Annotated in this window: 106 protein-coding genes and 1 pseudogene (2 of these 107 cut by a window edge); 57 read left to right on the top strand and 50 right to left on the bottom strand. The window is 62.1% G+C overall.

Translation table 11 applies throughout. The annotated features are described in order from the left end of the window. The 4 genes from ACR0EF_RS10125 to ACR0EF_RS10110 form a co-directional block, all read right to left on the bottom strand. Positions 1-121, bottom strand: the beginning of a protein-coding gene (locus tag ACR0EF_RS10125; RefSeq protein WP_170370923.1) for a carboxymuconolactone decarboxylase family protein. 215 nt of this gene lie to the left of the window's left edge; only the first 121 of its 336 coding nucleotides appear in the window; the start codon lies at positions 119-121; its stop codon lies beyond the left edge, outside the window. Positions 122-190: 69 nt separating this feature from the next. Next, positions 191-844, bottom strand: a complete 654-nt coding sequence (locus ACR0EF_RS10120) for a DUF938 domain-containing protein (protein ID WP_170370922.1) — start codon at positions 842-844, stop codon at positions 191-193. Further along, the gene (locus tag ACR0EF_RS10115; protein ID WP_170371985.1) at positions 844-1,908 is read right to left on the bottom strand and encodes an NAD(P)/FAD-dependent oxidoreductase; all 1,065 of its coding nucleotides are present in this window, start codon (positions 1,906-1,908) and stop codon (positions 844-846) included. The genes ACR0EF_RS10120 and ACR0EF_RS10115 overlap by 1 nt, the downstream gene beginning before the upstream one ends. Next, positions 1,905-2,846 carry an aldo/keto reductase gene (locus tag ACR0EF_RS10110; protein ID WP_170370920.1) on the bottom strand — a complete coding sequence of 314 codons (942 nt, stop codon included), beginning with the start codon at positions 2,844-2,846 and terminating at the stop codon, positions 1,905-1,907. The genes ACR0EF_RS10115 and ACR0EF_RS10110 overlap by 4 nt, the downstream gene beginning before the upstream one ends. A 126-nt stretch (positions 2,847-2,972) precedes the next feature. On the opposite strand from ACR0EF_RS10110, the gene ACR0EF_RS10105 reads away from it, so the two are divergent. The 3 genes from ACR0EF_RS10105 (at position 2,973) to ACR0EF_RS10095 (ending at position 5,301) form a co-directional block, all read left to right on the top strand. Then, entirely contained in the window at positions 2,973-3,374 is a 402-nt protein-coding gene (locus ACR0EF_RS10105) for a hypothetical protein (RefSeq protein WP_409233602.1), read from the top strand. A gap of 3 nt (positions 3,375-3,377) precedes the next feature. After that, complete coding sequence (locus ACR0EF_RS10100; protein WP_170370919.1) at positions 3,378-4,610, top strand: HlyD family secretion protein; 1,233 nt, start codon at positions 3,378-3,380, stop codon at positions 4,608-4,610. Positions 4,611-4,680: 70 nt separating this feature from the next. After that, the gene (locus ACR0EF_RS10095; protein WP_170371987.1) at positions 4,681-5,301 is read left to right on the top strand and encodes a CDP-alcohol phosphatidyltransferase family protein; all 621 of its coding nucleotides are present in this window, start codon (positions 4,681-4,683) and stop codon (positions 5,299-5,301) included. 53 nt (positions 5,302-5,354) lie between these two features. Here ACR0EF_RS10095 and ACR0EF_RS10090 read toward each other — a convergent pair whose 3' ends face one another. The 7 genes from ACR0EF_RS10090 to xdhA all read right to left on the bottom strand — a co-directional run bounded on the left by ACR0EF_RS10090 (position 5,355) and on the right by xdhA (position 14,738). Further along, positions 5,355-6,428, bottom strand: a complete 1,074-nt coding sequence (locus tag ACR0EF_RS10090) for a BMP family ABC transporter substrate-binding protein (protein WP_170370917.1) — start codon at positions 6,426-6,428, stop codon at positions 5,355-5,357. A gap of 32 nt (positions 6,429-6,460) precedes the next feature. Then, positions 6,461-7,381: an ABC transporter permease gene (locus ACR0EF_RS10085; RefSeq protein ID WP_170337474.1), complete on the bottom strand. Its 921-nt coding sequence runs from the start codon at positions 7,379-7,381 to the stop codon at positions 6,461-6,463. 2 nt (positions 7,382-7,383) lie between these two features. Beyond that, the gene (locus ACR0EF_RS10080; protein ID WP_170337792.1) at positions 7,384-8,466 is read right to left on the bottom strand and encodes an ABC transporter permease; all 1,083 of its coding nucleotides are present in this window, start codon (positions 8,464-8,466) and stop codon (positions 7,384-7,386) included. A 62-nt stretch (positions 8,467-8,528) separates the two neighbouring features. Continuing rightward, positions 8,529-10,046 (bottom strand): ABC transporter ATP-binding protein, encoded by a 1,518-nt coding sequence (locus tag ACR0EF_RS10075; protein WP_170370916.1) that lies wholly within the window; start codon positions 10,044-10,046, stop codon positions 8,529-8,531. Next, positions 10,043-10,978, bottom strand: coding sequence for a xanthine dehydrogenase accessory protein XdhC (gene xdhC / locus ACR0EF_RS10070; RefSeq protein WP_170370915.1), 936 nt, complete (start codon positions 10,976-10,978; stop codon positions 10,043-10,045). Before xdhC ends, ACR0EF_RS10075 begins: the two co-directional genes overlap by 4 nt. Then, entirely contained in the window at positions 10,978-13,380 is a 2,403-nt protein-coding gene (xdhB, locus tag ACR0EF_RS10065) for a xanthine dehydrogenase molybdopterin binding subunit (protein WP_170370914.1), read from the bottom strand. Before xdhB ends, xdhC begins: the two co-directional genes overlap by 1 nt. Beyond that, the gene (gene xdhA, locus ACR0EF_RS10060; RefSeq protein WP_170370913.1) at positions 13,377-14,738 is read right to left on the bottom strand and encodes a xanthine dehydrogenase small subunit; all 1,362 of its coding nucleotides are present in this window, start codon (positions 14,736-14,738) and stop codon (positions 13,377-13,379) included. The genes xdhB and xdhA overlap by 4 nt, the downstream gene beginning before the upstream one ends. A gap of 345 nt (positions 14,739-15,083) precedes the next feature. Here xdhA and dnaE point away from each other — a divergent pair, with 345 nt between their 5' ends. Further along, positions 15,084-18,584 carry a DNA polymerase III subunit alpha gene (gene dnaE, locus ACR0EF_RS10055; protein ID WP_170371990.1) on the top strand — a complete coding sequence of 1,167 codons (3,501 nt, stop codon included), beginning with the start codon at positions 15,084-15,086 and terminating at the stop codon, positions 18,582-18,584. Between the two features lie 20 nt (positions 18,585-18,604). Here dnaE and ACR0EF_RS10050 read toward each other — a convergent pair whose 3' ends face one another. The 3 genes from ACR0EF_RS10050 to ACR0EF_RS10040 all read right to left on the bottom strand — a co-directional run bounded on the left by ACR0EF_RS10050 (position 18,605) and on the right by ACR0EF_RS10040 (position 25,875). Next, positions 18,605-22,696: a translocation/assembly module TamB domain-containing protein gene (locus tag ACR0EF_RS10050; protein ID WP_170370911.1), complete on the bottom strand. Its 4,092-nt coding sequence runs from the start codon at positions 22,694-22,696 to the stop codon at positions 18,605-18,607. After that, positions 22,693-24,420: an autotransporter assembly complex protein TamA gene (locus tag ACR0EF_RS10045; protein WP_254437564.1), complete on the bottom strand. Its 1,728-nt coding sequence runs from the start codon at positions 24,418-24,420 to the stop codon at positions 22,693-22,695. Before ACR0EF_RS10045 ends, ACR0EF_RS10050 begins: the two co-directional genes overlap by 4 nt. Before the next feature lie 231 nt (positions 24,421-24,651). Then, entirely contained in the window at positions 24,652-25,875 is a 1,224-nt protein-coding gene (locus tag ACR0EF_RS10040; protein WP_170366689.1) for a urate hydroxylase PuuD, read from the bottom strand. Positions 25,876-25,970: 95 nt separating this feature from the next. On the opposite strand from ACR0EF_RS10040, the gene ACR0EF_RS10035 reads away from it, so the two are divergent. Beyond that, positions 25,971-26,885, top strand: a complete 915-nt coding sequence (locus ACR0EF_RS10035; protein WP_170337484.1) for a LysR family transcriptional regulator — start codon at positions 25,971-25,973, stop codon at positions 26,883-26,885. 4 nt (positions 26,886-26,889) lie between these two features. Here ACR0EF_RS10035 and uraH read toward each other — a convergent pair whose 3' ends face one another. Further along, a complete protein-coding gene (gene uraH / locus ACR0EF_RS10030) occupies positions 26,890-27,246 on the bottom strand; it encodes a hydroxyisourate hydrolase (RefSeq protein WP_170363844.1) in 357 nt (118 codons plus the stop codon). Positions 27,247-27,448: 202 nt separating this feature from the next. On the opposite strand from uraH, the gene puuE reads away from it, so the two are divergent. The 3 genes and pseudogenes from puuE to ACR0EF_RS10015 all read left to right on the top strand — a co-directional run bounded on the left by puuE (position 27,449) and on the right by ACR0EF_RS10015 (position 30,846). Continuing rightward, on the top strand, positions 27,449-28,867 hold the full coding sequence (gene puuE, locus ACR0EF_RS10025) for an allantoinase PuuE (protein ID WP_170371992.1): 1,419 nt from the start codon (positions 27,449-27,451) through the stop codon (positions 28,865-28,867). Beyond that, a complete protein-coding gene (locus ACR0EF_RS10020; protein ID WP_170370908.1) occupies positions 28,864-29,352 on the top strand; it encodes an ureidoglycolate lyase in 489 nt (162 codons plus the stop codon). Before puuE ends, ACR0EF_RS10020 begins: the two co-directional genes overlap by 4 nt. A 66-nt stretch (positions 29,353-29,418) precedes the next feature. After that, positions 29,419-30,846, top strand: a pseudogene (locus tag ACR0EF_RS10015) (uracil-xanthine permease family protein). Positions 30,847-30,886: 40 nt separating this feature from the next. On the opposite strand, the gene ACR0EF_RS10010 reads toward ACR0EF_RS10015, so the two are convergent. The 3 genes from ACR0EF_RS10010 to ACR0EF_RS10000 all read right to left on the bottom strand — a co-directional run bounded on the left by ACR0EF_RS10010 (position 30,887) and on the right by ACR0EF_RS10000 (position 33,199). Next, positions 30,887-31,876, bottom strand: a complete 990-nt coding sequence (locus ACR0EF_RS10010; protein WP_170371994.1) for a type I glyceraldehyde-3-phosphate dehydrogenase — start codon at positions 31,874-31,876, stop codon at positions 30,887-30,889. Between the two features lie 54 nt (positions 31,877-31,930). After that, a complete protein-coding gene (locus tag ACR0EF_RS10005) occupies positions 31,931-32,254 on the bottom strand; it encodes a hypothetical protein (RefSeq protein WP_170371996.1) in 324 nt (107 codons plus the stop codon). 111 nt (positions 32,255-32,365) lie between these two features. Continuing rightward, complete coding sequence (locus ACR0EF_RS10000) at positions 32,366-33,199, bottom strand: bifunctional allantoicase/(S)-ureidoglycine aminohydrolase (protein WP_170371997.1); 834 nt, start codon at positions 33,197-33,199, stop codon at positions 32,366-32,368. A 144-nt stretch (positions 33,200-33,343) separates the two neighbouring features. On the opposite strand from ACR0EF_RS10000, the gene ACR0EF_RS09995 reads away from it, so the two are divergent. Next, complete coding sequence (locus ACR0EF_RS09995) at positions 33,344-33,733, top strand: hypothetical protein (protein ID WP_170371999.1); 390 nt, start codon at positions 33,344-33,346, stop codon at positions 33,731-33,733. A gap of 7 nt (positions 33,734-33,740) precedes the next feature. Here the strand turns inward: ACR0EF_RS09995 and ACR0EF_RS09990 are convergent, their stop codons facing one another. Beyond that, complete coding sequence (locus tag ACR0EF_RS09990) at positions 33,741-34,676, bottom strand: 2-hydroxyacid dehydrogenase (protein WP_170372001.1); 936 nt, start codon at positions 34,674-34,676, stop codon at positions 33,741-33,743. A 129-nt stretch (positions 34,677-34,805) separates the two neighbouring features. Here ACR0EF_RS09990 and ACR0EF_RS09985 point away from each other — a divergent pair, with 129 nt between their 5' ends. The 4 genes from ACR0EF_RS09985 (at position 34,806) to ACR0EF_RS09970 (ending at position 38,494) form a co-directional block, all read left to right on the top strand. Next, on the top strand, positions 34,806-36,041 hold the full coding sequence (locus ACR0EF_RS09985; protein WP_170372003.1) for an acyl-CoA dehydrogenase family protein: 1,236 nt from the start codon (positions 34,806-34,808) through the stop codon (positions 36,039-36,041). A 1-nt stretch (position 36,042) separates the two neighbouring features. After that, positions 36,043-36,858 carry a thioesterase family protein gene (locus ACR0EF_RS09980; protein WP_170372005.1) on the top strand — a complete coding sequence of 272 codons (816 nt, stop codon included), beginning with the start codon at positions 36,043-36,045 and terminating at the stop codon, positions 36,856-36,858. Positions 36,859-36,926: 68 nt separating this feature from the next. Next, positions 36,927-37,574 carry a DUF1007 family protein gene (locus ACR0EF_RS09975; protein ID WP_170372007.1) on the top strand — a complete coding sequence of 216 codons (648 nt, stop codon included), beginning with the start codon at positions 36,927-36,929 and terminating at the stop codon, positions 37,572-37,574. Further along, the gene (locus ACR0EF_RS09970; RefSeq protein ID WP_170372009.1) at positions 37,559-38,494 is read left to right on the top strand and encodes a nickel/cobalt transporter; all 936 of its coding nucleotides are present in this window, start codon (positions 37,559-37,561) and stop codon (positions 38,492-38,494) included. The genes ACR0EF_RS09975 and ACR0EF_RS09970 overlap by 16 nt, the downstream gene beginning before the upstream one ends. Positions 38,495-38,496: 2 nt before the next feature. Here the strand turns inward: ACR0EF_RS09970 and truA are convergent, their stop codons facing one another. Continuing rightward, positions 38,497-39,264 carry a tRNA pseudouridine(38-40) synthase TruA gene (gene truA / locus ACR0EF_RS09965; RefSeq protein WP_170362880.1) on the bottom strand — a complete coding sequence of 256 codons (768 nt, stop codon included), beginning with the start codon at positions 39,262-39,264 and terminating at the stop codon, positions 38,497-38,499. Positions 39,265-39,376: 112 nt separating this feature from the next. On the opposite strand from truA, the gene ACR0EF_RS09960 reads away from it, so the two are divergent. The 8 genes from ACR0EF_RS09960 to ACR0EF_RS09925 all read left to right on the top strand — a co-directional run bounded on the left by ACR0EF_RS09960 (position 39,377) and on the right by ACR0EF_RS09925 (position 49,994). Next, the gene (locus ACR0EF_RS09960) at positions 39,377-40,789 is read left to right on the top strand and encodes a YcjX family GTP-binding protein (RefSeq protein ID WP_170372011.1); all 1,413 of its coding nucleotides are present in this window, start codon (positions 39,377-39,379) and stop codon (positions 40,787-40,789) included. Then, positions 40,786-41,229 (top strand): GNAT family N-acetyltransferase, encoded by a 444-nt coding sequence (locus ACR0EF_RS09955; protein ID WP_170372013.1) that lies wholly within the window; start codon positions 40,786-40,788, stop codon positions 41,227-41,229. Before ACR0EF_RS09960 ends, ACR0EF_RS09955 begins: the two co-directional genes overlap by 4 nt. Before the next feature lie 3 nt (positions 41,230-41,232). Next, on the top strand, positions 41,233-42,222 hold the full coding sequence (locus ACR0EF_RS09950) for a YcjF family protein (RefSeq protein ID WP_170372015.1): 990 nt from the start codon (positions 41,233-41,235) through the stop codon (positions 42,220-42,222). Positions 42,223-42,282: 60 nt separating this feature from the next. Further along, the gene (locus ACR0EF_RS09945; protein WP_170337847.1) at positions 42,283-42,993 is read left to right on the top strand and encodes a VIT1/CCC1 transporter family protein; all 711 of its coding nucleotides are present in this window, start codon (positions 42,283-42,285) and stop codon (positions 42,991-42,993) included. Positions 42,994-43,100: 107 nt separating this feature from the next. Next, positions 43,101-45,827 carry a DUF2339 domain-containing protein gene (locus tag ACR0EF_RS09940; protein ID WP_170337849.1) on the top strand — a complete coding sequence of 909 codons (2,727 nt, stop codon included), beginning with the start codon at positions 43,101-43,103 and terminating at the stop codon, positions 45,825-45,827. A gap of 166 nt (positions 45,828-45,993) precedes the next feature. Continuing rightward, positions 45,994-48,912 (top strand): isoleucine--tRNA ligase, encoded by a 2,919-nt coding sequence (gene ileS, locus ACR0EF_RS09935; protein WP_170337851.1) that lies wholly within the window; start codon positions 45,994-45,996, stop codon positions 48,910-48,912. 82 nt (positions 48,913-48,994) lie between these two features. Beyond that, complete coding sequence (locus tag ACR0EF_RS09930) at positions 48,995-49,450, top strand: methylated-DNA--[protein]-cysteine S-methyltransferase (RefSeq protein WP_170370895.1); 456 nt, start codon at positions 48,995-48,997, stop codon at positions 49,448-49,450. 76 nt (positions 49,451-49,526) lie between these two features. Beyond that, a complete protein-coding gene (locus tag ACR0EF_RS09925) occupies positions 49,527-49,994 on the top strand; it encodes a hypothetical protein (protein WP_170337856.1) in 468 nt (155 codons plus the stop codon). A 30-nt stretch (positions 49,995-50,024) separates the two neighbouring features. Here ACR0EF_RS09925 and ACR0EF_RS09920 read toward each other — a convergent pair whose 3' ends face one another. From ACR0EF_RS09920 to fsa, 4 genes are all read right to left on the bottom strand, one after another. After that, a complete protein-coding gene (locus tag ACR0EF_RS09920; protein WP_093962794.1) occupies positions 50,025-50,720 on the bottom strand; it encodes a CDP-alcohol phosphatidyltransferase family protein in 696 nt (231 codons plus the stop codon). Between the two features lie 92 nt (positions 50,721-50,812). Next, entirely contained in the window at positions 50,813-51,733 is a 921-nt protein-coding gene (locus ACR0EF_RS09915; protein WP_170362896.1) for a tyrosine recombinase XerC, read from the bottom strand. Then, on the bottom strand, positions 51,730-52,437 hold the full coding sequence (locus ACR0EF_RS09910) for a DUF484 family protein (RefSeq protein ID WP_170362898.1): 708 nt from the start codon (positions 52,435-52,437) through the stop codon (positions 51,730-51,732). Before ACR0EF_RS09910 ends, ACR0EF_RS09915 begins: the two co-directional genes overlap by 4 nt. A gap of 205 nt (positions 52,438-52,642) precedes the next feature. Further along, the gene (gene fsa, locus ACR0EF_RS09905) at positions 52,643-53,296 is read right to left on the bottom strand and encodes a fructose-6-phosphate aldolase (RefSeq protein ID WP_170337862.1); all 654 of its coding nucleotides are present in this window, start codon (positions 53,294-53,296) and stop codon (positions 52,643-52,645) included. Positions 53,297-53,387: 91 nt separating this feature from the next. On the opposite strand from fsa, the gene ACR0EF_RS09900 reads away from it, so the two are divergent. The 4 genes from ACR0EF_RS09900 (at position 53,388) to ACR0EF_RS09885 (ending at position 58,283) form a co-directional block, all read left to right on the top strand. Continuing rightward, positions 53,388-55,583: a primosomal protein N' gene (locus ACR0EF_RS09900; protein ID WP_170372017.1), complete on the top strand. Its 2,196-nt coding sequence runs from the start codon at positions 53,388-53,390 to the stop codon at positions 55,581-55,583. Between the two features lie 77 nt (positions 55,584-55,660). Beyond that, a complete protein-coding gene (locus ACR0EF_RS09895; RefSeq protein ID WP_170372019.1) occupies positions 55,661-56,893 on the top strand; it encodes an MFS transporter in 1,233 nt (410 codons plus the stop codon). Positions 56,894-56,961: 68 nt separating this feature from the next. Beyond that, positions 56,962-57,840 carry a 50S ribosomal protein L11 methyltransferase gene (locus tag ACR0EF_RS09890; RefSeq protein ID WP_170372021.1) on the top strand — a complete coding sequence of 293 codons (879 nt, stop codon included), beginning with the start codon at positions 56,962-56,964 and terminating at the stop codon, positions 57,838-57,840. A gap of 98 nt (positions 57,841-57,938) precedes the next feature. Further along, positions 57,939-58,283 carry a hypothetical protein gene (locus tag ACR0EF_RS09885; protein ID WP_170372023.1) on the top strand — a complete coding sequence of 115 codons (345 nt, stop codon included), beginning with the start codon at positions 57,939-57,941 and terminating at the stop codon, positions 58,281-58,283. Positions 58,284-58,389: 106 nt separating this feature from the next. On the opposite strand, the gene ACR0EF_RS09880 is transcribed toward ACR0EF_RS09885, so the two are convergent. After that, positions 58,390-58,611, bottom strand: coding sequence for a DUF1127 domain-containing protein (locus tag ACR0EF_RS09880; RefSeq protein WP_093962786.1), 222 nt, complete (start codon positions 58,609-58,611; stop codon positions 58,390-58,392). A 333-nt stretch (positions 58,612-58,944) separates the two neighbouring features. Between ACR0EF_RS09880 and ruvC the strand changes: the two genes are divergently transcribed. Genes ruvC through ruvB form a run of 3 tightly spaced genes read left to right on the top strand, consistent with a single transcriptional unit; the run spans position 58,945 to position 61,134 of the window. Continuing rightward, positions 58,945-59,442 carry a crossover junction endodeoxyribonuclease RuvC gene (gene ruvC / locus ACR0EF_RS09875; RefSeq protein WP_149775764.1) on the top strand — a complete coding sequence of 166 codons (498 nt, stop codon included), beginning with the start codon at positions 58,945-58,947 and terminating at the stop codon, positions 59,440-59,442. Further along, positions 59,439-60,110, top strand: a complete 672-nt coding sequence (gene ruvA, locus ACR0EF_RS09870) for a Holliday junction branch migration protein RuvA (RefSeq protein WP_170372025.1) — start codon at positions 59,439-59,441, stop codon at positions 60,108-60,110. The genes ruvC and ruvA overlap by 4 nt, the downstream gene beginning before the upstream one ends. 4 nt (positions 60,111-60,114) lie before the next feature. Beyond that, positions 60,115-61,134, top strand: coding sequence for a Holliday junction branch migration DNA helicase RuvB (gene ruvB / locus ACR0EF_RS09865; RefSeq protein WP_170372026.1), 1,020 nt, complete (start codon positions 60,115-60,117; stop codon positions 61,132-61,134). Positions 61,135-61,144: 10 nt separating this feature from the next. On the opposite strand, the gene ACR0EF_RS09860 is transcribed toward ruvB, so the two are convergent. After that, entirely contained in the window at positions 61,145-61,879 is a 735-nt protein-coding gene (locus ACR0EF_RS09860; protein WP_170372028.1) for a hypothetical protein, read from the bottom strand. A gap of 150 nt (positions 61,880-62,029) precedes the next feature. On the opposite strand from ACR0EF_RS09860, the gene ACR0EF_RS09855 reads away from it, so the two are divergent. The 15 genes from ACR0EF_RS09855 to ACR0EF_RS09785 all read left to right on the top strand — a co-directional run bounded on the left by ACR0EF_RS09855 (position 62,030) and on the right by ACR0EF_RS09785 (position 76,176). Continuing rightward, positions 62,030-62,653: a hypothetical protein gene (locus ACR0EF_RS09855; RefSeq protein ID WP_170372030.1), complete on the top strand. Its 624-nt coding sequence runs from the start codon at positions 62,030-62,032 to the stop codon at positions 62,651-62,653. After that, a complete protein-coding gene (gene ybgC, locus ACR0EF_RS09850) occupies positions 62,650-63,033 on the top strand; it encodes a tol-pal system-associated acyl-CoA thioesterase (protein WP_093962779.1) in 384 nt (127 codons plus the stop codon). Before ACR0EF_RS09855 ends, ybgC begins: the two co-directional genes overlap by 4 nt. 108 nt (positions 63,034-63,141) lie before the next feature. Further along, the gene (tolQ, locus tag ACR0EF_RS09845; RefSeq protein WP_093962778.1) at positions 63,142-63,837 is read left to right on the top strand and encodes a protein TolQ; all 696 of its coding nucleotides are present in this window, start codon (positions 63,142-63,144) and stop codon (positions 63,835-63,837) included. Position 63,838: 1 nt separating this feature from the next. After that, complete coding sequence (tolR, locus tag ACR0EF_RS09840) at positions 63,839-64,315, top strand: protein TolR (protein ID WP_170362911.1); 477 nt, start codon at positions 63,839-63,841, stop codon at positions 64,313-64,315. A gap of 9 nt (positions 64,316-64,324) precedes the next feature. Then, positions 64,325-65,416, top strand: a complete 1,092-nt coding sequence (locus ACR0EF_RS09835; RefSeq protein ID WP_170372032.1) for an energy transducer TonB — start codon at positions 64,325-64,327, stop codon at positions 65,414-65,416. After that, positions 65,413-66,732, top strand: a complete 1,320-nt coding sequence (gene tolB, locus ACR0EF_RS09830) for a Tol-Pal system beta propeller repeat protein TolB (RefSeq protein WP_093962775.1) — start codon at positions 65,413-65,415, stop codon at positions 66,730-66,732. The genes ACR0EF_RS09835 and tolB overlap by 4 nt, the downstream gene beginning before the upstream one ends. Positions 66,733-66,819: 87 nt before the next feature. Next, on the top strand, positions 66,820-67,323 hold the full coding sequence (pal, locus tag ACR0EF_RS09825) for a peptidoglycan-associated lipoprotein Pal (protein ID WP_093962774.1): 504 nt from the start codon (positions 66,820-66,822) through the stop codon (positions 67,321-67,323). 4 nt (positions 67,324-67,327) lie between these two features. Beyond that, positions 67,328-68,158, top strand: coding sequence for a tol-pal system protein YbgF (gene ybgF, locus ACR0EF_RS09820; protein WP_170370888.1), 831 nt, complete (start codon positions 67,328-67,330; stop codon positions 68,156-68,158). Then, the gene (gene tilS / locus ACR0EF_RS09815; protein ID WP_170337887.1) at positions 68,155-69,408 is read left to right on the top strand and encodes a tRNA lysidine(34) synthetase TilS; all 1,254 of its coding nucleotides are present in this window, start codon (positions 68,155-68,157) and stop codon (positions 69,406-69,408) included. Before ybgF ends, tilS begins: the two co-directional genes overlap by 4 nt. A gap of 76 nt (positions 69,409-69,484) precedes the next feature. Beyond that, complete coding sequence (gene ftsH / locus ACR0EF_RS09810) at positions 69,485-71,401, top strand: ATP-dependent zinc metalloprotease FtsH (RefSeq protein WP_093962771.1); 1,917 nt, start codon at positions 69,485-69,487, stop codon at positions 71,399-71,401. Between the two features lie 107 nt (positions 71,402-71,508). Next, positions 71,509-72,105, top strand: coding sequence for an MOSC domain-containing protein (locus tag ACR0EF_RS09805; protein ID WP_170370887.1), 597 nt, complete (start codon positions 71,509-71,511; stop codon positions 72,103-72,105). A 144-nt stretch (positions 72,106-72,249) separates the two neighbouring features. Then, positions 72,250-73,926, top strand: a complete 1,677-nt coding sequence (locus ACR0EF_RS09800) for a formate--tetrahydrofolate ligase (RefSeq protein WP_170370886.1) — start codon at positions 72,250-72,252, stop codon at positions 73,924-73,926. Between the two features lie 57 nt (positions 73,927-73,983). Further along, positions 73,984-74,289, top strand: coding sequence for a chorismate mutase (locus ACR0EF_RS09795; protein WP_170372034.1), 306 nt, complete (start codon positions 73,984-73,986; stop codon positions 74,287-74,289). A gap of 53 nt (positions 74,290-74,342) precedes the next feature. Next, entirely contained in the window at positions 74,343-75,233 is an 891-nt protein-coding gene (gene folD / locus ACR0EF_RS09790) for a bifunctional methylenetetrahydrofolate dehydrogenase/methenyltetrahydrofolate cyclohydrolase FolD (RefSeq protein ID WP_170372036.1), read from the top strand. Between the two features lie 133 nt (positions 75,234-75,366). Further along, positions 75,367-76,176, top strand: coding sequence for a LytTR family DNA-binding domain-containing protein (locus tag ACR0EF_RS09785; RefSeq protein WP_367646405.1), 810 nt, complete (start codon positions 75,367-75,369; stop codon positions 76,174-76,176). 12 nt (positions 76,177-76,188) lie between these two features. Here the strand turns inward: ACR0EF_RS09785 and pdeM are convergent, their stop codons facing one another. From pdeM to ACR0EF_RS09710, 15 genes are all read right to left on the bottom strand, one after another. Further along, the gene (gene pdeM, locus ACR0EF_RS09780; RefSeq protein ID WP_170366660.1) at positions 76,189-76,851 is read right to left on the bottom strand and encodes a ligase-associated DNA damage response endonuclease PdeM; all 663 of its coding nucleotides are present in this window, start codon (positions 76,849-76,851) and stop codon (positions 76,189-76,191) included. Positions 76,852-76,895: 44 nt separating this feature from the next. Next, complete coding sequence (locus ACR0EF_RS09775) at positions 76,896-79,307, bottom strand: ligase-associated DNA damage response DEXH box helicase (RefSeq protein WP_170372038.1); 2,412 nt, start codon at positions 79,305-79,307, stop codon at positions 76,896-76,898. 52 nt (positions 79,308-79,359) lie between these two features. Then, positions 79,360-80,667, bottom strand: a complete 1,308-nt coding sequence (locus ACR0EF_RS09770) for a P-loop NTPase family protein (RefSeq protein ID WP_093962764.1) — start codon at positions 80,665-80,667, stop codon at positions 79,360-79,362. 117 nt (positions 80,668-80,784) lie between these two features. Beyond that, a complete protein-coding gene (locus tag ACR0EF_RS09765; RefSeq protein ID WP_170337904.1) occupies positions 80,785-81,330 on the bottom strand; it encodes a prepilin peptidase in 546 nt (181 codons plus the stop codon). Positions 81,331-81,333: 3 nt separating this feature from the next. After that, positions 81,334-82,185 (bottom strand): tetratricopeptide repeat protein, encoded by an 852-nt coding sequence (locus tag ACR0EF_RS09760; RefSeq protein ID WP_170337527.1) that lies wholly within the window; start codon positions 82,183-82,185, stop codon positions 81,334-81,336. Between the two features lie 29 nt (positions 82,186-82,214). Next, complete coding sequence (locus ACR0EF_RS09755; protein WP_170372040.1) at positions 82,215-82,751, bottom strand: tetratricopeptide repeat protein; 537 nt, start codon at positions 82,749-82,751, stop codon at positions 82,215-82,217. Positions 82,752-82,800: 49 nt separating this feature from the next. Further along, positions 82,801-83,784 carry a type II secretion system F family protein gene (locus tag ACR0EF_RS09750; protein WP_170337908.1) on the bottom strand — a complete coding sequence of 328 codons (984 nt, stop codon included), beginning with the start codon at positions 83,782-83,784 and terminating at the stop codon, positions 82,801-82,803. A 10-nt stretch (positions 83,785-83,794) separates the two neighbouring features. Further along, positions 83,795-84,763, bottom strand: a complete 969-nt coding sequence (locus ACR0EF_RS09745) for a type II secretion system F family protein (RefSeq protein WP_093962759.1) — start codon at positions 84,761-84,763, stop codon at positions 83,795-83,797. Positions 84,764-84,774: 11 nt separating this feature from the next. Further along, positions 84,775-86,226: a TadA family conjugal transfer-associated ATPase gene (locus tag ACR0EF_RS09740; RefSeq protein WP_093962758.1), complete on the bottom strand. Its 1,452-nt coding sequence runs from the start codon at positions 86,224-86,226 to the stop codon at positions 84,775-84,777. Positions 86,227-86,253: 27 nt separating this feature from the next. Beyond that, on the bottom strand, positions 86,254-87,489 hold the full coding sequence (locus ACR0EF_RS09735; RefSeq protein ID WP_170372042.1) for a CpaE/TadZ family protein: 1,236 nt from the start codon (positions 87,487-87,489) through the stop codon (positions 86,254-86,256). A gap of 197 nt (positions 87,490-87,686) precedes the next feature. Next, positions 87,687-88,316, bottom strand: coding sequence for an OmpA family protein (locus ACR0EF_RS09730; RefSeq protein ID WP_093962756.1), 630 nt, complete (start codon positions 88,314-88,316; stop codon positions 87,687-87,689). 16 nt (positions 88,317-88,332) lie between these two features. Beyond that, a complete protein-coding gene (locus ACR0EF_RS09725) occupies positions 88,333-89,739 on the bottom strand; it encodes a type II and III secretion system protein family protein (RefSeq protein ID WP_093963039.1) in 1,407 nt (468 codons plus the stop codon). 196 nt (positions 89,740-89,935) lie between these two features. Continuing rightward, positions 89,936-90,817, bottom strand: a complete 882-nt coding sequence (gene cpaB, locus ACR0EF_RS09720; RefSeq protein WP_170358187.1) for a Flp pilus assembly protein CpaB — start codon at positions 90,815-90,817, stop codon at positions 89,936-89,938. Between the two features lie 276 nt (positions 90,818-91,093). Then, on the bottom strand, positions 91,094-91,345 hold the full coding sequence (locus ACR0EF_RS09715; RefSeq protein ID WP_170337531.1) for a hypothetical protein: 252 nt from the start codon (positions 91,343-91,345) through the stop codon (positions 91,094-91,096). Positions 91,346-91,588: 243 nt separating this feature from the next. Next, on the bottom strand, positions 91,589-91,816 hold the full coding sequence (locus ACR0EF_RS09710; protein WP_093962753.1) for a Flp family type IVb pilin: 228 nt from the start codon (positions 91,814-91,816) through the stop codon (positions 91,589-91,591). Between the two features lie 353 nt (positions 91,817-92,169). On the opposite strand from ACR0EF_RS09710, the gene ACR0EF_RS09705 reads away from it, so the two are divergent. Next, positions 92,170-93,036, top strand: coding sequence for a lytic transglycosylase domain-containing protein (locus ACR0EF_RS09705; RefSeq protein ID WP_170371003.1), 867 nt, complete (start codon positions 92,170-92,172; stop codon positions 93,034-93,036). A gap of 50 nt (positions 93,037-93,086) precedes the next feature. On the opposite strand, the gene ACR0EF_RS09700 is transcribed toward ACR0EF_RS09705, so the two are convergent. The 5 genes from ACR0EF_RS09700 to tldD form a co-directional block, all read right to left on the bottom strand. Further along, the gene (locus ACR0EF_RS09700) at positions 93,087-93,713 is read right to left on the bottom strand and encodes a CoA transferase subunit B (RefSeq protein WP_170358191.1); all 627 of its coding nucleotides are present in this window, start codon (positions 93,711-93,713) and stop codon (positions 93,087-93,089) included. Beyond that, complete coding sequence (locus ACR0EF_RS09695) at positions 93,713-94,417, bottom strand: CoA transferase subunit A (protein ID WP_170372044.1); 705 nt, start codon at positions 94,415-94,417, stop codon at positions 93,713-93,715. The genes ACR0EF_RS09700 and ACR0EF_RS09695 overlap by 1 nt, the downstream gene beginning before the upstream one ends. A gap of 113 nt (positions 94,418-94,530) precedes the next feature. Next, positions 94,531-97,146, bottom strand: a complete 2,616-nt coding sequence (gene topA, locus ACR0EF_RS09690; RefSeq protein ID WP_170372046.1) for a type I DNA topoisomerase — start codon at positions 97,144-97,146, stop codon at positions 94,531-94,533. 149 nt (positions 97,147-97,295) lie between these two features. Continuing rightward, the gene (dprA, locus tag ACR0EF_RS09685) at positions 97,296-98,426 is read right to left on the bottom strand and encodes a DNA-processing protein DprA (RefSeq protein WP_170372048.1); all 1,131 of its coding nucleotides are present in this window, start codon (positions 98,424-98,426) and stop codon (positions 97,296-97,298) included. Between the two features lie 228 nt (positions 98,427-98,654). After that, complete coding sequence (gene tldD / locus ACR0EF_RS09680; protein WP_170372049.1) at positions 98,655-100,076, bottom strand: metalloprotease TldD; 1,422 nt, start codon at positions 100,074-100,076, stop codon at positions 98,655-98,657. Between the two features lie 176 nt (positions 100,077-100,252). On the opposite strand from tldD, the gene coxB reads away from it, so the two are divergent. The 11 genes from coxB to ACR0EF_RS09625 all read left to right on the top strand — a co-directional run bounded on the left by coxB (position 100,253) and on the right by ACR0EF_RS09625 (position 110,221). After that, positions 100,253-101,164: a cytochrome c oxidase subunit II gene (gene coxB / locus ACR0EF_RS09675; RefSeq protein WP_170337536.1), complete on the top strand. Its 912-nt coding sequence runs from the start codon at positions 100,253-100,255 to the stop codon at positions 101,162-101,164. An 82-nt stretch (positions 101,165-101,246) separates the two neighbouring features. Further along, on the top strand, positions 101,247-102,203 hold the full coding sequence (cyoE, locus tag ACR0EF_RS09670; protein ID WP_093962749.1) for a heme o synthase: 957 nt from the start codon (positions 101,247-101,249) through the stop codon (positions 102,201-102,203). Continuing rightward, positions 102,200-102,361 carry a hypothetical protein gene (locus ACR0EF_RS09665; RefSeq protein ID WP_170337538.1) on the top strand — a complete coding sequence of 54 codons (162 nt, stop codon included), beginning with the start codon at positions 102,200-102,202 and terminating at the stop codon, positions 102,359-102,361. Before cyoE ends, ACR0EF_RS09665 begins: the two co-directional genes overlap by 4 nt. Further along, the gene (locus ACR0EF_RS09660; RefSeq protein WP_093962748.1) at positions 102,361-102,936 is read left to right on the top strand and encodes a cytochrome c oxidase assembly protein; all 576 of its coding nucleotides are present in this window, start codon (positions 102,361-102,363) and stop codon (positions 102,934-102,936) included. The genes ACR0EF_RS09665 and ACR0EF_RS09660 overlap by 1 nt, the downstream gene beginning before the upstream one ends. A 22-nt stretch (positions 102,937-102,958) precedes the next feature. Continuing rightward, a complete protein-coding gene (locus ACR0EF_RS09655; protein ID WP_093962747.1) occupies positions 102,959-103,774 on the top strand; it encodes a cytochrome c oxidase subunit 3 in 816 nt (271 codons plus the stop codon). 173 nt (positions 103,775-103,947) lie between these two features. Continuing rightward, positions 103,948-104,625, top strand: coding sequence for an SURF1 family protein (locus ACR0EF_RS09650; RefSeq protein ID WP_170371002.1), 678 nt, complete (start codon positions 103,948-103,950; stop codon positions 104,623-104,625). Then, complete coding sequence (gene thrC / locus ACR0EF_RS09645; RefSeq protein ID WP_170337931.1) at positions 104,622-106,010, top strand: threonine synthase; 1,389 nt, start codon at positions 104,622-104,624, stop codon at positions 106,008-106,010. The genes ACR0EF_RS09650 and thrC overlap by 4 nt, the downstream gene beginning before the upstream one ends. Continuing rightward, entirely contained in the window at positions 106,007-107,269 is a 1,263-nt protein-coding gene (locus ACR0EF_RS09640; protein ID WP_170358207.1) for a M16 family metallopeptidase, read from the top strand. The genes thrC and ACR0EF_RS09640 overlap by 4 nt, the downstream gene beginning before the upstream one ends. Then, entirely contained in the window at positions 107,269-107,853 is a 585-nt protein-coding gene (locus ACR0EF_RS09635) for a GNAT family N-acetyltransferase (RefSeq protein WP_093962743.1), read from the top strand. The genes ACR0EF_RS09640 and ACR0EF_RS09635 overlap by 1 nt, the downstream gene beginning before the upstream one ends. Positions 107,854-107,945: 92 nt before the next feature. Beyond that, positions 107,946-108,764: an MBL fold metallo-hydrolase gene (locus ACR0EF_RS09630; RefSeq protein ID WP_170370876.1), complete on the top strand. Its 819-nt coding sequence runs from the start codon at positions 107,946-107,948 to the stop codon at positions 108,762-108,764. 38 nt (positions 108,765-108,802) lie between these two features. Continuing rightward, positions 108,803-110,221, top strand: coding sequence for an FAD-binding oxidoreductase (locus ACR0EF_RS09625; RefSeq protein ID WP_170372052.1), 1,419 nt, complete (start codon positions 108,803-108,805; stop codon positions 110,219-110,221). 38 nt (positions 110,222-110,259) lie between these two features. On the opposite strand, the gene ACR0EF_RS09620 is transcribed toward ACR0EF_RS09625, so the two are convergent. Continuing rightward, positions 110,260-110,742: a fasciclin domain-containing protein gene (locus ACR0EF_RS09620; RefSeq protein ID WP_093962740.1), complete on the bottom strand. Its 483-nt coding sequence runs from the start codon at positions 110,740-110,742 to the stop codon at positions 110,260-110,262. A 170-nt stretch (positions 110,743-110,912) separates the two neighbouring features. Beyond that, a complete protein-coding gene (locus ACR0EF_RS09615; protein ID WP_093962739.1) occupies positions 110,913-111,452 on the bottom strand; it encodes an adenine phosphoribosyltransferase in 540 nt (179 codons plus the stop codon). Between the two features lie 209 nt (positions 111,453-111,661). On the opposite strand from ACR0EF_RS09615, the gene ACR0EF_RS09610 reads away from it, so the two are divergent. Next, on the top strand, positions 111,662-111,835 hold the full coding sequence (locus tag ACR0EF_RS09610) for a hypothetical protein (RefSeq protein ID WP_480771322.1): 174 nt from the start codon (positions 111,662-111,664) through the stop codon (positions 111,833-111,835). A 6-nt stretch (positions 111,836-111,841) separates the two neighbouring features. Here ACR0EF_RS09610 and ACR0EF_RS09605 read toward each other — a convergent pair whose 3' ends face one another. Then, complete coding sequence (locus tag ACR0EF_RS09605; protein WP_170372056.1) at positions 111,842-112,471, bottom strand: LysE family translocator; 630 nt, start codon at positions 112,469-112,471, stop codon at positions 111,842-111,844. Between the two features lie 61 nt (positions 112,472-112,532). Then, positions 112,533-113,405 carry an S-methyl-5'-thioadenosine phosphorylase gene (locus ACR0EF_RS09600; protein ID WP_170372058.1) on the bottom strand — a complete coding sequence of 291 codons (873 nt, stop codon included), beginning with the start codon at positions 113,403-113,405 and terminating at the stop codon, positions 112,533-112,535. Between the two features lie 216 nt (positions 113,406-113,621). Between ACR0EF_RS09600 and ACR0EF_RS09595 the strand changes: the two genes are divergently transcribed. Next, positions 113,622-114,100 carry the 5' end (the start) of a SulP family inorganic anion transporter gene (locus tag ACR0EF_RS09595; protein ID WP_170337945.1) on the top strand. The gene runs 1,156 nt beyond the window's last position, so 479 of the gene's 1,635 nt are visible here — the first part of the coding sequence; it begins with the start codon at positions 113,622-113,624; its stop codon lies beyond the right edge, outside the window.

Raw genomic sequence — 114,100 nt, 5'->3', positions numbered from 1 at the left:
GTGTTCCGCCTTCCTTGACCGATTTCCCGAGCGCGCCGAAAGCGCGGGCGGTATCCGGTATGGCTCCGTTCAGGTTGCGCAATCCGCTGCGCGTTTCAACAAGCTTGTCTGACCAGGTCATGTCTTGTGCCTCTTTTACATATTGCATCTTGCATATGTATCAGCGGCGTCGGAACGGCTTTGATCTTGATCAGATCGAGGGCTTTTCTGCGACAAAAGCCAGATTGTTCGCAGGCATAGGAACCACTCCGACAACCCGCAGCCCTGTGCTTTCTAGATAGTTGCTGATCTTGCTGTCGTCCTTGTAGCCGATATCGGGGTCTTGCCGGGTCAGGTCGGCATGAAAGCGTCGGTCGCCGTCGCTGATCAGCTTGCCTTGGCGCATGAACGGTCCGTAGAGAACGAACCGCCCCCCGGGGCCAAGGGCCAATGCGGCCTCGGAAAGAATATTCCGGGCTTCTTTCCAGCTGATCAGATGCAGCAGGTTGATCAGAATGATAAGGTCCTGGTTGCCAAAGTTTTGGTGCCACCCGGGCAGGGTTGCGTCCAGCTCGACGGCGGGAAGGATGTTTGGCAGGCCCTCCGCATAGGCGTCGATGCTGGCCCGGCGGGCGGGATCGATCTCGCTCGGCTGCCAAGTGAGGTCGGGAAAGATACGGGCAAATGCGGCGACGTGTTGGCCCGTACCGCTGGCCAGTTCCAATGCGTTTCCAGTTGCGATGGGCATCTCGGCCAGCAACGCGCACAAGGCGTCCGTATTTCGGCTGGCCGCAGGAGCGATCATCTTCGCGCCGTCACCCTGAGAGGCGACGCTTGCCGTCGGAGGCAGTTTCCGCCCGCCCATCAGCGTAACCGGGACACGGCGAGCGCGGAGACCATCGCGGCATCCAACTCGGGCGCGCGGCCCAGCGCAAGATCAGCAACCAATCGCGACGCGGCCGGTGCGGTTTGAAACCCGTACCCTCCCTGACCGGCAGACCAGACAAAGCTTTCATCCGACGGGTCGGGACCCAGAACAAGCGTGCCATCCGGGGCAAAGCTGCGCAGCCCGGCCCAATTGGTCTCGACACGGGTGACCGGGCTGTTCACCATTTCTTCGTACCGGGCCAGGCCCTCGGCCAGCACCATATCGTCGGCATAGGCGTCATGCGGTTCGACCGGGTCGGCCTCGGACGGTGACACCAACAGCTTGCCGGCATCCGGTTTGGCGTACCAGGTCTCACCCGCGCCCAGCATCATCGGCCAGTTTTTCACATCATGGCCCCCGGGTGCTGGCAGTCGGGCCATGGAACGGCGGCGCGGCGTGATCCCGATCGGTGCGATCCCGGCCATCCTAGCGACCTCGTCCGCCCAGGCGCCAGCGGCATTGACGATGGTGCGCGCCTGAAAGACATCGGCCGCTTCCACCAGCCAATTGCCGTCCTTGCGGATCCGCGTCACTTTTTGGCGGGTCAGTACCGATCCTGCGTTGGCGCGAATGGTGCGGGCGAAATCCTGCAGCACGCGGTCGGTGTCGATGTCGTAAGCGCCCTCACTCAGCGCTGCGTATGCGACGGTTTCCGGGTTCAGGACCGGAACATGGACCATCGCATCGGCGACTGAGATTTCTGTCATTCCCAGCTCGCTCAGGTCTTTGCGGAACTGCTCGGCCTGATCACTTTTGGCCAGCAGCATCAGCCCGCGCGGGGTCAGATAGTCGTTCGTAAAAAAGAACTCGGCGCTGGCCTTGTTCAGAGCCACGACCGAAGGCGGGCCATAACCTTCTTCGAACAATGCCGCCGATCGCCCCGAGGCGTGATAGCCCAGCGCGTCCTCGGCCTCGAGTACGGTTACCGATCCATGCTCGGACAGACGCGCGCCGGCGCTGAGGCCGGCAATACCTCCGCCGATGATCAGAAAATCAATCACTGGACCTCCTCCAGCCGGTCCGTCGCCGGTGGCGGTGTCTGGCTGAGCGCCGTGATGCGGGCATAGAGCTGGGCCGGAAGGTCGAACGTCAGCGCTGCGAGCGACGGTGCCAGCTGTTCGGGAGATCTGGCCGATATGATCGGCGACGGGGCAAACGGGCTGGCGGCAACCCAAGCGACGGCAAGCGTCGCCGGATCCACGCCAGCCTGATGTCCCAAACGGGCCAGCTCGGCAGCTGTTTCGGCCATCCATTCAGCTCCATAGCGGCTGGCATATCGGTCATCTTCGGACAGTCGGCCGGCCGCACCGCCATGGGAGTACTTGCCGGTCAGCAATCCGCCACCCAGCGGCGAGTAGGCAAAAACCGAGATATCTTGATCCGCACACATCGGCAGGATCTCGACCTCGGCTTGTCGCTTGACCAAATTGTACATCGGTTGCAGCGCGTCGATTGTCAGGTCGAAATCTGCGGCGACGCGTACGGCTTTCATCACTTGCCAGGCGGCAAAATTAGACAGGCCGACATAGCGGATCTTGCCCGCGTCTTTGAGCTGGGCAAAACACTCCAACGTTTCGGCGAGATCGGTGTCCGGATCGAACCGGTGCAGGTACAGCAGGTCGACCATGTCCTGACCCAGACGTTTGCGGGACATGTCGAACTGCGCACGGATGTTGGCCGCGCCGGCGCCGCCTGTATAGCCAGCTTTGGTGGCGATCGTCAGTTGCTCGCGCTGAGACGCGATCATCTGGCCCAGCAACGTTTCCGACGCACCGTCGGTATAGACATAAGCTGTATCGAAATGCGTGATGCCGGCCGCGCGACAGGCGTCGAACATGGCCCGGCTTTGCTCGGCATCGGCGCGGCCCCCGAACTGCATCGTGCCAAAGGTGAAACGGCCAATGTCAGTGCCGTCGGGATTGGAAAGCCTGAGTGTCATGAGAGCGCCTGAAATGAGCCCGACAAACGGGGGACTTTGATCAATTGTCGTCCCAAGTTTTAATCAGGGTTGAATTTGAGCATCAACCCTTCCAAACATTCACAACCAAAAATGCAGGAGGGCAGGGTGACCACCGCAGACCTACACCCAATGGCCACAGGGCACATTCCGTCATATGTGACCCAGGCGGATGGCAGCGATTTTCTTTTCAATTTCATGGTGATCTTCACGGTTGGTCTGATCCTGCTGATCGGTGTCGCGTATTTTACGTTGCACTCGATCCCCGAGAAGATGGCCCATGAGAACAACCACCCGCAGTTTCAGTTGGTTGGCATCCTGGCGTTGTTGGCCCTGTTTACGCACAACGGGTTATTCTGGGTTGCCGCCATCCTGGTTGCAGGTTTTCAGTTTCCTGACTTTGCTGCGCCCCTGCGCGCGATTGCAGATGCAATTCGGTCGCTGGCACCCGGGGCGTCTCCTCCGCCCGCCGAGCCGGACCCTGAGCCCACCGCTCCGCAGGAGCACTGACGCATGATCGAAACATTTCTGTGCGCACTGGTTACCGTTCTGCCCGACTTTCTGTTCCGACGCTTCGTTCAGGGAAAACGGATTGGTCACGAAATCACGCTGTTCACCATGTGGTACGAACTGCGCTGGGGGCTGACCGCCTGCGCGATCCTTGCGCTGACGGTGATTACCACGCTGTTCTACTTCCACCCGGCAAGCAAAACGGCGGCGTCCTATTTCCGGACCGTGACGATTCTTCCGCAACTGGGTGGGCGCGTGTCCGAGGTCTATGTGACCAACAACCAGATGGTCACCGCGGGCCAGCCGATCTTTCGTATCGAGGATTTCACCCAGCGCGCGCAGGTCGAAGCCGCACATGCCCAGATTGCTCAGATACAGGCCTCGCTGAAGGTTGCGCAAACGGATCTGGCCGAGGCCGAAGCCGGCATTGCAGGCGCGCAGGCGGCGCTGGCGCAGGCGCTCGAGGATTTGGAGCGCAACACCACCCTGCGCGATCAGGGATCCAGCGCAGTCCGCCTGACCGAGATCGAGCGACTGGAGAACCTTGTCGCCGAGCGCGAGGCCAAGGTTCTGGCCGCGCAATCCCAAAAGGCGGCCGTTGTTCAGAAGATCGAAGAACTGATCCCTGCCCAGTTGGCCAGCGCCGAGGCGCAGCTGGATGCCGCACTGGCCGAATTGGACAAGACGACAATCAGCGCAGGTGTGACGGGCCGGGTCGAGCAGTTCGGGCTGCGGGTCGGCGATTTTGTCAGCCCGCTGATGCGCCCGGCAGGAATTCTGGTTCCGACGGATTCCGGCCGCGACCGGTTTCAGGCGGCTTTCAACCAGATGTCTGCGCAGGTGATCAAACCGGGAATGATCGGAGAGCTGGGCTGTATGACGCGGCCATTCACGGTGATTCCGGTCGTTGTGGTCCGGGTGCAAGATGTGATCCCTTCGGGACAGATCCGGCCCACCGACGAATTGCGCGACGTTCAACAGAACACAACCCCCGGATCAATCCTCGTGTACCTCGAGCCGCTTTACGAAGGGCTGGCAGACAAGGTTCCCCCGGGCAGCAACTGTCTTGCCAATGTCTACACCGACAATCACGACAGGCTTGAACACGAAGATCTGGGTTTCTGGGAAAGGGCATTCCTGCATGTCGTGGACACGATCGGTGTGGTTCATGCGGCAGGCTTGCGACTGCGTCTGATCCTGATGCCTGTGAACACGCTGGTTCTAAGCGGCCACTGATGGCGGGAACGTGAGTGTTCTCGCGCTATTGTGTCTGGAAATGGTGCCGGTCCCCGGTTAACTGCCGCACATGTTTGATGCGCAAATCCGCCCGATTATCGACCCGGCCCTGAACGCACAGGGCCGTTTTCTCGCGCGGTTGGGCTTTACGGCAAACCAGGTGACGCTGATAGGGCTGGCTCTTGGTTTGGTCGCAGCGGGCCTGATCGTGGCTGGCGCGACGTACTGGGCGTTGGTGCCTTTGCTGCTGTCGCGCCTCGCGGATGGGCTGGACGGTGCTGTTGCGCGTGCCCGGGGTGGCACCGATTTCGGTGGTTATCTGGATATCACCTGCGACTTTCTGTTCTACGGCGCCATCCCCTTCGCATTTATTCTGGCTGACCCGGCCTCCAATGGCGTGGCCGGTGCTTTCCTTCTGCTGTCCTTCTATTTCAACGGCACCAGTTTTCTGGGCTTTTCGCTGCTGGCGGACCGCCACGGTTTGAAGACCGACGCCAGAGGGCAGAAGGCACTGTATTTTTCCGGTGGTTTGCTGGAGGGGGCCGAAACGATCGGTTTCCTTGTTCTTCTGTGTCTGGTGCCAGATGCGTTTGCCGCCTTGGCGTGGATATTCGGCAGCTTGTGTTTCCTGACCGCCATATTCCGGATCGTGTTGGCAGCGCGCAGTTTCGGCAACCGTTCCGGGAACTGAAAAAGCCCGCCGTTTCCGGCGGGCGTTGGGTTTGTTGACAGTACATGCCGTGATTATTGCGGGATGTCGCCTTCCAGCCCTTCGACATAGAAGTTCATGCCGGCCAGAGTGCCATCATCGGCCACTTCGCCCTCGGCCAGCCAGGCGCTGCCGTCTTGCTTCTTCAGCGGCCCGGTGAACGGGTGATAGCTGCCATCTGCAATCGCGGCTTTCAGGGCCAGCGCCTCTTCCTTGACGTCGGCCGGAACGGCGTCGGAAATCTCGCCGATTTCAACCATGCCTTCCTTGATGCCGTCCCAGGTGTTCACCGACTCCCAGGTGCCGTCCATCACGGCCTGGGTGCGCGCGATGTAGTAAGGCGCCCAGTTGTCGATGATCGAGCTGACGCGCGGCATCGGAGCATATTCGCTCATGTCCGAGGCCTGGCCGAAAGTGATCACGTTGCCGGCTTCTTGTGCGGCCGCCTGCGGTGCGGTCGAGTCCGTGTGCTGCAGGATCACGTCTGCGCCCTGTTCGATCAGAACCTTCGCCGCGTCGGCCTCTTTCGCCGGATCGAACCAGGTGTAGGCCCAGACGATCTTGAACTCGACATCCGGGTTCACCTTCTTGGCGTGGATGTAGGCCGAGTTGATACCGCGGATCACTTCGGGGATCGGGTACGAACCGATGTAGCCGATGATGTTCGACTTGGTCATCTTGCCGGCGATATGACCTTGGACAGCGCGACCCTCATAGAAACGCGCCGAGTAGACCGACACGTTGTCGGCGGTCTTGTAACCCGTGGCGTGTTCAAATTTCACGTCAGGGAATTTCTTGGCCACGTTGATGGTCGGGTCCATGTAACCGAACGAGGTGGTGAAGATCAGGTCGGCGCCTTCCAGCGCCATCTGAGTCATGACGCGCTCGGCATCCGGGCCTTCGGGCACCGATTCCACGTACACGGTTTCGACCTTGTCGCCAAAGTGCTTCTCGACGGCCTGACGGCCTTTGTCGTGTTCATAGGTCCAGCCGCCGTCGCCCACCGGGCCGACATAGACGAAACCGACCTTTGTCTTGTCCTCGGCCACGGCGCCCGTGGCAAGGCCAAGTGCCATGGCGGCGCTTGCCAGAAGTGAAGTGAATTTCATTTAGTTACTCCCCAAGTTGGTACAGTTGGCCCCTAGTGCGAGGCGTGGAAGGTCCGGCCCAGTGAGGCAGGTGCGCTGCTCTTGTCGGCCGAAAGGATCACAAGCACAAGGATCGTGATGATGTAGGGCGACATTGCCAGATACTCGACAGGTATGGCAACGCCCGCTGCCTGCAGATTAAGCTGCAAGACCGTGATTCCGCCAAACAAATAGGCTCCCAGCAAGGCACGCCACGGTTTCCAGCTGGCAAACACCACCAGAGCCAGAGCAATCCAGCCGACTCCGGCCGTCATGCCTTCGGTCCACTGAGGGACCCGGATCAGGCTGATATATGCACCGCCAAGCCCCGCACAGGCCCCGCCGAACAGGATCGCCATAATGCGGATCTTGATGACCTTGTAGCCTAGGGCATGCGCTGCATCATGGTTCTCACCCACCGCACGAAGGATCAGCCCGACGCGGGTGTATTTCAGAGTGGCCCATACCGCTGCCGTCAACGCGATCCCGACATAGAGGATCGGATCATGTTGGAACAGGATCGGGCCGATGACCGGAATATCGCTGAGCAGCGGGATATGGATGTCCCCCATGCTGGGCGGTTTGATGCCCACATAGCTTTGGCCCAGAAGTGCACTGAAGCCCAAGCCAAACAGCGTCAGCGCAAGACCGCTGGCCACCTGGTTCGCCAGCGCGAACTGGGTCAGCAGAACGAACAGCAGCGACAACAGCGCACCGCCGACGGCCGCCGCGACAAAACCGAGCCATGGCGAGCCTGTTTCGACCGAGATCGCAAATCCGCTGATTGCGCCCACGATCATCATGCCTTCGACGCCGAGGTTCAGAACGCCGGCCTTTTCGACGACAAGCTCTCCGATCGCCGCGAGCAGAAGCGGGGTTGCGGCAACCATCAACGAGGCCAGCAAAAGAACAGGATTGATTTCTCCAAGGTCCATGGTCACGCCACCTCGCTACGGGCCGCACGGATGCGGTAGTTGGTCAAAAGATCGAAGGCCAGCAGGAAGAACAGAAGCATTCCCTGGAACACCTGGATGGCCGCAGCAGGCAGCCCCAGCTGCGATTGTGCGATTTCTCCACCGATATAGGTCAGCGCCATCAGGCCGCCGGCCAGCAGGATGCCCACCGGGTGCAGACGGCCCAGAAACGCCACGATGATCGCGGTAAAGCCGTAACCCACGTTGAAGTCGATGCTGACCACGCCGGACGGGCCCGAGACCTCGAACATACCGGCAAGACCGGCCAACGCGCCCGACAGCCCCAGGCAAAACAGTATCAGCCGCGGGGGATTCACGCCGGCAAATCGTGCCGCGCGCGGAGCTTCGCCTGTAAGGCGGATGTGAAATCCCAGCATGTGCCGGTTCAGCAGGACATAGGCAAAGATCACCGCGATAAAGGCCGCGACGACGCCCCAGTGCATGCCGGTTCCGGCAAACAGTTCGGCATTGTGGGCACTTTCATAGGACTGCAGGTTGCGCGAGCCGGGAAACCCGAACCCCTCAGGGTTTTTCAGCAGACCCAGCGACATCGAGGCCAGAAACTGCTCGGCCACGTAAACCAACATCAGGGAAACGAGAATCTCGTTGGTTCCAAACCGAACCTTGAGCAGGGCAGGGATCATCGCCCAGATCCAGCCGCCGAACGCGCCGGCGATCACCATGATTGGAAAGACGTACCACGCGTCCAGAGGGTAGAAGGCAAGGCCGGCCGCGGCGCCGAAGATAGCGCCCATGATGTACTGGCCCTCGGCACCGATATTCCAGATACCGGCGCGGAAGCCCAGCGACAGACCGATGGCGATCAGAACCAACGGTGCGCCCTTCACCAGCAGTTGCGGTCGGTAGTAGAATGAGAATTCTCCGAACAGGGGTTCCCAGAAGATGGTTCCGATCGCTTCCACCGGGTTTTTGCCCAGAATTGCAAACAGCAACCCGCCGAAAACCATGGTCGCCAGCACTGCGACCAGAGGGGTGGCATAAGACCACGCCTTGGACGGCTGTGGCCGTTTCTCCAACACTATCATTTGCTCATCCCCCCAAAGTCTTCGTCTTTTTTGGATTATTGCGCCAGAGGCGGCACCGTAGGCTACACATGGGCCACCTCCATCCCATGCGCGCCGCCCATCATCAGACCGATCTCTTCGACGGTCAGGCCAGTTGTGGGTCGCGGAGCGCTGAGGCGCCCTTCGTTCAAGGCGGCGAAACTGTCGGAAATCTCCATCAGTTCATCCAGATCCTGGCTGATGCAGACCACCGCCGTTCCCTTGGCCGCAAGGTCCAGAATGGCCTGACGGATCGCAGCGGCTGCGGCGGCGTCGACGCCCCAGGTCGGCTGGTTCACGACCAGCACTTCGGGGTTTTGCAGGACTTCCCGGCCGATGACGAATTTCTGCAGGTTGCCGCCCGACAGCGACCGCGCGGCGTTTTCCGGCCCCGGGGTCCGCACGTCGAATGCCTGAATGATCTTTTCCGCAAACACGCGGGTGTCGGCCCATTTCAAAAAACCGTTCTTCTCCAGAGACTCGCGCACCGAGCCGGTCAGCAGAGCGTTTTCCGTCAGGCTCATGTCCGGCGCCGCGGCATGTCCCAACCGCTCTTCTGGGGCCGTCAGCACACCCAGTCTGCGCCGGGCCGTCGGGCCCAGTTTGCCGATCGGCTGGCCGTTGAAGCGGATCGCATCCGCGTCCGTCAGGATTTCACCGGACAGAACGCCCAGCAGTTCGTCCTGACCGTTGCCGGCCACGCCGCCGATGCCAAGGACTTCGCCCTTGCGGACGGTCAGGTGCACGTTCTTCAGCGCGGTCCCGAATTCGGAAGGGGACGGAACCGAAAGCCCGGAAACATCCAGCGCGACGGGTCCGAACTCGCGCCCGGACCGTTCAGGAGTCTGAAGGGCTGATCCCACCATCATTTCTGCCATGTCGCGGGCGGATGTTTCGCTGGGTGTGCATTCACCCACGTTCTTGCCCAGCCGCAGAATGGTGGCGTGGTCGCACAGCGTGCGGATTTCCTCCAGTTTGTGCGAGATGTACAGGATCGAAGTTCCTTCCGACCGCAGTTTTTTCAGTGTTTCGAACAGGATATCTACCTCCTGCGGGGTCAGGACCGAGGTCGGTTCGTCCATGATCAGCAGCTTTGGGTCCTGCAGCAGGCAGCGGATGATCTCAACTCGCTGGCGTTCACCGGCGGACAGGTCACCAACCCGACGATACGGATCCAGCGGCAGGCCATAGGTCTCCGAGACCTCGCGAATACGCGATGCCAGATCACCCATCGGCGGCGGGCTTTCCATGCCCAGGGCGATGTTTTCGGCCACGTTCAGGGCGTCGAACAGCGAAAAGTGCTGGAACACCATGGCGATGCCATCGGCACGGGCCGCGCGTGGCTCGGCCGGCGCATAGGGTTGGCCGCGCAACAGCATCGTGCCGCTGTCCGGCTTGACCAGCCCGTAGATCATCTTCACCAGCGTGGATTTTCCCGCGCCGTTTTCGCCCAGCAGGGCGTGAACTTCGCCCTCACCGATGTCAAAGGACACGTGGTCGTTGGCCACGACGCCGGGATAGGCCTTGGTCAGCCCCTGCAAGCTCAGTAGTGGAGTGGTCACGCGCTCTGGTCCTTCTTCAAGTCGTTCTGTCGGGCGGGGCGCAGAATTTGCGCTGCCACACCAACTGCGATCATCTGCGGGTGCTTGCCCAACGATGGGTCACCGATCGGGCAGGTGATCCGGGCGATCTGAGCCGGTGAGTGACCCAGCGCAGCCAGGCGCGAGCGGAATCGCGCCCATTTCGTAGCCGAGCCGATCAGCCCGGCAAAGTGAAAACCGTGCGTCAATATCCGGTTGCACAGTTCCAGATCCAGATTGTGTGAATAAGTCAGCACCAAGTGCTCGGCTTGGACCGGTGCGTGGCGCACGAGGTCGGCCGGGTTCGCTGCCGGAACCACGGTTACACCTGCTGGGATGTCAGCTGGAAACCGGTCGGCGGCGGTGTCCACCCAGGTGATGGCAAGATCGGGGAGAGGCGACAGCACATCCACCAGCGCCCGTCCGACATGACCGGCCCCCCAGATCCACAATTTGCGGGTCGGTGTGTGCACCGGCTCGATCATCCAGCCGTCAAGCAATTGTGGGTCAGGCGCGATACCCTGTGCGCGTGCGGTTGCCAGCAGCCGCTTGACCGACAATGGCATGTCACCACCGGCAGTCGGGCGTGCGATGACGGTATCGTCCAGGGCCTCGATGGATTTCAGGTCATAGACCTCGCTCAGCAGCGTTACGGCACCGCCACAGCATTGCCCGAGGTCGGGACCCAGCGCATGGCGGGACAGGCAGGTTGGGCTTTGCTGGACCCGGGCGGCCTCAGTCGCCTGATACTCCAGCGTGCCGCCCCCGATCGTGCCGGATTGCCCGCCCTTCCAGACCAGCATCGCGGCGCCGACCTCGCGCGGGGACGAGCCTCGGATTGCGGCAATGACCACGCGGGTCACCTTGCCATGCGTCTTGACCGCCTCCCTCAAAGTCTCCCGGTCAAATCCCATCAGGTACCTCCACGCATGCGTTGAATGGCGGTCCAGACCTCTTCGGCGGTGGCCGGGGCATTGATCGCAGGATACCCGTCGCCGCAGGCCGCAACCGCGTTCGACAACGCCAGCCAGGCCGAGATGCCCAGCATGAAAGGCGGCTCGCCCACTGCTTTTGAGCGATAGATGGTGTCTTCGCGGTTCTGACCATCCCAAAGCGCAACGTTGAACACACCCGGTCGGTCCGAACAGGCGGGGATCTTGTAGGTCGATGGCGCATGGGTGCGCAGCCGGCCTTTGTCGTCCCAGACCAGTTCCTCGGTCGTCAGCCAGCCCGCACCTTGCACATAGCCGCCCTCGACCTGCCCGATATCCAGCGCAGGGTTCAGCGAAGCACCCGCATCATGCAGGATATCCGTCCGAAGGATGCGGTTCTCGCCGGTCAGAGTGTCCACGGCGACTTCGGTCACCGAAGCTCCATAGGCGAAATAGAAGAACGGGCGCCCGCGTCCGGCGATCCGGTCCCACTCGATCTTGGGGGTCTTGTAGAACCCGGTTGCCGACAGGCTGACACGCCCCTGATAGGCCAGCGCCGCCGCCTCGGCAAAGCTATAGCTTTCCTCGCCCACGCTGACCCGGCCATCGGCAAAGACGACCGCCGATGGATCGGTCTGATGCCGCTCGGCCAGATAGGCGGCCATCCGGTCGCGGATCGTGTCGCAGGCGGCCTTGACCGCCATCCCGTTCAGGTCGCTGCCCGACGAGGCCGCCGTGGCCGAGGTATTCGGCACCTTCGCGGTATCGGTCGCGGTGATCTTCACCATCTCCAGCGGAATGCCGAACCGCGCGGCCGCTACCTGCGCCACTTTCTGGAACAGGCCCTGGCCCATCTCGGTGCCGCCATGGTTCAGATGCACCGAGCCGTCCTGGTAGACATGCACCAACGCCCCGGCCTGGTTCAGATGGGTGAGCGTGAAGGAAATCCCGAACTTGACCGGTGAAAAGGCGATGCCCTTCTTGATCACGCGGTTTTCGGCATTCCACTTCTCGACCGCCGCCTTGCGGGTTGCGTAATCGCAGGACTCCAGCAAGGCTTCGGTCATGGGATGCAGCTCGAAATCGGTGACTTCCATGCCGTAGAGGGTGGTGTTGCCACCCGCGGGGACGGGGCGCAGCACCGAGCGGCCGGTTTCGACCGCGCCGCGGCTGGTCAGATCCTCGTGCGGATCCGGGTGGCCCAGCGGCTTTTCCCGCACCGGTTCTTCAACACCTACATGCGCCGGTTCATAGTAGTTCCGCCGCCGCAGCTCGACCGGGTCCAGACCCAGCACATGCGCGGCGTGATCCATCACCCGCTCGATGCCGACCATGCCCTGCGGCCCGCCAAAACCGCGATAGGCGGTTGCGGACTGTGTGTTGGTCTTCAGCCGATGGCTCTCGATCCGCGCATTGGGCAGCAGGTAGGCGTTGTCGGAATGCAGCATCGCCCGGTCGGCGACCGGCAGCGACAGGTCCTGCGCCCAACCGCAGATGGCGTAGTGCAGGAAAGAAACACCCTGAATGTGGCCGTTTTCGTCAAAGCCGGCCTTGTAGCTGATGCGGAAGGCATGGCGCTTGCCGGTGATGGTCATGTCATCATCCCGGTCATAGCGCATCTTGCAGGCTCGACCGGTTGCCCGTGCCGCAACTGCGCAGGCCACGGCCAGCGCGTTGCCCTGGCTTTCCTTGCCACCGAACCCGCCGCCCATCCGCCGGGTTTCGACCCGTACCGCGTGCATGGGAACGCCCAAAGCGTCGGCCACCTTGTGTTGAATCTCGGTCGGGTGCTGGGTCGAGGAATGCACCAGCATGTCGCTGCCTTCATTCGGCACCGCCAACGCGGCCTGACCTTCCAGATAGAAATGCTCCTGCCCGCCGATCTCGAACGTGCCTTCGACCACATGCGACGCCTGCGCGATGGCGGCTTCTGCATCGCCTTTCGCATAGATGCGGGGGCCGTCCTCGAACCGGCTGTCTGCGGCCAGAGCCTCTTCGATCGTCAGGATCGGCGTTTCCTCGGCATAGTCGATCCTGCCCAACCGCGCGGCCTTGCGGGCGGCCAAGTGGCTGGTGGCGACAACCAGAAACACGGGCTGGCCCACGTAATTCACGGTGCCGTCGGACAGCAATGGTTCGTCATGGATCGAGGGCGAGACGTCATTGGCAAAGGGCAGGTCCTCAGCGGTTATCACCATCACGACCCCCGGGGCCGCGCGGACATCTGACAGGTCCATCGCCGTTATCCGGCCCTTGGCGATCGGGCTCAGGCCGAACGCCAGATGCAACGTGCCCTTGGGCGTCGGAATGTCGTCAACATAACGGGCGACGCCGGACACATGCAGGGGTGCGGCGTCATGGGGCAGCGGCTTGGTCACGCTCATGCCGACACCTCCAGCACATTGGTCAGCTCGCCCTGATCTTCCAGGAAATAGCGTTCGAGCATGGCCTTTGTGGTCTCCAGCCGGTAGCGGGCCGAGGCACGCATGTCGCTCATCGGGGAATAGTCCTCGGCAAAGGCCGGCAAAGCGCTTTGAACGGTTTCCGCCGTCCACGGGCGACCGGTTAGCGCGGCCTCAACCTGAGTCGCGCGTTTCGGCACACCGGCCATTCCGCCAAAGGCGATCCGGGCTTGCGAGACGACGCCGTCAGAAACGATAATGTTGAAACAGCCGCATACGGCTGAGATATCCTGATCGAACCGTTTGCTCAGCTTGTAGCATTTCAGCCGGTCGGGTTGACGCAGAAAGCTGACCGCTTCCACGAACTCGCCGGGCGCGCGATCCTGCTTTCCATAGTCAATGAAGAAGTCTTCAAGAGGGATCGACCGCCTCTCGTCGCCCTTGCGCAGGTGCAGCGTGGCCCCCAGCGCGATCAGTGCGGGCGGATTGTCTCCGATGGGCGAGCCGTTCGCGATATTGCCGCCTACCGTAGCTGCGTGGCGCACTTGAACGCTGGCATAGCGCCGGATCATCTCGGCATAGGACGGATGCAGATCGGCCATCGCCGCGCCCATGCGGTTCATGTCCACCATCGCGCCGATGTGCACCTCGTCTTCGGTGATCGAGATCTCCTTCAGATCGTCGCAGCCGCCCAGAAAGATCACCGGGTCCAGGTTCCGCAGCTGTTTTGTGACCCAAAGGCCGACATCGGTGGCGCCCGCGATCAAAGTTGCACCGGGATGGGCGGCAAAGACTTTGGCGAGTTCGTCGGATGACTTCGGCAGAAGGGGTGAGGCCGGCTTGGCCGCGACCGGCTTGTCCTTAACCCAGACCGGCACCGGCTGGTCTTCGACGGCCTTTGCCGCGCGGATGATCGGCGCATAGCCGGTGCAGCGGCACAGGTTGCCGGCCAGTTGCGTGTCATGATCTGTCGCGCCGTTGGCGTGGCTGGCGACCATCGACATCACGAAACCGGGCGTACAGAATCCACATTGCGAGCCATGAAGGTCCACCATCGCCTGCTGCACCGGATGGGGCTCGCCGTCGGGCCCGCTCGCCCCCTCGACCGTGCGCACTGCCTTGCCGTGCAGTTGAGGCAGAAAAAGAATGCAGGAATTCAGCGCCTTGGCGCCGGCCTCATCCGTCACCATGACGGTGCAGGCCCCGCAATCGCCCTCGTTGCAGCCTTCCTTCGTGCCGGTCAGACCGCGATCCTCGCGCAGCCAATCCAGCAATGTGGCCGTCGGATCGACATCCGCCAGCTCCACTGTCTCTCCGTTCAGAAGAAACGTGATGTTCATTCTTGAAACCCGTCGCCTTACCCGGTTGCGCCCATGGGTGCTCCTGTCTCGATGCGACGTAGAGAAAGAAGCGGGCTTGTAGCTTGCCTGAAGATGTTAGAAACAGCCTGTGCGCGCTGGCAAGAAAAACTGCCTGCCGAATGTACCATTCCCGATCCCATGCCTTGATATGCACCACGTCATTATTGTCTAGGCATCTGAATTGAAAGAGATTTTGGTGTAACTCCGGCGGCGTCGACTGAAGCACCTTCTGGAATCTCCGAATAATGCGCGACTATTTTTTCAGCAATCAGCCCTAACTGTTCCGGCTTTTTCCCGGGTCGCGAGTGCGATAGCCTGCCTCGTATGAGCAGTACTCCTCGATTCATCCACCTCCGAGTTCACACCGAATACTCCCTTCTTGAGGGGGCGGTGCGCCTGAAGAAACTGCCAACGCTGTGCGAGCAGATGGACATGCCCGCAGTTGCGGTGACGGACACCAACAACATGTTCGCGGCGCTGGAATTCTCGGTCACCGCAAGCGGTGCGGGTGTGCAGCCGATCATGGGCTGCCAGGTTGATCTGGCGTATGTTCAGGCGCAGCCGGGGGAAAAACCCAAGCCCCCCGCGCCGATTGTACTGCTGGCACAGTCTGAGACGGGGTACGAGCATCTGATGAAGCTCAGCTCGTGCCTGTATGTGGACAAGGGCGGGCAGTTGCCGCAGGTCACGCTTGAGGAGTTGGCTGCGCATTCCGATGGGCTGATCTGCTTGACCGGCGGACCGGACGGCCCCGTTGGCCGCCTGTTGCAGCAGGGCCAGCGTCCGGCGGCCGAGTTGCTGGTCGATCGGTTGGCCGCGATGTTCCCCGATCGGCTTTATATCGAATTGCAACGTCATCCCGGCGAGGATGGCCAGCCCGAGGCCGAGCGCCTGACCGAGCGCGGCCATGTGGAAATGGCCTATGCCAAGAACCTGCCTCTGGTGGCCACGAATGACGTCTATTTCCCGACCTCGGATATGTACGAGGCGCATGATGCGCTGATCTGCATTGCCGAGGGTGCCTATGTCGATCAGCAGGAAGGTCGCCGCCGCCTGACCGCGCAGCATTACTTCAAATCGCCGCAGGAAATGGCCACGCTCTTTGCCGATCTGCCCGAAGCGATCGAAAACACGGTCGAGATTGCCAAACGTTGCGCCTTCATGGCCTACAAGCGGGATCCGATCCTGCCGAAATTCGCCGATGACGAGGTCGAGGAGCTGCGCCGCCAGGCCAACGAGGGTCTGCAGGCCCGACTGGCGGTGATCCCGCACGCTGTCCCACCCGAGGAATACCAGAAGCGTCTGGATTTCGAATTGGACATCATCGAGGGCATGGGGTTCCCCGGTTACTTCCTGATCGTTGCGGATTTCATCAAATGGGCCAAGGATCATGACATCCCCGTCGGTCCGGGCCGGGGCTCGGGCGCGGGTTCGCTGGTGGCCTATGCGCTGACGATTACCGACCTTGACCCGCTGCGTTACAGCCTGCTGTTCGAACGCTTCCTGAACCCCGAACGGGTCTCGATGCCCGACTTCGACATCGACTTCTGCATGGACCGCCGCGAAGAGGTGATCCGGTATGTTCAGCAGAAATACGGCCGCGACAAGGTTGGCCAGATCATCACCTTCGGCGCGCTCTTGTCCAAGGCCGCGGTGCGCGACATCGGGCGGGTGCTGCAGATGCCTTACGGCCAGGTGGATCGCCTGTCCAAGATGATCCCGGTCGAAGGCGTCAAGCCGGTGTCGATCGAGAAGGCCCTGAAAGACGAACCGCGCCTGCGCGAAGAAGCCCGCAACGAAGAGGTGGTCGACCGCCTGCTGACTTACGGCCAGCAGGTCGAGGGGCTGCTGCGCAACGCTTCGACCCACGCCGCCGGCGTGGTGATCGGCGACCGGCCGCTGGACGAGCTGGTGCCGCTCTATCAGGACCCCCGCTCGGACATGCCTGCCACCCAGTTCAACATGAAGTGGGTCGAACAGGCCGGTCTGGTGAAATTCGACTTTCTGGGCCTCAAGACTCTGACGGTCATCCAGAACGCCATGGACCTGATCTTCAAGTCCGGACGGCCATTGCACGTGGCGGCCGACGGTCGGCAGCTTTATGAGCCGGCCGAGGGGGCCGAGAACCAGATCAACGCCATCCCGCTGGATGACCCGGCCACTTACAAGCTTTATTCCGCGGCCAAGACCGTGGCGGTGTTCCAGGTTGAAAGCTCGGGCATGATGGATGCGCTCAAGCGCATGAAACCCACCTGCATCGAGGACATCGTGGCGCTGGTCGCGCTCTACCGTCCCGGCCCGATGGAGAACATCCCGACCTATTGCGAGGTCAAGAATGGCCAGCGCAAGATCACCTCGGTCCACCCGCTGATCGACCACATTCTGGAAGAAACGCAAGGCATCATCGTCTACCAGGAGCAGGTGATGCAGATCGCGCAGGTCATGGCGGGCTACAGCCTCGGCGGCGCCGACCTGCTGCGCCGCGCGATGGGTAAAAAAATCAAAGAGGCGATGGACGCCGAGCGCCCGAAATTCGAGGCCGGGGCAGCCGCGAACGGGGTAGATGCCAAGAAGGCGTCCGAGGTGTTCGACCTGCTGGAGAAATTCGCCAACTACGGCTTCAACAAATCTCACGCGGCGGCCTACGCGGTGGTCAGCTATCAGACCGGCTGGCTGAAGGCGAACCACCCGGTCGAATTCATGGCCGGTGTCATGAACTGCGATATCCATCTGACCGACAAGCTGGCGATCTATTTCGAAGAGGTCCGCAAGGGTTTGGAACTGCCCTACGTGCCGCCTTGCATAAACCGGTCGCAGGCAACGTTTGATGTGGTGGATGGCAAGCTGGTCTATGCGCTGGGCGCGCTCAAGAACGTGGGCGTCGAGGCGATGAACCTCGTGGTGCAGGGCAGGGGCGACAAGCCGTTCGTCAACCTCTTTGACTTTGCCCGCCGGGTCGATCTGAAGAAGGTCGGAAAACGGCCGCTGGAGATGCTGGCGCGCGCGGGCGCCTTTGACGAGCTGGACAAGAACCGCCGCCGGGTCTTCGAAAGCCTCGAACAGCTGGTGCAGTATTCCGCCGCGATCCACGAACAGAAGAACTCGAACCAGGTGTCGCTGTTCGGCGAGGCCGGCGACGATCTGCCCGAACCGCGCCTGTCGAAATCGCCCGACTGGCTACCTGCCGAACGGCTGAGCGAGGAATTCAAGGCGATCGGCTTCTACCTCTCCGGGCACCCGTTGGACGACTACATGCCGGCCCTGAAACGCAAGCAGGTGATGACGCTGGACGAGGTTACCGAAAAGGCACGCTCGGGTCCGTTGATCGCCAAGATGGCCGGTGTGGTCGCCGGGCGACAGGAGCGGAAATCGGCCAAGGGTAACCGGTTCGCCTTTGCCCAGCTGTCCGACCCGACAGGGGCGTACGAGGTGACGCTGTTCTCGGAAACCCTGGAGAAATCACGCGAATACCTGGAAACCGGCGCGCAGGTCGTGCTGACGGCCGAAGCCACGATGGAGGCTGACCAGCTGAAGCTGCTGGCGCGCTCGGTCGGGCCGGCGGATTCAGTCGTGGCCGAGGCCGGTGCGACCGGGCTTCGTATCTTTTTGGACCAATCACAGGCGCTGTCGACGGTCGCCAGCGTTCTTGCGGATGCTGCGGGGGCGGCCAAAAACGCCTCGAAAGGGCCGATCCATTTGTGTCTGCTGGATCCGGGCTTGCCGGGAGAGGTCGAGATGGACCTGGGGCAGGAATTCCCGATCAATCCCCAGATCAAGGGTGCCATCAAATCACTGGATGGGGTCTTGTCCGTCGAAGAGGTCTAGGGTGGCGGTCCCGCCCAACCCTAGTAGTCACGCTCGAAGAAAATCCCGATGCCGGTATCGCCGCGCCCATCTACGGTGCCGCGCACCGTCACGCTGTCGCTGACGTCCAGGTTCAGGTTCACCTCGGTGTCGCCTTCGGTGTTCACGGTGAAATCGGTGTACAGGTTGTCGCTCAGATAAGCGCCGGCGCCCAGACGCCCGCCGCCGCCCTCGGTCGCGCCGACGTCGACGGTATCTACGCCCGTGGCGTCCCGAACGCCCTTGGTGGCATCGCCACCGGCACCGCTCAGTTGGGCCAGCGACGCGGCCATCTGGGCGATGACAAACGGGGACAGTTCGGAAAAGCGGTTGCCGAACAGCAGCATGGCCAACGCCTCTTCGGCGGGGCGTTCGGGGTCCGAGAAAACATCGACTGTCGGAGAATCGAGCGGGCCCGCGATTTCCAACGTTGCGGTTCCATCCGAAGTGCTGGCCGAGGATTCGAACTCGATATACGGCGTCAGGTCGCCCTGCAGGCTGACCACGCCCTTGGTCAGCGCCAGCCTCCGGCCAAGGATGTCCAGATTACCGCGGATCAGTTCGATCTGGCCCGATGGGATGACGGATTTGGTGGTGCCCTTGATGAAGATCGCACCGCCCAATTCAGCATTCACACCGCGGCCCCGTACGAAAACCGCCTTGGGGGCCAACAAGCTGATGTCGAGAGAGATGCGAGAGTCCGATTGTGACGTTTTCTCTTTTTCTACCAGCTGCGCCCGTTCCCGAGTGACGTAGCTGGCATTGCTTTCGTTCACGTGTTCGATCTTGGGGATCGGCGCGGCCCCCACCGCGCCAGATGCCGCGGCTAGGTTGATATTGGTCTCGCCAAATGTGATCTGCCCGGCCAGCGAACTGTTCCCCGCCAAAGCGCCCGTCATAGCGATCTGGCCGTTCAACGTGGTCTCGTACAAAAGATTGTCGGTCAGGACGAGATTGTTGATTGCAGTTGTGATCTGCGCGTTGAACGGCGGTGTAAGGTCGACCGGGCCACTGACCGTAAATCCGCCTCCGGCGCGCATGCCGCCGCGCATCGAAATCGTTGCGCGGCTGTTGGCAAGGTCTACAGTTCCGCCGATATCGGTGATGGTCTGCCCAACGCTGGGGATCGCCATCGACGTCCCTGAGGTGGTGATCCGACCACTCAGCGACTCCAGCGCCGGCTTGCCCTTCAACGCCAGGTCGAACCGGGCCGATCCGTCGATCTTGTTGGGCGTGATGAAGATGTTTGCAATGCCCAAATTGACGCCGCCCTGTGCGGAGATGTCGGCATTGCCCGAGGCTTCGTCGTAGGTTCCCTTGACTGCACTGCTGATCTCGGCCGGTCCGGCGGCATTGGCATCAATGGTCCACACGCCGTTCTGGCGCGTTGCATTGCCTTTCGCCGTCAAGCTGCCCGGAAACTCGGGCGCAAAACGTTCGACCCGATCAAACTTGGCGTCAAAGTCCAGGTCGGCCGAGCCATCCGTATTTACGCTGCCGACAAGATTGGCATAGGACGTCTCCGGGCCGGTCACTCTGACCGTGCCCTCGACACCGCTGGATGTGGGGGCCACATTCCCGTTCACCTTCAGCGGTCCCGTCAGGGTCTGTGAAACCCGGGCGAGGTCGTCCAACGCGGCGGAGAAGCTCAGCCCTCCGCTTTCGCGGCTCAAGATGCCGGATGCGTTAGCGGACAAGGCTGTCCCTGCAAGCCGGAAGTTGCGAATGTTCAACCCTTCGTCGCCGTTCGATGCGTCGACTGTCAGTGTCGTCTGTCCGGGGATCAGCGCATCCACGGCATCGATTCCGGTCAAGATGTCCTCTGCATTGATTTTGCCCTGCACGTCGAAGACTTTGCTGCCACGGGCCCCTCGACCGGTCACATCCGCCGTGACCGCGCCCGCCAACGTACGGCCTGCCAGTCCGGAAAAGACGGACAGGTCGGGGGCATTGACCTGCGCCTGACCGTCAAAGGCCAGGTTTCCGGTCGGATCGTCGATGGTTGCCGCGACTTGGGCACTCAGCGTGGCTGCGTCAACGGTCGCCTTGCGGATTTCGATCCGGTCGCCGGTGCGGGCCCCGTCGAAGTTCAGGACAACGCGGCCGGTCACAAGCGGATCCACCTGATCCAGCCCGGTTTGCAGGTCTGTAGTCGTCACCTGCGCAGTGCCATCAAACTCAAGGGTCTGCACGGTGCCTTTGCCATCCACCTGGGCCTGAACGGCCCCCGCAAGGTCGCGCTTGGCGAGGCCGGATAATACAGAGAGGTCCGAGGCATTCACCCGGGCCTGGCCGTCGATGGTCAGATTGCCGTTCGGAGTGGTGACCGCGCCATCCGCCTGTGCGTTCAGCGTTTCGCCGTCGATGGAGAAAGCGCGGATCAGGATGCCGTTTGCATCCCGCTTGGCGTCCAGCGTGATGTCCGTCTCGCCCGCGATGATGGGGTCGATATCGTCTCGACCAGTGGACAGGTTTTGTCCGGAAACGGCCAGCTTGCCGTCAAAACTGCCCTCCAACGGCGAGCCCGCCCCCTCGACCCGGACCGATGCCCGGCCGCCCAGATTCAATTTGGCGACCTCAGAGAAACGAGACAGATCGGACGCCTGCACTGTTGCCGATCCGTCAATCATCAGACCGCTTTCAAGCCCGCTGACGACCGCATCGGCGGTCGCTGAATAGTCGGTTCCCCCAAGTTCGAAACCTGAGAGTCGGAGCGATTTGTCCCGTCCGTATTCGAACTGGCCATCCAGAGTGACGCGATCGCCCACCGCTGTGTTCAGGGCAGGGTCAGCCAAGTCCAAACCATCCAGAGAGGCTTGAAGATCTCCGGTCAGGTCCAGACCACCAATCTGAGTCAGGGTGCCCTGTGCGGTCAACCGCGTGTGCGCAATCTGGACTTGAGGTGTGACAACGTTCTCGGTCGTCAGGCTCAGGTCCCAATGATTGCCGTTTTCGTGGTCGAACAGGGCAGAGAGCTGTGCGGCCTTGACGGATGTGTCTCCTCCACCGAATGGCAGGACCACGTCGTCCCCAGCAGGTGGCGAGATCCGTGCTTGGACGGCTGCCAGTTGCAGCGCCCCGCCTGTTCCAAGGCTGAACTGCGCTTCCAGTTTCAAAGCTTCGGACGTGATGTCCGCCTCGGTAATCTCCAGCGCACCTTGGGCTCCGGTACGGCCATCGACATACAGACGTGTATCCGTACCGAAGAAGGTATCCATGTTGGCGGCCAAAAATGGGGTCAGGTCGCCGCCCAGGTCGGCGGTAAAGGCAATGCCTTCGTCTGCCGCCCCTTCCGTCTTTTCTATCCCGCGTAGGCGCACCTGGCCCGAGACACGGTCAACATTGTCACTGCTCAGCCCGATATCCGCCGTGAAGTCGGTGATCGGACCGGACCCTTTGGCCGTCAGGCCGATGGGCGGGCTGTCCGGTATATTCAATGCGGTCGAAATCAGCCCACCTGACGCCTCGGAGACGGTCAAGTCCAGGTCGATTTGCCGGCTTTCGTTCTGGAAACCGGCCACAAGATTTATCTGATCGCCGGCCCGGTCCAACCGGTTGATGTCCAGCTTGGTGTCCAGCGCGCCATCGGCCAGATTCAGGTTTCCGTCCACTGAAAGGTCTGCTGCAACGCCGATCAGCGGTTCGCCCAGAGACAACTCGTCAATGCGCAGTTCACCGATCTCGATCGCCACGGGCAGTTCGGGCAGTTGAAAGGGTTTGGTCTCGGCGGTGGCGGCCGGTTCGTCCGTGGTGGTCTTGCCGGGCGCGCGTGCGATGTCGATTTCTTCGGCGGTCAGGGCGTTCACGGAAAACCGGCCGCGGATCAGGGCCAGCCGGTTCCAATCCAGCTCGGCGTTCTTGATGGTCAGCCAGACCCCTTCGTCGTCGGCCACCGTGATCTCCTGGATGCGTGCGCGAGAGCTCAGCGCGCCCTCCAGCCCGATGACCCGGATATTGCGGTTGTCCCCGGATAACGTGTTCTGCAGGAAATCGGTCAGCAGACCACCGCTCTCTTCCTCTTGCGCGGCCACGGGGCCGGACAGGGCAAAGGCGGTTGCCCCGACCGCCAGAGGATATGAAAGGTAACGCCTCAAAATGCTTGCCCAATCCCGATATAGAACTGCAGCCCGTTGCCCGTGTCACCTTGCACAGGCACCGCCAGGTCCAGCCTCAGCGGGCCGAAGCCGCCCAGATCGTACCGAACGCCAAGGCCCGCGCCCGCGTGGTACTCGGCGCCACTGCCGATGAACGAGGACGTGTCTACGATACCGTAGTCGTAAAACCCAACAAGAGACAGCTTTTCAGTGACCTTGCCGCGCACCTCGCCCGACAGGCCAAGAAAGGACTTACCGCCGGCAATGCCCGTGCCGACGGGGACACCAAGGCTTTCATAGGGCTGACCGCGAACGGTGCCCGCGCCGCCGGAGAAGAACAGGAAATCCGGTGTGACACCATCCGCCGGGGGGCCGAGAATCGATCCAAGTTGCACCCGACCGGCCAGCACGATCCGGCCGCCAGTGCCGAGGCTGGTATAGGCGCGACCGTCGAAAAACAGGCGCAGCCCGGTATCCGTGCCCGAGATGCCGACAAAGGGCATGAACTGGCTGTCCAGGTAATACCCGCGGGTGGCGCTGACCTTGCTGTCGCGTTTGTCCCACTCGGACCGGAACGGAATGATGAAATACCGGAACTTGCGGCCGTCACCATAGGCGTCGTCAGCGTTCGAGATAGAAAAGCCCACAGCTGCCTCGGCGTACAACTCGTCCGAGAACGTCCGCCGCGCACCATAGGTCAGCGAGGCAACCGACACGCTGTAATTGTCGGTATTTCGGCGCTCGAGCAGCGCGCTCCAGAAGGTGTTGTCGTCGGGGCCCAGTCGGTCGGGCTGATCCAGACGCAGACCCAACCGCCCGTCGATATCCTCAGACCCGCCGATGTTTCGGATGGCGGCCTCAAAGCGCAGCCGCTGGGCGCGCCGGAACACGTTGCGGTGGGTCCACGTCGCGGTCAGGTCCAAGCCATCGCGCGAGGCCAGTTCGACCCCGAACGTCAGGCGACGTTTGGGCAAGTCCTCGAAGGTGGCGTCGAAATCCAGCGTGCCGTCCGGGTTCGGCGTGTCCCGTTCCTGGATCGAGACGGTGCTGAACGTACCGGTCCGCCGCAGCCGTGTGCCGACCTTTTGCAGCTTTTCGGGCGAGTAGACCTCGCCCGACGGGAAACCGGCGATTTTCTCGATCGAACTGTGGCGGACATCGGTGCCGCCTTCGATATACATCTTGCCGAACTTCAGCCGCGGCCCCTGATCCAGGTCGATCCGGGCGTCCAGCTGGGCCTGTGCGTGCCGGGCGATGATCTGTTGATCGCGCAGTTTCGCTTTGGCGTGGCCCGCGTCCTTCCAGGCCTGAATCCCGGCCGAAGTCGCCTGTTGAATGGCGCCGGTCGTGGCCAGCTTGCCGGGGGCAAACTCTTCGGGCAATTCGGTATCGGGGGCCAAAGGCTGAACGACTGCCGTTCCGAAATTGTACGCTTTGCCGGGGCGAATGGTGATCGTTGCCCGATTGATCTGCGCAGGAACGCTCAGCGAGCTGAGATCTGCCGCTTCCTTCCCGTCCAGCTTGATGCTGACCGACGGGCCGAAATATCCGGCATCATAGAGAATTTGCACGATCGTTCGGTAATCCGACAACGCGGCTGACAGGACTTCAAGCGGAGTGTCCAGCCCCCGGTTGTCGGCAGTCATGACCGAGGACGTTTCCTCAATCTGCTTTTTCAAGTCGTCCGACAAACCTGGCGCTGCAAGCGATGTTTCCAGTGCCATCGCACAGGTCGGGGCGAGGGCAAAAAACACACCCGCACACCAGTTCTTCAGACCGCCCCTACGTCTGCTCGCCTGCATCAAATGGCTCCACCTGTCCCGGGCCGCATTGATTTGCGCTGCTTGTCGCGGCGCCGCGATCCCTTGGAAACAGTTAGACCATCTCAAACCGCTCAGGCAAAGAAATAAACGCGGATTTCCCAGTTCCCATGCGAAGTTGTGGAAAAGCTGCCGCTACAGGCCCGCGTTTCGGAACCAGCGGATAATGGCCTCGCGGTCTTCGGGTTCCATATAGGTGACGTTGGCCGGCGGCATCGCGTGGCTGACTCCAGCCTGCAGATAGATTTGCTCGGCATTGCGCGCGATGTCACCTTCGGTTTCTAGAAGAACACCCTTGGGGGCCCAGAGGATTCCGTCCCAGACGGGCTCGCGCGCGTGACACATGGAACAGCGCCCCAAGACTACGTCATGGGCTTCTTCAAAGCCGCTGGCCTGCACAAAGCGCTCCTCGAACTGGGTCAGAGGCTGCGCCTCGGCCTCTTCCAGCGGTTTGTACATCGGCGCAGTGGACAGCCACATGATGGCGATGAACAGCAGGGCCGTCACAAGCCAGGTCCAGGTCGGGTTGCCGGCCCGGGCGTGGCGGGTATTGAAGTAGTGCCGGATGGTGACACCCATCAGGAAGACCAGCGCCGCGATGATCCAGTTGTATTCGGTCGCAAAAGCCAAGGGATAGTGGTTCGACAGCATCAGGAAGACCACCGGCAAAGTCAGATAGTTGTTGTGGGTCGAGCGCAGCTTGGCGATCTTGCCGTATTTCGGGTCCGGGGTGCGGCCGTTTTTCAGGTCGTCCACAACGATCCGTTGGTTGGGCATGATGATGAAAAACACATTGGCCGTCATGATCGTGGCGGTGAAGGCACCCAGATGCAGCATCATCGCGCGGCCGGTGAATATCTGATTGTAGCCCCAGCCCATCGCCACCAGCAGAACGAACAGCAACAGCATCAGCAGGGTCGGACGCTCGCCCAGCCCCGATTTGCACAGGAAATCATAGATCAGCCAGCCCACGGTCAGCGACGCCGCCGAGATCAGGATGCCCTGCCACAGCGCCAGATCGGCCTTCTGTGCGTCGATCAGATACAGCTCGCCGCCCACCCAATAGACGATCATCAACAGAGCCGCACCGCTGAGCCAGGTTGCATAGCTTTCCCATTTGAACCAGGTCAGGTGGTCCGGCATCCGCTCGGGCGCCACAAGGTATTTCTGAATATGGTAGAAGCCGCCGCCATGCACCTGCCATTCCTCGCCATCCGCAGGACCGGGAATGTCGCGGTTCAGGCCGAGGTCCAGCGCGATGAAATAGAACGACGATCCGATCCAGGCGATTGCCGTGATGACATGCAGCCACCGCACCGCAAATGCCATCCAGTCCCAGAACACGGCGAATTCATACATGCAAAGCTCTCCGATTGCTTGCCGACACACTAGGCAAACGGGGTTTTCTTCGGTATTCCCGTATATTGTCAAACTGTATCAAAAAAAACGATAAGATGTCCTATCTCGACAATATCCGTACCTTTGTCCGGGTCTATGATCTTGGCAGCATGTCCGCGGCCGGACGCGATCTGCGAATCTCGCCAGCGGTGACTTCGGCGCGGATTTCCCAGCTCGAAGATCATTTGGGTGTGCGATTGTTCCAGCGTACGACCCGAAACCTCAGCCCGACCGAGCAGGGCCGGGCGTTCTACCCCGGTGCGGTTGCGGTTCTGGATGCCGTGAACGAGGCCGAGGCGCAGGTCGTGCACCTGACCGAAGCGCCCCGGGGATCGCTTTTCGTAGCGGCTCCACTGGGGGTCGGGCGACGGCTGTTGGCGCCTCAAGTCCCTGAATTTCTTGCCGACTACCCCGAGATTGACGTGCGGCTGCGTCTGACGGACAGGTCTGTTGATCTCACGACCGAAGGGCTGGATCTGGCGTTCTTCATCGGTCAACCCGAAGACAGCACTTTGCGGATCCGCAAAATCGCGGATTGCCAGCGTGTCTTGTGTGCTGCGCCAGACTATGTCGCGCGCCGGGGCATGCCCCGGACCGGGGCGGAGCTGATATCGGACCGGCACGAATGTCTGAACCTGCGATTCCCCGGGGCGACCGAGTTCCAATGGTTGCTGCAGACAGCCGAAGGACCCAAACGGTTTGCAGTGTCCGGGCGGTTCGAGTGCGACGATGGCGATGTTCTGACTGATTGGGCGCTGGCTGGGCAGGGGATCGCGATGAAACCCGTTTTTGAAGTGGCCGAGCATCTCAAGGCCGGGCGATTGGTGCCCGTTGCCGTCGACACGCCACCGGTTTCGGTCCAGATGGCGTGTCTCTACACGCATCGGCGTCATCAGGACCCCAAGGCGCGCCTGTTCATGGATTTCATGATCTCGCGGATCGGCGACGTGGTGCGGACGTCGCAGGTCTGAGGGGTCAGCTGCCCCGGTAGGTCGAATACCCGAATGGCGATAGCAAAAGCGGCACATGGTAATGCGCCTCGGAGTCGGACATGCCGAACCGGATCGGTATTTGATCAAGGAAAAGAGGGTCTTCAACGGCTTGCCCGGAGGCCCGCAAGTAGTCCCCCGCAAAGAAGATCAACTCGTAGATACCGGTCTTGAAAGTTTTTTCCGGCAGGATCGGACTGTCGGTGCGCCCGTCCGCATTGGTTTCCATCTCAACCAATTTCCGGTGCGAATTGCCGGACACCCGGTACAACGCGATTTTCAGCCCCTCGGCCGGACATCCCCGCGCCGTGTCCAGAACATGGGTCGTCAGATAGCCTGCCACGAGTTGCTCCTGCTGTTGTCTGCACGTTTCGTCTTCGGATGCCATTTTAAGCAATCCGGTTTGCATTGCCCACCTTGCGGCAAAGGCCATGGCGCAGGGAACGCCGAAACAACCGGAAACAGCGTTCGGATTGATTTGATAATCCATCACGGTTTTATGGGATAAACCGAATGGAAGCTTGAAATTGAAGACGGAAAGCAGAATGCAGCCCCCCCGATACCCCCGCGACATGATTGGATACGGAGCCAACCCGCCAGATGCCCAGTGGCCGGGCGGAGCCAAGCTGGCAGTGCAGATCGTGCTGAACTATGAAGAGGGCGGCGAAAACTGCGTATTGCATGGCGACGCTGCGTCCGAGGCATTTCTGTCCGAAATCGTGGGTGCCGCGCCTTGGCCCGGCCAGCGTCATTGGAACATGGAATCCATATATGAATACGGCGCCCGCGCCGGGTTCTGGCGGCTGCATCGCCTGATGGCCGACCTGCCGGTGACCGTCTATGGCGTGGCCACCGCGCTGGCGCGCTCGCCCGATCAGGTGGCGGCGATGAAATCCGCCGGGTGGGAGATCGCCAGCCACGGCCTGAAATGGGTCGAACACAAGGACATGCCCGAAGACGAAGAGCGCGCCCAGATCGCCGAGGCGATCCGCCTGCACACTGAGGTGGTCGGAGACCGTCCACGCGGCTGGTACACGGGGCGGTGCTCGGACAACACCGTGCGGCTGGTGGCCGAGGAAGGCGGGTTTGCCTATGTGGCCGACACCTACGCCGACGATCTGCCCTATTGGATGCACACCGGCGGGCGCGACCAGCTGATCGTGCCCTATACGTTGGACTGCAATGACATGCGCTTTGCCACGCCGCAGGGGTTCAACTCGGGCGATCAGTTCTTCGCCTATCTCCGCGACAGTTTCGATGCGCTCTATGCCGAGGGGAAGGCGGGCGCGCCCAAGATGTTGTCGATCGGCCTGCATTGCCGCCTGATCGGCCGGCCGGGCCGAGTGATGGCGCTGAAGCGGTTCCTGGACTATGCGCGCGGCTACTCCGATGTATGGTTCGCGACCCGGTTGCAGATTGCCGAACACTGGGCCGCGCATCATCCGCCGCAGGACCGCCCGCGCCCCTCGCAGATGGACCGCGACGCCTTCGTGGCGGCCTATGGCGGTATTTTCGAACATTCACCCTGGATCGCCGAGCGCGCCTGGGCGCTGGAACTGGGCCCCGCTCACGATACGGCGGGCGGGCTGCACAACGCGCTGGCGCGGGTGTTCCGTTCGGCCTCGTCCGAGGAACGCCTGGGCGTTCTGACTGCACACCCGGATCTGGCGGGCAAGCTGGCGCAGGCCAAACGCCTGACGGCCGAAAGCACCTCGGAACAGGCCTCGGCCGGGTTGGACGCCCTGACCGACGCCGAGCGCGACGCCTTCACCGATTTGAACACGCGTTACACCGAAAAATTCGGCTTTCCCTTCATCATCGCGGTGCGCGACCACGACAAGGCCTCGATCCTGCATGCGTTCCAGCGGCGCATCGAGAATGACCGCGAGACCGAGCTCGCCGAAGCCTGCTGTCAGGTCGAGCGCATCGCCGAGTTCCGGCTGCGCGACGTGCTGCCCTCATGACTCGGAACATTCCTATCGCGCCGCTGACGGCCCAAGCCTTTGCGCCGTTCGGCGACGTGCTCGAGGTTTCGGGCGCACCGGACAAGATCATCAACCAGGGTCAGTGCGGGCGGTATCACGACCGGGCGGTTCTGGACTTTGCGGATGGGCGCGCGGGGATCAGCCTGTTCGATGCCAATCCGCGGGCATTGCCCTATCAACTGGACATGGTCGAACGTCACCCCCAAGGCAGCCAGGCTTTCGTTCCCATGACCAACCAGCCGTTCCTGGTGATCGTCGCGCCGGATGAGGATGGCGTTCCCGGCCGGCCGCTGGCCTTCGTGACGCAGCCGGGGCAGGCTGTGAACTACCATAGGGGCACGTGGCACGGTGTGCTGACGCCACTGCACGCGCCAGGCCTTTTCGCGGTAGTCGACCGTATCGGTTCAGGCGCAAACCTCGAGGAGCACTGGTTCGATACCCCTTACGAGGTGGTTGAACGCTAAGCCAATTTTGAAGCCGCCGGAGAAGCGGCAAGACCCCCATGAGAAAACAGGGAGACAGTTGAGATCATGGCCGAAACTTCGATAGGAACACCCGATCAGCTTCGGGATCCGAATTACACGCCTGCGCTGCACAAGGCGATACCACTTGGGATTCAGCACGTTCTGGCAATGTTTGTGTCAAACGTGACCCCCGCCATCATCGTGGCCGGTGCGGCCGGGTTTGGCTTCGGGTCGAACTCGCCCGATTTTCCCGAGCTGCTGTATCTGATCCAGATGTCGATGCTGTTTGCAGGGTTGGCGACCTTGTTGCAGACCATCACGCTGGGCCCGGTTGGTGCGGCATTGCCCATCGTTCAGGGAACAAGCTTTGCGTTCCTGCCCATCATGATCCCATTGGTGGCTGGCAAGGGCGTTGAGGCCCTTGCCGCGTTGTTCGGAGGCGTTCTGATCGGCGGTATCTTTCACGCCTGCCTTGGGATGTTCATTGGCAAGATCCGCTTCGCTCTGCCGCCATTGGTCACCGGCCTTGTTGTGACGATGATCGGATTGGCACTGGTCAAGGTCGGCATCCAATATGCGGCGGGTGGTGTCCCTGCGATCGGTACGCCGGAATACGGATCGCTGCTCAACTGATCTGCGGCACTGGTCGTCGTGATCGTCACGCTGGGCCTCAAGTTCTTTGCCCGCGGAATGCTGTCGGTGTCTGCGGTTCTGGTCGGATTGGCTGTCGGCTATGTCTACGCCCTGATGGTCGGAATGGTGACGTTTGAAGCCATTGGAACAAGCTGGTCGCGGGCCGCTGGTTTCGCGCTGCCGGTGCCCTTCAAATATGGGTTCGAATTCTCGCTGGCGGCGGTGATCGGGTTCTGCCTCATGGCTTTCGTGTCAGCGGTCGAAACCGTCGGTGACGTTTCGGGCATTACCAAAGGTGGCGCGGGTCGCGAGGCCACGGACAAAGAGATCGCGGGAGCGACCTACGCAGATGGTGTTGGCACGGCTGTCGCCGGTATCTTTGGCGGTTTGCCGAATACCTCGTTCAGTCAGAATGTCGGCCTGATCGCGATGACCGGAGTTATGAGCCGCCATGTCGTCACGATTGGTGCCCTCTTCCTGATCCTGTGCGGACTTGTTCCCAAGGTCGGCGCCATCATACGCACTGTTCCGATCGAAGTTCTGGGGGGCGGTGTGATCGTCATGTTCGGCATGGTGGTGGCTGCCGGCATTTCGATGTTGTCCGACGTGGACTGGAACCGCCGCAACATGGTGATCTTCGCCATCTCGCTGTCGATCGGGCTCGGCTTGCAGCTGGAGCCCGGCGCGGTTCAGCACTTGCCGGACACAATCCGCATCCTGATGACAAGCGGACTGCTGCCCGCAGCGCTGATCGCCATCGTGCTGAACCTCATTCTGCCGCATGAACTGGCCGAGGAATCGACCGACGAGGTCTCGGGCGGAATGGCCGGTCACGGCGCTGGCAGTTTGCCGCACGACTGAAACCTGTAACTCAGCCCTGCAGCGCCAAGGGCGCTGCGGGCTATTCCGTCTGAGCCATCATCCCGGCGACATCGAGCATACGGGCCGAAAAACCCCACTCATTGTCATACCACCCGAAGACCCGGACCTGATTCTGCCCGACGACACGTGTTTCCGGTCCGGCAATCACCAGCGATTCCGGTCGCGCACGCAGATCGGACGAGACCAGCGGCAAGTCGGTCCAGCCGAGCACCTTTGAAGCCTCGACGGCGCGACGCAATTCGACCGAGAACAGCTCGGGTTTCATTCCATTTTGCAGAGTCACGACCAGATCGATGGCAGAGACGCTGGCGGTGGGCACCCGCACAGCCGCACCGGAAATACGTCCGGCCAGATGCGGCAGAACCACGTCGATCAGATGGGTCGCGCTCGAGGTCGTGGGTACCATCGACAAGGCCCCGGCCCGCGACCGCGCCAGGTCGCCGCGCGGGGCGTCCACCATCGGCTGGCTGTTGGTGTAGCAGTGAATCGTGGTCATGTGCGCTGAGGCGATGCCCCCGATCTCGTCGATCACCTTGGCCAGCGGCGCCAGCGCGTTGGTGGTGCAGGACGCGTTCGATACAATCCGGGCATTGCCCAGCATGTCTTCGTTGGCACCCAGAACGATCGTTGTCTCGGCGGCCGGGGACGGGCCGGAAATCAGCACCTTGCCAGCCCCTGCCTGCAGGCCCCGGATTGCGACATCCGAACTGCGCGCGATACCCGTACAATCCAGCATCACGTCCACGCCGGACAGATCGACATCGGCAAGGTCGTCGCTGTGGCTCAGTGGAATCGATTGTCCATCCACCTGCAAGGCCCCGGCGCTGGTTTCCACCGAACCGGCATAGGGGCCGAACGTGCTGTCGTACTTGAACAGATAGGCACAGGTCTCCAGCGGTGCGATGTCGTTGATCAGCACCACTTGAACATCCGAACCCGCTGGCAGGGCCATGACCTGCCGCAGGATCGTGCGGCCGATGCGGCCGAATCCGTTGATTGCGAGTTTCATGCGCAAGCTATGGCAGGCCGTTTGACCGACCTCAATGCCCGTAAGGCGTCGCCGCTATCCGCAGCTGACCTGCGAGAAGAACTGGCCCGAAATATTCTGGTACATGCTTGACCGGATCACCTTGCACCCGGTTGCCTGCTGGATGGCCGCAATGGCCTGAACCGTGCGCAGGCGCGGTGGCGGGCCGAACGGGTTGAGGTTGTTGTTGTCGCGGGTCGCACGATACACGACAGGGGCATCCGCAACCTGCGTCACAGCCCATGTGCGGCTCATGACGGATACGGTTTTGGTCGCTTCCTTTGCCACGACCGGGCCGGTGTCGACGGCGACCATGAGGCCGATCATGGCCAGTGCCGTCAGAGGGGCGCGCAGTTTCATCGACCAATCTCCACGAATGAACAAAACGAAATCACCTCTGATTTCAGCAAATTCCGCCGTCCCTGTGAACCCCTGCCGACGCAAAAGCCCGTTTTCAGGACCTTTTGCAGGTCATCGTGTGGACAGTTTCAACGGCATGTGCCGATTGACGTCCTTGTACAGTAGGTACCGGAATCGCCCCGGCCCACCCGCGTAGCAGGCTTGAGGACAGAACGCGCGCAACCACATGTAGTCACCGGCCTCGACCTCGACCCAATCCTGGTTCAGTCGATAGACGGCCTTGCCCTCAAGCACATAAAGCCCGTGCTCCATGACATGCGTTTCGGCAAAGGGGATGACCCCACCTGGTTCAAACGTGACAATGTTCACATGCATGTCATGGCGCAGATCACTTGGATCCGCGAAGCGCGTGGTGGCCCACCGACCTTCGGTGCCGGGCATTGGGGTTGGGGCGACGTCGCGTTCGTTGGTGATGATCGGATCGGGGGCCGGCAATCCGGGTACGGCCTCATAGGCCTTGCGTACCCAATGGAACCGGGCCACGGCGTCAGAGCGGTTGTGCAGGGTCCAATCGGACCCGGGCGGAATGTAGGCATAGCCCCCTGTGTCCAGCACGTGGACCTGCCCGGCAAGGGTCAGGGTAACCGATCCTTCGACGACGAAGACCACGCCTTGAGCCTCCGGGTCCGTCTCGGGCCTGTCGCTGCCGCCGCCCGGCTGGACCTCCATGATGTATTGCGAAAACGTCTCGGCAAACCCGCTGAGGGGGCGCGAAAGGACCCACAGTCGGGTTTGTTCCCAAAACGGCAGAAAGCTGGTCACGATGTCGCGCATCGTGCCTTTCGGGATGACGGCATAGGCGTCAGTGAACATGGCGCGGTCGGTCAGCAGCTGAGTCTGGTCCGGAAGCCCGCCGGTGGGCGCGTAGTAGTTTTGATCAGCCATTCCTGTGCCTCAAGCTTGGTTTCCGATTACTATGATCGCATCGGCGGCGGGCCGATAGCGCCGGCAGTCCGATAGGTTTGTTCGGCATTATTTGAAGGTCCGGCCGCGGGGGCTTGGCCCTGATTGCTCGGATGTATATTCTTGGTGCAGATCAATTTTCACGAAAGCGAGTTTCGCATGAATGTCCGGTTGCCTGCTGCCCTGTTTGCGCTGTTTTTGTCGGGTGTCGTGGGGGCGGTCGATGCCAAGCCTCTGTCCCGGATCATCGCCGAAATGGGGCTGAGCCCGGACGACTATCAGGTTCTGGACGCGACGACGTCTTCGATGCTGGCAGGCGGGAACCCAAGCGTCGGGCAGGAGCGCAACTGGGTCAACGAGAAAACGGGCACCAAAGGCACGGTCAGGATACGGGACGTGAAGGACAACTGCGTTCACTTCCAGCACTTTGTGCAGCCGTCCGGGGCGGCGCCCAACCCGGAAATCCGCACCCGTCAGTGCAAGGATGCCAGCGGCAATTGGATTCTGACGCCGTAATCGCGGCTCAGTAACCGCGGCTGCGATCAACCTCGTGCAGCAGGGGCTGACCTGCGCTCAGCCGCAGAAAGTTCTGGGCAACATCCGCCAACGCATCACCCAGATGCCATCCCGACACATGCGGTGTGATCGTGACCGACGGGTGCTGCCATAAAGGGCTGTCTTCGGGCAATGGCTCTTGTGAGGTCACATCGAGAACCGCATGGCCCGGACGACCCCGGTAAAGTGCCTCGATCAAGGCTGTTTCGTCGATCAGGTCGCCACGTCCCGCATTCAACAACTGGCTGCCGTCCTTCATCGCGCTGAGCATTTCTGCGTCGAACAAGCCGATGGTTTCGGGGGTCGAGGGCAGGATTGCGCAAACATGGTCGCAACAGCGCAGTATTCCCGGCAAAGCATCCTGCCCGTGCAGACAGGTCACATCTTCGATTTGCTTGGGCGACCGGCTCCAGCCGATGACCTGGAACCCGACATCGCGCAGCATGAGGGCGGTACGGCTGCCGATATGGCCCAGCCCCAGAACTCCGACTACGGTGTCAGATGTCAGCACCGGCGCTTTCGGCCGCCACTCGGCCCGCCGCTGAGCGTCCGCGTGAAAGCCCATGTTCCGGTGAGCGTACAGGATATAGGCCAGAAACCACTCTGCGATGCCTTGCGCCGGGGCGTCCGGCTTCAGGCGGGCCACGCGGACATGCGCGGGAAGGGCGGGGTTCGACACGATTGTCTCGACCCCGGCGCCCAACTTTTGCACCAGCTGCAGATTGGGCAGGCGGCTCGCGTGATCGTCCCGCAGGCCGACAACCGCCACCATGGTGACCTCGGCCGGGTCACCAATGGTGCTTGGCGTGCGCACATCGGCAGTTGGTGCATGTCGCCGTACTTCTTCGGCAATCTCGGCATCGCTCATCCAGTCGGACAGCCCGGTATCGATCAACAACGCCATCTGCGCCCCTCTTCCGTTTCAAATTGATTGCAAGTGACGTGCCGTCACGCGGCTGGACACAGTTGCCGCAGCTAAGCCATCCTCGGCGCAAAGGTAAAGCCCGGTTCCGGGATCTACGGAGGATTCTTCATGAACATGTCATTCGTCTTGCGCGAGGAGAACCGGGCACTGCTGGAGCGGGTCCGCGACATGATCCGCAACGAGATCATGCCCTTGGAAGAGGAATACCAGGCCGAGATCAACAAAGGCGACCGCTGGCAGTATACCGAACGCCAGGCCGAGATCCTGGAAGGCTTGAAGGCCAAGGCCAAGGCGGCCGGTCTGTGGAATTTCTGGCTGACCGACAGCGACAAGGGGTTCGGCCTGACTACGGTCGAATACGCCTATTTCGCCGAAGAGATGGGCAAGACTCCGCTGGGCGCCGAGGTGTTCAACTGTTCCGCCCCCGACACCGGCAACATGGAGGTGTTCGAGCGCTACGGCACCGATAAGATGAAAGAGCAGTGGCTCAGGCCGCTGCTCGAGGGCGAGATCCGTTCGGCCTATCTGATGACCGAGCCCGACGTGGCCTCGTCGGATGCCACGAATATCTCGATGTCCTGCGTGCGGGACGGGGATGACTATGTTCTGAATGGCGAGAAATGGTGGTCGTCCGGCGCGGGCGATCCGCGCTGCAAGGTTTACATCGTGATGGTCAAGACCGGAGGCGACGATCTGCCCAAGCACAAGCGCCAGTCGATGATCGTGGTGCCCGCCGACACGCCGGGGATCGAGGTGCTGCGCCCGATGGAAGTGTACGGCCATGACGACGCGCCGCACGGGCACATGCATATCCGGTTCACCGATGTCCGAGTGCCGGCCGAGAACATTCTGCTGGGCGAGGGCCGCGGGTTCGAAATCGCGCAGGGGCGCCTCGGGCCCGGTCGCATCCATCACTGCATGCGCGCGATCGGTCAGGCCGAGATGGCGCTGGAGCAGATGTGCAAACGCGCCCTGCAGCGCGAGGCCTTCGGCAAGAAACTGGCGCAGCTGGGTGCCAATTTCGACATCATTGCCGAGTGCCGGATGGAGATCGAGATGGCCCGCCTGCTGTGCCTGAAGGCCGCGTGGTACATGGATCAGGGCGATGCGCGCGCGGCGGCTCCGTGGATCAGCCAGATCAAGGTCGTGGCGCCGCGCGTCGCGCTGAAGGTGATCGACGAGGCGGTGCAGATGTTCGGCGGGCAGGGTGTCAGCCAGGATACGCCGCTGGCCACCGCCTGGACGCATGTGCGCACGTTGCGGCTGGCCGATGGCCCGGATGCGGTGCATCGCCGTCAGGTTGCGCGGGCCGAACTGAAAAAGCATACTCAGGAAAAGATCTGACATGCAGGACGCGGCGACGCAGCCAGTGGTGGGTAAGACCGCCTATTTCCGGGTCGCGCCCGACGGGGCCTTTGTCGGCAATGACCCGGCGCGCGGGCCGTGGTCGGCCGATCACTGTCACGCCGGCCCGGTTGCGGGCCTGATCGTGCGCGCGGCCGAGATCGAGGTCGACCCCGACAAGATGCTGACCCGCCTGACCGTCGATCTGCTGCGCCCTCTGCCTTTGTCCGGTCTGCGCGTGGCCGCCGAGACCGTGCGCCACACCAAGACGCTGGCCACCACGCGCGTCACGGTGCATGACCTGGACGACACGCTGTGCGCCACCGCCTCCACGATGCATCTGGCGCGCCGGGAACTGGGTCCGGTGCCGAATGTGGCGATCCAAGGCCCCGACCTGTCGCAGATCGAAGACGGCCCGTTTCCCATCGGCGAAATGCGGCATGACCTGCCCGGCTTTGCCCATCATTCCGAGGTGGCCTATCCCAAAGGCGGCAACCAGGGGGCGGGGCCGAAAACCATCTGGATGCGCACTCCGCCTCTGCTCGAGGGTGAAACCCCCTCACCGATCCAGTCGCTGTGCCCGCTGGCCGATTGCGGCAACGGAATTTCGTGGAATGCGCCGACCTTTGAAATGGGGTTCATGAACACCGACCTGACGGTGCAGATCCACCGCGAGCCGAACTCCGACTGGCTCGCCTCGGACTCCGTGTCGCACTGGCAGCCCAGCGGCATCGGGATGTCGCAGTCGGTTCTGTACGATACTCAAGGCCCGATCGGCACGGCGCTGCAGACGCTGGTCCTGTTTCCGCCGAAATGAACGGCAAAATCGGTGCTTGCCGCCGAACCGCGTTGCCAGCGCCGGTCGGGCACCCTATCTTCGCGTTCATGCGCTGGATACCCACCTTTATCGCCTGTTGCTTGCCGTTTTCCGCGGTGGCGCACCCGCATGTCTTCATCGACACCGGGCTGGAATTCATCGTGGACGAGTCGGGCAACCTGACCCATGTCCGCGTCACTTGGGCCTATGACGAGTTCTACTCGCTGCTTGTGCTCGAAGACATGAGGTTGGATCAGGACGGCGACGGCGTTCTGTCCGAGGCGGAAGAGCAGCGCCTCGCCGGTTTCGACGCGCAGTGGGTCGAAGGATACAACGGTGATCTGGTCATCCTGGCCTCCGATCAACCGGTTGCCTTGTCCGGTCCGCTGGAACCGCGCGCCACGACCGAGGATGGCCGTATCGTGACAACCCATCTGCGCAAGGTCGAGGGCGAGCCAGTGGTTGCCCAAAGCCTATCGGCCAAACCCTATGACGAGACATTCTATACCGCCTACGAGGTGACGCGCCCGGTCACCGTCACCGGTCCTGAAACCTGCCGCATCGACAGGTTCGAGCCGGATATCGACGGCGAACTGGCCCAGATGCAGGCCTTTCTGCTGACCCTGGACGCCGACTATGACCTCGAGGAGAACGACATCCCCCTGGTCGGTGAACGCTTTGCCACCGAGATCCGCGTTTCATGTCCCGCTACCTGATCCTGCCGGTCGGCCTGGCGATTGCGCTGCTGCTGTGGTTCTGGGGCAGCGGAGGTTTTGACAGCCTCGCGTCCTGGGCTGCGGGCGAGCAGCGGGAATTCCAGAATCAGATTGCCCGAGCCCTGCGGGCCGCACGGGCCGAACAGCCCCAAGCCGTGGCCACGCTGCTAGCCGTCTGTTTTGCCTATGGGTTCTTCCATGCGGTGGGGCCGGGCCATGGCAAGGTGCTGATCGGAGGGTACGGGCTGGGCCGCAATGTCGCCTTTTTGCGCCTGTCGGCGATCAGCGTACTGTCCTCGCTGGGGCAGGCCGTGACGGCGATCGTTCTGGTCTATGCAGGCGTTCTGGTGTTCCAGATGTCGCGGCAAAGCCTGGTCGGTGCCACCGAACAGATCATGGCCCCGGTCAGCTATGGTGCGATCGCGGCCATCGGGCTGTGGCTGGTTCTGCGATCGCTGCGCAGTTTCGCCCGGCGCGGTCGTGCGGACAGTGCCCTGCATGACCATCACCATCATCATGATCACGGGCATCATCACCATCACGACGGTGAGGTTTGTTCCGATTGCGGGCATCGTCACGGCCCCACCGCCGAAGAGGTGGCCCAGGTCGGCAGCCTGCGCGAGGCGCTGATCCTGATCGCCGGTATCGCCGCGCGACCCTGTACCGGGGCCTTGTTCGTGCTGATCCTGACCTGGCAGATGGGCATCGCGATGGTCGGTATCGCCGGGGCCTTTGCCATGGCGCTGGGCACCGCGACCGTCACCACCCTGGTTGGCTGGACGTCGTTCGGGTTGCGGGGCGGGTTGCTGGCCTCGGCCTCGGCCACGCGGTTCGCGGCCGTGTTGGCACCCACGATCGAACTGGTGGCCGGGCTGCTGATCGCAGTGATCGCGGGCGGATTGCTGCTGCGCGCGCTCTGACGTCAGTCGAAAACAGGATCGGGATAGCCCACCCGCGCCAGGTACAATCCTTGCGGCGGGCAGACCGGCCCGCAGGCCGCGCGGTCGGCGGCCTCGAGCGCATCGCGCACGTCCTGCGGTGTCCAGGCGCCCGCGCCGACCCGTTCCAGCGTGCCGACGAAACTGCGGACCTGGTTGTGCAGGAAGGACCGGGCGCGGACGTGGAAATGCACCTCGGGGCCGGAAAAGCCCTGAACCTGTTCGACGCGCAGCTCGTCCAACGTCTTGACCGGGCTGGCCGCCTGACAGATCGAGGACCGGAAGGTGGTGAAATCGTGCCGCCCGATCAGCATGTCGGCCCCTTCCTGCATCGCGGCGACATCCAGCGGGTGCCCGATCTGCCAGACCTGGCCCTTGTCATGGGTCGCGGGTGCACGGCGGATCAGGATGCGGAACAGGTATTGCCGCTCGATGGCCGAGAACCGCGCATGCCAGTCTTCCGCCACCCGCGCGGCCTTGAGAATCGCCACCGGCAAGGGCTTGAGGTGATAGTTCAGGGCCTCGGACAGGCGGAACGGGTCCCAATCTTTTTCAAGGTCGCAATGGGCCACTTGCCCCAGCGCGTGAACGCCAGCATCCGTGCGCCCGGCCGCCGCGATCGTGTGTGACCCGGGCTGCAGTTTCGACAGGGCTGCCTCGATGGCGCCCTGGACCGAGGGCAGCTCTTTCTGCCGCTGCCATCCGGCAAACGGCTCACCTTGGTATTCGACTTTCAACGCGTATCTGGGCATGGGCTGCTGGTACCCTGCCGGGCGCGCCCGGGCAAGGGCAGGAGGCAAAAGCGCTGGCAACCGGGGCAGCGGCTACCTATCTTGGGACAAACAAGAAATGCGGGGCGGCGGTTTGGTCATCTCATCACTGGCAGACAGTCTTGTGCGCGGCGTCGAATCCGTCGGCGACCGCGTGTCCGAGACGTTTTTCGAACCGGTCGTGCGGCTGGGGGTCACCGGGCTGGCGCGGTCGGGCAAGACGGTGTTCATCACGTCGCTGGTGGCGAACCTGCTGGACCGCGGGCGTATGCCCGGCCTGGTCGCCCAGCAAGAGGGGCGCATCAACGCCGCCTACCTGCAGCCGCAGCCGGACGACACCGTGCCTCGGTTCGATTATGAATCGCACCTGTCGGCCCTGACCGGGCCGCAGCCCCACTGGCCCGACAGCACCCGCGCCGTGTCCGAGCTGCGCCTGTCGTTCAAGGTCCGCCCCGCCGGGCTGCTGGCCGGCCTGCAGGGGCCGCGCACCGTGCATCTGGACATCGTCGACTATCCCGGCGAATGGCTGCTGGATCTGGCGCTGCTTGATAAATCCTATGACGACTGGTCGCGCGAAACGCTGGAGCGGATCGCGCAGCGTCCGGCTGCGGCCGATTTCCTGGCTCAGATCAAAGCCGTTGATCCGGCCGACCCTCATGATGAACCCACCGCGCAGGCCCTGGCGCGGGGCTTTGCCGACTATCTGACTGCCGCGCGGGATGCGGGTTTCTATGACTGCACGCCGGGCCGGTTCCTGCTGCCGGGTGATCTGGCCGGGTCGCCGGTGCTGACCTTTGCGCCGTTGCCGATCGAGGACGCCTCGCGCCGCCGCAGCCTGCACCGCGAGATGGAGCGCCGGTTCGAGGCTTACAAGGCACAGGTCGTGAAGCCCTTTTTCCGGGATCATTTCGCCCGGATCGACCGGCAGGTGGTGCTGGTGGATGCGCTGGGCGCGATCCACAAGGGGCCGCAGGCGGTCGAGGACATGCGCCGCGCCATGGGCGACATTCTGTCGGCCTTCCGGCCCGGCCGCAATGCATGGCTCAGCCAGATGCTTCTGGGCAAGCGGGTCGAACGCATCCTGTTCGCGGCCACCAAGGCCGATCACCTGCACCACCTGCAACACCCGCGCCTGACCGCGATCATGGAGGCCCTGACCCGCGAGGCGCGCGACCGCGCCAGGTTCGCCGGGGCCGAGACCGCCGCCATGTCCATCGCCGCACTGCGCGTGACGACCGAAGAGATCCGCAATCACAACGGCATCGAACTGCCTTGCGTGCGCGGTACTTTGGAGAATGGAAAACAGGCGGCCTTCTATCCCGGAGAGCTGCCCGAAGACCCCGCCCATCTGCTTAATCCTGCGCGTAAGGGGGCCGACACCTGGCTGGGCGAGGAGTACGGGTTCATGACCTTTGCCCCGGCGCATCTGTCGCTGCGCCCCGGTGACGGCCCGCCGCATATCCGGCTGGACCGCGCCGCGCAGTTCCTGATCGGAGACCGGCTGTGACGGTCACCCTCAGGCCCGCGCGCAGCCTAGACGCCGGGGCGGTCGGAGAGATCCTGCACGGCTTTGCACGCGAAAACGACTGGATGCCCGAGCTGCATTCCGGGGCCGAAGCCATCGCCTTTTGCGGGCGGATGATCGACAATGGATGGGTCACGGTTGCCGAACAGGCCGGCAAGGTCGCAGGCTTTCTGGCCGTGGACGGGACCAAGGTGCATTGCCTGTACCTAAGCCCTGCCGCGCGAAACCAAGGGATCGGCGCACGACTGCTGGACAGCGCCAAGGCAGGTCGCCGAGAACTGGCGCTATATGCGTTTCAGGCCAACACGGGCGCGTGCCGGTTCTACGAACGGCACGGCTTTATAGAAGTGGCCCGCAGCGACGGGGCCGACAATGATGAACAACTGCCGGACATTCGGTTCGTATGGCGGAAAAAGGAGTGACGCATGGCCAAGGGTCCGGTTCTGATCGAGCTTGACGAGGATGCCCCGGCCGCCGACGTGGCGAAGGCCGCGCCGGTACCGGATATCGCGCCACCCCAGGGGCAGGCGATGCAGGCCGCGGCCCGGCTGGCCGCGCGCAAGCCATCGGTTCTGGGCCGGTGGTTCTGGGGGTTGGCGCTGGCGGTGGTGGGGGCGGCGGTCTCTGTCGCCGCGTGGGATTTCGCCACCTCGTTGATCGCCAGCGTTCCGGTGCTGGGCTGGATCGTGACCGGCCTGATCTGCGCGCTGGTGCTGGTGGCCCTGCTGATCGCGCTGCGAGAACTGGCGGCGCTGGGCCGGCTGTCGCGGGTGGACGGGATGCGCCGCGCCGCCGATGCCGCGCTGGCCGATGCCGATCTGGCGCAGGCCCGGGCCGTGACGCAGCGCCTGATCGCGTTCTATCGCGGGCGCGAGGATACGCGCTGGGGCCGCGACCGTCTGGCCGAACGGATCGAGGAACAGTTCGACGCCTCGGGCCTGCTGGGACTGGTCGAGGACGAATTGCTGGCCCCGCTGGACGCCGCCGCCAGCCGCGAGGTCGAGGCCGCCGCGCGCCAGGTCGCGACGGTGACGGCGCTGGTGCCGCTGGCGCTGGCCGATGTGGCGACGGCGCTGCTGGCCTCGTTGCGGATGATCCGCCGGATTGCCGAAATCTATGGCGGGCGGGCCGGATTCCTGGGGGGCTGGCGATTGACCCGAGCAGTGTTCGTTCACCTGGTGGCCACCGGTGCGGTGGCCGTGGGTGACGACCTGCTCGAACCGGTTCTGGGCGGGTCGGTCCTCAGCAAGCTGTCGCGCCGCTTTGGCGAAGGGCTGGTCAACGGCGCCCTCAGCGCCCGTGTCGGCGTGGCCGCGATGGAGGTCTGCCGTCCGCTGCCCTTCTCGGACCGGCACAGGCCGTCGACCCGCGGCATGGTCTCGCGCGCGCTGAGCGGGCTGTTTTCCAAGGGTTGATCTGCCGCAAAGCCAACGGGCCGCTGCACAGGGCACAATCTTCCGGAAGGGAGACCAGCCATGGCGGATCACGGCCACAGCCAACAGGAAATCGCAGACCGGATCGACGCCCCACCCGGGCGCGGGGTCCTGCGCGACGTGGTCTATGGCGGGATCGACGGATCGGTGACCACGCTGGCCATCGTGGCGGGCGTGGCCGGGGCCGGGCTTTCGCCCTTTGTCATCGTGGCCTTGGGCCTGGCCAACGTGCTGGCCGACGGATTTTCGATGGCGGCGGGCAACTACTCGGGGACCAAGGCCGAGCTGGACAATATCCGACGGATCCGCGCCATCGAAGAGCGCCACATCCGCCTCTACCCCGACGGCGAGCGTGGCGAGGTGCTGGAGATCCTGTCCCGCAAGGGCTTGTCGGGCCGGGTGCTGGAACAGGCAACCGACGCGATCACCGCCGATCGGGATACCTGGATCAACCTGATGATCGAGGGCGAATACGGGCTGGGCAGCGTCGATCCGCATCCGCTCAAGGCTGCAGCGGCCACGTTCGCGGCCTTTGTCGTGGCCGGCATGGTTCCGCTCGTGCCGTTCCTGTTGGGGGTTGAGGGCGCGTTTGCAGCCTCGGTCCTGATGACGCTGGGCGTGTTCTTTGCCATCGGCGCGATGAAAAGCCGGTGGTCGCTGGCGCCCTGGTGGCGCTCGGGGCTTGAGACGCTGGCGATTGGTGGAGCGGCGGCGGCAATCGCCTATCTCGTCGGGTCCATGTTCCATCCCTAGATCACTGGCGTCAGATCGCAACAGGCTGAAACCATTCGGGATTTCCAGACTGTCTTACCGCACCTGCACAGGATAGCCTGTAATGCAGATTTGCCCGGAGGTGCGGTTTGGAATCTCTGCTTGTTCTTGTAGGCCTGGTCGTTTTGGCGATGCCGGTATCTATTGTCGTCTTGCTGGTCGGCCATGCCCGTCTGCGGCGGCGGGTCGAGCAGTTGGAGAGTCGGTTGGGTGCCGGGCCGCAACCGGACGCGGAGCGGCCACCACAGACGCAGTCCGCGCAGATCGACGCGCCGACGCCTGAACCGCGACCGGCTCCTTGGGGTCCGCCGAAACAGGCAAGCCCACCTTCACCGGACCAACAGCCCGAGCCTGAAAAACCGGCAAGCCTCGCCGAGAGCGCATCGCCTCCGGCCGCAGTGGTGTTCCGCGCCGAGCGGTTCGACGATCTGAGCGCGTGGCTGCGCGAGAATTGGTTCTATGTCGTATCCGCTCTGTCGCTGGCGCTGGCGGGGATTTTCCTCGTGCAATACGGGGTCGAGAACGGGTTGCTGCCGCCCACCGCGCGCGTGTTGGCGGCCCTCGGCTTCGGCGCGCTGCTGATCGTGGCGGGTGAAATCGTGCGGCGCCGATACGGCGATGACGAGTCCTCGGCGACTGCCTATCTGCCTTCGGTGTTTTCCGGCGCGGGGCTGGTCACGCTGTTCGGCGGCGTTCTGGCGGCGCGCCAGCTCTATGACCTGATCGGCCCAGAGGCGGCCTTGGCGAGCATGATCGTCATCGCCCTTGTCGGGCTGGTTCTGGGTTGGTTCCACGGCCCGCTGCTGGCGGCGATCGGGTTGATCGGAGCCTTTGCCGCACCTTTCGTCGTGGGTGGCGACTCGGCTGACCCGTCCTGGCTGTACGGATATTTCTTCGTGATCACTGGGCTGGGGCTTGGGATCGACACGGTGCGGCGCTGGGCCTGGGTTTCGGTGCTATCGCTGGTAGGCGCCTATTTGGCGGGCCTTTTGCTGGTGACGGGTTCGCCGATCACGGAACCGGCTTTCCTCGTCTACGTGGCCGCCGTTGCCGTGATCGCCATTGCCATTCCCGTGCGCCGGATCTGGCCCGATCACGACGGGGCGATGTTCAGTGAACTCCTTGTCAGAAAATCCAGCGGTCCGTGGCCCGAATTTCCGACGCGCCTGGCCTTCGGGGCGGTGATGGCAAGCTCGGCCATTCTGGCACTGCAATGGGCGGATACGAGCGGTGAGTTCTGGCTGGCTGTGATCCTGCTGGCGGGGCTGACTTTCGCCCTGCTGATCTGGGCAAAGGACGCACCGGCCCTGCAGGACATGACCGCGCTGCCTGCCCTGGGGCTGGGTGGTTTCGTGTTCACGCATGGATTTGATGGCGGCGCGGTGGCGCGTGGGTTCTGGCAGACCTATTCCGAAACGCCCGAGGCCGCTTTTCCGTTGGCCGTGACCTGGCTGGTTGCGCTGGGCGCGGTGATTTCTCTTCTGGCGGCATGGCGGTCGTTCCGGGGCGGGCGGTACCCGTTTGTCTGGGCCGGTGCCGCCGCGCTGTACGCTCCGACGCTGGCCATAGCTCTTGAGCTTGGCTGGCGTCCGGCCAGCGTGATCGGCGCCTACCCCTGGGCCTTGCATGCGGTTGCGCTTGCGGCGCTGATGGTGGTGCTGGCCGAGCGCTTTGCGCGTGTGGATGGCGAGGCCCGGATGCGTCCGGCTTTGGCCACGCTGTCGGCTTTGTCCTGCTTGACCTTCGGCTGCGTGATCGTGCTCAGTTCGGCGGCGCTGACTATCGCTTTCGTGGTCACGATCATCGCGGCGGCGGCGCTGGATCGGCGGTTCAACCTGCCACCGATGAGCTGGTTCATCTGGGCCGGCGTTGCCACAGTCACGTTCCGGCTGATCCTGAACCCGGGTCTGGACTGGGCGCTGCACGCGCCGGTTCCGGAAATGGCGCTGGTCTATGGGGCTGCGGTTGCAGGCTATCTTGCCGCATGGTGGATGCTGCGCTCGTTGGACCGCCCAGTCGCCAATGTCATGCTAGACAGTGCAGCGTGGGCGACGGGCGGCGTTCTGGTGTCTCTGCTGCTGTTGCGCTGGCTGGAAGGGCTGGGCGAGGGCGGGGCCGACGACAGCCATTGGGGTTTGGGCCTGCTGTCGGCCATTTGGCTGCTGCTGGCCTTTGCGCAGGTGCAGCGCTTTGCGCTGGGCGGGCGGCTGAACTGGGTTCGGGTCGCACTGGGCGTGTTCTTTGCCGCGCATGGCCTGTTGTGGCTGGCGCTGGCTGCGACAGTGGCCAACCCTGTTTTGCGTTTTGGGGCAGATCCTGTTCTGGGGCCTCCGGTGGTTAACACGCTTGCCATTGCCTATCTGCTGCCGGCCCTCGTCATCGGCCTGTCCGCGTGGCGGATCCCCAAGATGCCGGCGCAGTTGCGGCTGGCCTGTCAGGGGGTGGCCATTGTGCTGAGTGCCTTGTGGCTGGGCCTGACCATCCGGCATTTCTGGCAGGGTGCGGCAGGGATGTATGAAGGCAACGGCGTATCCCAGCCCGAGCTTTATACCTATACGCTCGCCCTGCTGGTGATCGGCGCGGCGCTGTTTTATCAGTCGCTGGCCCGCCGGTCGGACCTGATGCGCAAGGCCGGGCTGGCGGTGATCGGGTTGGCGGTGGCCAAGGTGTTCCTGATCGACATCTCGGGGCTGGGCGGTCTGATCCGTGTGTTTTCGTTGTTGGCCTTGGGGCTGGCGCTGGCGGGTCTGGCATGGCTGAACCGTTGGGCCAAGCTGCGCCATTCGCCGCAGGGGCCGGAAGCTCTGGACCAATAGGCGCAACCGGCCTATAAGCCCGGCCATGCAAGACGTTCTGGCCATTATCATTCGAATTATATCCCCGGCGCTCTGAGTTTCCGAGACGCCGGGCAAAGGTGCTTGAGCTCATCGCACCGACCGCTTCGATCCAAACACGCCAAGATCATCCAAGGGACGCCTCTCCATGTGCGCCGACACGACCCAGACACCCGACTACAAAGACACGCTGAACCTGCCCCGAACCGAATTCCCCATGCGCGCCGGCCTGCCCAAGCGCGAGCCCGCATGGCTGGACCGCTGGGAGAAGATCGGCGTCTATGACCGCCTGCGCGACAAACAGGGTCGCAAGCCCTTCACGCTGCATGACGGCCCGCCCTACGCCAACGGGCACCTGCATATCGGCCACGCGCTGAACAAGACGATCAAGGACATGATCGTGCGCAGCCACCAGATGATGGGCTTTGACGCGCGCTATGTGCCCGGCTGGGACTGTCACGGCCTGCCGATCGAATGGAAGATCGAGGAACAGTACCGCAAGAAGGGCAAGAACAAGGACGAGGTTCCGGTTATCGACTTCCGCCAGGAGTGCCGCAAGTTCGCCGACGGCTGGATCGACATCCAGCGCGAGGAGTTCAAGCGTCTGGGCATCACCGGCAACTGGGCCGATCCCTACGTCACCATGGACTATCACGCCGAGGCGGTGATCGCGGACGAGTTCATGAAGTTCCTGATGAACGGCACGCTGTATCAGGGCTCGAAACCGGTGATGTGGTCGCCGATCGAAAAGACCGCCCTGGCCGAGGCCGAAGTCGAGTATCACGATAAGGAAAGCTTCACCATCTGGGTGAAGTTCAAGGTGGTGAACACCGGCGACACCACGCTGGACAACGCCTACGTGGTGATCTGGACCACGACGCCCTGGACCATGCCGTCGAACAAGGCCGTGGTATACGGCAAGGACATCTCGTACGGGCTGTACGAAGTGACCGGCCGCCCCGAGGATTGCTGGGCCCGGATCGGTGACCGGTACCTGCTGGCCGACAATCTGGCCGCCGACGTGTTTGCGCGGGCGCGGCTGGACGACACCATGTACCGCCGCCTGTGCGACGTCACGCAGGACGATCTGGCCAAGATCCAGCTGCAGCACCCGCTGGCAGGGGCCGAAGGGTCCAACGGTGAATGGGATGACATCCGCGATTTCCGCGCGGCCGATTTCGTGACCGATACCGAAGGCACCGGCTTCGTTCATTGCGCGCCCTCGCACGGGATGGAGGAATTCGAGCTGTACCGCGATCTGGGCATGCTCGAGCAGGTCATCACCTACAACGTGATGGACGACGGCAGCTTCCGCGCTGACATGCCGTTCTTCGGCGGCAAGTACATCCTGTCGCGCAAGGGCGGCGAGGGCGACGCGAACAAGGCTGTGATCGACAAGCTGGCCGAGGTCGGCGGGCTGCTGGCGCGTGGCAAGATCAAGCACAGCTATCCGCATTCTTGGCGGTCCAAGGCGCCGATCATCTATCGCAACACACCGCAATGGTTCGTGTCCGTCGACCGCAAGCTGGACGATGGCATGGACGAAATGGGCGGCACTATCCGCGAACGCGCCCTGCGCTCGATCGACGAGTTGGTAAAATGGACGCCGCCCTCGGGCCGCAACCGCCTGTATTCGATGATCGAGGCGCGCCCCGACTGGGTTCTGTCGCGCCAGCGTGCCTGGGGTGTGCCACTCACGTGCTTCACCAAGAAGGGCGCTCTGCCCACCGACCAGGACTATCTGCTGCGCAACCCGGACGTGAACACCCGCATCAAGGCCGCGTTCGAAGAATACGGCGCCGATGTCTGGTACACCGACGGCTTCAAACAGCAGGTGCTGGATGGCATCGTGAACCCCGACGATTATGACCAGGTGTTCGACGTTCTGGACGTGTGGTTCGACTCGGGCTCGACCCATGCGTTCGTTCTGCGCGACCGTGAAGATGGCACCGTCGACGGCATTGCCGATGTCTACATGGAGGGCACCGACCAGCACCGTGGATGGTTCCATTCCTCGATGTTGCAGGCCTGCGGCACGATCGGCCGCGCGCCGTATCGCAACGTGGTCACGCACGGGTTCACGCTGGACGAGAAGGGCAACAAGATGTCCAAATCGCTCGGCAATACCATCGTACCGGAAGAGGTCGTCAAGCAATACGGTGCCGACATCCTGCGCCTTTGGGTGGCTCAGACCGACTATACCGCCGACCAGCGGATCGGGCCGGAAATCCTGAAAGGTGTCGCCGACAGCTATCGCCGGCTGCGCAATACGATGCGCTTCATGCTGGGTTCGCTGGCCGACTTCACCGAGGCCGACCGGATCGACCCGGCCGAGATGCCGCGTCTGGAACGCTGGGTGCTCAGCCGCCTGGCCGAGTTGGACGAGCAGGTCCGCAAGGGCTATGCCGCGTTCGACTTCCAGGGCGTGTTCAGCGCGGTGTTCAACTTTGCCACGGTCGACCTGTCGGCCTTCTATTTCGACGTGCGCAAGGATGCGCTGTATTGCGACGGGGACACCCCGCGCCGCCGGGCCGCGCGCACGGTGCTGGACATCCTGTTCCACCGTCTGACTACCTGGCTGGCGCCGATTCTGGTCTTCACGATGGAAGAGGTCTGGCTCGAGCGGTTCCCGGGCGAGGACGGCTCGGTGCATCTGGTCGACTTCCCCGACACGCCTGCCGATTGGCGCGACACCGGGCTCGAGGCGAACATGGCCAAGATCCGCCGTGTACGCCGTGCGGTGACCGCCGCGCTGGAAGTGCAGCGCCGCGACAAGGTCATCGGCTCCAGCCTCGAAGCCGCGCCGATCGTGCATGTCGAGGATGCGGAAACCCGCGACCTGCTGGCGACCTTCGACGTAGATGACCTGTGCATCACCTCGGGCCTGACCGTCACCGCCGACCCCGCCCCGGCCGAGGCGTTCCGCCTGCCCGAGATCGAGGGCGTCGGTGTCGTGTTCGAAAAGGCCGAAGGGGCCAAGTGCCAGCGCTGCTGGAAGATCCTGCCGGATGTGGGACGCCACGCCCACCCCGGCGTCTGTGGCCGATGCGATACGGCGCTGAGCTGAAAATGATCCCTGAAACCCCCGCCATCGCGCGGGGGTTTTCTTGCGGCTTGCGACGCAGCCGCCGATCTGAAACTCTGCGCCCATGCCGATGATTGCAGTGGAAACCCAGTTCGGATGCCTCGGGGTCGAAGAAGAGGACGGTGCCATCACCAGTCTGGTGTGGGACGGTCACACAACGGGTGAGACGACCCCGCTGCTGATCGAAGCGGCATCACAGATCAGGGCCTATGCCGAGGGCCGGTTGCAAGAGTTCGACTTGCCACTGCGTGTCGTTGGGACCGAATTCCAGAAACAGGTCTGCGACTTGATGTCCGCGATTCCTTTCGGTTACACGCGGACTTACGGTGATATCGCGCAGGATCTTGGGTGTCCGGCGCAAGCTGTCGGGCAGGCCTGTGGTGCCAACCCGATTCCGGTGATCATTCCCTGTCACCGCGTTCTGGCGGCAAGCGGCCTTGGCGGGTTCTCGGGGCAGGGCGGGGTTGAGGGCAAGGTTGCCCTGTTGCGTCACGAGGGGGCTGCCAGTCTGCTGATCTGACCGCCGGAATCCGGTTGCAATCTTTCGCAAAGCGTCCCAACCTGAGACAGTTTTCGAACCCGAAGGACTGCAATTCATGACTGCGAAAATTGACCCCGCCGCCCGGAAGAAGGCCATCATTGACCAATTGATGGCGTTGGAGGCACAGGAGTTGGCGACGGCGCAGGCGCACCACGATGCCTTTCAGAAAGAGTCCCAATTGGATGACCGGGAAGGCCACGACAAGGATGATATCGCGGCATCGCGCGAAAGCGCAGATCTGGCCGCCGCGTTTGACGGGCCGGTGCATGCGCATCATGCCAAGATTGACGTGATCGAAAACACCGATTTCAGCCTGACGGATACAGTGCAGCCGGGCGCCGTAGTCTGGCTGGGCGATCGGCATTTCGTCGTCTGCGTGTCGACCACCAAGTTCGACGTGGATGGTGAAACATATATGGGGATTTCAACCCAAAGCCCGATCTATCTGGCCATGGCCGGAATGCGCAAGGGCGACGTCTTCACCCATAATGGCACCGAGTTCGAGATCCGGGAAATTCTCTGATCTGTGATTTTCGCCCGTTCGGGCCGCGTCTCAATCGCGGCTCGGCGGCATGATTTGCTGGGCGATCCCCGCCGAGACCAGATACAGGCTGGTCACCACCAGACCCCAATGCGCCCAGCTTTGCGGGTGAAAATCCACCCAAGCGGCCCATCCGGCAAAAAAAGTCCAGGCGAAGGCCATGGGCAGGGACAGGTTGCGCCAGCGTTCGGTGCGCACGGGGTGAATGAATTTCAGGGGCAGAAACATTGCAACGGCCAGCAACGCCACAAGGACGAGGCTGAACCAGAAGTCGGGCTTCAGCGCAAAGATCACCACCACGACCATGTTCCAGCAGCCCGGAAAACCGGAAAAGGAATTGTCCTTGGTCTTCATCCGCGTGTCAGCGAAATACATCGCGCTGGCGAATGTGATGACGATGATCGCGAACCAGCCGGTCCAGCCGTCCATCAGACCGGATTTGAACAGCGCATAGGCCGGAATGAAGACGTAGGTCAGATAGTCGATGATCAGATCCAGCAGAACACCGTCGAACTCGGGGGCGTTCTTTTTGACGTGATAGTGCCGGGCCAAGGGGCCGTCGATTCCGTCGACGATGAACGAAACGACCAGCCACAGAAACATCAGGCTCCACTTTTCCTCGACCGCGGCCAGCATGGCCAGCATCGCAAATACGGCTCCGGTCGCGGTGAACAGGTGAACGGCTAAGGCTTTGAATCTGAGTGTCATGACCCGTGTCATGTACGATGCGCGCCCGAGATGCAAAGCAAAAAGCCCCCGGTATCGGCGCCGAAATGCGGTTGCTGCAATTCCGCCGCGTCTCAGGCTTTGGGGTGCGCGCGGTTGTACACCTCCATGAGGCGCGCGGTGTCGACGGCGGTATAGGCCTGTGTGGTCGAAAGGGACGCGTGACCCAGCAGTTCCTGAATGGCCCGGAGGTCTCCGCCGGCCGACAGAAGATGGGTGGCAAAGCTGTGCCGCATCGCGTGTGGAGTGGCCGTTGCCGGAAGACCCAGTTGCATACGCGCTTTGGCCATGACGCCCTGAATTGCCCTCGGACTCAGGGCTTTGCCGCGTACGCCGCGGAACAATGGGGCTGTTGGGCTTTGGGGATGTGGGCACAACTCAAGGTATCGGTCGACCGCCTGGCGCGCGGCGGGGATGACCGGAACGATCCTTTCCTTGTCACCCTTGCCGACAATTCTCAGCGTGTTGGGCAGCGGGGCATCCGCGCCGGTCAGAGACAGGGCTTCGGATATGCGAAGGCCGCAGCCATACAGCAGGGTCACGACTGCAACGTCGCGGGCGGCAACCCAATCTGATCCGGATTGCAGCTCGACCGTCTCGATCATGGCGCGGGCGGCGTCTTCGGCCAGCGGGCGCGGCAGTTTCTTGGTGAATTTCGGGGCGCGGGAGGAGAGGACGGCGGTGGGCTCGAATCCCTCGCGTTCGGCCAGCCAGCGATAGAAGCTTTTGACGGCGGACAGTTTTCGCGCCAGTGACCGCGCCCCGACGCCGGATTCGCGTTGCTGTGCCATCCAGGCCCGCATGTCCGAAATGGTGATGCGTTCGAGCGCCGCCAGCCCCTGCCGTTCGCTGTGATGCAAAGTCATGAAAGACAGGAAATCCGCGACATCCCCGCGATAGGCATTGATGGTGTTTTCCGAACGGCCCGCCAAAGCGGTCAACCCCTCCAGCCACAACTGCAACGCATCGCGGCAGGCTGGAGAGATCAGGCTCACGACAGCCAGTGGCGCATCGACCGTTCGAATACGCCTGCAAAAAAGGCCAGCAGATCAGTGCCCAATTGAGGCGAGAAGTGCCTTGGGTCGCGCGCCCCCATGACAATCATGCCCGGCAGACGCCCTTTGCCGAGATCTAGCTGCATACATGCCTCAGATTGCAGCTGGTCCAGCTGATCCCCGTGCACTCTGCGGTTGGGCTGGCGAATTTCGCGCAGGACTACCTCGCGCGCGGGGTGGTTCGGTGCGTTGTCCATGTAGGAATGCACGAAACCCGGTTCCGCCACGGCCAGAACACCGTCCAGCCGGTCGATGCTTGGGTCCTGCTGGACCATCGTTGTTTCCAGGACCAGTGTGATGCGGTCGACGCGGAGGATTTCGGCAACTTCCGTACCCAGTACGCGCAGGAAGTCCTCGAATTCCGTCGGCTCAAGAAGGCGCAGGATGGCGCGGTGAACCTGGTTGGTTCCGGCGAGGTTCTCGTAGGCAGCTGCGATGACCGAGCGGTGAGTGTCCTCCAGCCGGTCCAGCCGCGCCTCGAGCCGTTGCATGGCGATGCCGCGCAGGTCGATGATGTTGTCTCCGCGGGCGCGTTCGTTCGCGGCGACCAGCGCCTGCATCAGATCCTTGTCGTCCAGCACGGCGTCCGGCTCGGCCAGAATCGCGGCGCGGAGGTTGTCCTCGAGTTTGGGATTGCTGCTCATATCCTGTCCGGTCTTTTTTTGTTGGAGGCGTTATAGCACGGGTGCCCGGAAATGCCTTGGGAAAAATGCACGTTTAGGTGGATTAGGCGCCGTGTGTGGGGGCGTGGCTCCCGCCTGCAGGCATCTGATCAAAGATCAGGCCCACTGCAGTTGGGTCAGGCGCGGCCCCAGTCGGGGCCGCGCGGTTGTACATGGGATCAATGGATCACAGAATCTTCTGACCGGTCTTGGCCCAATCCGACAGGAAGGCCTCGAGCCCCTTGTCCGTCAGCGGGTGATCAGCCAGCTTCTTGATCACGGCAGGCGGCGCGGTGATCACGTCGGCGCCGATGCGGGCGCTGTCGGCCACATGGTTCACGCTGCGGATCGAGGCGGCGAGGATTTCGGTTTCGAACCCGTAGTTGTCATAGACCTGACGGATGTCGGCGATCAGGTCCATACCGTCGAGGTTGATGTCGTCCAGCCGTCCGATGAAGGGCGAGATGAAGGTCGCGCCCGCCTTGGCTGCCAGAAGCGCCTGATTGACCGAGAAGCACAGGGTGACGTTGACCATCTGGCCCTCGTCGCTGAGCGCCTTGCAGGTTTTTAGACCGGCCCAGGTCAGAGGCACCTTGACGGCGATGTTCGGTGCGATCTGCGCCAGCTTGCGGCCTTCGGCGATCATGTCCTCGGCTTCGGTGGCGACGACTTCGGCGGAAACCGGGCCATCGACCAGGTCGCAGATTTCCTTGGTCACTTCCAGAATGTCGCGACCCGATTTCAGGATCAGCGAGGGGTTGGTGGTGACACCGTCCACCATGCCCAGGTCGTTCAACTCGGCGATGGCGTCGATTTCGGCTGTGTCTACGAAGAATTTCATCGGGGCAGTCCTTTGATGGGTTGGCCTTGCTCGCGGATGCCTTTACCTCAAAGAGACCCGTGCTGAAACCCCTGCTGAAGAAAGGCGCGCATTGAGCGACCCGGTGCATTTCGACCAAGGTGAGCTGGTGGCGGTTCTGACGACCCAGCCACTGGACCGGACGTTGGATTACAAGGCGCCCGAGGGGGGGTGTTTCCTGGGGGCCTTCGTCGAGGTGCCGCTGGGCCCGCGCAAGGTTCTGGGCGTGGTTTGGGGTGCGGGGCGCGGTGATTTCGACCGCAGCAAGATCCGCTCGGTCATCCGGGTACTGGACGTGGCGCCCATGCGCGAAGAGATGCGCCTGTTCCTGCAGCGCGCGGCCGACTACACGCTGACGCCGATGCCGGCGATGCTGCGGCTGGCCACCCGCGCGCCCGGGCTGGGCGACCCGCTGTCGATGCGCAAGATCTATCGGCTGGGCAGCGGCACGCCCGACCGCATGACCGATGCCCGGGCCCGGGTGCTGGAGGTGCTGCGTGACTATGGCGGGCTGGCCTTCACCCTGAAGGAACTGGCCGAGATGGCTGGGGTCACCTCATCGGTCGTCAAAGGGTTGGTCAAGCAGGGCGCCGTGCGCGAGGAAGACAGCCCGCGCGACCTACCTTATCCGACGCTGGATCCGGACCGGCCGGGCAAGGCGCTGACCCCAGACCAGACCGCTGCCGCAGACACGTTGCGGGCCGCACTGCGCAGCGGAACCTACGGCACCACGCTGCTGAAGGGCGTGACCGGGTCGGGCAAGACCGAGGTTTACCTTGAAGCGGTGGCCGAAGCACTGCGCATGAGCCGGCAGGCGCTGGTGCTACTGCCCGAGATCGCGCTGACCGCCGAGTTTCTGACACGGGTCGAGGAGCGGTTCGGCGCGCGCCCGGCCGAATGGCATTCTGGTGCCACGATGACTGAACGCCGCCGGGTCTGGCGCATGGTCGGGCAGGGCGATGCGCAGATGGTGGTGGGCGCGCGGTCGGCGCTGTTTCTGCCGTTCCGCGATCTGGGCCTGATCGTGGTGGATGAGGAGCACGACACCTCGTACAAGCAGGAAGACGGCGTGCATTACAATGCGCGCGACATGGCGGTGCTGCGGGCGGCGATCTGCGGGTCGCGGGTGATCTTGGCCAGTGCCACGCCCTCGCTGGAAAGCTGGGCCAATGCCGAGGCCGGCAAGTACGACCGGCTGGACCTGACCTCGCGCTATGGGGCGGCGGTGCTGCCAGACATGAAGACCATCGACATGCGCGCCGAGAAGATGCAGCCGGGAACCTGGATTTCCCCCAGCCTGCGCCAGTCGGTGCAGGCGCGCATCGAGAAGGGCGAACAGTCGCTGCTGTTCATCAACCGCAGGGGATATGCGCCGGTGACGCTGTGCCGGGCCTGCGGCGAACAGATCGCCTGCGACCACTGCGATGCGCGCATGGTCGAGCACCGGTTCCTCAAGCGCTTGATGTGCCACCAGTGCGGCGAGACCAAGCCCATGCCCGAGGCCTGCCCCGCCTGCGGGGTCGAGGGCAAGCTGGCCCCGGTCGGTCCCGGCATTGAACGTCTGGCCGAAGAGGCCGAGGCGACCTTTCCCGACGCCCGTATCGCCATGCTCAGTTCCGACCTGTTCGGCTCGGCCCGGGCGCTGAAGGCCAAGATCGAAGAGATCGCCGAGGGCGACGCAGATATCGTCATCGGTACGCAGCTGGTGGCCAAGGGGCACAATTTCCCGAACCTGACGCTGGCCGGGGTGATCGACTCGGATCTGGGCCTGCACGGGTCCGACTTGCGCGCTGCCGAGCGGACCTTTCAACTGATGCGGCAGGTGGCGGGCCGGGCCGGGCGGGCCGACAAGCCGGGGACGGCGCTGCTGCAGACTTTTCAGCCCGAACATCCGGTGATCCGCGCGATCCTGTCGGGGGATGAGGAAGGGTTCTGGCGTGCTGAGGCCGCCGGGCGTCAGGCGGCCGGGGTGCCGCCTTATGGCCGGATGGCGGGGATCGTGCTGTCCGGCCCCGAGGTCGGGCCCGTCTTTGACATCGGCAACGTATTGGCGCGCAATGACGCGCCGCTGCGGCAGATCGGGGCACAGGTCTTTGGGCCTGCCCCGGCACCGATTGCCCGTATCCGCGGGCGGCACCGGGTAAGGCTGCTGGTCAAGGCGCCCAAGGGGGCACCGATCCAGGACGCCATCGCCCGCTGGATCGCACCTCTGCGCCTGAAGGGAGACATCCGCCTGACCGTCGATATCGACCCGCAGAGCTTCTACTGACTCTGCATCAGCGCAGACCCCATGTGCACGGGGGATTTCCTCTCGCCAGCCGGGCGGATTGGGCGTAGAGAACTCTCATGCTGAAACCGATGCCCCTGTCCCAGGCCCAGAGCCTGCCGTTCTGGCGCCGCCCCGTCACGTTGCTGTTCGTGATGGCGCTGACCATGCCGATCGCCTTCAACGCATGGAGCGCACTGCTGAACAACTTCGTGATCGAAGTCGCGGATTTCGACGGGGCAGACATCGGCCTGCTACACACGGTGCGAGAAATCCCGGGCTTTCTGGCCGTGGGCGTGATCGCGGTGATAATTTTCGTGCGCGAGCAGGTGCTGGCCATGATTTCGCTGATGCTGCTGGGCGTGGCAACGGCAGTGACGGCCTGGTTTCCCAGCCTCGGCGGGCTGCTGTTCGTGACCCTGTTCAGCTCGATCGGGTTTCACTACTACGAAACGGTGAACCAGTCGCTTCAGCTGCAATGGCTGCCCAAGGACCGCGCCCCGCAGGTGCTGGGCTGGCTGGTGGCGATGGGGTCGGCCTCGACGCTGGTGGTCTACGGCCTGATCGTGCTGACGTGGGATCGGTTCGATCTGTCCTACAACACGGTCTTCATGGCGGCTGGTGGGCTGACCGCGGTGCTGGCGCTGTTCTGTCTGATCGCCTATCCGCAATTCGATGCGCCGACACCGCAGACCAAGAAAATCGTGCTGCGCCGCCGCTACTGGCTGTATTATGCGCTGCAGTTCATGGCTGGCGCGCGGCGGCAGATCTTCGTCGTGTTCGCGGGGTTCATGATGGTCGAACGCTTCGGTTTCGAAGTGCATCACTTGACCAGCCTGTACCTCATCAACCTGATCATCAACATGGCCGCCGCCCCTTTGCTGGGCAAGGCCGTCGCGGTGTTTGGCGAGCGGCGTACGCTGATCTTCGAATATCTGGGCCTTGCCATCGTGTTTGCGGCCTATGGCGGCATCTACTGGTTTGGCTGGGGTGTGCTGCTGGCGGCCATTCTCTATGTGATCGACCACGTGCTGTTCGCGCTGGCTCTGGCGCTCAAGACCTATTTCCAGAAAATCGCCGATCCGGCCGATATTGCCCCCACCGCAGCGGTGGCCTTTACCATCAACCATATTGCGGCGGTGTTCCTGCCGGCGCTTCTGGGGCTGCTGTGGGTCGTGTCGCCCGGGGCGGTGTTCGGCCTGGCGGCGGGCATGGCGCTGATCTCTCTGGCGCTGTCGCTGCTGATCCCGCGCCACCCCGAGCCGGGGAACGAGACCGTGTTTTCGAAATACGCGCCCGCACCGGCCGAATGACACCCGGGACGCTTGACCTCGGCGGCTGACGGCCCTAGGCGCAAAGGCGGTTTCTGCAGGAGGTTCCCATGCCCACATTCACCGCTCTGACCACCCTGAAAGGCAAAGCCGCGGCCGACAGCCTGGGCGAAGCGATGGAGCGTCTGGAGCCCGAACCCACCGGCGTGGGTGTCTTCGAGGTCGAGGACGGCTCGGGCCTGTGGGAGGTCGGCGGCTATTTCACCGAAAGCCCCGACGAGGCCGCCCTGGCCCTGCTGGCGGCGGCCTTCGAGGCCAAGCCCTTCGTGGTGTCGGAACTGCCGGAAACCGACTGGGTCGCCCATGTCCGGCGCGAGCTGGCTCCGGTCGAGGCCGGGCGGTTTTTCGTCTATGGCAGCCACGATGCCGACAAGCTGCCCGAGGGGCGTATTCCGCTGCTGATCGAGGCGGCGATGGCCTTTGGCACTGGGCACCACGGAACGACGCTGGGGTGTCTGCGGGCGCTGGACAAGCTGATTGAGACTGGGTTCGAGGCCAGCAAGGTCGCCGATATCGGCTGCGGTACGGCGGTGTTGGCGATGGCGGCGGCGCGGGTCTGGGACGGTGACATTCTGGCCAGCGACATTGATCAGGTCGCCGTCGACGTAGCCGAGGCCAACCTGAAGGCCAACGGCATGGCCGGGGCCGTCCGTTGTGTCGAGGCTGCCGGATTTGACCATCCTGACCTCCATGCGGCGGCGCCTTACGATCTGATTTTCGCCAACATTCTGAAGGGACCGCTGGTGGCCCTTGCCCCGGAAATCGCGCAGAATCTGCGCGGAGGCGGACATGCGATCCTGTCGGGAATCCTCAACGAGCAGGCCGACGAAGTGGAATCAGTTTATTCACGAAACGGGTTCAATACGATGGATCGGTCAATGATTGGTGAATGGACGACGCTAGTCTTAACCAAACAGGGCGCAAATTAGACCATTTGCAGGAGTTTTGTGGATTTTTGCCACGGTTTTGACGCATTCTCTTTCTACCGTCATCCAATGAATTTGGGGGGCGGTTTTTGGAGGCTGCCATGACAGGAAAACAACTTGAATTCGATCAGCGCGTTCATCGGCTGACAAAGAAACACAACAAGATGAGCCGTGGCTATCGCGCGACCATGCGCAAAGATGGTCTGGTCGTCATGAAACCCCAGCGGGTACGCTCGGCGGTTCCGGCCAAGGTTCTGTTGCTGTGCCTTTGCGGATTTTTTGCTTTCAAAGCGTTCCTGCTATCCAATCTCGGTCCGACCGGATACCAGTATCGGGTGGATGCCCTGAACGAAGGGACATCGGTTGAACAGGCGGGCGCGTGGATCATGCAGATCGATCCATTGTCGCAGGCCATTTCGACACAGCTGAGCAAGATTCTCTACTGAACTCTCTCTCCTAAAGAGCCTTCAAAAGACAAAAACACCGCGTACCTCTCGGTCCGCGGTGTTTCTGTGCTGCCCCGAGGGAGGATAGGGGCGAGAGCGGGTGGTTTCAGTACAGACGGCGGCGGCCAGCAGCGACCTCGTCGATGTCACCGCGGCACAGGCCGATATCTTCCAGTTCACGGTTGCTCAGACCGTTCAATGCATTGCGCGTCACGCGTGCGTCGTTCCAGGCGACAACGGCGTTCACGACGGATGCCAGAAAGGCGCCGATACGGCCGACGAGGCCAAACGAGCCAATCGAGGCGCGGGTTGTGTCAATTGCAGCCATATCCTGCTTCCTTCTGTTCAGTGTTGACGTTTGAATGTCGAATTCTCGGGCCAGTTAGTGATGTCGGATTGACCTTGCAAGTGCTGAAACTGCATGTGTCCTATGCAGTTTTTGCAATGCTTCGAAAATGATGAAAGTCCCTTAAATTATTGGTGAAAACTGCTTTGGGAATGTGTCGGTTTCAGACTTTTTGGGGTCGCAATGCGTCCGAACTGTCGCGGACGGGACAGGCGTGTCGCATTTGGGCGTCGGATCAATTTTATTGGAAAATGTTCACGCTTCGTGCTAATCGAGAGAAAAGACAATGAAAACCCGAGCAGGCCGAGGCACAACATGCGAATTCTGGGCATTGATCCGGGGCTGCGCACCCTGGGATGGGGCGTCATCGAATCACATGGCAGCCGACTGAGCCATGTTGCCAACGGCCTGTGCAAATCCGACGGGGATGATCTGGGCGAGCGGCTTTTGTCGCTGCACAACCAGATCGTTGAGGTGATCGCCGAACATCAGCCCGACCAAGCAGCCATCGAACAGACCTTCGTCAACAAGGACGGCGCCGGGACGCTGAAGCTGGGTCAGGCGCGCGGAGTGGCGTTGCTGACCTTGGCGCAGGCTGGGTTGCCGGTGGGCGAATACGCGCCCAACCGGGTCAAGAAAACCGTAGTGGGCGTGGGGCACGCCGAGAAGGAACAGATTCTGCATATGGTCAAACTTCAACTGCCGGGATGCCAGCCCAAGGGGGCCGACGCCGCGGATGCGCTGGCGATCGCGATTTGCCATGCGTTCTACGGGGCGACGCCGCAGGCCCGCATCAAACAGGTGGCCACATGATCGGCAAGCTGACCGGACGCATCGACTATCGCGCGGCGGATCATCTTCTGATCGACGTGCGCGGGGTCGGCTACATCGTCTATTGCTCGGACCGGACCATGGCGGCCCTGCCCGGGGTGGGCGAGGCGGTCTCGCTGTACACCGATCTGGTTGTGCGCGAGGACCTGATGCAGCTTTATGGCTTTCTGTCGCTGGTCGAGAAAGAATGGCATCGGCTGCTCTGCTCGGTTCAAGGGGTGGGGGCCAAGGTGTCGCTGGCCATTCTCGGCGCGCTGGGGCCGGACGGGGTCAGCCGGGCCATCGCGCTGGGCGATTGGGGCGCGGTGAAGGCGGCCAAGGGTGTCGGGCCCAAGACCGCGCAGCGCATCGTGCTGGACCTGAAAGACAAGGCGCCCGGCGTCATGGCGATGGGCGGCACGGTGACCGAGGCGATGGACGGCCCCGTGGCCGAGGTGGTTGAACCCGCAGACCCGGCGCCGGTCCCGGTGCGGGCCCCGAAACCCGGCGCGGGTGCGGCGTCGGCGGGGGCTTTGTCGGCGCTGTCGAACCTGGGCTATGGCCCGTCCGAGGCCGCATCGGCCGTGGCCGAGGCCGCCGCCAACCTTCCCGATGCCGGTGAGGCCGAATTGATCCGCGCGGCGTTGAAACTGCTGGCTCCGAAAGGCTGAATGAATGGTTGATGCCGACCCGACCCTGCGCCCGCAGCCTCTGCCCGAGGACAACGACCGCGCCTTGCGCCCGCAGGGGCTGGACGAATTCATCGGCCAGGCCGAGGCGCGGGCCAATCTGCGCATCTTCATCCAGTCGGCCCGCCAGCGGAACGAGGCGATGGACCACACGCTGTTCCACGGCCCTCCGGGCTTGGGCAAGACGACGCTGGCGCAGATCATGGCGCGCGAGCTTGGGGTGAACTTCCGCATGACCTCGGGGCCGGTTCTGGCCAAGGCCGGGGATCTTGCGGCGATCCTGACCAATCTCGAAGAGCGCGACGTGCTGTTCATCGACGAAATCCACCGCCTGAACCCGGCGGTGGAAGAGGTTCTGTACCCTGCGATGGAGGATTTCGAGCTGGATCTGGTGATCGGCGAGGGGCCCGCGGCCCGCACCGTGCGGATCGAGCTGCAGCCCTTTACCCTGGTCGGGGCGACCACGCGGATGGGCCTGCTGACCACGCCGCTGCGCGACCGGTTCGGCATTCCCACCCGGCTGCAATTCTACACCGTGGAAGAATTGCACGAGATCGTCACCCGCAACGCCCGCAAGCTGGGCGCGCCGGCCGATGACGACGGGGCGCGCGAGATCGCGCGCCGGTCGAGGGGCACCCCCCGTATCGCCGGGCGGTTGCTGCGGCGGGTCGTGGATTTCGCCATCGTCGAGGGCGACGGCCGCATCACGCGCGAGCTGGCCGATGGCGCGCTGACACGGTTGGGCGTTGACAATCTGGGTCTGGACGGGGCCGACCGCCGCTATCTGAAACTGATCGCCGAGAATTATGGCGGAGGCCCGGTGGGGATCGAGACCCTGTCGGCCGCCCTGTCCGAAAGCCGCGACTCGCTGGAGGAAGTGATCGAGCCCTATCTGCTGCAACAAGGCCTGATCCAACGCACGCCGCGCGGCCGGATGCTGGCGCAGAAGGCCTGGGCGCATCTGGGCATAGCCGCGCCCAAGGGACAGAGCGACCTGTTTGGCTGACGACTATAGATCAGCCTTTACGCTCGCGGATTTTCGCCAACATCTCGTACTCGGGTTCGAAATGAGGACGGAATGCGGCCAAGTCTTCCGCAGACAGCTTTTTGCGTGACAACGACCTGTTTTCGTGGCGCATAGGCAAGTCCACCGAGAATAACGCCTGGGCGCTTTCAAGAAAATTGCCGAGTTCGTGAAAGAAACCGACTTGATCCAGAGAGGACACAGCCTCGACAGCCTCGTCCACGTCGAAATCTTCGCTGAACATATAAAGCTGACGCAGCAGGTGATCGCGGTCAGCGGATGCGATGAAATCGGCAAAGTCGCCCTTCGCCCAATCGCCTTCGGATGCCAGGCAGGGGTGATCGACGCCGTTTTCAATATACCCTTTCAGCATCAAAAAGTGGCTGTAGGCCCGCTCGACCGGATCGCGGAACACAGTAAATGTGCAGGTCTTGGCAGGCACCTTCAGTGAATGGAACGGCGAATGTGAAAACGCGTAGGCAAAGCTGCCCGCCTTTATCAGCCGCTCGTTCCAGCCGACCGCAGGTCCGATCTCGCCGGCAATTCGGTGTTTGGGGGCGCCCGCAAGAGCTTTCACTGTCACACGCTTGCCGGCGAACGCCGACAGGAACGCCGCATTCAACGAAGAGCCGGCTGTTTTTCTGATGTGATAATGGTAGACGCGGTCAAATTCAGGAGTTAGCCGTCCTTTGTGCTGTGGCGGATTTCTTCTGATCCAGGAAAGCATTGGGTCGATGTTTCGTCCTTGTCAGAGATGGCCGAGACCGTCTGTTCTGGTAGTGTCGGTAACGCCTGGAAACATGGCGTTTGTCGTGGGCATATCTTTGTTTGCGACAGTAAACAACGGCCCCGAGACTGAAAAAAGAGGGAATTGCCAATGACGCCTGAGGGTGTTGCCGAGTTGTTTTGCCGCGCGGACGGGAACTATCTTTTCGCACGTTGGGGACGGCCCATCGTGCCGATCGTATTTGGTGTCGAAGACAAGACGCTAGCAACGGTCAAGGGCGCGTTCGAGGCGGTCGTTGCACTGGCCGGCCATAAAATGGCCGAGACCGACCCCGAGTTGGGCGCCAACTGCATGGTGTTCTTTTTTCGCGATTGGGCCGAGCTGCTTGAAGTGCCTGACCTTGACCGGCTGATACCGGACCTCGCGCCACTGGTCGAGCGGCTCGATGCTGGCGGAGCCAACCAGTATCGAGCCTTCAGGTTCGATCCGGACGGCGCGATCCGTGCTGCGTTTGTCTTTGTGAGGATGGACAGTGAGCTGTCGAAAGTTTCGGCCGAAACGCTGGCGTTGTCGCAGGTCGTTCAGACCATTCTTTTGTGGTCGGATACAGCCTTCCGAGAGCGCTCGCCCCTGGCCGTGGCGGGAGACACCACGATCCTGCGGCCCGACATTGCCGCGCTGATCCGTGCAGCCTATGATCCGGTTTTGCCGGCGGTGGCGCGGGACACGTCCCATGCGCTGCGGCTGTTCGCACGCATGGAGCCGACGCAATGAAGCATGTCTTTCCCGTCCGCGTCTACTACGAGGACACCGACATGGGGGGCGTGGTCTATCACGCCAACTATCTGCGCTATATCGAGCGCGCCCGGTCGGATTGGGTGCGCAACCTGGGCAATGACCAGAACGCAATGCGCGAGGCTGGTATCATCTGGGTCGTGCGGAGGGTCGAGGCCGACTATCTGGCGTCTGCGCGGTTCGACGACGAGTTGCTGGTCGAAACCGAAGTCGTCGCGATCTCCGGCGTGCGACTGACCATGGCTCAACTCATCCGGCGCGGCGAGACCGAAGTCTTCCGCGCGACCGTGACGGCCGTTTGCGTCAATCAGGATGGCCGGCCGATCCGGCTCCCGGCAGAGATTCGCGCATTGCTGTAACAATTTGCTCAGCCCCTGTGGTTCTGTTGGCAATTTGCCCCTAACTACGCTAGCGTTTGGCAAAACAAGGCCAATCAACGGCTGTCAGGCAAAACAAAGAGCAGGTTCATGGAAGCTGAAACGCTGGCGCTGGCGCAGGAGATCGATTTCTCCATGTGGGGGCTGTTCGCCCGTGCGACATTCATCGTGAAAGTGGTGATGCTGATCCTTGTGGTCGCATCCTTCTGGTCATGGTCGATCATCATTCAAAAGCTAATCACCTATCGCAGCGCGCGACGCGAGGCGCAGGTGTTCGACGAGGCGTTCTGGTCGGGCAACCCGCTGGACGAGTTGTTTGAACAGATCGGAACGCAGCCGGATGGCAGTTCCGAAAAGATCTTCGCAGCCGGCATGATCGAGTGGCGCCGCTCGCACCGCGCCGACGGTGGACTCATAGCCGGCGCACAGGCCCGGATCGATCGTTCGATGGATGTTGCCATCGCCAAAGAGGCCGAGGGTTTGCAAAAGGGTCTTTCGATCCTTGCGACCGTGGGTTCGACCGCGCCGTTCATCGGCCTGTTCGGTACGGTTTGGGGCATCATGAACGCCTTCATCGAAATCGCCGAACAGCAGAACACAAACCTGGCCGTCGTGGCGCCGGGAATCGCCGAAGCTTTGCTGGCGACCGGTCTTGGCCTGCTGGCCGCAATTCCGGCCGTAATCTTCTACAACAAACTTAGCGCGGACAGCGATCGCATCGTTGGCGGGTACGAGGCTTTTGCCGACGAATTCGCAACCATTCTGTCCCGCCAGTTGGACAGCTGACATGGGTGCGGCGATCCAGCAATCGTCTGGCGGCAACGGACGACGCCGAGGACGGCGGCGCGGGCGTGCGCAGCCGATGGGTGAAATCAACGTCACACCCTTTGTCGACGTGATGCTGGTGCTGCTGATCATCTTCATGGTCGCGGCGCCGCTGATGACCGTGGGGGTCGAGGTTGATCTACCCAAAACCGCCGCCAGCGCTCTGCCCGGCGACAACGAGGAACCGTTGACCGTCACGCTGACAGCCGACGGGCGGGTTCAGATACAGACCACCGAGGTGTCCCGCGACGAGTTGATCGGTAAGCTGCGCGCCATTGCTGCCGAGCGCAGCAGCGACCGCGTCTACCTGCGGGCCGATGGCGCCATTCCTTATGCGCAGGTCATGCAGGTCATGGGTGCGTTGAATGCCGGCGGGTTTTCGAATGTGGGCCTTGTCACCGATACTGGCGGGCCGGCGCTGGACGCGGGCGGAGAGTGAGGCTGCGCGGTGGATACCGGCACCAAGATTTCGGCGATTGCCCATGTGACATTGATCGGATGGGCCCTGTTCGGCGGCACGTTCCGGTCCGAGCCGCTGCCTTTTGCAGTGCAGGAGGTGTCGGTGGTTTCGGCTGAGCAATTCGCTGCCCTGACGGCGCAAAGCGATGCGCCTGAAGTTCCGACGCCCCCCAACGCATTGGAAGATCCGATCGTACAACCCCCGGCACCCGAAGTGCCGGAGCCGTCGGTCGAAGAACAGCCGCGCCTCGAGCCGGCCACGCCACCTGAACCGGAGCCGGAGCCGCAACCCGAGGCAGTTGAGACTCCACCTGAACCCGAAGTGATCGAGCAGCCTCCGGTACTGGATGAACCGGAACCCGAGGTTGCGGTTTTGCCGGCGCTGCCCGAGTCCCAGCCCCGCCCGGCGGACAAGGTGGCCCCCGAACCCATTGCTCCTCCGCCACTGGATGCAAAGCCGGACGATATCGAAACACCGGCGGTTTCGCTGGATGAAGGTGCTGAGATACAGCAGGAGCAGCAAGACCAGACCGCGCCCGAGGAAGCCACGGACCAGATCGTGACCGAGGCGGAAGAGGCCAAGGACCTGTCGCCACAAAGCTCGCCGCGTCCCCGGGTTCGGCCCAATCGGCCCAAGCCTGCGGAAACCGAACAGACCGCGACCGCCGAGCCTGTCGAACAGGCTGCGGAACCCGACGAGGCCGCGATCAATGACGCGCTGGCCGAGGCCTTGGGCGGTGCGTCCGAGCCGTCCGGTCCGCCTCTCACAGGCGGTGAAAAGGATGCGATGCGTCTGGCTGTTTCGCGGTGCTGGAATGTGGGCTCGTTGTCGACCGACGCGCTCAAGACGGTTGTGGTGGTCGGTTTCTCGCTGAACCGCGACGGCTCGATCGTTCCCGGCAGTCTGCAGCTTCTGGATAGCTCTGGTGGCTCGGACGGTGCCGCAAAACAGGCATACGAGGCCGCCCGGCGTGCGATTTTGCGCTGTGGAGCAAAAGGATATGACCTTCCTGCTGACAAATACGAGCATTGGAAGGATATTGAGATCACCTTCAATCCCGAGAGGATGCGGATCAAATGATGAAACTTCTGACCAGCCTCTTCGTTGGCCTGACCCTTCTGTCGGCCCCCGTGTCTGCGCAAACCGGCCCACTTCGGCTGGAATTGGATGAAGGCATCATCGAACCTTTGCCATTTGCGGTGCCCAGCTTTGTACCGGACAGTCCGGCGGCCAGCCAGTTTGCGGCTGACATCAGCCGCGTCATCGCCGAAGACCTGACCGGAACCGGCCTGTTCCGTGAGATTTCGCCGGATGCATTCATCAGCCGTGTCAGCAGTTTCGAAGCGCCGGTCCAATTTGCGGATTGGAAGGCGATCAATGCCGATGCGCTGGTCACCGGAGCGGTGAATGTCTCGGGCAATACCCTGTCCGTCCGGTTCCGGGTCTGGGATGTATTCTCGGGTCAGGAATTGGGCAACGGCCTGCAATTTGCCGGTACAACCGAGGGCTGGCGCCGAATGGCGCACAAGGTGGCTGATCAGGTCTACAGCCGCATTACCGGTGAGGGAGGCTATTTCGACAGCCGCGTGGCTTTTGTCTCGGAAACCGGCCCAAAGGATCAGCGCCGCAAGCGGCTGGCCATCATGGACTATGACGGGGCGAATGTTCAGTACCTGACCGACAGTGCCGCGATCGTTCTGGCCCCGCGCTTTTCGCCAACGGGCGACCGGTTGCTGTATACCAGCTATGAAAGCGGTCGGCCGCGGATTTACGTTCTGGATGTTGGCCGGGTCAAGCGGCAGGAATTGCAGACTCAGGAAGGTACGATGAGTTTCTCGCCGCGCTTTTCGCCTGATGGCCGCTCGATCGTCTACTCGCTGACGCAGGGCGGCAATACGGATCTGTGGAAAATGGATCTGGCGTCCGGGCAAAGCGTGCGCCTGACTAACACGCCCGCAATTGAAACCGCGCCCAGCTATTCGCCCGACGGATCGCGGATCGTCTTCGAGAGCGACCGGTCCGGCAGCCCTCAGCTGTACATCATGCCGGCAAATGGCGGTGAGGCGACTCGCATCAGCTTTGGCCAGGGGCGCTATGGGACGCCCGTCTGGTCACCACGCGGAGATCTGGTGGCCTTTACCAAGCAGAACAAGGGCCGGTTCCATATCGGCGTGATGCGACTGGACGGTAGCGAGGAGCGGCTGTTGACCGCCTCGTTCTTGGACGAGGGGCCCACATGGTCGCCCAATGGCCGGGTCATCATGTTTGCGCGGGAAACACAGGGCGCCAGCGGGCGTTCGACCCTGTACTCGGTCGACATTTCGGGCCGAAACCTGCGCCCCGTGCGTACCCCGGACGGTGGCAGTGACCCGTCGTGGGGGCCACTGTTGAATTAAGGGACCGCCGGTCGGGCCGAAGTTCACAAGGCAGGCTGGCTGTGATAGACAGACGTCAATAAACAAACGGGACAAGAGGCAACAGAAATGAACGTATTGAGCAAGTTTGCGGCTCTGGGCGCGCTGGCGCTGGTGGCCGCATGTACCAACAACGATCCCTCGGCTTTGGGCGGTGGCGCCGGCGGCAACGGCGCAATCGTCCCGGGTTCTCCCAGCGACCCGCGTTCGCCCGCCTATTTCCAGCAGGCGATCGGTGACCGGGTCCTGTTTGCCGTGGATCAGTCCACGCTCTCGCCCGAGGCGCAGACGATCCTTCAGGGGCAGGCCCAGTGGCTGTTGGCCAATACCGACTACGTCGCCACGATCGAAGGTCACGCGGATGAACAGGGCACGCGGGAATACAACCTTGCGCTGGGCGCCCGCCGGGCAAATGCCGCGCGGGAATACCTGATTTCTCGCGGTGTGGCCGGAAACCGTCTGCAGACGATCAGCTATGGCAAGGAGCGCCCGATCGAAATCTGTAGCACCGAGGAATGCTATTCCAAGAACCGCCGCGCGGTCACCGTGCTGACCGGTTCCACAACGGGGTAACAGGATGAGAATTGCGGGATTGGTTCTGGCGGCGGCTTTGACCCTTGCCAGTGGCGCGCAAGCGCAGGATCAGCAGACTCTGGCCGATATTCGCCAGGAACTGACGGTGCTGCATGTCGAGATCCAACGGCTCAAGCGCGAGTTTTCCACGACAGGCTCGCCCGCGCCGAACCTGTCCGGCAGTTCGATATTGGAACGCGTTGACGCCATCGAGGCCGAGTTGCAGAGGCTGACCCGGCAGACCGAGCAACTGAACCAGCGTGTTCAGAATGTCGTGACGGACGGAACCAACCGGATCGGAGATCTGGAGTTCCGTCTCTGCGAGCTGGAACCCGGTTGCGAGTTCACGGGCGAAGACACACCGACATTGGGTGGAGATAGCGACACAGCGGCCATCACCGCTCCGGTGACGGCGCCCGGCGATGCCGCCGACGGCGATCAGGTCGAATTGGCCGTAGGTGAACAAGCCGATTTTGATGCCGCGTCGCAAGCCCTTGCGGACGGCGATTTCCAGACGGCGGCCGATCTTTTTGCGCAATTTGACAGCGCGTATCCCGGCAGCCCGCTGGCCCCCGAAGCCAACCTGAGGCGAGGGCAGGCCCTGGAAGGGCTGGGTGATACCCGCGAAGCGGCCCGGGCTTTCCTTGCCAGCTTTACTGGCGATTCCGAAGGGCCGGTGGCCCCCGAGTCCTTGTACGAACTTGGGGCGGCATTGGGCCGGTTGGGCCAGGTAGACCAGGCTTGTATCACGCTTGGAGAAGTCGGCGTCCGGTTCCCGTCGTCCGCCTTTGTGGCCACGGCAACCGAGGAAATGGCGTCGCTGAACTGTTCTTGAGCTCACCAGCCGACACCCTTCCGGAGCGCGTCAGGGCGCTGTCGCCCGAAACGCTTCCGTCGCGACTGGGCGTGGCCGTGTCCGGTGGAAGCGACTCGCTTGCATTGCTGCATCTTTTGGTCCGGATCGCCCGGGATGAAGGTGTTCGGCTGTTTGCGGCCACTGTCGACCACGGCCTGAGGTCGGATGCGGCCGCCGAGGCCGCCAGTGTTTCCGAGACATGCGCACATTTGGGCGTGTCCCATATCACTCTGAAATGGACAGGATGGGACCGGTCGGGAAACCTGCAGGATCAGGCACGGCAGGCGCGCTACGCCCTGCTGCGGGACTGGGCGGTGTCGCAGGACATTTCCGTGGTCGCTCTGGGCCACACCGCAGATGATCAGGCGGAAACCGTGTTGATGCGTCTTGGGCGCGCCGCTGGCGTGCGCGGATTGTCGGCCATGTCTTTTGCGCGCGATCTGGACGGGGTCACGCTATGGCGACCTTTGCTGGGCGAAACGCGCACCGCTTTGCGGGACTACTTGCGGGCTGAGGGGGTGCGATGGATCGAAGACCCTTCGAATCAGGACCTGCGCTTTGACCGGATCAAAGCCCGCGAGGCGTTGGGCCATCTGTCCGGCTTGGGGATTACGGCTGAAACTTTGTCCCGCGTTGCCGCGAACCTCGGGCGTGCGAACCGGGCGCTTGAGCATTTTGCGCAGGAATCCGCCCGCCGTGTTGCGAAGGAGATAGCTTGTGCGGTGCGTGTGGATCGCGCCGGTTTTGCCGCGCTACCTGAAGAAATACAGCGTCGGCTTGTAGTCGGTATCCTCCAGCGGATCTCGGGTCCGGGGTACCCGCCGCGGCAAAGCAAAGTCGAGCAAGTCGTACAGGCCGTCATTGCGGGACGTTCGTCGACGCTGAGCGGTTGTCAAATCCTGACGGACGGGAATAGTTCGTGGTTTTGCAGAGAGCTGACCGCCGTTTCGGCATGCGTGGCCCGACCGGCCGAACTCTGGGACGGGCGTTGGATCGCTACAGGACCGGACACGCCCGGAGCACAGATCCGTGCGCTTGGCGAGACCGGGTTGCCACAAGTACCCGACTGGCGCGCGACAGGGGTGCCGCGCATGGTGCTGATGGTCACGCCCGCCGTTTGGCTGGGCGACCAAATCGTGTCCGCGCCATTTGCCGGTTTTTTGAACGGATGGTCGTTTGAAATGAACCCGAAATTCCCCGAGTTTTCGGCTTCTTTTTTATCGCATTGAACCTGCTTCAATCATCTCTATTTTAAGAGGCAACCCGGCAGCGCCTCATCTGCCGATGTCTTTTGGGAGAATTTTCTTGGGCAACGCTCGCAATATAGCCTTCTGGGTCGTTCTCTTCCTGTTGATCCTTGCACTGTTCAATCTGTTCAGCGGACCGGGAGGAACCCTCCAGAGCAATGAAAAAACCTATTCGGATTTCGTAAGCGCCGTCGAAGCAGGCGACGTAAAAGGCGTGACGCTGGATGGTGAGCAGATCCGTTACACAACCAGTTCCGGCGGGAATTTCGTCACGATCAAGCCCGGTGATGCCGAAGTCACCAAGCTGCTGATCGAGAAAGACATCCCCGTGCGGGCGGAAAAGCAACAGCAATCGGGTTTCCAGTCTTTCCTGATCACGCTGCTGCCGTTCCTATTGTTGATCGGTGTCTGGGTCTATTTCATGAACCGGATGCAGGGCGGTGGCAAAGGCGGTGCCATGGGCTTTGGCAAGTCCAAGGCCAAGATGCTGACCGAAAAGCACGGCCGTGTAACCTTTGACGACGTGGCGGGCATCGACGAGGCCAAAGAAGAGCTGGAAGAGATCGTCGAATTCCTGCGCAACCCGCAGAAATTCTCGCGCCTTGGCGGCAAGATCCCGAAAGGTGCGCTGCTGGTTGGCCCTCCGGGTACTGGTAAGACGCTGCTGGCCCGAGCGATTGCGGGTGAGGCCGGCGTGCCGTTCTTCACCATCTCGGGTTCGGACTTCGTGGAAATGTTCGTCGGTGTGGGTGCGTCCCGCGTGCGCGACATGTTCGAACAGGCCAAGAAGAACGCGCCCTGCATCGTCTTCATCGACGAGATCGACGCCGTTGGCCGCCACCGTGGCGCCGGATATGGCGGGGGCAATGACGAGCGCGAACAGACCCTGAATCAGCTGCTGGTCGAGATGGACGGGTTCGAGGCCAACGAGGGCGTCATCATCCTGGCTGCAACCAACCGCAAGGACGTGCTGGACCCGGCGCTTCTGCGCCCTGGCCGCTTTGACCGTCAGGTGACCGTCGGCAACCCGGACATCAAAGGGCGCGAAAAGATTCTTGGGGTTCACGCCCGCAAGACGCCTTTGGGTCCGGATGTCGATCTGCGCATCATCGCACGCGGTACGCCCGGGTTCTCGGGTGCTGATCTTGCCAACTTGGTGAATGAAGCCGCGCTGATGGCCGCGCGGGTCGGTCGGCGTTTCGTGACCATGGAGGATTTCGAGAACGCCAAGGACAAGGTGATGATGGGGGCCGAGCGCCGCTCGATGGTGCTGACCCAGGACCAGAAGGAAAAGACCGCCTATCACGAGGCCGGCCATGCCGTGGTCGGCATGACCCTGCCGTTGTGCGATCCGGTCTACAAGGCCACGATCATCCCGCGCGGCGGCGCGCTGGGCATGGTGGTCAGCCTGCCCGAGATGGACCAGCTGAACTATCACCGGGACGAATGTGAGCAGAAGCTGGCCATGACCATGGCGGGCAAGGCGGCTGAGGTCATCAAATACGGTGAAGATCACGTCTCGAACGGCCCGGCCGGTGACATCATGCAGGCCAGCCAGTTGGCGCGGGCCATGGTGATGCGTTGGGGCATGTCCGACAAGGTCGGCAACATCGACTATGCCGAAGCGCATGAGGGCTATCAGGGCAACACGGCTGGGTTCTCGGTTTCGGCCCATACCAAGGAACTGATCGAGGAAGAGGTCAAACGGCTGATCCAGCAGGGATATGACCGCGCCCATCAGATCCTGACCGAACACAAGGAAGAATGGGAGCGTCTGGCTCAGGGCCTGCTTGAATACGAAACTCTGACGGGTGACGAAATCAAGCGCGTCATGAATGGCGAACCGCCGAATGAGAGTGACGACGAAAGCGACAAGTCCGATCACGGCAATGCCGCGAGCGTGACGGCGATTCCCAAGACCAAGGTCAAGAAGACCCCGCCCGAGGGCGGGATGGAGCCTGAACCTTCGGCATGATGCAAGAGACCCGGCTCCGGAGCCGGGTCTTTTCTTTTCGGCCTTTCCATCAGGGCCGCGAGCGTTAGGCTGCAGCGAACTTTGATCCGCTGTCGAAAGGAAATGGCATGCCTGTCCTGCGTGAAACCGAATTCAAGGCCCGGGTCGTCTGGTTGGGCCACGTTCCCGCCGGGCAATCCCTGCGGGCTCAGCCGGTGCCGCAGCTCGACCTTGGGTTCTCGGGCGACATTGGCGCGCGTCATGAAGGGCTCAATCGACCATCCTGCGTGCGGGTCAAGAACCTGTACCCGGAAGGCACCGAAATCCGTAACGTGCGACAGTTGACGATCCTGGCTGCCGAGGAAATGGCGGCCATTGCTTCTGACATGGGCGTTGACCGGCTGGATCCGGCCCTTTTGGGTGCAAGTATCGTTGTCGAGGGCATTCCGGATTTCACGCATGTTCCGCCCTCGTCTCGGTTGCAGGCGGATACGGGATTGACCATGACCGTCGATATGGAGAACCGCCCTTGTGTTCTGCCCGGACGTGAAATCGAAGCAGAGTCACCGGGGCACGGCGCCCGGTTCAAACCGGCCGCACAGGGCCGGCGCGGGGTGACCGCTTGGGTCGAACGGCCGGGGCTTCTGAGGCTCGGAGACAGTCTGACCCTTTACGTCCCCGATCAGCGCGCATGGGATCCAAAACAGACGGTGGTTTCCGATTAGATACGTCCGAACAAGGCCTACGCCGTTTCGCGGCCTGAAAATGTCGGAATCCACATCCATTCAAACCGTACACAACGGTATGGATTTGACAGCACCGACGCGCGGCGTCGGTTTTGCACGGAATTCAATCAGGGATCTTGCCCAATGAGCTACAAATCCGACATTGAAATCGCTCGCGAGGCGAACAAGAAGCCAATCCAGGAGATTGGTGCAAAAATCGGCATCTCGAGCGACGACCTGCTGCCCTATGGCCATGACAAGGCCAAGGTAAGCCAGAATTTCATCAACTCGGTCCAGGGTCGCGAAGATGGCAAGCTGATCCTTGTGACTGCAATCAACCCGACGCCTGCGGGCGAGGGCAAGACCACCACAACCGTCGGTTTGGGTGATGGCCTGAACCGGATCGGCAAGAATGCGATGATCTGTATCCGCGAGGCTTCGCTTGGTCCGAACTTCGGCATGAAGGGTGGTGCCGCGGGCGGTGGCTATGCGCAGATCGTGCCGATGGAAGAGATGAACCTGCACTTCACCGGTGACTTCCACGCCATCACGTCGGCCCACTCGCTGCTGTCGGCGATGATCGACAACCACATTTATTGGGGCAACGAACTGGAAATCGATACCCGCCGCGTCGTTTGGCGCCGGGTCGTCGACATGAACGACCGCGCCCTGCGCCAGATCACGGCCTCTTTGGGGGGCGTGTCGAACGGGTTCCCGCGTGAAGCAGGTTTCGACATCACCGTTGCGTCCGAGGTCATGGCGATCCTGTGCTTGGCCAACGACCTGAAGGATCTTGAAAAGCGCTTGGGCGACATCATCGTGGCCTACCGCCGTGACAAGACCCCGGTTTATTGCCGCGACATCAAGGCCGAAGGCGCGATGACCGTTCTTCTGAAAGACGCGATGCAGCCCAACCTGGTGCAGACGCTGGAAAACAACCCGGCCTTCGTGCATGGCGGCCCGTTTGCCAACATCGCGCATGGCTGCAACTCGGTCATCGCGACCAAGACCGCGCTGAAGGTAGCCGACTATGTCGTGACCGAGGCCGGTTTTGGGGCCGATCTGGGCGCCGAGAAGTTCATGAACATCAAGTGCCGCAAGGCCGGCATTGCGCCGTCGGCCGTGGTTCTGGTTGCAACGGTTCGCGCGATGAAGATGAATGGCGGCGTGGCCAAGGCCGATCTGGGCGCGGAAAACGTGGATGCGGTAAAATCGGGCTGTGCCAACCTGGGCCGTCACATTGAAAACGTGAAATCGTTCGGCGTGCCGGTCGTCGTGGCGATCAACCACTTCGTCACCGATACCGATGCCGAGGTTCAGGCGGTCAAGGATTATTGCGCCGAGCATGGGGTTGAGGCGGTTCTTTCGCGGCATTGGGAACTGGGCTCGGAAGGATCTGCAGACCTGGCAAAAAAAGTCGTTGAACTGGCTGATGCCGGTACCGCGAATTTTGCGCCGATCTACCCTGACGAAATGTCCCTGTTCGAAAAGATCGAGACCATCGCCAAACGCATCTACCGCGCCGACGAGGTTCTGGCTGATGCCAAGATCCGCAACCAGCTGAAGGAATGGGAAGCCGCCGGATACGGCAATCTGCCGGTCTGCATGGCCAAGACACAGTATTCCTTCTCGACCGATCCGTCGCTGCGCGGCGCGCCCACTGGCCACTCGGTTCCGGTGCGCGAGGTGCGCCTGTCGGCGGGTGCCGGCTTTATCGTGGTGGTCTGCGGTGAGATCATGACAATGCCCGGTCTGCCCCGCAAACCGGCGGCTGAGACAATCCGCCTCAACGACGAAGGGCAGATCGAGGGCTTGTTCTAAGCCGCTGAATAAGACATCTCGTGGTCCGGGGAATCCCCGGGCCATGAGGAGATTGCGATGCCCACTCTGACACTGCCGCAGGACTGTCATTCCATGCAGGAATTGCGGGTTCAGATCGACAAGCTGGACCGCCAACTGATCGAACTGTTGGCGGCGCGCGCAACCTACATCGATCGCGCGTCCGAATTGAAACCGGGCGAGGGCCTGCCGGCCCGAATTCCAGAGCGTGTCGAGGACGTGGTGCAAAAGGTGCGTTCAAACTCGGTTGAGGTGGGCATGGACCCCGATCTGACCGAAAGGCTTTGGCGCATCTTGATTGATTGGTCGATTGCGCGCGAGGAGAGCGTGCTCGGCCCTGACTGAATGACCGGGCGCCCTTTGCGCCCGATCCGCTTTTTGAAAGAAGGGATCAAAGGATGGTAGCTCAAGTCATCGACGGCAAGGCCTTTGCGGCCAAGGTCCGCGCGCAAGTCGCCGACCAGGTTGCAAAACTCAAGGAAGAAAACGGCATCACCCCCGGTCTGGCAGTAGTCTTGGTCGGCGAAGATCCGGCCAGCCAGGTCTATGTCCGATCGAAGGGCAAGATGACTGTCGAAGTGGGCATGAACTCATACGAGCACAAGCTGGATGCCGACACGTCCGAGGCAGATCTGCTGGCCTTGATCGAGAAGCTGAACAACGATCCCGCGGTGCATGGCATTCTGGTCCAGCTTCCGCTGCCCAAACATCTGAATGAGGATTTGGTGATCAACTCGATCGACCCGGCCAAGGATGTCGACGGGTTCCACATCTCGAATGTGGGTCTATTGGGCACCGGTCAGAAATCCATGGTCCCCTGCACGCCGTTGGGCTGCCTAATGATGCTGCGCGGTCATCATGGCTCGTTGTCCGGCATGGATGCGGTAGTGATTGGCCGGTCGAACATCGTGGGCAAGCCGATGGCGCAATTGCTGCTGGGCGACAGCTGCACCGTGACCATCGCGCACAGCCGTACCAAGGACTTGCCCGATGTCGTGCGTCGCGCCGATATCGTTGTGGCCGCCGTGGGCCGCCCCGAGATGGTGCCTGGCGACTGGCTCAAGGAGGGCGCTACCGTCATCGACGTTGGCATCAATCGGATCGAGCGCGATGGAAAAACCAAGTTGGTCGGCGACGTGGATTATGCCAGCGCGGCCGAGCGCGCAGGCGCCATCACACCGGTTCCCGGTGGCGTTGGTCCGATGACCATCGCCTGCCTGTTGGCCAACACTCTGACGGCCTGTTGCCGGTCGAACGGCCTGCCCGAGCCCGAAGGCCTGACGGCCTGACTACTGGCGGTCTTGGGGCGGAGCGTCCGCCCCGGGGCCAACGTGGGGATGAAACGACCCCTGCCAGCACGCCGCAAACGTGTTTGATTGTCTGACATTTCGTGATAAGCTTGAGTTTCCAGCCAGTTACGAAGTGAATAAGTGGGCGTCTGAGGGACAAGGGCTGGGTCCCGAAAGGCTGCTCATTGATTTTGATATGTTGTCAAAACTGAGCCCATTCATTGCAGAATGCACGCCTCAGAGGGTGGTCGCCGGTATTCTGTTCATCCCGTTGCTCGCCTATACTTTTCCACCGTTCCGAGAAATGGATCTGCCCTTCTCCGTACGCCTGGCGTTCTGGGCAGGAGTGATGATCCTAGCGGTTGTGGCAACGTGGGGATCTCGGCAGTTGGTAAAGGATCGTTTGGACCATGTCGGACTGACGGTCCGGGACGTGGCGTTTGCCTTAGTGATCCTTGTATTGTTCACGCCCGCGTTGTGGATCCTGACGTGGATCCTGTGCGCTGCCAGTGGCCACGATGCCCCCGGTTTGCTGGCAGTCGGCACCTACGGTGCGCTGTTTAGCACAGGACTGGTACTGGTCAGCAAAGGCGAAGCCCCGCCTGAAAACGACGAGGTCATCGAAGCACCCCAACCCCGTCTGGTGAGTCGTCTGCCGGATGGGTTTCGTGGTGATATCTTGCGGCTAGCGGTCCGGGATCACTACGTTGATGTGGTTACCACCAGCGGAACCTATACGATCCGGTCGCGCTTTACTGACGCGATTGCTGAGATGGAGCCGATTTCGGGCCATTGTACCCACAGATCCCATTGGGTTACGGACGCGGCCATTCTGGAAATCCAGAAAAACAACGGCAAAACCTACCTGCGCCTTCGGAACGATGATCTGGTTCCCGTCAGCCGCAAGTACAAACCCAAACTGGAAGAAGACGGTGTGATCTGAACCAGCTGTCGCCTAACGCGGCATCGCCGTCAGCTGTGGCTGTGGGCCCGTCAGAATGGCGCGGGCGTCCGGCTGCATCAGCCGAGACAACGCGGTATCCGAGCTGCGCAGCCCTCCGGTATATGTTCCATAAGCCGGCATGATCAGCCGGCACCCGTCAAACAAGAAGGCCGGGCGCGAAATCATGCGACCCCGCGCATTGAGCCGGACCTTGGGGTGAAAATGCCCTGAAACTTCGCCCTGCGCGTCGGGTTCCGCTATATGGCGGAAGACCAGCACGTCCTGGCTCCACTCGGCCAGATGGGTGCCGCTCAGCGCGACGGGACCCGGATCATGGTTGCCCTCTATCCAGATCCACAGCCGCCCGGCCTGCAGCGCAGAAATCTCGAGCCGATCTGCGTCGCTCAGCGTTTCCGAGGCTTCGAGATCATCGAAACTGTCCCCCAAGCAAACCACCGTCTTGGCGCCGGTCGTGTCCAGATCGGCGGCCAGCCGGGACAGTGTCTCTCGGTTGTCATAAGGGGGAAGGGCCGGTCCGCCCCGCCGAACGATCCGAGATGACTTGCCCAAGTGCAGGTCCGAAACACACAGAAGATCGTGCGCCGGCCACCAAAGTGCGCCCGATCCCATGGCGTGCAGCCGGGCACCCGCAAACGAAAATTCAAGGCTGTTCATGGTCCGTTCTTTGCCTGTCAGGGCGTGATTTGCAAGTCGTTTCTTCAGGCGGGTTCCAGGCCGGCCTCGCGCAACAAACGGGCGCTTTCTTCGGCCAGCAGCCGCTCTTCGGCCGCGCCCTTGACCGGAACCTTTCCCACCTCGAGCAGCAACGGCGCCGCCAGCGGTGACACCCGGTCCAGCCGGATCAGGTCGATCCGGTCGCCGATGCGCGCGATCATGGCCTCGATCCGTCCGAAATCGACCAGCCCGCGCATGGCTTCTTCGCGGGTGATCTGCATCAGCAGATGGTCGGGGTCGTATTTCAGCAGCGTGTCGTACAGGATGTCCGACGAAAAGGTCGCCTGCCGCCCGCTTTTGCGTTGGCCACCCGTATTGCGCTCGATCAGCCCGGCGATGGTGGCCGAAGCGCGGAAGGTCCGTTTCATCACCGCGTTGCCCGCCAGCCAGTTGTCCAACCCGTCGCGCAAGGCCTCGATCTGGAACAGGGGGCTGGGATCGGTGACCGCGTCCAGTCCCCAGATCAGCGTGGCATAGTCGGTCGCGACAAAGCCCAGCGGGGCCAGCCCGGTTTCCTCCATCCGTTTGGTCAGCAGCAGACCCAGCGTCTGTTGTGCGTTGCGTCCGGCAAAGCCGTAGACGCACAGGTTTTCGCGGCCGTCATTGGGAAAGCTCTCGATCAACAGCCGGTCACGCCCGGGCAGCCGCGACATCCGGCGCTGCAGTTCCAGCCATTCACCCGTATGTTCGGGCAGTTGCGGCCAGCCGGGCTGTGCGAACATCCGCAGGATGCGGTCGCTCAGCTGGGTCGAAGTGGCGAACTTGGTGCCCGAGAAGGTGGCGATCTTGGGCTTTTTGTCCGCACGGCGCGTGACCTCGACAACCGTTTCGCGCAGCCCTTCATAGCGCACGATCTGACCGCCGATCAGGAAGGTGTCGCCGGGGGTCAGCGATGCGGCAAAGGCCTCTTCGACCTCGCCCAGGGGTTTGCCGCCCCGGTTGCGTTTCAGCCGGACCTTCAGGGTATCGCTGTCCTGGATCGTGCCCAGATTCATGCGGATGCGTTGCGTCGCGCGCGGGTCACGCAGCTGCCACAACCCGTCGGGGCGCTGTTGCAGGCGCTGCCAGCGGTCATAGGCCCGCAGCGCATAGCCACCAGTTGCGCAGAACTCCAGACAGGCATCGAAGGCCGCGCGGGACAGATCGGCATAGGGACCGGCCGAGGTGACCTCGGCATAAAGGGCATCGGCATCGAACGGTCCGGCGCAGGCCGCGATCAGGATGTGTTGGCACAAAACGTCACGCGGGCCGGGGCCGCGCGGCTCGCCGTCCAGATCGTGCGCGCGCGCGGCCTCCAGCGCGGCGACGCATTCGACCACCTCGAACCTGTTGGCAGGCACCAGCAGGGCCTTGGACGGCGCGTTGTAGCGGTGGTTGGCCCGCCCGATCCGCTGGACCAGGCGCTTGACGTTTTTGGGGGCGCCGATCTGGATCACAAGGTCCACGTCGCCCCAATCGATTCCCAGATCAAGGCTGCCGGTGCAGACGATGGCGCGCAGGTCGCCACGGACCATTGCCGCCTCGACCCGTTCGCGCTGTTGCCGGTCGAGGCTGCCATGGTGGATGCCGATGGGCAGGCCTTCGTCATTGGCCAGCCACAGGTTGTGAAAGAAGATCTCGGCCTGAGCGCGGGTGTTGTGGAAAATCAGCGTCGTTTTGTGCCGCCGGACCTGCTCCAGCACCGCCGGAATGGCATAGGCCGCGCCGCCCCCGGCCCAGGCCGGCATTTCGGCCGTTTGCAGCATGGCGATATCGGGGTCGGGGCCGGGGTCGGCCAGAACGATGTCGCAAGGGTCGGGGTGGCGGGCCAGAAAGCGCGCGATTGCGTCCGGGTCCTCGACCGTCGCCGACAGGCCCACGCGCCGCAGATCGGGGCACAGGGTCTGCAGGCGCGCAAGGGCCAGCATCAACTGGTCGCCCCGCTTGCTTTCGGCCAGCGCGTGTATCTCGTCCACGATCACGCGTTGGACGCCGTGAAACATGCGTGGTGCATCTTCGTAGGACGTCAGCAGCGCCAGGCTTTCCGGAGTCGTCAGCAGGATATGCGGCGGGTCCACGCGCTGGCGTTTCTTCTGTGTGGGGGTGGTGTCGCCGGTGCGATCCTCGATCCGGATCGGCAAGCCCATCTCGTCGGCCGGGCCGCGCAGGTTGCGCTTGATGTCGGCGGCCAGCGCTTTGAGCGGCGAGACATAGATCGTGTGCAGCCCCGCGTGCCGCCCCTCGGCCAGTTCGATCAGCGAGGGCAGGAACCCGGCCATCGTCTTGCCGCCGCCCGTGGGCGCGATCAACAGCGTCGCCGGGGCCCGCGCCCGGTCGATCATGGCCTGTTGATGCGGGTGGATGGACCAACCTCTGGCGGTAAACCAGGTGTCAATCCGGGCGGGAATCTGCGTCATATGCGCAGACTAGCCCGCCCGGTGACAAAGCGGAATGCGGTTTGGGCCCGTCTTACTTAACGATTTCCTCGTCCTTGACGAACATGTTCGCCCAGGCGCGGTCGATCAATTCCGGGCTCATTTGATAGGGGATGCCCTCGAATTCGCAGATCGAGATCATCTGATCGATCAGGAAGATCGGCTGATAGTTCGCATAGACATTGTTGATGGTCGGGTATTTGACCTTCAGCAGATGTACCAGCGCGGCCTCGTCCAACGGAATGCCGCGCTTGCGGGCCACCATGGCGAAGATCTTCAGGAAGTTTTCCTGGTTCGGGCCGTCAATCTTGATCTTGAAGAAGATCCGGCGAAGCGCGGCCTGGTCGAAGATCTCGTTCGGGTGGAAGTTGGTCGAGAAGATGACCAGTGTGTCGAAGGGAACTTCGAACTTTTCACCCGACTGAAGACCCAGAATGTCCTTGCCCTCTTCCAGCGGAACAATCCACCGGTTGATCAGGGCCTGCGGCGGCTCGGCCTGGCGGCCAAGGTCGTCCACGATGAAGATGCCGCCGGTCGATTTCAGCTGAAGCGGCGCCTGATAAGTGCGCGCCGTGGGGTTGTAGACAAGGTCCAGCATGCTCAGCGACAGTTCACCACCCGTGACCACAGTGGGGCGTTCACACTGGACGTACCGCGTGTCGAACCGCTTGCGGCGGCGCAGGCTGTTCGGGTCGTCAGCCTCTTGCTCGATCGCTGTGTGCACGATCGGGTCGTACACGGTGATCACCTGACCGGCATATTCGATGGCATACGGAACAAAGACGTTGTCACCCAACGCATCCCGAATTCCGTTTGAAATCGAAGACTTACCGTTGCCCGGCGGGCCGTACATCAGGATCGAGCGACCGGCGCTGACCGCAGGACCCAGGTGGTCAAGCAGGCTGTCCGGCAGGACAAGATGCCCCATGGCGCCGGTCAGCTGATCGCGTGTGACTTGGATGTTCCGGATCGACTGTCGTTTGACCTGCTCGCGGTAGACTTCCAGCGGAACGGGCATGGCGCCGAAGTATTCGGACTGGCTCAGCGCGTCCAACGCCCGTGCCTTGCCGGCGTCGGTCAGCTGATAGCCCATTTCGTTGCCGCTGTTGGCGTTCAATGTCCCAGTCGCCTCAAGCAGCTTCTGTTCGCGGGCGATGTCGACCAATTCCTGCGTCACCGAACTCGGCAGGCAGATCGAGGCGGCGATCTCGCTCACCGTGTCCACATTCTTGCGGAAAACGGTCTTCAGAAGGATGTCCCGCATCATAACCAGCGGAAGCTGCATTTCCCCCAGACCCTTCGGGGCAGGAGGAGCCATAACGGATGAGGTCTGCATGTTCATGAGCGCGGCTCGTCTATCCAGTTGTCAATCCTTGTGTCCCGAAAGGGACCACTTGCGGAAAATCTGGCGCAGCTTTGTGGCAGGACCAAGGCGCGGGCAAGGCGCAGACATGATGGTTTACGAGCCGTTAATTGCGCCCAAAATCAAATAGATGCCAAGACTCGCACCCAAGGCCAGCCCCATGGGGAATTTCTTGCCCTGATCCCAGCTTTCCCAGTTCGGAGCGATCTGGCGCAGGCGGGAGTATTTGGCCAGCCGATGGGTGGCAAACGCGGCCAGCGTCGTGACCATCAGAATCACCATCACCAGCAAGAAATCACCAACCCACACGAACGGAGCCGCAGCTGCGCAGAACTTGGCGTCGCCCGCACCCATGGCGCCTGCGGCATTGAGAAGAATGCCAAAAAACAGCACGACCACCAGATGGAACAGTTGCCAGGCATAGACCGGCAGAGAAAACTGCAACGGCCCGATGCTGGCCCCAACCCATTCGCCCGACCAAGGTGGCAGCACAATCAGCCCGACCACCACAAAAACCAGCGCCAGAGCTGTGACCGCATGGTTCTTGATCTTCATTTCCCGCATGTCGGTGAACGCGACATAGAAACAGATGGGCAGCACAAATGGTAGAAACCACTGGGCTGCCACTGCAGGAATTTCCATGCCTTATGCTTCCTCGAGCGCGCGGAGCGACCGAACCGCTTCGTCGAAATGCTGCGGATGGGTGGCGATGGCTTCCCGGAACAGGTTCTTGGCAGTGTTGATGTCACCGCGCTTCACGGCCGAGATGCCCATCGTGTTCAAGAGTTCCGCGCGTTCGGTCTGGGACATCGGGATCACCGGCATGGAATAATTACCCTGCGCCGAGCGGGCAAGAACCAGGTTGTTCTTCGCCGTGAACAATGAACTGTCCTGTCGGATGGCTTCGGTGAACAGGCGCTCGGCCTCGGAATATTGGCCGCGGGTCAACTTGGAATACCCCCAGTTGTTCATCACGCCAGCCGGCCGTGTTGTCAGCCCGATTGCGGTTTCATAGAACTGGTCCGCACGCTTCCAATCCTTGCTGGCGTCTGCCACCAAGGCTTCAAGCCGATAGCGTTTGAACGTCTCGTAGGTCGGGGGGATCTGGTCCAGCGCTGCCTTTGCCGCCTTCCAATCACCACTGCGGACCAACGAGTCCGCATAATCGACGCGATCCGCGTTCGTTGCACCGGACATCGCGGTCACGCGCTTCCAGGCGGCCGATGCTTCGGTGCTGCGCTTGGCGCGGGTCAGCGAAATGGCAAGGCCGCGCTGCAAATCGATCCGATCTGGATTCTTGCCGGCGGCTCCACGGAAATAGGTCACTGCCTCGTTCGGGTCAGCCGCATTGAGCATCACGTCGTTGAGGTTCGTCTCGTCGATGACGTTCACTTCCTGGAACGTGCGTTCGACCTTTTCCTCTTCGGTTTCTTTTGCGCATGCAGACAGGATCAGCCCGCACACGACGACTGTCGGAATCAGGAGTTGTTGGCGCATTTTTGCGTCCCTTACTGCTCTTGCCTCTGTTACTGGTTCTTCCGCAGCAGGAAAGCTCCGTTCCCTTGCTGCTCCAGCGTATATTCTTGTTCTTGTGGTGTATTATTAACAGGATTTTCCATTTTTGCGAGCGCTAAGCGAAGATTGTCACGGATTGCGTCACTTTCGCCATTGTCCAGCGCATAAGCCCTTTGGAAGACCTGCGCGGCCTCGGCATACTCACCTTTTTCCATCAGCAGAACGCCGAGATTGTTCCACGCAACCGACCAATCCGGGTCTTCTTCGACCGCTTGTCGCAACAGGGGCTCGGCTTGTCCCAGCCGCCTGAGGCCGAGATTGGCGGTTCCGATCGAGGTCAGGATTTCCGGGGTCATCCCTTCCGTCAGGGCCGCGCGGGTGAACGATTCCATGGCCAGTTCGTATTCTCCGGCTGCCATCAATCGGTTCCCGACAGCAATTTCGTCAATCGGCCCACCTTTGGGGTCGACGCCGGGGGCGAAAGGCCCGTTCGAAACACTTGGGTCCGTACACGAAGCCACCACGGCAAGAACCGCGGTGGCTATCATCAGGCGGTGGAACCCGAAGCGGGCGCACCGGTTGCATGAGGGCATGGGCTTATTGGCCTCTGTTACCGAACTCCATGATGCCTTTTGCCGAGGGACCGACCAGAATGATCAGCAGCGGCGGCACCGTCAGCATCATTGTGGCAAGGGTCATTTTCGTTGGCAACTTGTTCGCGGCTTCTTCGGCGCGCATGACGCGTTTGTCGCGCATCTCGCCGGCATAAACCCGCAGGGCGTCGGCAATCGACGTACCGAATGTGGCGGATTGGATCATCACCGTCACGAAAGAGCTTACATCCTGGACACCGCAGCGCGTCCCGAAATCGCGCAGAACTTGATCCTTCTCTTTGCCGGCCTTCATTTCATAGGCGACGATCTCGAATTCCTGGGCAATATCGGGGTAGGAGGCTTTCATCTCGCCGGCCACACGCACGATCGCCTGGTCCAGAGACTGACCGGCTTCCACACAGACCAGCATCAGGTCAAGCGTGTCGGGAAAGCCCGCGGTAATGTTCTCTTTGCGCTCTTCGATCCGGCGCGTGATCCAGTATTTGGGGATGTAGTATCCAATGGCACCCGGTACCAGAACGCGGATCATCATTTGCTGACCGGTGAATTCCTGCCCGTTTGAAAACACGGTCACCAGGAGAACACCCAATACGATCCCGGTGATCCCCAACGCAAATTGCGCAAAGTGGAAGAACCGAACGGAGTCTTTCGAGCGGTAACCGGCCTGGCGCAGCTTGAGCTCCATGGCCGAGTATTCTTCTTCATCTTTCGGCTCGAGGAAGGTCGCGAACTTTTCAAGCTGTTCGTTCCGGCCCGAGTTGCGCAACTGATCCTTCTTGCCGCGTTTTTCCTTTTTGGGCGCAGCATTTGCACGCTGCAGTTTTTTCAAGGGATCTTCGGGCTGGTTCAAAAGGATCGGAATGGTCACCAGAACCATGAACAATCCCAGCACGCCGACGACGATCAGCGGGCCGAACTCGCCCAATTGATCCGTCAGCATGTCGTTGATTTGGGTCAGAAATTCCATGGTCGTGCCCTCAGACCTTGATGTTGGTGAGAATGCGCATGACGATCAGGTTCAGCGTCAGCATGATCCCCACGACAAAACAGGCGGGAATGAACCATTTGTGGTCCAGAACCGAGTCATAGTACCCGGGGTCCTTGACCAGAATGAAAACCAGGCAAAACAGTGGGAACCCCGAAAGGAACTTGCCCGACCACTGCGCCTCGGCCGTGATCGCCTTGACCCTGCGGAACAGACGGAACCGTGCGCGGATCACCTTGGCAAGCCCGTCAAGGATCTCGGCCAGGTTGCCGCCCGACTGCTGCTGGATGCCAACGGCGACCGCGAGAAAGCGCAAATCCTGCATGTCCAGACGTTCGGCCATGTCCTTCAACGCCTCGCCCACGTCACGGCCATAGGCGCATTCGTCGGCAATCACGCCGAATTCGGTCGCAAGCGGATCCTGCACCTCGTTCGCGACGATCTGGATCGTCGAAACGAACGGGTTGCCGACCCGAAGTGAGCGCACCATCAGTTCCACGGCATCGGGCAACTGCTCTTCAAGCATGCCCATGCGCTTCTTGGCCTTGTGATTGACCCAGGCATAGACAGCGCCGATACCGATTGCGATCGACAGAGCTGCCCGCAGGATTGTGTCGGTTCTGGTGCCGATGCTCAGGCCCATGAACGCGACCACGGACACCAGCGCCATGATCATGACCAGTTGCCGCGGGCTGAAGGCAATCGCTGCCTTCTGGGCCTTGTCGGCCAACAGCGAGTAGAGTGGAATGCTCTGCGACTTCATGTGCTGCTGCATTTCCTTGCGCAGCTGCTCCAGAACCTGTTCGCGTCCGACGCCTTTGTCGATCATGTCCAGACGACGATTGACGCGGCTGTTCAGGCTGATGGATTTGCCGAAAGCCACCAGATAGATACCTTCGACCAGCGCCAGAACCCCGACGAAGATCGCGACATAGATGAGCGCCTCGGTTGGCAGTTGCATGCCCTGATCTCCTACATTGTCGTCGGTTCGTAGATCGATGCGGGCAGGTCATACCCCCACAGACGGAACCGTTCGGAATAGTGGCTGCGAACGCCGGTGGCCGTGAAGTGACCAATGATCTTATTGTCGGGCGTCAGGCCAACTCGTTGGAATTTAAAGATTTCCTGCATCGAGATTACGTCACCTTCCATCCCGGTGATCTCGGTGATCGAGGTCATGCGGCGCGAACCATCCTGCAGGCGGCTGGCCTGGACGATCAGGTTCACAGCGCTTGCGATCTGGCTGCGCACGGCCTTGATCGGCATTTCGATCCCGGCCATCGCGATCATGTTTTCCAGTCGCGAGATACCGTCGCGGGCCGAGTTGGCGTGGATCGTGGTCATCGAGCCGTCATGGCCAGTGTTCATGGCCTGCAGCATGTCGATCACCTCGGCGCCGCGCGTTTCGCCCACGATGATGCGGTCAGGGCGCATCCGCAGAGCGTTCTTCAGACAGTCGCGCGGGCTGACTTCGCCTTTGCCTTCCACGTTGGGCGGGCGGCTTTCCATCCGGCCCACATGGGTCTGCTGCAGCTGCAGTTCCGCTGTGTCCTCGATGGTCAGAATGCGTTCTGCGTCATCGATGAAGCTGGACAGCGCGTTGAGCGTGGTCGTCTTACCCGAGCCCGTACCACCAGACACGATGATGTTCAGACGAGTGGAGACGGCGGCCTGAAGATACGCGGCCATTTCTTCGGTAAACGCCCCGAAATTGACCAGGTCGTCGATGCCAAGCTTGTCTTTCTTGAATTTCCGGATGGAAACCAGGGACCCGTCCACCGCGATCGGCGGAACCATGGCGTTGAAACGAGACCCGTCGCGCAGACGGGCGTCAACATAGGGGTTGGATTCATCGACCCGTCGACCAACGGCGGACACGATCTTGTCGATGATCCGCATCAGGTGCTTTTCATCTTTGAACGATACGTCGCTCAGTTCGAGCTTGCCGAAGCGTTCAACAAAGATCTGATGCGGGCCGTTGACCAGAATATCGCTGACCGAGTCGTCTTGAAGCAGTGTTTCAAGCGGACCCAGACCGGTGACTTCGTCGTACAATTCCTTGTTCAACTGGGTCCGGTCTTCGCGATTGAGAACGATGTTCTTGGCTTCCAGAACCTCGCTCGCGATCGCGCTGATTTCGGTGCGCAATTCGGCTTCGGCTGCATTTTCCAGTGCGGCCAAGTTCAGGTTTTCCAGAAGCTCCCGATGCAGCTCGATCTTGATTTCGCTCAGCCGTTCCTTGCGCTTGCGCTCGCGGTCGTTGCCCTTGGCTTCCGCCGCGGTTTTGGCCACCGGTTTGCGGGCAATCGCGGTGGACGGCGACGGTGCCGCTGCCGGAGCAGCTGGGGCTTCGGCGGCCTTGGGGGCTTGTGAAGGGGTCGCAACCGGCTGCGCACCTGATGGTTTCTTGTAACGTGAGAACACGGCGGTTTCTCCCCCTGATAGCCTTTGTTATGCCGCTTCGGCGCTGTTGCTGCCGAGGCTGTGCAAGGATTGAGCAAGCTTTGCGATTTCGCGGCGAAGAGGGTTCTTGCCGGCCGAGCTGGCCAAAGGCAGACCATGGTCGCCGCTTTGCATGACCGGCTTGCCGCCATCCGGCAGCTGCAGGTCAATCGAGATTCCCAGGCTTTCACCCATGCGCTTGACGCGGCTTTTGCCGCTCAGGTCCGTGAACTTGGGTGCGCGGTTCAACGCAAAGCGAAGCTTGTTGAACGGCAATTCCTCGGCCTGAAGGGCGCGTTTCAGACGCAACGCGTTCTGAGCGGACCGCATATCCAGTTCGATCAGAGCAAAATAGACATGCGCGGCCTGCAAAACGGTCTCGGACCAGTGCACCAGCGTTTTCGGCATGTCGACCACGACATAGTCGTAGTGCTTGCGGGCCATGTCGATCACCCGTTGGATGTCTTCGTGCGTGAGAATATCCAGAGGCACCATGTCGGTCGGGGCCGTCAGAACATCCAGCTTTTCGTCGAATGCCTGCAGAGCCTGCCCAAACACTTCGTCATCCATGGCCACGGTGTCCGACAGCATTTCGAACACGGTTTCACGGCGGGGCAGGTCCAGATAGGTCGAGATGGTTCCGTATTGCAGATCCAGGTCGATCAGGCAGACCTTGGGTGCATCCTTTTGCGATACGGTCGCCAATTCCCAGGCCAGATTCACGGCCAGAGTCGTTGCACCGACACCACCGGCCAAGCCCTGAACAACAAACAAAGCGCCTTCTTTCGAAGCTCCTGAGGCCAGCGGGACGGAAACCTGTTGCGGAGTCACGACAGGTTCGGGCGCATTCATGCGGTCGATCGCTTCCTGCAGTTCGTTCTCGGGAAGAGGGTAGGGGACGAATTCATCGGCACCCTTGCGCAGCAACTGATGAAGAGCGGCGGGGGTCACGTCCTCGGCAATCAGGACAACTTTGATCTTCTTTTCCTTGGCCTGGGTGATGATCTCACCCATCAAGGTCAGATTATCCTCGTCCTCACCGTCGATCGCCAAGGCCACGAATTGAAGCGACTCGGCTTCGGGCTGGCTGAAAAAGGCAAGGGCCTCGGCAAAGCCAAGGTCACCCCAGCGCTCGCCCAAAGCGGCTTCCATGTCCTCGATCAACAGGTCGAAGTTCTGGACATCTCGGCTGATGGTACAGGCCAGAATGCCGGTGTCGTCGTTTTGCGGCGTTGCGCTCGTCATTAACACAATCCTCGTCGTGAGAGCGCAGCAAACGTCGATACAATACCAGTCCGTGTTTCAGCTTGCTGTCGCCCTAAGCGGTCAATTCTGGCCGCAGGTCACCCAATTGTTCACAATGTTGCGTGGAAGTGGGGCAAGAATTGGGCGCAAAAAAACCAATTGTAGGGAATTGGGCGACGATGCCGCCCAATTTCTGATTATTGTTCGCTGGTGTCGCCGATGGCCGTTTCGCGGCGCAGCTGGCTTTTGAATGTCGCGCTTTCGATGTACTCGCGATAAACAAAGTCAGCATACTTGCCATCCAGGATGTTGGGATGGCGATCGACCAGACCCGACACCTCGGTGACAGTGCGGCGGTTGCGGCGATCCCGATTGGGCGTGGCCACCAGTGGCTGTGTTTTGCCATACGAAACAACGGCTTCCAGACGCGAGCGGGAAATACCCTGTTGCGCGAAGAAGTTGACGACCGCTTGCGCACGGCGCAGACCCAGACTGTTGTTGTAGGACTGGGATCCGACGGCGTCGGTGTGGCCGTACACTCGGAAACGCGCTTCGGGGAACTGTTTGATCCAGTTCGCCTGATACAGCAGAATCTGGCGTGCTGCCGAATCCAGCTGCGCACTGTCGAACGCAAAGTTGATCTGGGTCGGAACCTCGGCAGCGAATCGCTGCGCCAGGATCTGGCCATAGGTTAACTCGCCGTTCATGACCTGGATATTGTTCAGCGTTGCGTTGCCGAATGCGCCCTGGTCCACTTCATAGCCGGCCTCACGGGTACAGCTGGCGACAGCGACTGTAAGACCCAGTGTGATGATCCACTTCTGCATTGGTCTGTCCTCCCTATCAATCCAGGACGTAGCCGTAGGAATTGCCAAAGTCCTGCTTGGCGACTTCCGATGCGGCTCCATTACCAACCCGTTCCGTCCGGGCAGTTCTGCCGTTCATGAACAGGTCGAATTCGCTGGGCGGCTTCACGCGGTCGGTCGGCAGCGCCAGGGCTTCGCCCCGGGTCGGGGAAACCAGATGCGCGGTGATGATGATCACCAGTTCGCTCTGCTCGCGCTGGTACTCCGCGCTGCGGAACAATGCACCCAGAACAGGTACGTCACCCAACCACGGGATTTGGTTGCTCAGGTCGGTAAAGTCGTCCTGAATCAGGCCGGCGATCGCAAAGCTCTCACCATCTCGCAGTTCGACCGTTGTGCTGGTCTGGCGCGTGATGAAGCTGGGGACCGTGTCACCGTTGATGGTGAAGTTCGAGCTGGTGTCGATGCTGGACACCGCTGCCGCCATCTCAAGGTTGATCAGGTCACCGTCGACGACGCGCGGAACGAAGTCGATTTCGACACCGAAAGCCTTGTATTCAATGGCAACCACACCGTCATCCTGAGGAACCGGAATCGGCACTTCACCACCGGCGAGGAAGGTTGCCTCCTGCCCGGACAGTGCCGACAAGTTGGGCTCGGCCAAGCTACGGGCCAGGCCCTTGGCTTCCAGCGCTTCCAGCAGCAGCCGGACCTGGGTGGAGCCTGCGCCAAAGCCGAACAGAATCGCGCCAGTATTCGACTGAACCGCCGGGATGTTGTTGGCCAACGCGTTGCTCAGGGACAACTGGTTGTTCAGCGTGTTGATACCACCGGTCGCGTCACCGCCGGAAAAACCCAGCGAGGCGGACAGGTTCTTGGCGACCGACCGGTTCATCTCGGCAAAGCGGACTTTCAGCATGACCTGCTGTACGCCGCCGACATTCATAAGGTTCGACACACGCTCGGGCGCATAGCGCTCGGCCAGTTCCAGAGCACGTGCCAGTTTGGCTGCGCTGGAAACCGTGCCCGAGAGAACGATGCCGTCATTGGCGGTACGCACTTCGATTCGCTCATTTGGCAGAATCTGGCGCAGGCGCTCTTTGAATTCGGTCACATCGGGCGCAACGCGAACGCGGACGTTCGTGATCAGGTTTCCGGCGCCGTCAAACAATGTCAGCGTCGTCATGCCTGGTGCCTTGCCCAAGACGTAGATTGTGCGGTCCGAAAGCGATGAGATGTCCGCAATGCCTGCATTCGCGATGCTGAGCTCTGCAAACGGCTGTTCGCTTTCAACCACGATGGCGCGGTTCATGGGCACATCCAGCGTTTCCGCCGTGCCTTTTTTGACCACGCGAAGATTTTGGGCCCAGGCGGAATCGCCGACCGGGCTCAGAACTAGGGCCAACCCCAAAAGGGTCGAACCAATCAAGGAACGTATTGTCATGTGACCTGCCTCTCCGATCACCACTCTATTTTTTTGGGTCTTATGCCCTATGGTGACGAACTCTGCGCGAATTCCGGATTTATTGCAATAATCAAGGGTTTCTGGAATTTTCCTTATGTGGACAATGCGCAACAACCCAAACGAAACGAGCCGCGCATTATGCGCGGCTCGGGCATGGTAACGCTCTGAATGGGCGTCAGTTTGTGCAGGGGATCGGGGTCTCGACGATCTGGTCGCCGCGGCGAGTCCGGATGGTGCAGACCTTCTCTGCCTCTTTCTTCGGTGCGGGGGCTGCTTCTTCGATTCCCAACAGTTTGCGTTGGTCAACTTCGATCGCACTTGCGATGGTTTCATCCTGAACCCCGACCAATGCCAGAGACAGGCGTCCGGTGTTTTGCGCCTGCGCCAGGGCCGCGATCTGTTCCGGCGTGGCGGCAACGGTGACGGTCCGGGCAATGGTCGTGCCGGTCACATCCGATCCTGCCGTCTGATCGACGGCGATCAACTCGATATTGGTCTGGATCAAGCGGGTGATTTCGCCGTTTGCCCCCTCGACCGCGCTGCGCAGCGATCCGGTCCAGTACACATCAACAACGTCGCCGGGGCGAAGAAAGCCCGAAACGCCCGAGGCAACATCAACACTGATGGCGAACGCGCGCATACCTTTTTCAAGACGCGAGGTCAGGCCGGCCAGCTCACCCGGTCGGGTGATCTTGACCTCCATGATGGCCTCGTCCTTTTCCATGGTGCGCAGAACAAAGCGTTCATTGTTGCCGGTTTCCGGGAACAGAACCGTCATATCGGTGAACGAACCTTCCGGAACCGCATTCTCAGGCCATTCCACGACGCGCACATCCTCCTGGGTCAGGCGTTCGCCGTATTTCAGCGGACGTTCAGATACGATCACGCCGACGGTCGGAACGACGTCGACCTTGGCGTTGGCAAGGGCCTCTTCGGCCATTTGCCGTTCACGCGCCAGGGCGTTCTGATACTCGGCAATATAGTTGCGGGCCATATAGACCGCACCGCCAGCCAGGGCGACCCCGACGATCAGGACAAGACCAAATACAGCTCGCATGCGTATACCTCTTTATTGCTCTGGCCGGACCTGTATCGGTCCGGGCAGGACATTGAAACAGCATATTTCCTAAATCGGAATTGTGTCGAAATGTGGGACAAATGGATATTTTTCGTTGTTTTATTGGCACAGAACGTTGCGAACGAGCATCTCGTGACGTGGCGTCTGCTGTATCCCAGCATGGGTTGTGCGGTGCGGAGAAGGCAGGGGGCAAACGCGAACAACCGCGCCGGCTGGCGCGGTTGTCATTTGGCCGGTTGGCCAAGTTCCCGAAAATCAGTTGCCGCCGGATCCGTTCGATCCACCGGTGATGATCCCGCCAACGGCCGTGTTGCTGTCGCCGGTGCTGATGCTGATCGCCGAGTCGGATAGGGCCGCCTCAACATCGTCGGCCAAGCCCTCGGTCCCGCCTTGGATCAAAGCGTAGGCAATCGCTGCCAAGCCGGTGACGGCTGCGGTCAGGACCACCCAGTCGACGGTGATCGCACCGCTATCATCTTTTTTGAAGTTCCTGATGAACTTGATCATTTCGCGTCCCTCCTGACAGAGTGATTCCGCCCAGTTCCGGTTTCTGATGGCGACCAGAATTCTCGCGGGCACCTAAAAACTAATTATCAAAGACTTAAACGCGTCGCCGTGGCGGAATTTAGGCCAAACGTGGGCCATGCTTGGCCCGGCGCCCGAAATCCGATGCGCAGCGTCTGTCTTGCTTCAAAGGAAAAGGCCGCGCCCTCAGGCGCGGCCTTGTATCCCGATTGGGATGAAGTCAGCTTAGTTGCTGCCTGCGGTGGTGATACCACCAGCTGCCGAGTTCGAACCGGTGCTGATCGTTGCGCTGGTCAGGGCGCTGGAAACGTCGGTTGCCAGGCCGGTCGCGCCGCCTTCGATCTGCTGGTAAGCAACGGCTGCCAGGCCAACAACGGCTGCGGTCAGAACGACCCAGTCAACAGTTACGGCGCCGTCTTCGTCTTTGCGGAAGTTCTTGATGAACTTGATCATGTTACGTCCCTCCTAAAGGATCAAAAAGTCAATAAAACCTCGTGGTCTTTCAGAGCTTCATCTCTCAGTCGGCTCATGACCGTCTCGGTATGGCACTATGTTTGCCCCTCGTGCGTGGCAGGAATTGGGCCAAACAACGAATTTTTTGCCTCAGGCTTAACTTTTTGGTCACTAATCTGGTAACCTATTGAAATAAAAAATAAAAAAGTTTTGACACTAACCCGCCACGCTGTTTCGGCGGTGCAAAATTGCGCCAAATGAGGCAAAACCGCCCCAATTCGCTTTGTTTTTCTGGCCTTGCGGGAAGATTCGCGTATCAAATCAACTCAAAAGAACAGATGAGGCAGGCAGAAATGATTTTCCGGGACGCACTGACATGCGCCGGCGTTTTGGCGTTGCTGGTTGCCGTGGCGGCTCCGGCACCTGCTGCGGATATCGAGCCACGCGGCGTTTACAAACGGATCAAGGCTCCCAAAGCGGGGGAACGCCCGCGAGTGACGGTACAGATCAGTCCGCAAGAACACGCATCAACACCTTCAGCGCCCAGCACGGGCCCCGATTTGGTCGTGCCCGATATCATAGCCCGGACCAAAGTCCCTCCGGCGGCCTTTCCGGACATAATGAAGAAAAAGACCCCCGTGGGCGCGTACAAGGCGTTCTGGGACAAGGTATCGCCAGATATGACCCGAGCCGGCCCAGGCCGCCTTGACGAAGCCCTGCAGGCTTTGGCGGCGACCCAGATTTCATCTCCGCGGCTGCAGAACCTTCAGAAGATCGTCGAGCAGCGCGGGGTCGATATTCTCCGTACGACTGTAGGAACAAAAGTGTCGCCAGCGCTGGTCCTTGCGGTCATGTCCGTTGAATCAGGTGGTCGCCCCACTGCCGTCAGCTCCGCTGGAGCACAGGGTTTGATGCAACTGATGCCTGCCACGGCCAAGCGGTTCGGCGTGACCGACAGCATGTTGCCGGAACAGAATATCGCCGGCGGCGTGAAATACCTGGACTGGCTGATGGGTGAGTTCAACGACGACCCGATTCTCGTCCTGGCGGGATACAACGCCGGTGAAGGCGCGGTGCGAAAGCACAATGGCGTTCCGCCTTATGCTGAAACGCGCGACTATGTCCCCAAGGTTCTTGCCGCCTTCCAGGTGGCCCGAGCGTTGTGTGCCACTCCGCCTATGCTGATTTCCGACGGGTGCGTCTTTCAGTCCATGAATTAAAAAAGGCCCGCCGATTGGCGGGCCTTTCGGTTTCTCTGTTTGCTCAGAAGTCAGCCGGCGATGGTCGCCTCAGTCGCCGCGCGCATCTCTTCTTCGCTGACGCCATCGGCCAGTTCGACGATCTTCAACCCGCCTTCGACCACGTCCAGCACGCCCAGGTTGGTGATGATGCGGTCAACCACGCCCTTGCCGGTCAGCGGCAGGGTGCATTCCTTCAGCACCTTGCTGTCGCCGTGCTTGTTGGTGTGGTCCATCACCACGATGACCCGTCCGACGCCGGCCACCAGGTCCATCGCGCCGCCCATGCCCTTGACCAGCTTGCCCGGAATCATCCAGTTGGCCAGATCGCCTTTCTCGTCGACCTCCATCGCGCCAAGGATCGCCGCCGCGATCTTGCCGCCGCGGATCATGGCAAAGGACGTGGCGCTGTCGAAATAGGCGGTGCGGGGCAGTTCGGTGATGGTCTGCTTGCCGGCGTTGATCAGGTCGGGGTCCTCTTCGCCCTCATAGGGGAAGGGGCCCATGCCCAGCATGCCGTTTTCCGATTGCAGGGTGATATCCTTGTCGCCCACATAGTTCGCCACCAGCGTCGGAATCCCGATGCCGAGGTTCACATACATGCCGTCTTCCAGTTCCTCGGCCGCACGCGCGGCCATCTGATTGCGGTCCCAGGGCATTACGCTTCCTCCTTCTTGCGGGTGGTGCGCTGTTCGATGCGCTTCTCGTGCTGACCTTGAATGACCCGGTGCACATAGATACCGGGCAGGTGGATGCAGTCGGGGTCCAGCGAACCGCGCGGCACGATCTCTTCCACCTCGGCAACGCAGATCTTGCCGCAGGTCGCCGCCGGCACGTTGAAGTTGCGGGCGGTCTTGCGGAATACCAGATTGCCGGTGTCGTCGGCCTTCCATGCCTTGACGATGGCCAGATCGGCAAAGATCCCTTCCTCGAGGATGTAGGTCTCGCCGTTGAACTCCTTGTGCTCCATGCCCTCGGCGATGACTGTGCCGACGCCGGTCTTGGTGTAGAAGCCCGGGATGCCCGCGCCACCGGCGCGCATGCGCTCGGCCAGGGTGCCTTGCGGGGTGAATTCCAGCTCAAGCTCGCCCGACAGGTACTGGCGCATGAACTCGGCGTTCTCGCCGACATACGAGCTGATCATCTTCTTGACCTGCCGCGTCTGCAGCAGGATGCCGATGCCGAAATCGTCGACGCCTGCGTTGTTCGAGGCAAAGGTCAGATCCTTCACGCCCGACTCCTTGATCGCCTGCAGCAGCAATTCGGGAATGCCGCACAGGCCGAACCCGCCGGCCGCGATCAGCATGCCATCCCGAAGTATCCCATCGAGGGCCTCGGTGGCATTGGCATAGACTTTCTTCATGGAAAACTCCCCCAATGACATGGTGATGGGCAGGTTGTGCCGCCACGTCATTGGGAAGTCAATGAAACCTGCGGGCGGGTGGTATTTCTACCTAACCGCCCGCGGGGCCGGGATCAGCCGGCTTTCTTCTTGGTGGCTTTCTTCTTGGGCGCGGCCTTTTTGCGGGTGCCTTTCTTGGCCGCCTTCTCATTGACCAGTTCCACCGCCATTTCGGGCGTCACGTCTTCGGGCTTGATGTCCTTGGGCAGGGTCGCGTTGATCTTTTCCCACTTCACATAAGGCCCATAGCGCCCGTCCAGAACCTGGATCGCGCCGCCGTCGGGATGCTCGCCCAGTTCCTTCAGCGGTTTGGCCGCAGCCCGCCCACGCCGCCCGGGATTGGCGCGCTTTTCCGCCAACAGTTCGACGGCGCGGTTCATGCCGATTTCGAACACGTCGTTGGGATCCTTGAGGTTGGCATAGACCGGCTTCGCCTCATCCGGCAGCTGGTGCATGATATAGGGACCGAAGCGCCCGAAATTGGCGCTGATCATACCGCCCTCGGGGTGTTCGCCAATCTCGCGCGGCAGACTCAGAAGGGTCAGCGCCTTCTCAAGGTCCATGTCATCCTTGCTCCAACCCTTGGGCAAAGAGGCGCGCGGCGGTTTCTTGTTCTCGGGCGTGGCTTCGCCGCGCTGGACATAGGGGCCGAAGCGTCCGGATTTCAGCCAGATCTCATCCTCGCCATCCATGCCCAGCATGCGTTCCTCGCCCTCGGCGCCTTCACCGGCGATGGGGCGGGTATAGGTGCATTCGGGATAGTTCCCGCAGCCCACGAATCCGCCGGTCCGCGAGGTTTTCAGGTGCAGCCGTCCGACCCCGCATTTGGGGCAGATGCGCGGATCCGAGCCATCCTCGCGCGGGGGGTACAACTGCGGGGCCAGTGCCTCGTCCAGTTTGTCGAGCACTTCCGAAATCCGCAGCTCTGACGTCTCGGCGATCGCGGCCGAGAAATCGCGCCAGAACTTGGAAAGCAGGTCCTTGTAGTCGCGGGCGCCGGCGCTCACCTCGTCCAGCTGCTCTTCGAGGTTGGCAGTGAATTCGTATCCCACATACTGGCGGAAGAAATTCAGCAAGAAGATCGTGACGATCCGGCCCTTTTCCTCGGGGATCAGGCGGTTCTTGTCCTTGCGGACGTAACCGCGGTCCTGAATCGTGGTGACGATCGAGGCATAGGTCGAGGGTCGCCCGATGCCCAACTCCTCCATCCGTTTGACCAGGGTCGCCTCGGTATAGCGCGGCGGCGGCTGGGTGTGGTGTTGCAGCGCCAGAACCGCCTGGTTGTCCGACAGGATGGCCTTCTTGTCCGCGCCGTCGGCGGTGGCCTTGTCAAACTGATCCTTCAGCGTGGTCTTGGCAAAGCGCGCCGGATCACCCTGCATGATCTGGGGCAGGCGCTTGTCATCTTCGTCCTCGACATCGTCGCGGCCTTCCTCGTAGACGCGCATGAACCCGTCGAACAGCACGACCTGACCGGTGGCGCGCAGCCCCACCTGACCGTCATCGCTGCCGATTTCGACGGTCGTGCGTTCCAGCCGCGCAGCGGCCATCTGGCAGGCGATCGTACGTTTCCAGATCAGATCGTACAGCTTGCGCTGATCGTCATCCGACAGTTTCAGGGCGGCCGCATCCTTGGTCATGTCCGTGGGCCGGATGCATTCGTGCGCTTCCTGCGCATTCTTGGCCTTGTTCTTGTACATGCGCGGGCTGTCCGGCACGTATTCGGTACCGAACCGGTCCTTGATCGCGTCCCGCGTGGCGGCGACGGCCTCGGGCGCCATGTCGATGCCGTCGGTTCGCATGTATGTTATGTGCCCGGCCTCATACAAACGCTGCGCCACCTGCATCGCGTGGCGGGCGCCCATGCCGAATTTGCGGCTGGCTTCCTGCTGCAGGGTCGAGGTCATGAACGGGGCGCTGGGATTGCGCGCGGCTGGCTTCGCTTCGACCGAGGTCACGCTCAGTGCGCGGCTGGTGATGGCCTGCACCGCCAGTTCGGCCTGGGTGGCGTTGGCGATGTCATGCTTGTCCAGCTTCTTGCCGGCCAGCGTGACCAGCCGCGCCTCATAGGTCTGGCCGCGCGGCGTTTCGAACAGCGCCTTTACCGACCAGTATTCGACGGGCTTGAACGCCTCGATCTCCATCTCGCGCTCGACGATCAGGCGCAGGCAGACCGATTGCACGCGGCCGGCCGATTTCGCGCCGGGCAGCTTGCGCCACAGAACCGGCGACAGGTTGAAGCCGACCAGGTAATCCAATGCGCGCCGGGCCAGATACGCCTCGACCAGCGGCATGTCCACCTCGCGCGGGTTCTGCATGGCCTTGGTCACCGCATCCTTGGTGATGGCGTTGAACGTCACGCGGCTGACGGCCGTATCCTTCTTGATCGAGCGGCGTTTGGTCAGCGCCTCCTGCAGGTGCCAACTGATCGCCTCGCCCTCGCGGTCGGGGTCGGTTGCCAGGATCAGCGCGTTGTCGTCCTTGAGCGCGTCGGCGATGGCCTTGACGTGTTTGCGGCTGTCCGTGCCGACCTCCCAAGTCATCGAAAACTCGTGGTCGGGATCCACCGATCCATCCTTCGGAGGCAGGTCGCGAACATGGCCGTACGAGGCCAGGACCGTGTAGTCGGGGCCAAGGTATTTATTGATTGTTTTTGCTTTGGCCGGGGATTCTACAACAACTACAGGCATTTAGTTAAAAACCTCGCTCGACGGATTGGGCGCCTTCTATGGCCGTGCAAAATGTGTAGGGCAAGATGGATTTGTCAATGCACAGTCTGAAAGGCCCGAAATCCGGCCTAATTGAGACCAGCGGCCCGGGTTGGAACCACCTCGGCAGATTAGACGGCGAGGCTCAGCAACCCGCCCGGCTGGCGACGGATCAATCCATCCAGCTCCAGATCGATCAAAGCGGGGCCGATCACGCTGGCGGGCGCATCAACATCCCGGATCAACTGGTCCTCGGCCAAAGGCGAAGGCCCCAACCGTTCCAGGATTCGGGCGTGGAGCGCCTCGGGAGGAGTGATTGTCTGCGCGACGGGCGCCGTGTCAGGGGCAAGATTGGGTGCGCTGCGCGGCTGCGGGGGCAGGGCGTCGATCACATCCTGCACGCAGCGCACCAGTGTGGCGCCTTCACGGATCAGAAGATTGCATCCGGCGGCGCGGGCGTCGAACGGATGGCCGGGCACGGCAAGAACCTCGCGTCCCTGGTCCAGTGCGTCGCGCGCCGTGATGAGGCTGCCGGACTTGGCGGCAGCCTCGACGACGACAACGGCCTGAGACAGACCCGATATGATCCGGTTGCGGCGAGGAAAGTGGCGGGCCTGCGGGGTCACGCCCATTGGTTGTTCGGAGATGCGCAGCCCTCTGGTCGCGATGTCGCGCGCCAGCTCCTTGTTTTCCGCTGGATAGATGATGTCGACGCCACCTGCCATGACTGCAACGGTTCCCGTTTGCAGCGTGGCCAGATGCGCGGCGGTGTCGACGCCGCGGGCCAGCCCGGAGACGACTACGTAACCACTCTCACCCAGGCCACCTGCCAGAGCCCGCGCCATCCTGGTTCCCAAGGACGAACAGTTGCGGGCGCCGACAAGCGAGATCATCGGGCGCTGAAGCACCGACACGTCGCCTACTGCCCAAAGCAAAGGAGGGGCATCGTTCAGATCGGTCAGTGCCATAGGATAGTCGGCGGCCCCAAGGCACAAAAGCCGCGCTTTGGCGGTTTTTGCGGCCTTGAGTTCCGCCTCGATGACGCCGGGCGGGCATATTTCATACCCTTCAATTCCGGCAGCGCGTGCCAATTCCGGCAATGCGGCCAGCGCATTCTGCGCCGAGCCATGTTCGTGCATCAGGCGCCGGAACGTTGCCGGGCCAACTTTGCGCGAGCGCAACAGGCGAAGCCAGGAAAACCGGTCCTCTTCCGTGGTGGGTGGGAGTGGGGGGTGATTGGAAGAAAGCTGCTCTTCGGTCATCCGTCGCTCCGCCTGATTGCAGAACTGGTTTACGGCGTGACGGGTTAACAGCTTGTGAATCGCAGAAAATTTTAGCGTGTTCCAGTGTGGGTTTCGCGGAGTGGGTGCGCAAATATTTGAAAGTAATAACTTTTCTCAGGCCGCCTATTTCGATGCGCTACGGTTCATTCCTTTTGTGGCCGGCAGCACGGATTAACCATGGTGCCGGCCGAAGGCGCGCGATTCGCATCAGGCGGCCGATCCTCCGACCGTCAGCCCCTCCATCAGCACTGTGGGTTGACCCACACCCACGGGCACCCACTGACCGTCCTTGCCGCAGGTTCCCATGCCGGGATCCAGGGCCATGTCGTTGCCCAGACCCCGGATACGTTTCAACGCTGAAGGACCGTCGCCGATCAGCGTTGCGCCCTTGACCGGCGCGCCGATTTTGCCGTTCACGACCCGGTAGGCCTCGGTACAGCTGAACACGAATTTGCCGTTGGTGATGTCGACCTGGCCGCCGCCGAAACCCACGGCCCAGATGCCGTCCTTGATCTCGGCCACCAGATCCGCCGGGTTGGCATCGCCGCCCAGCATGATCGTGTTGGTCATGCGTGGCATCGGTTTGTGCGCATAGCTTTGCCGGCGCCCGTTGCCGGTGGGGGACACGCCCATCAGGCGCGCATTCTGCCGGTCCTGCATGTAGCCAGTCAGGATGCCGTCTTCGATCAGCACGGTGCGCGAGCTCGGTGTCCCCTCGTCATCCACGGTGATCGATCCGCGACGATCCGGGATCGTCCCGTCATCCACCACGGTCACGCCCTTGGAGGCGATCCGCTGCCCCATCAGCCCGGCAAAGGCCGAACTCCCCTTGCGGTTAAAATCTCCTTCCAACCCATGCCCGATGGCCTCGTGCAGCAAGATGCCGGGCCAGCCGGGGCCTAGTGCAACTTCCATCACTCCGGCCGGAGCGGGAACGGCGTCAAGGTTGACCAAAGCAATGCGCAGCGCCTCTCGGACCTTGTCCTGCCAATCGGTGGGGTCAATCAGGCCGTCCAGACCAACGCGGCCGCCACCGCCTGCCGATCCGCTTTCGCGTCGGCCGTTCTGTTCGACGATGACCGACACGTTGAGGCGCGTCATCGGACGAACGTCGCGTACCATGGTGCCATCGGGGCGGAGGATCTCGACCTCTTGCACGGACGCGGCGATCACGGCGCTGACTTGAACCACCCTGGGGTCCAGATCGCGCGCAAATCCGTCGATTTCGCGCAGAGTCTCGACCTTGACCGGGAAGCTGGCGGATTCGATGGGGTCTGCATCCGTATAAAGCTGCTTGTTTGTACGCCTTGGCGCGTCGGCCAAAGTGCCTCCTCCGTCGCCAACCGCCAGCCGGGCGGTTTCCGCAGCACGTTTCAGCGAGGGCATTGATACGTCGGTCGAGTGGGCATAACCGGCCACATCACCCTGCACGGCACGCAGCCCGAATCCCTCGGACGCATCGTAGGATGCGGTGCGCAGGCGCCCATCGTCAAAGGCAAGTGTTTCGGATTTCCGACGCTCTACAAACAGCTCGCCGTCTTCGGCCCCAGCGGTGGCCGAGCGCAGTACGGCCAGCGCCTCGTCATGCGGCAATGCAGTCTCGAACGGGCGAAACGGGGCTTGAGTCATGGGTTGCGGCCTTTCGCGTTTGATCCAGATCAAAAATAGCGTCTGTTTGACGCAAGCATTTTGCTTTATCTACCTCCCGGAATATGGTTTTTAACGCGGCCAAAGACAACGGGAGAGGTGTGACCGATTCACACCTGTTCGCCAGAGACGCAAAGATCAAACGATCAGGACAGAAAATGAAGAATGCTTTGATGCTTTCGGGGGTGTTCGCAGCCCTCTCCAGCCTTCCCGCCATGGCTCAGGACCTTGAGATCATCGGCAAGCCGGTCGACGGCGGCATGGGCTTCCAGCCGGCGGCCACCAGCCTGGCCGAAGGGATTCACCGCCTTGACGGTATGATTCTGGTTATCATCACCGCGATCTGTCTGCTGGTCGCAGGCCTGCTGGTATACTGCATCGTGCGCTACAACCAGCGTGTAAACCCGACCCCGGCGCGGTTCTCGCACTACACTCCGGTCGAGATCGCCTGGACCATCGGCCCGATCCTGATCCTGGTCTTCATCGGAGCGTTCTCGCTGCCGGTGCTGTTCAAGCAGCAGGAAATCCCCGAGGGTGATGTCGTCATCAAGGTGACCGGCAACCAGTGGTACTGGACCTATGAATATGTCGATCACGACTTTGCGTTCGACAGCTACCTGCTGGGTCACCCGGCCACTCTGGACGAAGGTGCACGCCCCGCCGATGCGGATGTAACCCCGTTCGTTCTGGACGATGCGATGCGTGCCAAGCTGGCCGATGCCGGCTACAGCGAGGATGAGTGGCTGCTGGCCACCGACACCGCAGTCGTGGTTCCCGTCAACAAGGTGGTTGTGATGCAGGTCACGGCGGCCGACGTGATCCACTCATGGACGATCCCGGCGTTTGGCGTCAAACAGGACGGCGTTCCGGGCCGCCTGGCCGAGCTGTGGTTCCAGGCCGACAAGGAAGGCATCTACTTCGGCCAGTGCTCCGAGCTGTGCGGCAAGGACCACGCCTACATGCCAATCACCGTCAAAGTCGTCAGCGAAGAAGCCTATCAGGAATGGCTGCAGGGCGCGTTGGACGAATACGCCGGCCAGCCGGCATCGTTCCAGATCGCCTCGAACTGACGATCCCGGGGCCTGAGGCCCGTTCGAAACCAAGGACAGGCTGCGCGGGTTTCGCGCAGCTTTCGCACCACAAGGACCTGACATGACCGACGCGAGCATCAATGCCAGCACACTTGCCGCACAATCCCGTGCGGACGAGGCCGGCTTTGGCGACTATTTCGCCCTGCTCAAGCCGCGGGTGATGTCGCTTGTCGTATTCACCGCGTTGGTGGGTCTGCTGGCCGCCCCTGTGCCGGTACATCCGTTCGTCGGCTTTTGCGCCATCCTGTTCATTGCCATCGGTGGCGGCGCCTCGGGCGCGCTGAACATGTGGTGGGACGCGGATATCGACAAGGTTATGAAGCGCACCAAGGGCCGTCCGATCCCGTCGGGCAAGGTTGAGCCCGGCGAGGCGATGGCGCTGGGCCTGGCCCTGTCGGGTCTGTCGGTGATCATGCTGGGCTTGGCGACCAACTGGTTCGCGGGCGCGTTTCTGGCCTTTACCATCTTTTTCTATGTCGTGATCTACACGATGTGGCTCAAGCGCCTGACGCCGCAGAACATCGTGATCGGAGGCGCCGCGGGCGCTTTCCCGCCGGTAATCGGCTGGGTTGCCGCGACGGGTTCGATGACGCTCGAGCCTTGGCTGATGTTTGCCCTGACCTTCATGTGGACCCCGCCGCATTTCTGGGCGCTGGCGCTGTTCATGCGCTCGGATTATGACGACGCCGGCGTGCCGATGCTGACCGTAACGCATGGACGCCGCGCCACGCGGACCCATATTCTGGTCTATACCGCATTGCTGGCTCTGCTGGCCGTGGGCACGGCGTTCTCGGGCATCGGTGGGCCGATTTACCTCGCTGTTGCCGTGGTGTTGAACGCTCTGTTCCTGCGGGGGGCATGGGCCATCTCGCGCCGCACCGAAGACGACGCGGAGGCGGACAATTTCAAGGTCGAGCGCAGCTTTTTCAAGCTGTCGCTGCTGTACCTGTTCCTGCATTTCGGCGCGATCCTCGCCGAGGCGCTGCTGAAACCCTACGGGTTGGGAGGCTGGTCATGAGCCTGCGCAAAAGCCATGAGCTGCACCAGCGTCGCTTCGGCCGCAACCTGGGTGTCGGGCTGACGCTGGCGGCGTTCATCGTGATCATCTTCGGCCTGACCATCGTAAAGGTCTCGGGCAGCGATTTCGGCGTGCCCAGCGAGGAGGTTCAGAACTGATGGCTTTGAGCGGACCGCAGAAGACCGTTGCACAAACCGTTGGTCTGGTTGTTCTGATGGGCAGCCTGGCCTGGGCGGCCGTGCCGTTCTACGACTGGTTCTGCCGGGTCACCGGGTTCGGGGGCACCACCGGCGTTGCCGAGGCCACGCCCGACGATATCCTCGACCGGGTGGTGACCGTTCGCTTCGACGCGTCCAAGGCCAAAGACATGCCGTGGGAATTCAAACCCGTCGAGCGAGAGATGAAGGTGCGTATCGGTGAGACCGGTCTGGCCTTTTACGAAGCATACAATCCGACCGACAAGCCGGTTGCGGGACAGGCATCGTACAACGTGACGCCCTATTCCGCCGGCGGATACTTCCAGAAGATCGCATGTTTCTGTTTTGAGGAGCAGGTTCTGGAGCCCGGCGAACGCGTCGAGATGCCCGTAACTTTCTTCGTCGACCCCGAAATGGTGGAAGACCCCGAAGCACAGTATGTTCATACGATCACGCTGTCGTATACATTCTATGAAATAGACCTGCCCGAGGGCTATGCCGCCCTGGATGCGCAGGCAGAAACAAACACGAACTAACGCCTGTAGGTGAGGGACGCTGATGGCACACGCAAAAAACCACGATTACCACATTCTGGCACCTTCGATCTGGCCGCTGATCGGCGCGATCGGTGGCTTCGTCATGCTGTTCGGAGCCGTCTTGTGGATGCACGGCATGACCTCCTTCGTGTTCTGGGGTGGTCTTGTGGCGGTTCTCTACACGATGTTTGCCTGGTGGTCCGAGGTCGTGGCCGAAAGCCGCGCGGGTGATCACACCCCGGTCGTCCGGATCGGGCTGCGCTACGGGTTCATCCTGTTCGTCATGTCCGAGGTGATGTTCTTCTTCGCCTGGTTCTGGTCGTTCTTCAAACATCGCATGTATCCGATGTACGACTATGCCGGCACCGAATACATCCAGCCTGACATCCACGCGGTGGACCCGTTCCACCTGCCGCTGATCAACACTCTGGTTCTGTTGCTGTCGGGCTGTGCGATCACTTGGGCGCACCACGCGCTGGTTCACGACAACGACCGCAAGGCGCTGATTCAGGGTCTCGCGATCGGTATCGTCCTAGGCATCGCCTTCACCTTCCTGCAGGCCTTCGAATACTACGAGCTGCTGGCCCACGAAGGGTGGGAGTTCGGCGGCGATCAGTTCTACTCGAACTTCTTCATGGCAACCGGCTTCCACGGCGCACATGTGATCATCGGCACCATCTTCCTGACGGTCTGTCTGATCCGCGCGCTGCGTGGCGACTTTACCCCGGAGAAACACGTCGGGTTTGAGGCGGCCGCATGGTACTGGCACTTTGTCGACGTTGTCTGGCTGTTCCTGTTCTTCGCAGTCTACATCTGGGGTCAGGCACCGCTGATGTAACGCCCCGCGAGGCTGTCGAATTGCAAAAGCCGCCCCTCGGGGCGGCTTTTTCTCGATCAGGGGCGCAAGGGATTGCGCCCCGTACAATTGCAAGGTTGCATTTCCTTGCGCACAGACCGTAACAAGACGCCGGCTTGACCCCGAGCCGCTATGACACGCAACAAGGGCCATACATGCGCCGCATCCTGTTTCTGCTGATTTTCGGGCTCGCCGGGCTGGCGGTTCTTGTGTCTCTAGGCACTTGGCAGGTTCAGCGTCTGGCGTGGAAAGAGGGCATTCTGGCCGACATCGAAGCCCGGATCGCCGCCGATCCGGTGCCGCTGCCCGAGGCGGTCGATCCCGAAGCCGACCGTTATCTGCCCGTCGAAGTATCGGGCGAGATGCTGCCCGGCGAAATCCATGTACTGGTTTCGGTCAAACAGGTCGGGCCGGGCTATCGGGTCATCGCGCCCTTCCAAACCGGTGATCGCACGATCCTTGTGGACCGGGGCTTTGTGCCCACAACGGCCAAGCAGGCCGAACGCCAGATCGGCCACATGCAGGTAGTCGGAAATCTGCATTGGCCCGATGAGATCGACGGCTATACCCCCGATCCGGACCCGGCGGGCAACATCTGGTTTGCGCGCGATGTGCCCGCGCTGGCCGATGCGCTTGGGGCCGAACCGATCCTAATGGTTGCCCGCAGCCAGACCGATCCCGCCATCACGCCGCTGCCGGTGGATACGGCGGGTATTCCCAACGACCATCTCCAATACGCGGTGACATGGTTCGGCCTGGCGCTGGTCTGGGCCGCAATGACCGGATATTTCCTGTGGCGCGGCCGCGCCCCATCAGAAAGTGACGCGCAATGAAATATATCTCGACCCGCGGGCAGGCGCCCGAACTGAGCTTTGAAGAGGCGATGCTGACCGGTCTGGCCCGCGACGGTGGCCTGTACCTGCCTGCCGAGATCCCGGTTCTGAGCCAGGACGAGATCGCCGCGCTGGCCGGACTGCCCTATGAGGAAATCGCATTCCGCGTCATGTGGCCCTATGTCAGCGGCTCGTTCGCCGGGGACGAATTCAAAGAGATCATTGCCCGCGCCTATGCCGGGTTCGGCCATGATGCCCGCGCGCCGTTGAAGCAGCTGAACGAGAACCACTTTCTGCTGGAGCTGTTCCACGGGCCTACGCTGGCCTTCAAGGATTTCGCCATGCAGCTGATCGGCCAGCTGTTCCAGGTGGCGCTGAAGCGGCGGGGCGAACGTGTAACCATCGTGGGCGCCACCAGCGGCGACACCGGATCGGCCGCGATCGAGGCGTTCCGGGGGCTGGACGCGGTCGATGTGTTCATCCTGTTCCCGCATGGCCGCGTCTCCGAAGTGCAGCGCCGCCAGATGACCACGCCTGCCGACAGCAACGTGCACGCGCTGGCCGTCGATGGCGATTTCGACGACTGTCAGGCCGCCGTGAAGGACATGTTCAACGATTTCGACTTCCGCGACGGGGTCAAGCTGGCGGGGGTGAACTCGATCAACTTTGCTCGCGTGCTGGCGCAGGTGGTTTATTATTTCTCAGCCGCGACCAGCCTGGGCGCGCCGCATCGCAAGGTCAGCTTCACGGTGCCCACCGGCAATTTCGGCGACATCTTCGCCGGCTATATCGCCAAGCGGATGGGTCTGCCCATCGACCGTCTGGTGGTGGCGACCAACCAGAACGACATCCTGCATCGCTGCCTGTCGGGGCAGGGCTATTTCAAGGGCGACACCATCCCCTCGATCAGCCCGTCGATGGACATTCAGGTCAGCTCGAACTTTGAGCGCGCGTTGTACTATGCCTATGGCGAGGACGGGCGGGCCGTGGCGCAGTTGATGGACGAGCTGAAACAGGGCGGCTTCCACGTCAGCCAGGGCGCGATGGAGGCCCTGCGCGAAAGCTTCGACTCGGGTCGTGTGTCCGAAGAGGAAACGCTCGCCACGATCAAATCCACGCTGGAACACAGCGCCGAGCTGGTCTGTCCGCACACCGCCGTGGGCATCAAGGTGGCCGAAGACACCCGCGCCGCCGATGTGCCCATGGTTACACTGGCCACCGCGCACCCGGCGAAATTCCCCGCCGCGGTCGAGCAGGCCAGCGGTGTGCATCCGCCCCTTCCCTCGCGCATGTCCGATCTGTATGAACGTCCGGAACGGGTGACCCGCATCGCCAACGATCTGGGCACAATCGAGGATCATATCAAAAGGCATATTGCTGAGTGACTGTCAGACTGGACCAACTAACAAACGGCTTTCGGATCGTCAGCGAACAGATGCCGGGGCTGCAATCGGCAGCCATCGGCATCTGGGTGACCGCTGGCGGGCGGCATGAGCGGATCGAACAGAACGGCATCGCGCATTTCCTCGAGCATATGGCCTTCAAGGGCACCGAGCGGCGCTCGGCCCTGCAGATCGCCGAGGCGATCGAGGATGTGGGCGGCTATATCAACGCCTATACCTCGCGCGAGGTGACGGCCTATTACGCCCGGGTGCTGAAGGATGACGTGGCGCTGGCGATGGACGTGATCGGCGACATTGTCCTGAACCCCGTCTTCGACCCGCGCGAGATCGAGGTTGAGCGCGGCGTGATCCTGCAGGAAATCGGACAGGCGCATGACACGCCCGACGATGTGATCTTTGACTGGCTGCAGGAACAGAGCTATCGCGACCAGCCGCTGGGCCGCACCATTCTGGGGCCGACCGAACGGGTCAGCGCCTTTTCGCGCGACGACCTGTCGGCCTTCGTGGCCGAGCACTACGCGCCCGATCAGATGATCCTGTCGGCGGCGGGCGCGGTCGATCATGACCAGTTGATGAAACTGGCCGAAGAGATGTTCGGCCATCTGCAACCCCGCAAGGGGCTGCTACCGGAACCCGCGCGGTTCACCGGCGGCGAGGCGCGGCGGGACAAGGCGCTGGAGCAGGCGCATTTTGCCCTGGCGCTGGAAAGCCCGGGCTATCGCAATGACGAGATCTATACCGCGCAGATCTATTCGACCGCGCTGGGCGGCGGCATGTCCTCGCGCCTGTTTCAGGAAGTGCGTGAGACCCGCGGGCTGTGCTATACGATCTTTGCCCAGACCGGCGCCTATGCCGACACGGGAACGACCACGATCTATGCCGGCACTTCGGCCGATCAGGTGGGCGAGCTGGCCACCATCACCATCGACGAGATGAAGCGCGCCGCCGAGGACATGAGCCCCGAGGAGGTTGCCCGCGCCCGCGCACAGATGAAGGCCGGGATGCTGATGGGGCTGGAAAGCCCTTCGAACCGGGCCGAACGTCTGGCCCGGCTGGTGCAGATATGGGGCCGTGTTCCGCCGCTCGAGGAAACCGTGGCCAAGATCGACGCGGTCAGCACCGCCGACGTCCGGGCCTTTGCCGAAAAGATGGCGGTTCAGGCCCCGGCAGCACTGGCGCTCTACGGACCTGTGGGTGGTGCGCCGACACTGGAGAGGCTGCAGGAGAGGCGCGCGGCGTGATGCTGTTGGGCAGACGCAGGCTGAAACTCGAGACCGAGCGGTTGAGCTTGCGCCCGCCCGTGCATTCCGACTTCAACGACTGGGCCGCGCTGCGGTTGGCCTCGCGCGAGTATCTGACCCCGTGGGAGCCGATCTGGGCCAAGGATCATCTGACCCGCAAATCGTTCACCAACCGTGTCTACTGGGCGCAACGCTCGGTGGCCAATGGCACGGCGGTTCCGCTGTTCCTCTTCCGCAGAACGGATGACATGCTGGTGGGCGCCATTACGCTGGACAACATCCGCCGGGGGCCGGCGCAGGCCGGAACGCTGGGCTATTGGACCGGGCAGGCCTTTGCCCGGCAGGGTTACATGCGCGAGGCCATCGGCGCCGTGGTGCATTACGCCTTTACCCGACTGGACCTGAGCCGGATCGAGGCCGCCTGCCTGCCGGAAAACGCCGCCTCTCGCGGGCTATTGGAAAGCTCGGGCTTCAAATACGAGGGCGTGGCGCAATCCTATCTGCAGATCAACGGGCGTTGGCGGACGCATGTGCTCTATGCATCGCTGCGCTCGGACCGGCGCGGGCGGACGGACGCGGGCTAGGCCGCTCATTTGGCGTTGATACAGGCGGGACCGTGTCCGAAATCTGGGCCCCGTGACGTGACTCGGGTGCCGGATGCGCTAGACTTCCCATCATGCGGAGTATTTTGGCGGGTCTGATCTTGCTGGCAGGGACGGCGGCGGCGCAGGAGCGTCGGCCGAGCCATTGCATCGCCATCGCCCAGAACACCCCTGGAATACAGTACGTACACAAGGCGGCGTGGCAGGATCCGGTGCCCGATTTCTCGGTACGGATCAGCTATGTCGCGCATGCGTCCTTTCTGATCCAGACACCCGGCGGGCTGAATGCCGTGACTGATTTCACCGGGTTCATCGGCGGCGCTGACCTGATCCCCGACATCGTGACGATGAACCACGCCCATGACACACATTGGACCGCCTATCCCGATCCGGCCATCCCGCATGTGCTGCCGGGGTGGGGTGAGTTCGGGGAGGGCATCGAACATTACCTCGATCTGGGCGAATTGCTGGTGCGCAACGTATCGACCGATATCCGGTCCGCTTATGGTGGGGTGGAGGAGCGCGGAAACTCGATCTTCGTGTTCGAGGTCGAAGGCCTGTGCATCGGCCATCTGGGGCATCTGCACCACGTGCCGTCCGACGAACAGTTCGCGGCCCTAGGGCGGCTGGACGTGGTCATGGCGGCGGTGGACGGGGGCACGACCATGCCCTTGCCCGAGATGATCTCGGTGCTGCAGCGGCTGAAAAGCTCGGTCATCATTCCGATGCACTGGTTCTCGGGCTATTCGCTGGACCGGTTCCTGGCCGATATCCGATCCGATTTCCCGGTGCGCCGGGACGGTGTCTCGGAAATCGAAGTATCGCTGCGGACCCTGCCGGACCGCCCGACGGTGGTGGTGCTTGAGCCGCGATACCTGATGGAACTGGAATAAGCCTTGCCGTGCGCCGCAGGCTTGGGCATGCAGAGGGCATGCATTTGAACCCTGCCGACGAAACCTTTGCCGAAACCATCCGCGCCCGCCTGGGTGACGATGTTCTGCGCCCGGTCGAGCCGCGCTATCTGGAAGAGCCGCGCCGCCGCTTCGCCGGGCAGGCGGGTCTGCTGGCCTTGCCCCGCACGGTTGAGGAGGTTGCAGCCTTGGTGCGTTTGGCGTCCGAGGCCCGCGTGCCGGTGGTGCCATACGGCGGCGGCACTGGTCTTGTGGGCGGGCAGGTCATGGCAGATGGCCCCGCGCCCCTGATCCTGTCGCTCGAGCGGATGCGCGCGATCCGGGCCGTCTACCCGACCGAAAACATCCTGATCGCCGAGGCCGGTGCTGTGCTGGCCGACATTCAGGCCTCGGCCGAGACGGCCAACCGGCTGTTTCCGCTGTCGCTCGCGGCGCAGGGGTCCTGCCGGATCGGGGGAAACCTGGCTACCAATGCAGGGGGCGTCAACGTCCTGCGTTATGGCAATGCGCGGGATCTGTGCCTCGGGCTCGAGGCGGTTCTGCCCAACGGGGAGATCTGGCACGGGCTGGGGCGGCTGCGCAAGGACAACACCGGTTATGACCTGCGCAACCTGCTGATCGGGTCCGAGGGCACGCTGGGGGTTATCACCGCCGCCTCGCTCAAACTGTTCCCGCGTCCTGCCGGGCTGGGCACGGCGATCTTTCAGGTGGCCAGTCCCGAAGCGGCGATCGACCTGCTGGCCCTGGCCCGGGACCATCTGGGCGAAACCGTCAGCGCATTCGAACTGATCCACAGACAGGGGCTGGATTTTCTGGCAGAGGTCTTGCCGGACGTGCGGCAACCCTTTGACACACCGCCGGAATGGTCGGTCCTGATCGAGCTGGGATTGGCGGCGGGGCACGAGCCCGAGGCGGCGCTGGAATCCTTGTTCTTGGCAGCGGAGGCGCGTGGTCTGGTGTCGGACGGCGTCATCGCCCAGAGCGCCGCGCAGCGCGACGCGCTGTGGTCGGTGCGCGAACGCATCCCCGAGGCAAACCGGTTGATCGGTTCGGTGTCCAGCCACGATATCTCGGTTCCGATTTCGCGGATCCCCGACTTCATCCGGCAAGGCGGCAAGGCGATTGCGGCCCTCGGACCGTTCCGGGTGAACTGCTTTGGTCATCTGGGGGACGGCAACCTGCACTACAACGTCTTCCCGCCCAAAGGTCACGACCGGGGCGAGTTCGATGACCGGCGCGGCGCGATCAAGCGCGCGGTTCATGACCTGGTGCATGAATTTGAAGGATCGGTCAGTGCCGAGCATGGGGTGGGCCGTTTGAAGACCGGCGATCTGGAACGCTATGGTGATCCGGCCAAACTGTCGGCCATGCGCGCCATAAAGGCTGCTTTGGACCCGCTCGGGATAATGAACCCGGGCGCCGTCCTGTCAGATGTGTGAGTGCGGCCCGGACGCTCCGGGCCGCAGCGATGCGTTCTTTACGACTCGGGCAGGATAACCTTGTCGATGACGTGGATCACGCCATTGCTGGTTTCGATATCTGCCTGAACGACATTTGCGTCATTGACCATGACACCGTTGTCGAGGTCGATTGTGATCTCTCCACCCTGAACGGTGGCGGCGGTCATGTCGTCGGACAGATCACCCGACATCACCTTGCCCGGAACCACGTGATAGGTGAGGATCGCCACAAGCTGGTCCTTGTTCTCGGGCTTCAGCAGTGTTTCCACGGTCCCTTCGGGCAGCGCGGCAAAGGCTTCATCGGTGGGCGCGAACACGGTGAACGGGCCTTCGCCCTTCAGCGTGTCAACCAACTCGGCGGCTTGCACAGCTGCAACCAGAGTGTTGAAGCTGCCGGCTCCGACAGCGGTGTCCACAATGTCCTTGCCGTGGCCGTCGGCCATGGCAGCGGTCGAAAACAGGATACTGGCGACACCGGCAACAGCGAATTTGCGAAACATGATCTACTTTCCTTGTTGAGGATGTCATCGGCGACATCAGGGGTGATACGGGGACATGCCGGAAGGAGATCACGCGTCGGGGACAAAAAAACCGACTGGAAAACGAACGACGCCGCGCTAAGCGCGCGGCGTTTCCAGCGACAAGTCACGAAATCGTGACCGTTGTCTGTTCACAGCCCTTCGAATTCGCACAGGACATGGACGTCCATGCCCATGTCCTCGAGCACCTTCCGGCCACCCAGCTCGGGCAGGTCGATGATGAAGGCGCAGCTGACGATCTCACCGCCCAGACGTTCGATCAGCTTGATGCCTGCTGCGGCAGTGCCGCCGGTGGCCAGCAGGTCATCGACCACCAGAACCTTTTCGCCGGGCTGGATCGCGTCATCGTGGATCTCGACGATGGCCTCGCCGTATTCCAGCTTGTATTCCTCGCTGATCGTGGTGCCCGGCAGTTTGCCCTTCTTGCGGATCGGGACAAAGCCCACGCTCAGTTGGTGCGCGATTGCGCCCCCCAGGATGAAACCACGCGCCTCGAGCCCCACGACCTTGTCGATGCGCTCGCCGGCATAGGGGTGCAGCATCTGGTCGATGGCCATGCGAAACCCGCGGGGATCGGCAAACAGGGTCGTCACGTCGCGGAACATGATCCCTTCGTGGGGGAAATCGACGATGGTTCGAATGTAATCCTTGACCGTTTTGCTTCTGGACATGGGGCAACCCTTTTTGCGTCAAAACACGGCGGTGTTTGGCGTATCACGGCCAGTCATGCAAGCCACGGCTGCCGTCCTGCGCGTATTTGCTGCGGAACAGATACGCCCGGACAACCCGCCCTTGGGGGGCTGCGGGTATCGACAAGCGATGCGCTTTGTCTATACAAGGTGCCACGCGCTGATGCAGGCCCAGAACAAGGATGACAGCCGTGGCCAAGGCCGACCTCAATGGATCCACCAAAAAGAATAGCCAGCTGGTTCTGCGCCTGGACAAGGACGAACGCGACGCATTTGTTGCGCTTTGCCGCGATCTCGACACCTCGGCCGCGCGCGAGATCCGCAAGTTCATTCGCGCGTTCATGGCCGAGAACGCCGGGACCTGACTGCCTTCAGGCCGGGCGGCGCAGTACCGCCGTGGCCACGCCCATTCCGATCAGGGTCAACCCTCCGAAACGGGTCATGCCGGTGATGATGCCGGGGCGGCCGATTACGCGGCGCAGCCGGTCGGCCAGCAACGCATAGGCCAGCGCGTTCAGCCCGGCCAACCCAACGAAAGTGGCGATCAAAATGGCGAATTGCGGGCCCAACGGCTCGGCCGGGCGCAGGAATTGCGGCACGAAGGCAATGAAGAAGGCGATGGATTTCGGATTCAGGGCAGTTACGGCGGCCGCATGGCCGAACACGCCGCGCGCGGTGACGTCGCGCCCGGTGGCAACCGCCTGCATCCCGCTGGACGGCGCACTGCGCAGCAGCTTGATGCCCAGCCAGACCAGATAGGCGGCTCCCACCCATTTCAACACCGAAAACAGCGTGGCCGACGCCAGCACCAGCGCCCCAAGCCCCAGCAACGAAGCGGTCATGGCAATCAGGTCCCCCAGCGCAACCCCCGTGGCCGAGGCCACGGCCACGCTGCGACCTTTGGACAGTGCATAGCTGAGCACCAGCAGAACCGTCGGTCCCGGGATCAGCAGAAGGGCGGTCGATGCGGCGACAAAGGCCAGCCAAAGTTCAAAATCCATCATCCAACTCCGTCAAATCCGCAGCAGCTAGCCTAAGAAAACACGTGGCCGTCAAGGCCGCCTACAATACCCGGCCCGCCACCGCATCCAGTTTGGCCAGCACTTGCGGGTCGCGCTTTTCCGGGGCCGTCAAAATCGCGTGGTCCAATGCCCGGTCGCAGCCATGCGGGCAGGGCGCACGGTCCGCTCCCAGCAGAGCGGGCAGGCCTTTGACCAAGGCGCGCGCGTTCTCGGCGTTGCCGGTCAGCGTCGCGATGATCGCGGTGACGTCCACTTCGCCGTGATCAGGGTGCCAGCTGTCATAGTCGGTGACCATCGCGACCGAGGCATAGCAAAGCTCGGCCTCGCGGGCCAGTTTGGCCTCGGGCATGTTGGTCATGCCGATCACGTCGCAGCCCCACTGCTCGCGGTACATCTTCGATTCCGCCAGCGTCGAGAATTGCGGCCCTTCCATCGCCAGGTAGGTGCCGCCGCGATGCACTGTGATGCCGGCCGCCCGGGCGGCGGATTCACAGGCATCCCCCAGGCGCGGGCAGGTCGGATGGGCCACGCTGACATGGGCGACACAGCCGGTGCCGAAAAAGCTTTTCTCGCGGGCGAAGGTGCGGTCGATGAACTGATCGACGACCACGAAATCGCCTGGGGCCATGTGTTCGCGGAAGGAGCCGCAGGCCGAAACCGAGATCACATCGGTGACCCCCAGCCGTTTCAGCGCGTCGATATTGGCGCGATAGGGCACCTCGGTCGGCGAATGCACATGCCCGCGCCCGTGGCGGGGCAGAAAGGCCATCTCGATGCCGTCCAGTGTCCCGGTCAGGATCTGGTCGGACGGCGCGCCCCAAGGCGTTTCCACGGTAACCCATTGCGGCGTTTCCAGCCCATCGATGTCATAAATTCCCGATCCGCCGATGACGGCTATCTTTGTCTGGGCCACGTTCGTTCTCCGCTGCGATCCCTGCCTGACGGAATTTCTGCGGGCTTGTCGGGCATTTGGCAAGGCTTGCCGGTGTTTTTGCGCCGCACAGGCGCCACAAGGGGCGTCGCCTTGCAGTTTTTGCATGACAGCCTGCCATCGATGGGCTAGCAGACAGCGCCGAAGGCGGGTATACGACCGCCTTCGCGCGAACATTCTGACCCACAGGACCAATTCATGCCCCGAGCCTTGCTGGCAAGCTTTGCCAATCGCCTCGCCATTCCCGATCTGAGCTGGATGCCGGACGAAAAGCTGACCCCCGCCCGCCTGCGGATCGAGCTTTTGTCGGGCCTGACCGTCGCCCTGGCCCTGGTGCCCGAAGCGGTGGCCTTTGCTTTCGTCGCCGGGGTTCACCCGCTGGTAGGCCTGTATGCGGCGTTCCTCGTGGGGCTGATCACCGCGCTGATCGGGGGTCGTCCGGGTATGATCTCGGGCGCAACCGGTGCGCTGGCGGTCGTCATGGTGGCGCTGGTGGCGCAGCACGGGGTCGAATACCTGTTCGCCACAGTGGTTTTGATGGGCATCCTGCAGATTATCGCGGGGGCCATGCATTGGGGCCGGTTCATCCGCCTGGTGCCGCATCCGGTGATGCTGGGCTTTGTCAACGGCCTGGCGATCGTGATCTTTCTGGCGCAACTGGGCCAGTTCAAGGTGCC

The sequence above is a fragment of the Ruegeria sp. CG8 genome, from assembly GCF_056537165.1.
This window is presented reverse-complemented; position numbering and strand designations above follow the sequence as displayed.

What these genes read in the sequence shown, in the direction of transcription:
- ACR0EF_RS09805 (WP_170370887.1), top strand. Translation starts at nt 71,509, where the DNA reads ATGCCTGTCCTGCGTGAAACCGAATTCAAGGCCCGGGTCGTCTGGTTG.
- ACR0EF_RS10000 (WP_170371997.1), bottom strand. Translation starts at nt 33,199, where the DNA reads ATGGCTGATCAAAACTACTACGCGCCCACCGGCGGGCTTCCGGACCAG.
- ACR0EF_RS10005 (WP_170371996.1), bottom strand. Translation starts at nt 32,254, where the DNA reads ATGAAACTGCGCGCCCCTCTGACGGCACTGGCCATGATCGGCCTCATG.
- pdeM (WP_170366660.1), bottom strand. Translation starts at nt 76,851, where the DNA reads ATGAACAGCCTTGAATTTTCGTTTGCGGGTGCCCGGCTGCACGCCATG.
- ruvA (WP_170372025.1), top strand. Translation starts at nt 59,439, where the DNA reads ATGATCGGCAAGCTGACCGGACGCATCGACTATCGCGCGGCGGATCAT.
- ACR0EF_RS09660 (WP_093962748.1), top strand. Translation starts at nt 102,361, where the DNA reads ATGGCTTTGAGCGGACCGCAGAAGACCGTTGCACAAACCGTTGGTCTG.
- ACR0EF_RS09655 (WP_093962747.1), top strand. Translation starts at nt 102,959, where the DNA reads ATGGCACACGCAAAAAACCACGATTACCACATTCTGGCACCTTCGATC.
- topA (WP_170372046.1), bottom strand. Translation starts at nt 97,146, where the DNA reads ATGCCTGTAGTTGTTGTAGAATCCCCGGCCAAAGCAAAAACAATCAAT.
- ACR0EF_RS09775 (WP_170372038.1), bottom strand. Translation starts at nt 79,307, where the DNA reads ATGACGCAGATTCCCGCCCGGATTGACACCTGGTTTACCGCCAGAGGT.
- ACR0EF_RS09755 (WP_170372040.1), bottom strand. Translation starts at nt 82,751, where the DNA reads ATGATAGCCACCGCGGTTCTTGCCGTGGTGGCTTCGTGTACGGACCCA.
- ACR0EF_RS09745 (WP_093962759.1), bottom strand. Translation starts at nt 84,763, where the DNA reads ATGCAACTGCCAACCGAGGCGCTCATCTATGTCGCGATCTTCGTCGGG.
- ACR0EF_RS09725 (WP_093963039.1), bottom strand. Translation starts at nt 89,739, where the DNA reads ATGACAATACGTTCCTTGATTGGTTCGACCCTTTTGGGGTTGGCCCTA.
- ACR0EF_RS09985 (WP_170372003.1), top strand. Translation starts at nt 34,806, where the DNA reads ATGAACATGTCATTCGTCTTGCGCGAGGAGAACCGGGCACTGCTGGAG.
- ACR0EF_RS09695 (WP_170372044.1), bottom strand. Translation starts at nt 94,417, where the DNA reads ATGAAGAAAGTCTATGCCAATGCCACCGAGGCCCTCGATGGGATACTT.
- fsa (WP_170337862.1), bottom strand. Translation starts at nt 53,296, where the DNA reads ATGAAATTCTTCGTAGACACAGCCGAAATCGACGCCATCGCCGAGTTG.
- coxB (WP_170337536.1), top strand. Translation starts at nt 100,253, where the DNA reads ATGAAGAATGCTTTGATGCTTTCGGGGGTGTTCGCAGCCCTCTCCAGC.
- ACR0EF_RS09605 (WP_170372056.1), bottom strand. Translation starts at nt 112,471, where the DNA reads ATGGATTTTGAACTTTGGCTGGCCTTTGTCGCCGCATCGACCGCCCTT.
- tolR (WP_170362911.1), top strand. Translation starts at nt 63,839, where the DNA reads ATGGGTGCGGCGATCCAGCAATCGTCTGGCGGCAACGGACGACGCCGA.
- ACR0EF_RS10100 (WP_170370919.1), top strand. Translation starts at nt 3,378, where the DNA reads ATGATCGAAACATTTCTGTGCGCACTGGTTACCGTTCTGCCCGACTTT.
- ACR0EF_RS10120 (WP_170370922.1), bottom strand. Translation starts at nt 844, where the DNA reads ATGGGCGGGCGGAAACTGCCTCCGACGGCAAGCGTCGCCTCTCAGGGT.
- ybgC (WP_093962779.1), top strand. Translation starts at nt 62,650, where the DNA reads ATGAAGCATGTCTTTCCCGTCCGCGTCTACTACGAGGACACCGACATG.
- ACR0EF_RS10095 (WP_170371987.1), top strand. Translation starts at nt 4,681, where the DNA reads ATGTTTGATGCGCAAATCCGCCCGATTATCGACCCGGCCCTGAACGCA.
- ACR0EF_RS10020 (WP_170370908.1), top strand. Translation starts at nt 28,864, where the DNA reads ATGACTCGGAACATTCCTATCGCGCCGCTGACGGCCCAAGCCTTTGCG.
- ACR0EF_RS09855 (WP_170372030.1), top strand. Translation starts at nt 62,030, where the DNA reads ATGACGCCTGAGGGTGTTGCCGAGTTGTTTTGCCGCGCGGACGGGAAC.
- ACR0EF_RS09980 (WP_170372005.1), top strand. Translation starts at nt 36,043, where the DNA reads ATGCAGGACGCGGCGACGCAGCCAGTGGTGGGTAAGACCGCCTATTTC.
- folD (WP_170372036.1), top strand. Translation starts at nt 74,343, where the DNA reads ATGGTAGCTCAAGTCATCGACGGCAAGGCCTTTGCGGCCAAGGTCCGC.
- ACR0EF_RS09910 (WP_170362898.1), bottom strand. Translation starts at nt 52,437, where the DNA reads ATGAGCAGCAATCCCAAACTCGAGGACAACCTCCGCGCCGCGATTCTG.
- dprA (WP_170372048.1), bottom strand. Translation starts at nt 98,426, where the DNA reads ATGACCGAAGAGCAGCTTTCTTCCAATCACCCCCCACTCCCACCCACC.
- ACR0EF_RS10045 (WP_254437564.1), bottom strand. Translation starts at nt 24,420, where the DNA reads ATGGCACTGGAAACATCGCTTGCAGCGCCAGGTTTGTCGGACGACTTG.
- ACR0EF_RS09730 (WP_093962756.1), bottom strand. Translation starts at nt 88,316, where the DNA reads ATGCAGAAGTGGATCATCACACTGGGTCTTACAGTCGCTGTCGCCAGC.
- ACR0EF_RS09615 (WP_093962739.1), bottom strand. Translation starts at nt 111,452, where the DNA reads ATGTCCAGAAGCAAAACGGTCAAGGATTACATTCGAACCATCGTCGAT.
- ACR0EF_RS09795 (WP_170372034.1), top strand. Translation starts at nt 73,984, where the DNA reads ATGCCCACTCTGACACTGCCGCAGGACTGTCATTCCATGCAGGAATTG.
- ACR0EF_RS09950 (WP_170372015.1), top strand. Translation starts at nt 41,233, where the DNA reads ATGGCCAAGGGTCCGGTTCTGATCGAGCTTGACGAGGATGCCCCGGCC.
- cyoE (WP_093962749.1), top strand. Translation starts at nt 101,247, where the DNA reads ATGACCGACGCGAGCATCAATGCCAGCACACTTGCCGCACAATCCCGT.
- ACR0EF_RS10010 (WP_170371994.1), bottom strand. Translation starts at nt 31,876, where the DNA reads ATGAAACTCGCAATCAACGGATTCGGCCGCATCGGCCGCACGATCCTG.
- ACR0EF_RS09760 (WP_170337527.1), bottom strand. Translation starts at nt 82,185, where the DNA reads ATGCGCCAACAACTCCTGATTCCGACAGTCGTCGTGTGCGGGCTGATC.
- ACR0EF_RS09920 (WP_093962794.1), bottom strand. Translation starts at nt 50,720, where the DNA reads ATGACACTCAGATTCAAAGCCTTAGCCGTTCACCTGTTCACCGCGACC.
- xdhB (WP_170370914.1), bottom strand. Translation starts at nt 13,380, where the DNA reads ATGAGCGTGACCAAGCCGCTGCCCCATGACGCCGCACCCCTGCATGTG.
- tolB (WP_093962775.1), top strand. Translation starts at nt 65,413, where the DNA reads ATGATGAAACTTCTGACCAGCCTCTTCGTTGGCCTGACCCTTCTGTCG.
- ACR0EF_RS09880 (WP_093962786.1), bottom strand. Translation starts at nt 58,611, where the DNA reads ATGGCTGCAATTGACACAACCCGCGCCTCGATTGGCTCGTTTGGCCTC.
- ACR0EF_RS09770 (WP_093962764.1), bottom strand. Translation starts at nt 80,667, where the DNA reads ATGAACATGCAGACCTCATCCGTTATGGCTCCTCCTGCCCCGAAGGGT.
- ACR0EF_RS10090 (WP_170370917.1), bottom strand. Translation starts at nt 6,428, where the DNA reads ATGAAATTCACTTCACTTCTGGCAAGCGCCGCCATGGCACTTGGCCTT.
- ACR0EF_RS09895 (WP_170372019.1), top strand. Translation starts at nt 55,661, where the DNA reads ATGCTGAAACCGATGCCCCTGTCCCAGGCCCAGAGCCTGCCGTTCTGG.
- xdhA (WP_170370913.1), bottom strand. Translation starts at nt 14,738, where the DNA reads ATGAACATCACGTTTCTTCTGAACGGAGAGACAGTGGAGCTGGCGGAT.
- ACR0EF_RS09715 (WP_170337531.1), bottom strand. Translation starts at nt 91,345, where the DNA reads ATGATCAAGTTCATCAGGAACTTCAAAAAAGATGATAGCGGTGCGATC.
- tldD (WP_170372049.1), bottom strand. Translation starts at nt 100,076, where the DNA reads ATGACTCAAGCCCCGTTTCGCCCGTTCGAGACTGCATTGCCGCATGAC.
- ACR0EF_RS09735 (WP_170372042.1), bottom strand. Translation starts at nt 87,489, where the DNA reads ATGACGAGCGCAACGCCGCAAAACGACGACACCGGCATTCTGGCCTGT.
- cpaB (WP_170358187.1), bottom strand. Translation starts at nt 90,817, where the DNA reads ATGCGAGCTGTATTTGGTCTTGTCCTGATCGTCGGGGTCGCCCTGGCT.
- ACR0EF_RS09665 (WP_170337538.1), top strand. Translation starts at nt 102,200, where the DNA reads ATGAGCCTGCGCAAAAGCCATGAGCTGCACCAGCGTCGCTTCGGCCGC.
- ACR0EF_RS09630 (WP_170370876.1), top strand. Translation starts at nt 107,946, where the DNA reads ATGCGGAGTATTTTGGCGGGTCTGATCTTGCTGGCAGGGACGGCGGCG.
- ACR0EF_RS09990 (WP_170372001.1), bottom strand. Translation starts at nt 34,676, where the DNA reads ATGGCGTTGTTGATCGATACCGGGCTGTCCGACTGGATGAGCGATGCC.
- ACR0EF_RS09945 (WP_170337847.1), top strand. Translation starts at nt 42,283, where the DNA reads ATGGCGGATCACGGCCACAGCCAACAGGAAATCGCAGACCGGATCGAC.
- ileS (WP_170337851.1), top strand. Translation starts at nt 45,994, where the DNA reads ATGTGCGCCGACACGACCCAGACACCCGACTACAAAGACACGCTGAAC.
- ybgF (WP_170370888.1), top strand. Translation starts at nt 67,328, where the DNA reads ATGAGAATTGCGGGATTGGTTCTGGCGGCGGCTTTGACCCTTGCCAGT.
- ruvB (WP_170372026.1), top strand. Translation starts at nt 60,115, where the DNA reads ATGGTTGATGCCGACCCGACCCTGCGCCCGCAGCCTCTGCCCGAGGAC.
- ACR0EF_RS10110 (WP_170370920.1), bottom strand. Translation starts at nt 2,846, where the DNA reads ATGACACTCAGGCTTTCCAATCCCGACGGCACTGACATTGGCCGTTTC.
- ACR0EF_RS09635 (WP_093962743.1), top strand. Translation starts at nt 107,269, where the DNA reads ATGCTGTTGGGCAGACGCAGGCTGAAACTCGAGACCGAGCGGTTGAGC.
- ACR0EF_RS09710 (WP_093962753.1), bottom strand. Translation starts at nt 91,816, where the DNA reads ATGATCAAGTTCATCAAGAACTTCCGCAAAGACGAAGACGGCGCCGTA.
- ACR0EF_RS10040 (WP_170366689.1), bottom strand. Translation starts at nt 25,875, where the DNA reads ATGTATGAATTCGCCGTGTTCTGGGACTGGATGGCATTTGCGGTGCGG.
- ACR0EF_RS09800 (WP_170370886.1), top strand. Translation starts at nt 72,250, where the DNA reads ATGAGCTACAAATCCGACATTGAAATCGCTCGCGAGGCGAACAAGAAG.
- ACR0EF_RS09890 (WP_170372021.1), top strand. Translation starts at nt 56,962, where the DNA reads ATGCCCACATTCACCGCTCTGACCACCCTGAAAGGCAAAGCCGCGGCC.
- ACR0EF_RS10080 (WP_170337792.1), bottom strand. Translation starts at nt 8,466, where the DNA reads ATGATAGTGTTGGAGAAACGGCCACAGCCGTCCAAGGCGTGGTCTTAT.
- puuE (WP_170371992.1), top strand. Translation starts at nt 27,449, where the DNA reads ATGCAGCCCCCCCGATACCCCCGCGACATGATTGGATACGGAGCCAAC.
- ACR0EF_RS10035 (WP_170337484.1), top strand. Translation starts at nt 25,971, where the DNA reads ATGTCCTATCTCGACAATATCCGTACCTTTGTCCGGGTCTATGATCTT.
- ACR0EF_RS09700 (WP_170358191.1), bottom strand. Translation starts at nt 93,713, where the DNA reads ATGCCCTGGGACCGCAATCAGATGGCCGCGCGTGCGGCCGAGGAACTG.
- ACR0EF_RS09625 (WP_170372052.1), top strand. Translation starts at nt 108,803, where the DNA reads ATGCATTTGAACCCTGCCGACGAAACCTTTGCCGAAACCATCCGCGCC.
- ACR0EF_RS09750 (WP_170337908.1), bottom strand. Translation starts at nt 83,784, where the DNA reads ATGGAATTTCTGACCCAAATCAACGACATGCTGACGGATCAATTGGGC.
- ACR0EF_RS09765 (WP_170337904.1), bottom strand. Translation starts at nt 81,330, where the DNA reads ATGGAAATTCCTGCAGTGGCAGCCCAGTGGTTTCTACCATTTGTGCTG.
- ACR0EF_RS10085 (WP_170337474.1), bottom strand. Translation starts at nt 7,381, where the DNA reads ATGGACCTTGGAGAAATCAATCCTGTTCTTTTGCTGGCCTCGTTGATG.
- truA (WP_170362880.1), bottom strand. Translation starts at nt 39,264, where the DNA reads ATGCCCAGATACGCGTTGAAAGTCGAATACCAAGGTGAGCCGTTTGCC.
- ruvC (WP_149775764.1), top strand. Translation starts at nt 58,945, where the DNA reads ATGCGAATTCTGGGCATTGATCCGGGGCTGCGCACCCTGGGATGGGGC.
- ACR0EF_RS09975 (WP_170372007.1), top strand. Translation starts at nt 36,927, where the DNA reads ATGCGCTGGATACCCACCTTTATCGCCTGTTGCTTGCCGTTTTCCGCG.
- ACR0EF_RS09930 (WP_170370895.1), top strand. Translation starts at nt 48,995, where the DNA reads ATGCCGATGATTGCAGTGGAAACCCAGTTCGGATGCCTCGGGGTCGAA.
- ACR0EF_RS09885 (WP_170372023.1), top strand. Translation starts at nt 57,939, where the DNA reads ATGACAGGAAAACAACTTGAATTCGATCAGCGCGTTCATCGGCTGACA.
- pal (WP_093962774.1), top strand. Translation starts at nt 66,820, where the DNA reads ATGAACGTATTGAGCAAGTTTGCGGCTCTGGGCGCGCTGGCGCTGGTG.
- dnaE (WP_170371990.1), top strand. Translation starts at nt 15,084, where the DNA reads ATGAGCAGTACTCCTCGATTCATCCACCTCCGAGTTCACACCGAATAC.
- thrC (WP_170337931.1), top strand. Translation starts at nt 104,622, where the DNA reads ATGAAATATATCTCGACCCGCGGGCAGGCGCCCGAACTGAGCTTTGAA.
- ACR0EF_RS09860 (WP_170372028.1), bottom strand. Translation starts at nt 61,879, where the DNA reads ATGCTTTCCTGGATCAGAAGAAATCCGCCACAGCACAAAGGACGGCTA.
- ACR0EF_RS09650 (WP_170371002.1), top strand. Translation starts at nt 103,948, where the DNA reads ATGCGCCGCATCCTGTTTCTGCTGATTTTCGGGCTCGCCGGGCTGGCG.
- ACR0EF_RS09705 (WP_170371003.1), top strand. Translation starts at nt 92,170, where the DNA reads ATGATTTTCCGGGACGCACTGACATGCGCCGGCGTTTTGGCGTTGCTG.
- xdhC (WP_170370915.1), bottom strand. Translation starts at nt 10,978, where the DNA reads ATGGGATTTGACCGGGAGACTTTGAGGGAGGCGGTCAAGACGCATGGC.
- ACR0EF_RS09970 (WP_170372009.1), top strand. Translation starts at nt 37,559, where the DNA reads ATGTCCCGCTACCTGATCCTGCCGGTCGGCCTGGCGATTGCGCTGCTG.
- ACR0EF_RS09620 (WP_093962740.1), bottom strand. Translation starts at nt 110,742, where the DNA reads ATGTTTCGCAAATTCGCTGTTGCCGGTGTCGCCAGTATCCTGTTTTCG.
- ACR0EF_RS09925 (WP_170337856.1), top strand. Translation starts at nt 49,527, where the DNA reads ATGACTGCGAAAATTGACCCCGCCGCCCGGAAGAAGGCCATCATTGAC.
- tolQ (WP_093962778.1), top strand. Translation starts at nt 63,142, where the DNA reads ATGGAAGCTGAAACGCTGGCGCTGGCGCAGGAGATCGATTTCTCCATG.